The 112,980-nt window shown below is 70.9% G+C and carries 90 protein-coding genes, 3 tRNA genes, 3 pseudogenes and 1 riboswitch; of the genes and pseudogenes, 41 read left to right on the top strand and 55 right to left on the bottom strand.

The window, feature by feature from the left end; genetic code table 11:
- The 11 genes and pseudogenes from JW592_RS25710 to JW592_RS25660 all read right to left on the bottom strand — a co-directional run.
- Nucleotides 1-876, bottom strand: a pseudogene (locus JW592_RS25710) (hypothetical protein); the annotation flags it as partial.
- A gap of 71 nt (nt 877-947) precedes the next feature.
- Nucleotides 948-1,382: a hypothetical protein gene (locus tag JW592_RS25705; protein ID WP_209267604.1), complete on the bottom strand. Its 435-nt coding sequence runs from the start codon at nt 1,380-1,382 to the stop codon at nt 948-950.
- A gap of 127 nt (nt 1,383-1,509) precedes the next feature.
- Nucleotides 1,510-1,731, bottom strand: a complete 222-nt coding sequence (locus JW592_RS25700; protein WP_209267603.1) for a hypothetical protein — start codon at nt 1,729-1,731, stop codon at nt 1,510-1,512.
- Nucleotides 1,728-2,273: a helix-turn-helix transcriptional regulator gene (locus JW592_RS33450; protein WP_209267602.1), complete on the bottom strand. Its 546-nt coding sequence runs from the start codon at nt 2,271-2,273 to the stop codon at nt 1,728-1,730. Before JW592_RS33450 ends, JW592_RS25700 begins: the two co-directional genes overlap by 4 nt.
- A 10-nt stretch (nt 2,274-2,283) precedes the next feature.
- A complete protein-coding gene (locus JW592_RS33640) occupies nt 2,284-3,531 on the bottom strand; it encodes a DUF2637 domain-containing protein (RefSeq protein WP_372446574.1) in 1,248 nt (415 codons plus the stop codon).
- 68 nt (nt 3,532-3,599) lie between these two features.
- Nucleotides 3,600-3,797: a hypothetical protein gene (locus JW592_RS25685; protein WP_209267601.1), complete on the bottom strand. Its 198-nt coding sequence runs from the start codon at nt 3,795-3,797 to the stop codon at nt 3,600-3,602.
- A gap of 7 nt (nt 3,798-3,804) precedes the next feature.
- Entirely contained in the window at nt 3,805-4,506 is a 702-nt protein-coding gene (locus JW592_RS25680; protein WP_209267600.1) for a GGDEF domain-containing protein, read from the bottom strand.
- A 115-nt stretch (nt 4,507-4,621) separates the two neighbouring features.
- Nucleotides 4,622-4,930, bottom strand: coding sequence for a hypothetical protein (locus tag JW592_RS25675; protein WP_209267599.1), 309 nt, complete (start codon nt 4,928-4,930; stop codon nt 4,622-4,624).
- 112 nt (nt 4,931-5,042) lie between these two features.
- A complete protein-coding gene (locus JW592_RS25670; RefSeq protein ID WP_209267598.1) occupies nt 5,043-5,435 on the bottom strand; it encodes a hypothetical protein in 393 nt (130 codons plus the stop codon).
- On the bottom strand, nt 5,432-5,809 hold the full coding sequence (locus tag JW592_RS25665) for a WhiB family transcriptional regulator (RefSeq protein WP_209267597.1): 378 nt from the start codon (nt 5,807-5,809) through the stop codon (nt 5,432-5,434). The genes JW592_RS25670 and JW592_RS25665 overlap by 4 nt, the downstream gene beginning before the upstream one ends.
- 172 nt (nt 5,810-5,981) lie before the next feature.
- The gene (locus tag JW592_RS25660) at nt 5,982-6,371 is read right to left on the bottom strand and encodes a hypothetical protein (RefSeq protein WP_209267596.1); all 390 of its coding nucleotides are present in this window, start codon (nt 6,369-6,371) and stop codon (nt 5,982-5,984) included.
- A gap of 277 nt (nt 6,372-6,648) precedes the next feature.
- Here JW592_RS25660 and JW592_RS25655 point away from each other — a divergent pair, with 277 nt between their 5' ends.
- From JW592_RS25655 to JW592_RS25645, 3 genes are read left to right on the top strand one after another with little or no spacing between them, the layout of a single operon-like run.
- The gene (locus tag JW592_RS25655) at nt 6,649-7,143 is read left to right on the top strand and encodes a GntR family transcriptional regulator (RefSeq protein ID WP_209267595.1); all 495 of its coding nucleotides are present in this window, start codon (nt 6,649-6,651) and stop codon (nt 7,141-7,143) included.
- 19 nt (nt 7,144-7,162) lie between these two features.
- Nucleotides 7,163-8,032, top strand: coding sequence for a DUF5919 domain-containing protein (locus JW592_RS25650; RefSeq protein WP_209267594.1), 870 nt, complete (start codon nt 7,163-7,165; stop codon nt 8,030-8,032).
- Nucleotides 8,029-8,841: an inositol monophosphatase family protein gene (locus tag JW592_RS25645; protein WP_209267593.1), complete on the top strand. Its 813-nt coding sequence runs from the start codon at nt 8,029-8,031 to the stop codon at nt 8,839-8,841. Before JW592_RS25650 ends, JW592_RS25645 begins: the two co-directional genes overlap by 4 nt.
- A gap of 607 nt (nt 8,842-9,448) precedes the next feature.
- Here the strand turns inward: JW592_RS25645 and JW592_RS25640 are convergent.
- Both JW592_RS25640 and JW592_RS33445 read right to left on the bottom strand, forming a co-directional pair.
- The gene (locus tag JW592_RS25640) at nt 9,449-9,874 is read right to left on the bottom strand and encodes a helix-turn-helix domain-containing protein (RefSeq protein WP_209267592.1); all 426 of its coding nucleotides are present in this window, start codon (nt 9,872-9,874) and stop codon (nt 9,449-9,451) included.
- A gap of 211 nt (nt 9,875-10,085) precedes the next feature.
- On the bottom strand, nt 10,086-11,129 hold the full coding sequence (locus JW592_RS33445; RefSeq protein ID WP_209267591.1) for a helix-turn-helix domain-containing protein: 1,044 nt from the start codon (nt 11,127-11,129) through the stop codon (nt 10,086-10,088).
- Nucleotides 11,130-12,412: 1,283 nt separating this feature from the next.
- On the opposite strand from JW592_RS33445, the gene JW592_RS25630 reads away from it, so the two are divergent.
- Nucleotides 12,413-13,057 carry a TIGR03086 family metal-binding protein gene (locus tag JW592_RS25630; RefSeq protein ID WP_209267590.1) on the top strand — a complete coding sequence of 215 codons (645 nt, stop codon included), beginning with the start codon at nt 12,413-12,415 and terminating at the stop codon, nt 13,055-13,057.
- Nucleotides 13,058-13,159: 102 nt separating this feature from the next.
- On the opposite strand, the gene JW592_RS25625 is transcribed toward JW592_RS25630, so the two are convergent.
- Nucleotides 13,160-13,801 carry a bifunctional DNA primase/polymerase gene (locus JW592_RS25625; RefSeq protein ID WP_307805544.1) on the bottom strand — a complete coding sequence of 214 codons (642 nt, stop codon included), beginning with the start codon at nt 13,799-13,801 and terminating at the stop codon, nt 13,160-13,162.
- A gap of 274 nt (nt 13,802-14,075) precedes the next feature.
- Between JW592_RS25625 and JW592_RS25620 the strand changes: the two genes are divergently transcribed.
- The 7 genes from JW592_RS25620 to JW592_RS25590 all read left to right on the top strand — a co-directional run bounded on the left by JW592_RS25620 (nt 14,076) and on the right by JW592_RS25590 (nt 21,401).
- Nucleotides 14,076-14,357 (top strand): hypothetical protein, encoded by a 282-nt coding sequence (locus JW592_RS25620; RefSeq protein WP_209267589.1) that lies wholly within the window; start codon nt 14,076-14,078, stop codon nt 14,355-14,357.
- 269 nt (nt 14,358-14,626) lie between these two features.
- Nucleotides 14,627-15,604, top strand: a complete 978-nt coding sequence (locus JW592_RS25615) for a Zn-ribbon domain-containing OB-fold protein (protein ID WP_307805543.1) — start codon at nt 14,627-14,629, stop codon at nt 15,602-15,604.
- Nucleotides 15,604-16,077, top strand: a complete 474-nt coding sequence (locus JW592_RS25610; protein WP_209267588.1) for a MaoC family dehydratase — start codon at nt 15,604-15,606, stop codon at nt 16,075-16,077. Before JW592_RS25615 ends, JW592_RS25610 begins: the two co-directional genes overlap by 1 nt.
- Nucleotides 16,074-17,234, top strand: coding sequence for a lipid-transfer protein (locus JW592_RS25605; RefSeq protein ID WP_209267587.1), 1,161 nt, complete (start codon nt 16,074-16,076; stop codon nt 17,232-17,234). The genes JW592_RS25610 and JW592_RS25605 overlap by 4 nt, the downstream gene beginning before the upstream one ends.
- Before the next feature lie 135 nt (nt 17,235-17,369).
- Nucleotides 17,370-18,503 (top strand): DUF1906 domain-containing protein, encoded by a 1,134-nt coding sequence (locus JW592_RS25600; protein WP_229376826.1) that lies wholly within the window; start codon nt 17,370-17,372, stop codon nt 18,501-18,503.
- 147 nt (nt 18,504-18,650) lie between these two features.
- Complete coding sequence (locus JW592_RS25595) at nt 18,651-19,304, top strand: SigE family RNA polymerase sigma factor (protein WP_229376825.1); 654 nt, start codon at nt 18,651-18,653, stop codon at nt 19,302-19,304.
- Nucleotides 19,305-19,742: 438 nt separating this feature from the next.
- Nucleotides 19,743-21,401: a long-chain fatty acid--CoA ligase gene (locus JW592_RS25590; RefSeq protein ID WP_209267586.1), complete on the top strand. Its 1,659-nt coding sequence runs from the start codon at nt 19,743-19,745 to the stop codon at nt 21,399-21,401.
- A gap of 57 nt (nt 21,402-21,458) precedes the next feature.
- Here JW592_RS25590 and JW592_RS25585 read toward each other — a convergent pair whose 3' ends face one another.
- Nucleotides 21,459-26,468, bottom strand: coding sequence for a PAS domain-containing protein (locus JW592_RS25585; protein WP_209267585.1), 5,010 nt, complete (start codon nt 26,466-26,468; stop codon nt 21,459-21,461).
- A 437-nt stretch (nt 26,469-26,905) separates the two neighbouring features.
- Entirely contained in the window at nt 26,906-27,421 is a 516-nt protein-coding gene (locus tag JW592_RS25580; protein WP_209267584.1) for an SSI family serine proteinase inhibitor, read from the bottom strand.
- Nucleotides 27,422-27,735: 314 nt separating this feature from the next.
- Here JW592_RS25580 and JW592_RS25575 point away from each other — a divergent pair.
- Together JW592_RS25575 and JW592_RS25570 are read left to right on the top strand one after the other, a co-directional pair.
- Nucleotides 27,736-27,827, top strand: a tRNA-Ser gene (locus tag JW592_RS25575).
- A 232-nt stretch (nt 27,828-28,059) separates the two neighbouring features.
- Nucleotides 28,060-28,132 (top strand) — tRNA-Arg (locus JW592_RS25570).
- A gap of 78 nt (nt 28,133-28,210) precedes the next feature.
- On the opposite strand, the gene JW592_RS25565 is transcribed toward JW592_RS25570, so the two are convergent.
- Nucleotides 28,211-28,444, bottom strand: a complete 234-nt coding sequence (locus JW592_RS25565) for a tyrosine-type recombinase/integrase (protein ID WP_372446573.1) — start codon at nt 28,442-28,444, stop codon at nt 28,211-28,213.
- Nucleotides 28,445-29,299: 855 nt separating this feature from the next.
- Between JW592_RS25565 and JW592_RS25560 the strand changes: the two genes are divergently transcribed.
- From JW592_RS25560 to JW592_RS25550, 3 genes and pseudogenes are all read left to right on the top strand, one after another.
- Nucleotides 29,300-30,709 (top strand): hypothetical protein, encoded by a 1,410-nt coding sequence (locus tag JW592_RS25560; protein ID WP_209267583.1) that lies wholly within the window; start codon nt 29,300-29,302, stop codon nt 30,707-30,709.
- A 231-nt stretch (nt 30,710-30,940) separates the two neighbouring features.
- Nucleotides 30,941-31,315: pseudogene (locus JW592_RS25555) on the top strand (winged helix-turn-helix domain-containing protein); the annotation flags it as partial.
- Nucleotides 31,316-31,413: 98 nt separating this feature from the next.
- On the top strand, nt 31,414-32,235 hold the full coding sequence (locus JW592_RS25550) for a TetR/AcrR family transcriptional regulator (RefSeq protein ID WP_209267582.1): 822 nt from the start codon (nt 31,414-31,416) through the stop codon (nt 32,233-32,235).
- Nucleotides 32,236-32,260: 25 nt separating this feature from the next.
- On the opposite strand, the gene JW592_RS25545 is transcribed toward JW592_RS25550, so the two are convergent.
- The 3 genes from JW592_RS25545 to JW592_RS25535 form a co-directional block, all read right to left on the bottom strand.
- Nucleotides 32,261-33,106, bottom strand: coding sequence for a YceI family protein (locus tag JW592_RS25545; RefSeq protein WP_209267581.1), 846 nt, complete (start codon nt 33,104-33,106; stop codon nt 32,261-32,263).
- Between the two features lie 184 nt (nt 33,107-33,290).
- On the bottom strand, nt 33,291-35,756 hold the full coding sequence (locus JW592_RS25540) for an MFS transporter (protein ID WP_229376852.1): 2,466 nt from the start codon (nt 35,754-35,756) through the stop codon (nt 33,291-33,293).
- Nucleotides 35,757-36,034: 278 nt separating this feature from the next.
- Nucleotides 36,035-36,514 carry a MarR family winged helix-turn-helix transcriptional regulator gene (locus JW592_RS25535; protein ID WP_209267579.1) on the bottom strand — a complete coding sequence of 160 codons (480 nt, stop codon included), beginning with the start codon at nt 36,512-36,514 and terminating at the stop codon, nt 36,035-36,037.
- Nucleotides 36,515-36,750: 236 nt separating this feature from the next.
- On the opposite strand from JW592_RS25535, the gene JW592_RS25530 reads away from it, so the two are divergent.
- Nucleotides 36,751-36,975 (top strand): hypothetical protein, encoded by a 225-nt coding sequence (locus JW592_RS25530; protein ID WP_209267578.1) that lies wholly within the window; start codon nt 36,751-36,753, stop codon nt 36,973-36,975.
- A 191-nt stretch (nt 36,976-37,166) separates the two neighbouring features.
- On the opposite strand, the gene JW592_RS25525 is transcribed toward JW592_RS25530, so the two are convergent.
- From JW592_RS25525 to JW592_RS25480, 10 genes are all read right to left on the bottom strand, one after another.
- On the bottom strand, nt 37,167-38,060 hold the full coding sequence (locus tag JW592_RS25525) for a hypothetical protein (protein ID WP_209267577.1): 894 nt from the start codon (nt 38,058-38,060) through the stop codon (nt 37,167-37,169).
- 247 nt (nt 38,061-38,307) lie between these two features.
- A complete protein-coding gene (locus tag JW592_RS25520; protein WP_209267576.1) occupies nt 38,308-39,282 on the bottom strand; it encodes an RNA polymerase sigma factor SigF in 975 nt (324 codons plus the stop codon).
- A 199-nt stretch (nt 39,283-39,481) separates the two neighbouring features.
- Nucleotides 39,482-40,327, bottom strand: coding sequence for an RNA polymerase sigma factor SigF (locus JW592_RS25515; RefSeq protein WP_209267575.1), 846 nt, complete (start codon nt 40,325-40,327; stop codon nt 39,482-39,484).
- A 379-nt stretch (nt 40,328-40,706) separates the two neighbouring features.
- Complete coding sequence (locus JW592_RS25510) at nt 40,707-40,871, bottom strand: hypothetical protein (RefSeq protein WP_209267574.1); 165 nt, start codon at nt 40,869-40,871, stop codon at nt 40,707-40,709.
- A gap of 268 nt (nt 40,872-41,139) precedes the next feature.
- Complete coding sequence (locus tag JW592_RS25505; RefSeq protein WP_209267573.1) at nt 41,140-42,087, bottom strand: NADP-dependent oxidoreductase; 948 nt, start codon at nt 42,085-42,087, stop codon at nt 41,140-41,142.
- 946 nt (nt 42,088-43,033) lie between these two features.
- Complete coding sequence (locus tag JW592_RS25500; RefSeq protein WP_209267572.1) at nt 43,034-44,083, bottom strand: ketopantoate reductase family protein; 1,050 nt, start codon at nt 44,081-44,083, stop codon at nt 43,034-43,036.
- A 316-nt stretch (nt 44,084-44,399) separates the two neighbouring features.
- A complete protein-coding gene (locus JW592_RS25495) occupies nt 44,400-45,998 on the bottom strand; it encodes a serine/threonine-protein kinase (RefSeq protein WP_372446572.1) in 1,599 nt (532 codons plus the stop codon).
- A gap of 234 nt (nt 45,999-46,232) precedes the next feature.
- Nucleotides 46,233-46,319, bottom strand: a tRNA-Ser gene (locus tag JW592_RS25490).
- A 10-nt stretch (nt 46,320-46,329) separates the two neighbouring features.
- Nucleotides 46,330-46,809: a tRNA adenosine(34) deaminase TadA gene (gene tadA / locus JW592_RS25485; RefSeq protein WP_229376850.1), complete on the bottom strand. Its 480-nt coding sequence runs from the start codon at nt 46,807-46,809 to the stop codon at nt 46,330-46,332.
- 226 nt (nt 46,810-47,035) lie between these two features.
- Nucleotides 47,036-47,587 carry a tRNA adenosine deaminase-associated protein gene (locus JW592_RS25480; RefSeq protein ID WP_209267569.1) on the bottom strand — a complete coding sequence of 184 codons (552 nt, stop codon included), beginning with the start codon at nt 47,585-47,587 and terminating at the stop codon, nt 47,036-47,038.
- An 821-nt stretch (nt 47,588-48,408) separates the two neighbouring features.
- Here JW592_RS25480 and upp point away from each other — a divergent pair.
- Nucleotides 48,409-49,044 carry a uracil phosphoribosyltransferase gene (gene upp, locus JW592_RS25475; protein ID WP_209267568.1) on the top strand — a complete coding sequence of 212 codons (636 nt, stop codon included), beginning with the start codon at nt 48,409-48,411 and terminating at the stop codon, nt 49,042-49,044.
- A gap of 151 nt (nt 49,045-49,195) precedes the next feature.
- On the opposite strand, the gene JW592_RS25470 is transcribed toward upp, so the two are convergent.
- The 3 genes from JW592_RS25470 to JW592_RS25460 form a co-directional block, all read right to left on the bottom strand.
- Nucleotides 49,196-49,984, bottom strand: a complete 789-nt coding sequence (locus JW592_RS25470) for a LytR C-terminal domain-containing protein (RefSeq protein WP_229376823.1) — start codon at nt 49,982-49,984, stop codon at nt 49,196-49,198.
- 134 nt (nt 49,985-50,118) lie between these two features.
- Nucleotides 50,119-50,415: a type II toxin-antitoxin system VapB family antitoxin gene (locus JW592_RS25465; protein ID WP_003999914.1), complete on the bottom strand. Its 297-nt coding sequence runs from the start codon at nt 50,413-50,415 to the stop codon at nt 50,119-50,121.
- Between the two features lie 326 nt (nt 50,416-50,741).
- Nucleotides 50,742-52,427, bottom strand: coding sequence for a M28 family metallopeptidase (locus tag JW592_RS25460; protein ID WP_209267613.1), 1,686 nt, complete (start codon nt 52,425-52,427; stop codon nt 50,742-50,744).
- A 567-nt stretch (nt 52,428-52,994) separates the two neighbouring features.
- Between JW592_RS25460 and JW592_RS25455 the strand changes: the two genes are divergently transcribed.
- The gene (locus JW592_RS25455; protein WP_209267567.1) at nt 52,995-54,296 is read left to right on the top strand and encodes a DedA family protein; all 1,302 of its coding nucleotides are present in this window, start codon (nt 52,995-52,997) and stop codon (nt 54,294-54,296) included.
- 12 nt (nt 54,297-54,308) lie between these two features.
- On the opposite strand, the gene JW592_RS25450 is transcribed toward JW592_RS25455, so the two are convergent.
- On the bottom strand, nt 54,309-55,034 hold the full coding sequence (locus JW592_RS25450; RefSeq protein WP_229376821.1) for a helix-turn-helix domain-containing protein: 726 nt from the start codon (nt 55,032-55,034) through the stop codon (nt 54,309-54,311).
- Nucleotides 55,035-55,143: 109 nt separating this feature from the next.
- Between JW592_RS25450 and JW592_RS25445 the strand changes: the two genes are divergently transcribed.
- Entirely contained in the window at nt 55,144-56,004 is an 861-nt protein-coding gene (locus tag JW592_RS25445) for an alpha/beta fold hydrolase (RefSeq protein WP_209267565.1), read from the top strand.
- Between the two features lie 39 nt (nt 56,005-56,043).
- Here the strand turns inward: JW592_RS25445 and JW592_RS25440 are convergent, their stop codons facing one another.
- Entirely contained in the window at nt 56,044-56,412 is a 369-nt protein-coding gene (locus JW592_RS25440; protein WP_209267564.1) for an anti-sigma factor antagonist, read from the bottom strand.
- Nucleotides 56,413-56,881: 469 nt separating this feature from the next.
- Between JW592_RS25440 and JW592_RS25435 the strand changes: the two genes are divergently transcribed.
- Nucleotides 56,882-57,418: a cupin domain-containing protein gene (locus tag JW592_RS25435; protein ID WP_307805542.1), complete on the top strand. Its 537-nt coding sequence runs from the start codon at nt 56,882-56,884 to the stop codon at nt 57,416-57,418.
- On the top strand, nt 57,415-58,248 hold the full coding sequence (locus JW592_RS25430; protein ID WP_209267562.1) for an SDR family NAD(P)-dependent oxidoreductase: 834 nt from the start codon (nt 57,415-57,417) through the stop codon (nt 58,246-58,248). The genes JW592_RS25435 and JW592_RS25430 overlap by 4 nt, the downstream gene beginning before the upstream one ends.
- Nucleotides 58,249-58,267: 19 nt before the next feature.
- Here the strand turns inward: JW592_RS25430 and JW592_RS25425 are convergent, their stop codons facing one another.
- Together JW592_RS25425 and JW592_RS25420 are read right to left on the bottom strand one after the other, a co-directional pair.
- Nucleotides 58,268-60,568, bottom strand: a complete 2,301-nt coding sequence (locus JW592_RS25425; protein WP_209267561.1) for an ATP-binding cassette domain-containing protein — start codon at nt 60,566-60,568, stop codon at nt 58,268-58,270.
- Between the two features lie 172 nt (nt 60,569-60,740).
- On the bottom strand, nt 60,741-62,120 hold the full coding sequence (locus tag JW592_RS25420; RefSeq protein ID WP_307805545.1) for a hypothetical protein: 1,380 nt from the start codon (nt 62,118-62,120) through the stop codon (nt 60,741-60,743).
- Between the two features lie 331 nt (nt 62,121-62,451).
- On the opposite strand from JW592_RS25420, the gene JW592_RS25415 reads away from it, so the two are divergent.
- Both JW592_RS25415 and JW592_RS25410 read left to right on the top strand, forming a co-directional pair.
- A complete protein-coding gene (locus JW592_RS25415; RefSeq protein WP_209267559.1) occupies nt 62,452-63,924 on the top strand; it encodes a molybdopterin-dependent oxidoreductase in 1,473 nt (490 codons plus the stop codon).
- Nucleotides 63,921-64,571: a hypothetical protein gene (locus JW592_RS25410; protein WP_307805541.1), complete on the top strand. Its 651-nt coding sequence runs from the start codon at nt 63,921-63,923 to the stop codon at nt 64,569-64,571. The genes JW592_RS25415 and JW592_RS25410 overlap by 4 nt, the downstream gene beginning before the upstream one ends.
- Here the strand turns inward: JW592_RS25410 and JW592_RS25405 are convergent.
- Genes JW592_RS25405 through JW592_RS25395 form a run of 3 tightly spaced genes read right to left on the bottom strand, consistent with a single transcriptional unit; the run spans nt 64,523 to nt 66,761 of the window.
- Nucleotides 64,523-65,296: a class I SAM-dependent methyltransferase gene (locus tag JW592_RS25405; RefSeq protein WP_209267558.1), complete on the bottom strand. Its 774-nt coding sequence runs from the start codon at nt 65,294-65,296 to the stop codon at nt 64,523-64,525. The two genes, JW592_RS25410 and JW592_RS25405, sit on opposite strands and share 49 nt — an antisense overlap.
- The gene (locus JW592_RS25400; protein ID WP_209267557.1) at nt 65,293-66,027 is read right to left on the bottom strand and encodes a TIGR04282 family arsenosugar biosynthesis glycosyltransferase; all 735 of its coding nucleotides are present in this window, start codon (nt 66,025-66,027) and stop codon (nt 65,293-65,295) included. The genes JW592_RS25405 and JW592_RS25400 overlap by 4 nt, the downstream gene beginning before the upstream one ends.
- Nucleotides 66,024-66,761, bottom strand: a complete 738-nt coding sequence (locus JW592_RS25395) for a glycosyltransferase family 2 protein (protein WP_209267556.1) — start codon at nt 66,759-66,761, stop codon at nt 66,024-66,026. The genes JW592_RS25400 and JW592_RS25395 overlap by 4 nt, the downstream gene beginning before the upstream one ends.
- A gap of 154 nt (nt 66,762-66,915) precedes the next feature.
- Here JW592_RS25395 and JW592_RS25390 point away from each other — a divergent pair, with 154 nt between their 5' ends.
- Together JW592_RS25390 and JW592_RS25385 are read left to right on the top strand one after the other, a co-directional pair.
- Nucleotides 66,916-67,776 (top strand): response regulator transcription factor, encoded by an 861-nt coding sequence (locus tag JW592_RS25390; protein ID WP_209267555.1) that lies wholly within the window; start codon nt 66,916-66,918, stop codon nt 67,774-67,776.
- Nucleotides 67,777-67,782: 6 nt separating this feature from the next.
- Nucleotides 67,783-68,934 (top strand): sensor histidine kinase, encoded by a 1,152-nt coding sequence (locus JW592_RS25385; protein WP_209267554.1) that lies wholly within the window; start codon nt 67,783-67,785, stop codon nt 68,932-68,934.
- A gap of 35 nt (nt 68,935-68,969) precedes the next feature.
- Here the strand turns inward: JW592_RS25385 and JW592_RS25380 are convergent, their stop codons facing one another.
- On the bottom strand, nt 68,970-70,055 hold the full coding sequence (locus JW592_RS25380) for an NAD-dependent epimerase/dehydratase family protein (RefSeq protein WP_209267553.1): 1,086 nt from the start codon (nt 70,053-70,055) through the stop codon (nt 68,970-68,972).
- 52 nt (nt 70,056-70,107) lie between these two features.
- Nucleotides 70,108-71,580 carry an MFS transporter gene (locus JW592_RS25375; RefSeq protein ID WP_209267552.1) on the bottom strand — a complete coding sequence of 491 codons (1,473 nt, stop codon included), beginning with the start codon at nt 71,578-71,580 and terminating at the stop codon, nt 70,108-70,110.
- 138 nt (nt 71,581-71,718) lie between these two features.
- On the opposite strand from JW592_RS25375, the gene JW592_RS25370 reads away from it, so the two are divergent.
- Entirely contained in the window at nt 71,719-72,759 is a 1,041-nt protein-coding gene (locus JW592_RS25370; RefSeq protein ID WP_209267551.1) for a LysR family transcriptional regulator, read from the top strand.
- 36 nt (nt 72,760-72,795) lie between these two features.
- Here the strand turns inward: JW592_RS25370 and JW592_RS25365 are convergent, their stop codons facing one another.
- On the bottom strand, nt 72,796-73,449 hold the full coding sequence (locus JW592_RS25365; RefSeq protein WP_307805540.1) for a TetR/AcrR family transcriptional regulator: 654 nt from the start codon (nt 73,447-73,449) through the stop codon (nt 72,796-72,798).
- A gap of 139 nt (nt 73,450-73,588) precedes the next feature.
- On the opposite strand from JW592_RS25365, the gene JW592_RS25360 reads away from it, so the two are divergent.
- A complete protein-coding gene (locus JW592_RS25360; RefSeq protein ID WP_209267550.1) occupies nt 73,589-74,656 on the top strand; it encodes an aldo/keto reductase in 1,068 nt (355 codons plus the stop codon).
- 63 nt (nt 74,657-74,719) lie between these two features.
- Here JW592_RS25360 and JW592_RS25355 read toward each other — a convergent pair whose 3' ends face one another.
- Both JW592_RS25355 and JW592_RS25350 read right to left on the bottom strand, forming a co-directional pair.
- Nucleotides 74,720-75,514 carry an SDR family oxidoreductase gene (locus tag JW592_RS25355; RefSeq protein WP_209267549.1) on the bottom strand — a complete coding sequence of 265 codons (795 nt, stop codon included), beginning with the start codon at nt 75,512-75,514 and terminating at the stop codon, nt 74,720-74,722.
- A gap of 211 nt (nt 75,515-75,725) precedes the next feature.
- Nucleotides 75,726-76,382 carry an RNA polymerase sigma factor gene (locus JW592_RS25350; protein ID WP_209267548.1) on the bottom strand — a complete coding sequence of 219 codons (657 nt, stop codon included), beginning with the start codon at nt 76,380-76,382 and terminating at the stop codon, nt 75,726-75,728.
- A gap of 18 nt (nt 76,383-76,400) precedes the next feature.
- On the opposite strand from JW592_RS25350, the gene JW592_RS33440 reads away from it, so the two are divergent.
- The 5 genes from JW592_RS33440 to JW592_RS25325 all read left to right on the top strand — a co-directional run bounded on the left by JW592_RS33440 (nt 76,401) and on the right by JW592_RS25325 (nt 83,963).
- Nucleotides 76,401-78,332, top strand: a complete 1,932-nt coding sequence (locus tag JW592_RS33440; protein ID WP_307805539.1) for a serine/threonine-protein kinase — start codon at nt 76,401-76,403, stop codon at nt 78,330-78,332.
- Nucleotides 78,333-78,657: 325 nt separating this feature from the next.
- Complete coding sequence (locus JW592_RS25340) at nt 78,658-79,500, top strand: DUF4232 domain-containing protein (RefSeq protein WP_209267547.1); 843 nt, start codon at nt 78,658-78,660, stop codon at nt 79,498-79,500.
- A 326-nt stretch (nt 79,501-79,826) separates the two neighbouring features.
- Entirely contained in the window at nt 79,827-81,038 is a 1,212-nt protein-coding gene (locus tag JW592_RS25335; RefSeq protein ID WP_307805538.1) for a PP2C family protein-serine/threonine phosphatase, read from the top strand.
- Nucleotides 81,039-81,203: 165 nt separating this feature from the next.
- Nucleotides 81,204-81,369, top strand: a riboswitch (cyclic di-AMP (ydaO/yuaA leader).
- Between the two features lie 11 nt (nt 81,370-81,380).
- Complete coding sequence (locus JW592_RS25330) at nt 81,381-82,853, top strand: M23 family metallopeptidase (RefSeq protein ID WP_372446571.1); 1,473 nt, start codon at nt 81,381-81,383, stop codon at nt 82,851-82,853.
- Nucleotides 82,854-83,009: 156 nt separating this feature from the next.
- Nucleotides 83,010-83,963, top strand: a complete 954-nt coding sequence (locus JW592_RS25325; protein WP_372446570.1) for an aldo/keto reductase — start codon at nt 83,010-83,012, stop codon at nt 83,961-83,963.
- A 38-nt stretch (nt 83,964-84,001) separates the two neighbouring features.
- On the opposite strand, the gene JW592_RS25320 is transcribed toward JW592_RS25325, so the two are convergent.
- Both JW592_RS25320 and JW592_RS25315 read right to left on the bottom strand, forming a co-directional pair.
- Nucleotides 84,002-84,445, bottom strand: a complete 444-nt coding sequence (locus JW592_RS25320; RefSeq protein ID WP_209267546.1) for a PPOX class F420-dependent oxidoreductase — start codon at nt 84,443-84,445, stop codon at nt 84,002-84,004.
- 355 nt (nt 84,446-84,800) lie between these two features.
- Nucleotides 84,801-85,001, bottom strand: coding sequence for a hypothetical protein (locus tag JW592_RS25315; protein ID WP_209267545.1), 201 nt, complete (start codon nt 84,999-85,001; stop codon nt 84,801-84,803).
- A gap of 120 nt (nt 85,002-85,121) precedes the next feature.
- Between JW592_RS25315 and JW592_RS25310 the strand changes: the two genes are divergently transcribed.
- From JW592_RS25310 to JW592_RS25300, 3 genes are all read left to right on the top strand, one after another.
- On the top strand, nt 85,122-85,862 hold the full coding sequence (locus JW592_RS25310) for a helix-turn-helix domain-containing protein (protein WP_209267544.1): 741 nt from the start codon (nt 85,122-85,124) through the stop codon (nt 85,860-85,862).
- Between the two features lie 3 nt (nt 85,863-85,865).
- Nucleotides 85,866-86,336, top strand: a complete 471-nt coding sequence (locus JW592_RS25305; RefSeq protein WP_209267543.1) for an NUDIX hydrolase — start codon at nt 85,866-85,868, stop codon at nt 86,334-86,336.
- A 98-nt stretch (nt 86,337-86,434) separates the two neighbouring features.
- Nucleotides 86,435-86,845 carry a (deoxy)nucleoside triphosphate pyrophosphohydrolase gene (locus JW592_RS25300; RefSeq protein WP_209267542.1) on the top strand — a complete coding sequence of 137 codons (411 nt, stop codon included), beginning with the start codon at nt 86,435-86,437 and terminating at the stop codon, nt 86,843-86,845.
- A 26-nt stretch (nt 86,846-86,871) separates the two neighbouring features.
- Here JW592_RS25300 and JW592_RS25295 read toward each other — a convergent pair whose 3' ends face one another.
- The 5 genes from JW592_RS25295 to JW592_RS25275 all read right to left on the bottom strand — a co-directional run bounded on the left by JW592_RS25295 (nt 86,872) and on the right by JW592_RS25275 (nt 96,139).
- Complete coding sequence (locus JW592_RS25295) at nt 86,872-90,003, bottom strand: DEAD/DEAH box helicase (RefSeq protein ID WP_209267541.1); 3,132 nt, start codon at nt 90,001-90,003, stop codon at nt 86,872-86,874.
- Nucleotides 90,004-90,103: 100 nt separating this feature from the next.
- Nucleotides 90,104-91,333 carry a PrsW family intramembrane metalloprotease gene (locus tag JW592_RS25290; protein ID WP_209267540.1) on the bottom strand — a complete coding sequence of 410 codons (1,230 nt, stop codon included), beginning with the start codon at nt 91,331-91,333 and terminating at the stop codon, nt 90,104-90,106.
- A 797-nt stretch (nt 91,334-92,130) separates the two neighbouring features.
- On the bottom strand, nt 92,131-92,865 hold the full coding sequence (trmB, locus tag JW592_RS25285) for a tRNA (guanosine(46)-N7)-methyltransferase TrmB (RefSeq protein WP_209267608.1): 735 nt from the start codon (nt 92,863-92,865) through the stop codon (nt 92,131-92,133).
- Nucleotides 92,866-93,230: 365 nt separating this feature from the next.
- A complete protein-coding gene (lhgD, locus tag JW592_RS25280; RefSeq protein ID WP_209267539.1) occupies nt 93,231-94,478 on the bottom strand; it encodes an L-2-hydroxyglutarate dehydrogenase in 1,248 nt (415 codons plus the stop codon).
- A 128-nt stretch (nt 94,479-94,606) separates the two neighbouring features.
- The gene (locus tag JW592_RS25275; protein ID WP_209267538.1) at nt 94,607-96,139 is read right to left on the bottom strand and encodes an NsdA family TPR-like regulatory protein; all 1,533 of its coding nucleotides are present in this window, start codon (nt 96,137-96,139) and stop codon (nt 94,607-94,609) included.
- A gap of 1,513 nt (nt 96,140-97,652) precedes the next feature.
- On the opposite strand from JW592_RS25275, the gene JW592_RS25270 reads away from it, so the two are divergent.
- On the top strand, nt 97,653-100,181 hold the full coding sequence (locus JW592_RS25270; protein ID WP_229376818.1) for a macrolactam cyclase family protein: 2,529 nt from the start codon (nt 97,653-97,655) through the stop codon (nt 100,179-100,181).
- 180 nt (nt 100,182-100,361) lie between these two features.
- On the top strand, nt 100,362-104,363 hold the full coding sequence (locus JW592_RS25265; RefSeq protein WP_307805537.1) for an AfsR/SARP family transcriptional regulator: 4,002 nt from the start codon (nt 100,362-100,364) through the stop codon (nt 104,361-104,363).
- A gap of 716 nt (nt 104,364-105,079) precedes the next feature.
- On the opposite strand, the pseudogene JW592_RS32945 reads toward JW592_RS25265, so the two are convergent.
- Together JW592_RS32945 and JW592_RS25255 are read right to left on the bottom strand one after the other, a co-directional pair.
- Nucleotides 105,080-105,745: pseudogene (locus JW592_RS32945) on the bottom strand (RNA polymerase sigma factor); the annotation flags it as partial.
- A gap of 320 nt (nt 105,746-106,065) precedes the next feature.
- Nucleotides 106,066-106,899 carry a TetR/AcrR family transcriptional regulator gene (locus JW592_RS25255; RefSeq protein ID WP_209267537.1) on the bottom strand — a complete coding sequence of 278 codons (834 nt, stop codon included), beginning with the start codon at nt 106,897-106,899 and terminating at the stop codon, nt 106,066-106,068.
- Between the two features lie 409 nt (nt 106,900-107,308).
- Between JW592_RS25255 and JW592_RS25250 the strand changes: the two genes are divergently transcribed.
- Together JW592_RS25250 and JW592_RS25245 are read left to right on the top strand one after the other, a co-directional pair.
- Entirely contained in the window at nt 107,309-108,778 is a 1,470-nt protein-coding gene (locus JW592_RS25250; protein WP_229376829.1) for an NAD(P)/FAD-dependent oxidoreductase, read from the top strand.
- A gap of 131 nt (nt 108,779-108,909) precedes the next feature.
- On the top strand, nt 108,910-110,880 hold the full coding sequence (locus JW592_RS25245; protein WP_209267535.1) for an ATP-binding SpoIIE family protein phosphatase: 1,971 nt from the start codon (nt 108,910-108,912) through the stop codon (nt 110,878-110,880).
- Nucleotides 110,881-110,954: 74 nt separating this feature from the next.
- Here JW592_RS25245 and JW592_RS25240 read toward each other — a convergent pair whose 3' ends face one another.
- Nucleotides 110,955-112,241 carry an MFS transporter gene (locus JW592_RS25240; RefSeq protein ID WP_209267605.1) on the bottom strand — a complete coding sequence of 429 codons (1,287 nt, stop codon included), beginning with the start codon at nt 112,239-112,241 and terminating at the stop codon, nt 110,955-110,957.
- Nucleotides 112,242-112,388: 147 nt separating this feature from the next.
- Here JW592_RS25240 and JW592_RS25235 point away from each other — a divergent pair, with 147 nt between their 5' ends.
- The gene (locus JW592_RS25235) at nt 112,389-112,925 is read left to right on the top strand and encodes a MarR family winged helix-turn-helix transcriptional regulator (RefSeq protein ID WP_209267534.1); all 537 of its coding nucleotides are present in this window, start codon (nt 112,389-112,391) and stop codon (nt 112,923-112,925) included.
- The last annotated feature ends 55 nt before the right edge of the window (nt 112,926-112,980 follow it).

Below are 112,980 nucleotides of genomic sequence, written 5' to 3'. Positions count from 1 at the left end.
TCCGCCGTTGGGGACGGAGGCGTATGCCTCGGCGAGCCCCTGGTGCATCTGCTGGACGTGCTGGGCAGTGGCCATGGCGCCGCTGGCGCGGCTGTCGGCGGCGACGGCGCGAGCGTTGGCGGCTTCCAGCCGGGCGCTGGCTGTGTCGGCCAGAGAGCTGATCCTGCCGAGCGTCTCTTGGTCCAGCTCCAGCTCGGTCAGGGAGCCGACCATCAGGTCGATGCGTTCGGCGTCCTCGCGGGCGCGCTGGGCGTCGGCCTGGGCGTCCTCCAGCTCGGCCTGGGCCTCGACGGCGATGGAGTTCAGCTCGGCGAGGAGCTGTTCGTAGCTGTGGACCTCGCCGCCGGTGGCAGTGTTGATGGACACGGTGGAACCTCCAGAGGTGTTGGTGCGGTTGGGGGCGGGCCCGCCGCGCTGAGGGGCGGCGGGGGACTTCGGGGTGTCGGCCGCGCCGGCCTTGGGAGAGGGCTGAGGCACGTTCGGCTGCTGCTCGGGCGGAGTCGGAGCGCTGTTCTGGCCCTTGGGGTCCTGCTGTGTTGGCGAGTTGTCGGCCGCGCCGTTCTTGCGTGTGTCGGCCCAGCGGCGGGCGCGCTCCATGCCCTTGGGCCAGCCGGCCCGTACGCCGTCGACAAAGCCGCGGGTGACGAGGAACCCGCCGACGGCGACGGTTGCCGCGCCGGACGCGACCTTGATGCCGGTGCTGGCGCTGCGTGGTGCCGGGCCACCGCCGCGGGCGGCCTGCTTGCGCCGGTTCAGGGCGGCCTGGTGCCTACGGTCGCGCCCGTTCCGGTAGTTGTCCCGGACGCGACTCGTCGCGTTGCTGACGCCGTCGCCGACGGCCCAGCAGACCGCGAGAAGGACGATGACGATTCCCATGGGGCCTCACCTCCAGGTGGGTTGAGGAGCTGGGTGAGTAAGTGAGGAAAGTGCGTGCGCTTGTGCACGGGTCAGAAAAGGAAGCTGCCGAGAGCGCCAAATGCGCTGGCCACAGCGCCGACGGCACCCATGACGATCGCTCCGGCCGTGCCAGGGATGGACACCCCGGCGACGGGCACCACCGCGGCGCAGGCGAGGGTGCGGTTGTTGATCGACTTGTGGAACAGGTCGAAGCCGACGACAGCAGCCGTCACCAGGCCGATGAGGCCGACGGCGGTGGCGCCGGTGTAGCGGCCGATGATCGTGCTGAGCGACGAGTCGGCCCAGCCGACGGCGGTGCGCAGCCAGCCGCCCACCGGCGTCCCGACGATGCCGACGACGCCGGCGAGTACGAGCAGCGTGGTCAGGCGAGGCGCCTTGCGCCGTCCGACCGTTCGCAGCAGTCCCGCGGCAATGAGGCAGAGGACAGCAACAGTTACGGAGATCGATGCAGCGAAGAAGGACACTGACTCCCCCTCCTTTCAAGATCAATTTCTGTGACGTTCTGTGATGGTGGATTCGCGCGCGCCTGCGCGCGTCTCCGCGTTGGCGTGCGCGGACGTGTGAATACGGGCGTGAATTTCACGCGAGTGCTCACGCAGCGTGCTCGTGGGTGAAGTGCTGGGCCCAGGCTTCGAGGTCGTCGGCAACGCGCTGCCACGCCTGCTCGCGCTCGGACTCGGGCAGGTGCGCCAGGCGGGCGCGCACGTGGTCGAAGGCGACTGCGGCTTGCTCAGCGGCGGTTGTCGCCGCCGCTCGCTTGGCTGCGTAGTGCGCTGCCTCGCGCTGCTGCCTGGCCTTCTGGCGTCGGCTCATCGGGTCTCCCCCTCGCCGCCCTCGATGACCGGCGCCTGCGGGCTGTCGTCAGCCTGGCGGTGGCTGCCTGGCGTCTCCGACCACTCGCCGAACCGAGAGCGGTAGACGAGGCCGTCGGCAGCCAGGCGGTGCAGTGCCGAGCGGGTGGTGCTCCGCGGCAGGCCCAGGCCGCGGGCGACCTCACTGATTCGCACTGGCCCCCCGGCACTCAGGAAGCCGTGCACCTGCTCACGCACGGATGCGGGCACCGCCCAGCCCGGCAGCTCGCCCAGGCCGGGACGCAGGCGCGCGGCCGGCCAGCTGAGCAGAAGGAAGGCGACGCGTTCGATGCCCAGCGACGCCAGTCCGAGCAGCGCCAGTGCGGGTGCGTCCGCAGGGTCGTACGTAGGCGAGTCGCCGAAGGCTGCGGAGAGGGCCAGGGCGCCGAACCACGCGGCGCCTACGAAGGAGACGGTTCCAGTGATGTCGGCGATGACGTCCAGCGCGTTCGCGGCGACCACGCGGGGTGTGTGCCAGCGGCTGTAGTGGATCGGGTTGGTCACGGCAGATACCTCACTTGTGGGCGTTCTTGGGGGCGTTGGCGGTGTTCAGCAGGTCTTCGGTGGCCAGCAGCTGCTTGGCTTTCGACTGGCGGCAGCCCAGAACGTCGGCGGCCTGGCGGATCGAGGCGGGCGGCCGGCCCTCGGCGGCGAGCCGCCGCAGAAGCGCGCGGCGCTCGTCGTCGGTGGCGGGTTTTCCGGCCGTGGTCGCTGCGTCCGTGCCGGGGCGGGCGGATGCGCGCGGGGTGCGGGTGCGGGAGCCCCAGGATGCGGCTCGCTTTGGTGCGTCCGGCTGCTTGCCGGATGCAGTGGGGCGGGGTGCGTCCGTGTGCGGAGGGATGCGGTCGGGCGCAGGTGCGTCCGGGCTTCGTACGCAGGCGACCGCTTCTGCGACCGGGAGGCCGTACCGGGCGAGCCTGAGCGGCAGCACCGCGTCAGTGGGTGCGCTGCGGCGCCACGTCCTTCCGTACTGGGCGCGCAACCGCTCTCGGTAGACGGCCCAGTCCTGGGCGATGGCGACTGCCTCTTCGTACGAGCGCAGCTCCCACAGCTTCATGCGTCGCCACAGCCGGAAGGTGGATGGCGGGGCGAGCAGCCAGCGCGCCAGCCGCACGCCCTCCATGTGCTTGTCGGCCGTGATGTCGGCGACGCGTCCGACGGCGTGCCGCGCTGCCTCCACGCTGACGATGAACAGCAGCGGGATGACGCTGTGCATCCCGACTCCGAGCGGGTCCGGCCAGGCAGCGGCGGCGTTGAACGCGACCGTTGCGCCAGTCAGCAGCCAGGCCGCTTGCCGCAGCAGGGGAAAGGCGATGCGCAGCCACGTGAGCAGCAGATCGAGCGCGAGGAGTACGACGATTCCGGCGTCGATGCCGATGGGGAAGTACGGCGCGAAGCCGCCGAACCCCTGGCGCACGGCCAGGTCGCGCACTGCCTTGTACGAGCCTGCGAAGCCGATCGCGGCAATCACGAGCGCGCCGGAGACGACAACGCCGATCAGCAGCCAGCGTGCTTTGGTGCCTGGCAGCTTGGGGGCCGCTGGTTCGTCTCGGTCGTTCACGTGCTCGACGTCTGCCGACGCAGTCGTCTCGGGAGTGTGCTGTCGAGTCGGCGCCGAGGGCCTTTCCTGCGGGCTGTCCTCGGCGGGACGGTTCGGGCGGGCGGGACGGACCAACGGTGAGCCGTCGGCGGCGACCAGGCCGCCAACAACGGGCACCGTGCGTCCGTTGCCGTTGGCGTGGTTGAGGAGAAGGTGCGACACGAGCAACTCCGATACGGGAGGCGTGGGGAGGGGAACGGTCGACTTGCACCAGGCGCTCGGCCGGTGTCCTAGGCGGTCTTGTGCCGGTGGTCGGCGATCAGCAGCGCGAGCCAGTGCGCGTTGTTGGTCTGGCCGGCGTACGAGCCGTCCGGCGCCCAGGCGTGCCACCACAGAGAGGGCCAGCCCAGGAACTGCTCGACGGTCAGCGCGATCGTGTAGCCATCCAGCTCGCCGACCTCGACAGGCAGACCAATCGGCGTGCGCATGCGCACCTCACTCACCACCCGTCTCGGAGGCGGAGCCGAGGGTGTGAGCCGTTGCCCTGGTCTGCTCGCCGACGGGGAGGGTGCCGCGTCGGCCCGCACGGCGGCCGTTCACGGTGGCGTACTGGGCGCAGTCGTTATTGCTCAGCAGCCAGCCGCCGCCGTGGCGCTTGATCTTGTACATGGCCTCGTCCGCCAGTCGCAGCAGCCGCGAAAGGTCAGCAAGCGCGGGTGGCTCATGCAAGACGGCCCCCAGCGAAGCGCCCAGGCGCAGCTCGTGCCCCTCGAAGGTCAACGGCGCACGCAGCTCGCGGTTCAAGCCCTCCAGCAGCGAGGTCAGAGTGGAAGGGCCGGACATCGGCACGGCTGCTGCGAACTCGTCACCGCCCAGCCGGGCGACCAGGCCGCTACAACCGCCCCCGACCGCACGGGCAAGCACCTTTCCGGCTGTGCGAATCGCTTCGTCGCCGGCCGCGTGCCCCCAGGTGTCGTTGACGGCCTTGAAGCCGTCCAGGTCGACCATGACGACAGCGCATGGCCTCACATGGTTGGCCAGCATGCGGGCGGCCTGCTGCTCGAAGGCATCGCGTCGCAGTAGCCCTGTCAGCGGGTCCTTGTTCGCGGCGGCGAGTTGGCGCCGCATCCACAGGGTGTGCAGACCCCAGCCGGACAGAGGCAGTGCTGCACTCGCAGCGCTGATCAGCGCGCTCATGCGGCCCTCCTCTCGTGCCCCGGATGGCATGCGTGCGAGCGAACGGCGCGACGGCCGGCCTTCTGCTTGCGGTACGTCCGGTGCCAACCGCACAGCGGACAGCGAGTCCGGGCGCTCATGCGACGCGCCTCCCACTGGCCAGCGCGGCGGGACCGGATGCCTGGCCGCTGTCGGCGAGGTCGGCAGAGGCGTCGAGGAAGTCCAGGGCCGCGTCGGTCACGTACGGGGAGAACTCTGGGAGCTGCCCGAGCTGGTCGAGGGTGTCGATGAGGACGGCGAGCGGCAGGGCCTGGCCGTCGTAGTGCGCGCAGACGGCGGCACGGGCGGCGGCCAGCAGCTCGGCGTGATCGTGGCGCAGAGCGGCCAACTCGCGGCGGTGCTCAGCCAGTGTTCGGGTCAGGGAATGCTTGGTCGGGGTCGTCATGATGGGCAGAAACCTCCGAACAGAGGGCCGTCGGGCCTGCGGCCAGGACGCAGCACCAGCAGTGGGCAGCAAGGCCCGACGGCACAGAGGAAGAGGAAGCAGAGAGAGGCGCTCAGCGGCTCTTACGGCCGCCGGAGATCGGAATGTCCAGCCCGACCATCGAGCGCAGCACCAGCGCGCAGACCATGACCGACACCGCAGTCGTAGCAACGGCAAGCGCGACCATGGCCACGGACAGGAGCAGTGCGACCAGGACGGAGCCGACGATCAGCGCGCCAGCGGCGCCGATGGCGATGGCGCCGGGCGACACCGCGAGGCGGCGGCCGGCACCAGACCCGGGAACCGGGGCGTGGGAACCGCAGGCACAGGTCTGGCCCGTGTGGTGGGGCACGACCTGGCTCTGCTGCTGCGCCGGTGCCAGGGAGGCGTGTTGGCGGCCGAAAGCGTCCGTCAGCACGTACCTCGGGTTGGTGGGCGAACCATGGGGCATCGTCGGCTCATTCATGCCGCTGCCCCCTTCTGCTCCGAGTCGGCCTTACTGGTCAGCTCGCTGCGCTCGTCGGGCGTCAGCCCGCCGAAGATTCCGAACCGCTCGCCGTTGGCCAGCGCTCGGTCCAGGCAGCGGATGCGTACAGGGCAGGAGCCGCAGATCTCCTTGGCGACCGCGATTTCCTGGCGGCCGTCGGAGAAGAACAGATCCGTGGAGGTGCCCTTGCACGCCGCAGCGGCCTCTACGGTCGGGTCGGCTCCCGGGATCGAGGCACCGCCGCTGCTGCGTCGATTCGGACGTTGATCGCGGTGCTTGGCTGACCGGAGGTGGGGCCGCGAGGTTCCCCGTATGGCGAGGTAGGACGCGTGACGGACGGGACGGAAAGCCATCAGCGCACCTCCGCCCGTTCGATTCGCGGCCCAGGCGTCCAGGTGTGTCCGCAGGAACCGCACACCTCCCGAGCCGCGGTACGGCACCGCGACACGGATGTGCTCGCCTGGCACCGGGGACACCGCGCGCTCGCGCACGTCGGGCGTGCGTCGTATGCCGGCTTCGTCGCCATCACGCCGCCTCCCCAATAGCCGGGCGGCAAGCGTCGGTGGGCGAGGTGCAAGCGAAGACGCTGATCTCCACGCCCTTCCAGTTCGCGTCACCGCTGAAGTGACACCCCAGGTCGTTGTCGTCGTACTGGTGTGCCACCGGCTCACCACCGCCGAACACGGTCAAGATTTGTGCCACGGCGGGGAACTTGTCTTCCGGCGCGGCCCAGGAGGCGACCTGGAGGGTCACGCCGGGGCTGCCGAGGTGGGGCCGGTAGGCGTGCACGTCCACGGTGACCGGTGGCAGGTCAGCCATCGCGGACAGTCGTTCGGCGACCAGCAGCATCGTCTCGGGGACAGTGCGCCGGCTCGGCGCTTGTCCCGTGACGACGCCGGTACGCTCGTCGAGCATCGTTGGGCTCCTTTGGCGAGGAATTCCGGTGCAGCCCCGGTGGGCCGTGTTGGGAGTGGCCGCTCCCGCTCGGCCGGCATCGCCGGGGCTTTTTGCATGCATGGGTCGTCCCGGTCGGTCTCATCCGGGCTCAACCTCATGCACCAGGTTCTACCTAGTGCATGAGGTTGTCAAGCGACTCTGCGGCCTCGGATTTCACCTTCGCTGTGTGCTGCGGTGGCGGTGTGCTGGACTAGGTGCGGCTGCTTCAGCCAGATGTACGCAGAAGGAGGACACCTTGGCCGAGACCAGCGCGGGCCCCGCCTATCGGCTGCTCGCGGAACGTCTGCGCAGGCAGATCGCCGATGGCGACTTGCCTGTCGGCTCGGCGCTTCCGTCGGCGAGAGAGCTGATCAAGCAGTACGGCGGCTCCACCACCGTGGTCCGGGACGCTCTCAAGATCCTCCGCGAAGAAGGGCTGATCTACGGCCACCCGGGCAAGGCCGTGTACGTCCAGGCAACCCCGGAAGAGGCCGCGTCGGATCGCGCCTCCCTGGAGGAAGTCGCGCACGGACTCAGTGAGGTCCGGGAACAGCTCGCGTCCGTGGGAAGCGCTGCGACGGATATCGCCCAAGTGAAGAAGGAGCTGTCCGAGCTGCGCCGGTCGGTGGCTGTTCTCCAGTCGCAGCTCATCGAGCTGTACGGACGGGTGGGACAGCCGTACCCGCACGACAAGGCGCCAATCAAGGACCAGGCGGCAGCACCGGCGCGCAAACGAGCCGTCGGCGACTGACGCTGTGAAGGGGGAGAAGTTGCGGGAGTCTGCCAACGACTCGGCAGAAGTGGTGTCACTGCACGGCCGGACCGCCTACAAGCCGGATCTGTCCCAGCTCGCGCGCAACCAGCTCGCTGCCGCTCGGGCAGCACGGGGACTCTCGGTCGAGGAGTTCGCCGAGCTGCTGTCCGCGATGCTGGACTGGCACGTCAGCCCGGAAGCGTTGGAGTCCTGGGAGGGGGTGACGACACCCCCCGGCGACGTCCTGGTCGCCGCCGACATAATCGGCCGGCAACGCGGGCCGCAGCTCGGCGGCGCTGACGGCGACGAGAGCCAGGACGCCCTGGCCCAGTTGGTCGGCAACCAGTTCGCCGACCTCACAGGCGTCTACGTCAGCCGCTCGGAGTTCCAGGCGAAGGTCCCCGCGTCGGACATCTTCGATGACGCGAAAGACATCCGGATGTGCGGCCTGTCTCTCAACCTGCTGTGCCAGGCGTACTCCGGCTCACGACTCAAGGAAATCGTCCAGGCCGGTACGCACCTCCAGGCGCTCTTCCTCAAGCCCAACGGCCGCTACATAGCCGACCGTGAGCGAGAAGAGGGCTATCCCGAAGGGCAGTTGTCGGCCTTGACGGCGCTGAACATCGCGATCCTCAAAGAGCGCGTCGTCGGAGAGCTGTCCGAAGAAGCGGCTGACCGTGTGGAGATCGGCGTTTATGACGAGCCGATCCGGTTCAACCTCACCCTGATCGACAAGCAGATGTGCGTCGCCCAGCCGTATCTCCCGGAGACGCGGGGTGTCGATTCGCCGGTCTTCCTGGTGCGCAAGCGCCGAGCAGTCGGTGGCCTCTACTCGACCTTTGACCAGATCTTCACCAGCATGTGGGAAAGGCGGACCACCGAATGACCGACCTCGCCGCGCTTCTCGAAGTCGCCGACCGAGCCGTCGACCAGGCCGCCGAGCTGGTGACCACCATGTCGCTCGGCAAGGTCACCGCGAAGGGCGACCGTGACACCGTCTCCGAGATCGACCTTGCGGTCGAAGAGAAGCTGCGGGCCTTCCTGCTCGCCGAGACGCCGGAGATCGGCTTTCTGGGAGAGGAGCACGGCGCCAGCAACGAGGCGGGCGGCGCCCTCACTTGGTCCTTGGACCCTGTCGACGGCACCGCGAACTTGGTCAACGACATGCCGCTGTGCGGGGTCTCGCTGGGGTTGGTCGAGGGGAACCGCTCGGTGCTGGGCGTAATCGACCTTCCGTTCCTGGGCGAGCGCTACCGAGGGGCGGAAGGGCAGGGGGCCTTCCGCTGCGAGGAGCCAATCTCGCCTCGCCGCACCACCGCACTGAAAGACGCCATCGTCGCCATCGGCGACTACGCCGTCGGCCACAACGCGGAGAGCCGCAACGCCCCACGTCTCGCGCTGACCAACCTCCTGGCCACCCGCGCCATGCGCGTCCGCATGCTCGGCTCAGCGGCAACCGACCTTGTCTGGGTTGCTGCCGGCCGCCTTGATGCCTCAATCGCCTTGAGCAATCACCCATGGGACACAGCGGCGGGGACGGCAATCGCCAGGGAGGCCGGCGCCAGGGTCATGGACTGGGACGGGACGCCTCACACGGCGGCGTCGAGGGCGACGGTGGTGTGCGCCCCGGGCGTCGCTGAGGAAGTTGTCCAGGTTGTGCAAGCCGTACTCAAGAAGGACTCTGTGCAGGTCTGACTCGCCATCCGGCGATTGGCGTGAGACTGTGGGGATCCTCACACTGGATGAAATGGCTAAATGAGGCGCCAGGGCAAGACTGCGCACGAGATCATCAGATATGGCACCTGATAAGCGCCGACGTCGCCGAAATCAAAGACCTCAGTTGACCAACCACCCTCATGTGCGAGTTGGACCCTCTAGTGACGACCCGCATGAGATCGTTTACTTCAAGCGGCATGTCGATGACGACCCAGAGCAGGGCATTCCCGGGCGCGAGTTTCTTCGATCCTGTCCCACGCCGGTCAGGGCCAAGCTGCGGGCCGTACTTGTTCAGGTAGCAGCCGCTCCACCAAAGCGCTTTTCGGGGGGCGGCTATTGGGAGGCAATGAAAGAGGATATGGCCGGCTGGTTCGAGGCTCGCGCAGACGGTCCCGGCCGTCGGCATTATCGCCTCTTCTGCCTCTTAGACTATGCGGCAGAAGGCTTCGAGAAACCCCTATTGGTGATCGTTGCGGGTCTTGAGAAGCCGTTTCGCACGACCTTCTCTGACAAGGACTACCGAAAGGTAAGGAGTCTCGGAGAGGAATATTGGAGCCGCAACCCTCGAAGCCTTAGTTGATTCTTCTTAAGCCGCTGCTGAGGATCTGCTGCGCTTCTTTGTGCGAAGGTCATTAAGGTGGTCGATGAGTCCTTGAGCGTCGGCTGTGCGCCCTTCCAGGAGTGGCGAGGTAAGAGACTCGCGCTCACTCTTGGGAAGGGGCTCCAGCGTGATCCGCAAGCCGAGAGCTGTGGCCACTTCGGCAAGCGTGCCCAGCGTTGGGTTGACGTGACCCGCTGAGAACAGCCGACGCACTACTGCCGGCTCTGCACTGATGGCCCTGGCGAGAGCAGCCTTGGAGAGCTTGGCAGCCTCTCGTGCTTGATCAAGGTCGTTGACGATTTGATCGATCGTGGCAATGCGCATCGACTCAACGACGTACTCGCGGAGAAACGCCGGGTCCTCCAGGTCTTCCGCGAGGTCGTCCCAGAAGGCGTCGTGTTCGGTTGCCATGGAGCCTCCCGTTGAGTTCGTCACCACCCTGAGCGTAGCAAAGAAGTTACACGTAGGCCAGTGGTGCGCGACTGGAGTGGCGCACCACTGGCGGGTAAGACGGTGCTGGTCACGTCGGTAGTTGCCAGGCTTGCGAAGAGTTCCGGGCCTGTGTCGCCTGCCATGTTCACTGCCGCGTGGCCTGTTGGGCGTCCCAGTGGCCCCAGGCCCCTCAGAGTGCCCTGAGTCGCTTCTCAGGCGGCGTGAAGATCGTATTCCTTGACGGGTCGGCGAATCCTGCGATCAAAGCGATTTCCTCGCGCGTCAACCCCTGGTTGGCCATGGCTTCCCCGATGGACTGAGCAAGCTTGGGAACCTCCGGGGTTAGCTCGTCACTGAGCGGTTCTTTAGTGCGCCACCCCTTGCTGCTCAGTGATTTGTATAGGTTTGTCCGCTTTTCTGTGGAGATTGCCTTGAGTTCATGAGCGCGTTCAATCAGTGCTTGCATTGAAGTGCCCCACTCGCGCTTGAGATCGTGCAACCGGCCTAGAGTTAGGTTTCTTAGCTGCGGACGAATGACCTCCGCCGGCATCAGAAACTCCGCGGCGAACCGATTGGCGTCGTCCTCCATCGTCAGCGTGACTTCCGATGAGTGAAGACAGAGATGCCCTAGTTCGTGCCCAATTGTCAGTCGCAAGCGATCAATTGGCGCCACTCGATTGATAAGGATCAACGGATGATCGTCTACCCATTGGCTGAGGCCGTCGATCCGTGACGTGCCGAAGTCCTCCGCCAAAACGACACACCCTGCCGCCTCAACCCATGGTGTGACTGATGGAACGGGGCCAATCGGCATACGCCACTGCATGCGCACCATACGGGCTGCGTCTGCGGGGTCGGTATCGATAGGGTCGAACGTGGGGAACCGCTGTTGAGCCCTCAGGGACACTTCTTCCATGAGATGCCGGACGTGCATGCGATACACGTTCAGACGGGCTTCAAGTTGGCGCCACTTGGTCGCCTTAGCGGTGGCTCGCTTGCGCATATGAGCGTCGACCGCCATCGCCCCACGCGCGGAACCCGCCCCCTTGAGGAATGCCTCCGTCACGCCGAGGGCATCCGCGAGCTGCGAAAGAACTTCTCCCTCGGGCTCGCGCATGCCTCGCTCGTACCTTGACAACGCTGCTTGCGTGACGCCTGCTGCCGTTGCCAACTCTTCCTGAGTGGCACCCAGAGCCCGGCGAGCCGTGGTGATTGCTTCGCCGAGAGTGCTCACGTCTACTCCTTCGTCGGTTCACGCAGACTTGTCGCCGGAACGTCGACGGACGGCAACTGAGGCGTCGGGGTGGTCGGCTGCACGGGCTGAACGGTGCCAGGGGTGATCCCCTCGCCAGCACTTCGCAGAGGTACCAACCAGACAACGTTCTCTTGGCCATCGCGCAAGGAGAGCACTGCCTCGCCGATCTTCCTCGCGTCAGGGTTCCACTCGTATCCAGCGGTCAAGCGGACCTCTTCGAAGCCAGGGAATGCTGCTTGGTGCCCTTGCGCGAAGAACTCCAAAGCTGTCTGCGTCGCATAGCTGCTGACCTGGCCATCTTCGCGATGCCGCTTGACTCGCAGACGATAGCTGACACCCACGACGAGCTCGCGAGTGGGCTCGCCATCCGAGAGGGTGACGCCTGGGTGTCCGTCGAGCTCAGCTAGAAGGTGAGCCCACAGGCGGTCATGAATCCAATTCCCGAGACCTCGTTCACTGTGTTGCGCCACCCACGAGGGGAAGCTCTCTCGGTACGTCTGTAGGTCCTCAGATGCCTGGTCTACTGCACGCACCAGCCCGCGGATCACCTTCGGGCCTAAGCCTGTCAGTACCTCTGTTGAGTCAGGTGGAGAAAACATACCGCAAAATATACCGCCACCTAGGGCTCAAGAGTCCAGCTCGGCGGGGCAGTTCGTACATATTTTCGTGTCTGATGCGTCGTGCCTCCGAGGTTCGCGCCGTGATGGCTGTGTCAAGCCGTAGACGACCGCCCCAGCGGCGACGACGCCTCCGTGCATGCTCGCTTCGGGGAGAGTTCACTAAAAGCGCTGCCCCACCCGTCCCCCAGACGTCTTCCCAAGTGCCTGCGAACCACCGTCCATGGAGGTCAACGCACTGCGCCCGTGTGCTCCGCGACCCTCTTGAAAACCGTAGAGGTGGCAACACCTCCGTGGGTTCAAATCCCACCGCCTCCGCAGCCCGAATGAAGGTCTGCAGCCTGAATGACGGCCCGGCTCACGAAGGGGCACCACCGTGCGGGTGGTGCCCCTTTGCCGTGCGGGGACGCCCACGGGTGGCGTGATGTCGGTCACCTGGACGGCGGAGTCCCCGCTGTGCTGGCAGCCCCCTGGCGGCCGGGGAGCGACGGGGAAGACCCCCTCGGCCGGCCGGTTCCGCCGTGCCGGATGGCCCGGGTGCGCGGAGGCTGGTGCCTGTGGACGGTTGTTTCGTGGCACCGAGAGACACCGGAGCAGCCCGGGGACGGTCGGCGGTACCGGGCGGCGGCGGAGGAGGCGAGCGACATGGCGGACAGCGTGATCGGCGCGGCGGGGGCGGGAGGGGGCGCGGAGGTGCCCGTCGACCTGCGCCCCGCCGCGCGTCGCACCGCGGCGGTCGTTGCGGGGGTGGAGGATGCCCAGCTCGGCGACCCCACACCGTGCACGGAGTTCGCCGTGCGGGACCTGTTGCGGCACATCGACGCGCTCGCCGTCGGCCTGCAGTACACGGCGCGCAAGGAGCCGGGTGATGTCACGGCTGCTGCTGCGGGCGGTGCCGCGGACCGGCCACTCCCGGACGACTGGCGCGAGCGGCTTCCGCACGACCTCGCCGACCTCGCGGTCGCCTGGTCGGCGCCGGACGCCTGGACGGGCACCACCCAGGCGGGCGGTTTCACGCTGACGGGCACGGAGGGCGGTCTGGTCACCCTGGATGAACTCGTCGTGCACGGCTGGGACCTGGCGCGGGCCACCCGGCAGGACTACCAGGTTGACGAGCCCGGCCTGCGCGCGGTCCGGGACTTTCTGGCCGCAGGTGTGAGCGAGGGCGAGGACGGGGAGCAGGGAATCTTCGGTCCGGTCGTCCATGTGGACGCGGATGCCCCGCTGCTCGACCAGATCGTGGGCCTGGCCGGCCGCGACCCGGCATGGCAGCCCCCGGGCTCTGCCTGACGGCACCACGTACCCTGCTCGCCCTGCTCACCCCGTTCGCGGTGCCCGCTCCGTTCGCCCTGTTCACCCCGCTCGCTCCCGTTTCCTCCGGTCCTCCCGGCTTCACCCGCGCCGGGGGCCGTGGCGCGCTTCACCCCGCCGTTGAACCGTCCTGCGCGCTGCCGCGCTGCCGTCCTGCCGCGCTGCCGCGCTGCCGTCCTGCCGCGCCGAGGCGACGGTCGAGCGGGCCTCGTGCTCCGGCAGGCCGAGGGAGAGCGCCGCCCGGATCAGTGGCTCTGCCAGGTCGTCGCCCCTGGCCGCTCTCGTAGGTCCGGCAGGCCGTCCAGTACAGCCGGGCATTGCGCTGCCCGACCTGCGTGCCTTGGACGAGCCGCACCAGCGCGCCTCCGTCGTCCGCCGCCCCTCCCACCCGTCGTCCGGCCGTCGCGTGCCCTGAGGGGGCGGCAGCAGGAGAGCCAGCAGCGCCTCGGGGACGGGCGCGGGCGCCCGGGCTGCCGAGCCCGGTGCGAGCCGGTAGGTGCCGCGTACGGGGGTGAGCACGGTGGTCGTCGCCGGAACGGCGAAGCCGTGTGCGGCGGCCAGCCGTCGGAGAGCGCGCGGCGAGTCGATGCCGTGCTTCACATCGAGGTCGAGCCCGACCAGGTACAGCGGTGCGCGGCCGCAGGCGATGCCGTAGCCGGTGGTCCGCCGCGCGGCGGCGAAGAGGGCACGCACCCGGTCGGGGTCGGACGTGGCGTCGTACACGCCGTGGCCGAGCAGCCCGCACTCGCCGTGACAGGCACGGTCGAGGGGTGCCAGGACGCCGTCCGGGTTGAGGGTGTACGAGGGTTTATTGATACGTCGTCATACGTGCGGGGGAAAGAGGCGTACTGGGCGAATCCGCCCGCGGCGGCATGGGCAACTCTGGACCCGCGACGTCGTAAGCGAAGCCGAGGGCAGCGGGCCAACTGTCCGAGGCAGCAGCGCACTTCCGGTGCAGCGCCCTCGTGGCGCACTTACCGTTCCTGGAGGAATGAACATGGCACGCATCCGTACCGCCCGCGTCATCGCGTCCGCCGCCGCCCTTCCATTCGCTCTCGCCGTCATGTCAGGCGTGGCGCAGGCGGACAACGGCTCGCTCGCGGACGACGGATCCAACTCCCAGGCGAGCTCCAACTCCCAGGTGCAGGGCGCGGTGGGCAACGGGAACAACACCAACAACGCCAACAACGCCACCGTCAACGGCAACGGTGCTGTCGTGAACCAGGTCAACGAGACACACAACGAGACCGCCTCCATCGCCTTCGGCAACCTGTGGTGAGGGTCTAGACGGGTCCGGCTGGTCCGGGGGGCCGGACCGGTCGCTCATGGGGATGGGTTGAGGCCGCGTACCTGCGCCACTGTCGCGAGTACGCGGCCTTCTCCGTGCGGGCACGTCTCCGTGCGGGCACGTCTCCGTGCGGGCCGCCGTGCGTGCTTCCGTGCGGGCACGGCCGTCTTCGCGCTGTTGACACCACCCCGGAGCTGACGGACAGTCAGATACGAGTGGGCGCCGAGCTGTCGGTGTGCTCGGCAGACGGGAGGGCTTGGGTGAGTGCGGCGAACGGTGTGGGTCCGTCACCTGGCCAGGACGCGGACGACGCGCTGTACGAACGGCTGCGTACGTACGCGGGATGCCCGGCAGCGGACGCGGCGCACGGCCGCGACCCCGTCAACGCACCGATGATCCGGCACTGGTGCGAAGCGCTCGGCCACCCCGTACCGCCCGACGGTTCGGCGCCCGCGACGATGCTCCAGGTCTGGACGATGGCCGGACTGGCGAGGGACGGAGAGCGTGCCTCAGGGGCTCCCACGGGTCAGGGAGGGCGCGCCGGGCCGTACGTCGAGCTACTGGCCGAACTGGACGGCGCCGGCTGTACAGCCGTCGTCGCGACCGACTGCGAGCAGGAGTACGTGCGTCCGCTGCACCCGGGGGACGAGATCACCTTCGACGCGGTGATCGAGTCGGTCTCCCCGCGCAAGAGGACCAAGCTGGGCACCGGGTACTTCGTGACGACCCGGATGGATGTACGGGTGGGTGCGGCCCTCGCGGGGACGCACCGCTTCCGCATCCTCAAGTACCGCCCGAAGCCCACCGGGCCCGCCGCCGGACAGGGCGCGCACCGGGGTGGGGCCCGGCGGCCGCGCCCCGTGGTCAACCGGGACAACGCCGGGTTCTGGGAGGGCGTCGCCCGGCACCAACTGCTCTTCCAGCGCTGTGCGGCGTGCGCGACTCCGCGCTTCCCGTGGCTGCCCGGCTGCAACACCTGCGGCTCCTCCGAGTGGCGTGCCGTCGCGGCGTCCGGGCGGGGCACCGTCTACTCGTACGTCGTGATGCACCATCCGCCCTTCCCGGCCTTCGACCCGCCGTACGCGGTGGCGCTGGTCGAACTCGACGAAGGGGTGCGGATCATCAGCAACGTGACCGGTGTGCGCCACGATCAGGTGCGCGTCGGGATGCCGGTCGAGCTGGAGTTCCTGCGGGTGGACGACGACCTCGAACTGCCCGTCTTCCGGGGGCGGGCCTGATGGCACACAAGAACGGAACCGCACCAGGGCGCACGCCCCCGCCGCAGCCCCGCGAGGGTGAGGAACTGCCGCCGCTGGAGATTCCCGTGACCCGCACTCTCATCGTCTCCGGCGCGCTGGCCTCGCGGGACTTCCAGGACGTCCACCACGACGCGGAAGCGGCGCGCGCGAAGGGCTCGCCGGACCTCTTCATGAACATCTTGACGACCAACGGCCTGGTGGGCAGCTACATCACCCGCTGGGCGGGCCCGCACGCCGTGCTGCGCAAGGTCGCCATCCGGCTGGGCGCGCCCAACCATCCCGGCGACACCATGGCACTGTCCGGACGCGTCACAGCGGTCACGCCTCCCGGACCGGACGCACCACCGGGTGAAGGCGCCACTGTGGAGGTCGCCGTCCGGGGCGCCAACCGGCTCGGGCAGCACGTCACAGGAACGGTCACCGTCACCCTCCGGGAAGGCGCACCGGAATGAGCCTGCGGAGGGGCGACTCACTCGGCGGCCGGGCCGCCGTCGTCGGCATCGGCGCCACGGAGTTCTCCAAGGACTCGGGGCGCAGCGAACTCAAGCTCGCCGTCGAGGCCGTCCATGCCGCACTGAGCGACGCCGGACTGACGCCGGGCGACGTGGACGGCATGGTCACCTTCACCATGGACACCAGCCCTGAGATCACCGTCGCGCAGGCGGCCGGTGTCGGAGAGTTGTCGTTCTTCTCGCGGGTGCACTACGGCGGCGGCGCTGCCTGTGCGACGGTGCAGCAGGCGGCGCTGGCGGTGGCGTGCGGCCTGGCCGAGACGGTCGTGTGCTACCGGGCGTTCAACGAGCGCTCAGGACGGCGCTTCGGTTCGGGCGTGCAGCAGCGCGAGCCCTCGGCGGAGGGGGCCGCGCTCGGCTGGTCGCTGCCCTTCGGCCTGCTGACCCCCGCCTCCTGGGCCGCGATGGCAGCCCAGCGCTATCTGCACACCTATGGGCTGGAGCCCGAGGTCTTCGGGCAGGTCGCGGTACTCGACCGGAAGTACGCTGCGACCAATCCGGCCGCCTACTTCTACGGAAGACCCCTCACCCTGGCCGAGCACGCCGCCTCTCGCTGGATCGTGGAACCGCTGCGGCTGCTGGACTGCTGCCAGGAGACCGACGGAGGGCAGGCCCTGGTCGTCACCTCCGCCGAGCGCACCCGCGACCTGCCGCAGCGGCCCGCACTGATCGCTGCGGCGGCCCAGGGCGCGGGCCGCGGCCAGGAGCAGATGACGAGCTTCTACCGCGACGACCTGTCCGGGCTCCCCGAGATGGATGTCGTGGCGCAGCAGCTGTGGCGCACCAGTGGGCTGGGACCGGGGGACGTCGACATGGCGGTGCTGTACGACCACTTCACCCCGTTCGTGCTGATGCAGCTGGAGGAGTTCGGCTTCTGCGCGCGCGGCACGGGTGCGGACTTCGTCGCGGCGGAGACGCTGCCGCTCAACACGCACGGCGGGCAACTGGGGGAGGCATATCTGCACGGGATGAACGGCATCGCCGAGGCGGTACGGCAGCTCCGCGGTACCTCCGTCAACCAGGTTGACGACTGTGCGCGGGTGCTCGTCACGGCCGGCAGCGGCGTCCCGACATCGGGGCTGCTGATGACCCGGTGACCCTTCGGGCAGTGCCCCAATGTCCCTTCGGGCAGTGTCCCGGTGTCCGGTGTCTCTTCGGGCAGATGGCTGAATCCCGCGGCGCTGTGGGCGTGCCTGACCGTCCGGAGGGCCGACGGCTCGTTCACTCGGCCCATGGCGACCAGAAATCAGATGATGAGACGGGCGACTCTGCTGTCGGCCGCGCTCGCCACGGTGCTCACCGGGGGTGCTGTCCCCGCCTCCGGTGCCGAGCCCACCCCTCCGGGCCCCGCCACCACCCGTCCCCTCCCCGCTCCCGACAGCTCCGCGCCTGCCGCCGGTGGCACCGCGCCCGCACCGGGCACCTCCCCCGGCACCACGTCGCCCTCCCCCGGCGACCCCGCGTCCTCGGTCGACCCCGCCTCCCCCGGGGCGTCGGATGCCCCGCCCGGCGGGCTCACCGACTCCCGCGGGTTGCTCGACCCGGGAGCGCCCGACGCGTCCGCCGACCCGGCGGCGCCCGGCTCCGCAGGCGTACCGGCGGACCAGCCGTCGCTCGTACGGGGCGATCCCCGCGACTTCGGGGCGCACATCTTCCAGGGCAACGCCTTCGACACCTGCCAGGCGCCCTCGCAGGCCACCATGCGGGCGTGGCGGAAGAGCTCACCGTTCGGCGCCGTAGGCGTCTACATCGGCGGCCGCGGCAGGGCGTGCCCGAAGCAGCGGCATCTGAGCCCCGACTGGGTGCGCAACGTCGATCAGCAGGGCTGGAAGCTGCTGCCCGTCTACGTCGGCTCCCAGTCGCCCTGTGTCATCGCCAAGAACAAGCGCAAGTTCCGGATGTCAGGGAAGAACCCCTACAGGCAGGGCAAGCGCGAGGGCCTGGACGCGGTACGCCAGGCGCAGCACTACGGGATGGGCCGGAGCAGCGCCGTCTACCTCGACATGGAGGCGTACCGGTACAAGAACAAGAGCTGCGCCGACACCACTCTGCGTTTCATCCAGGGATGGAACAGCGCTGTGCGTGCCCAGGGGTACGTGGCCGGCTTCTACAGCAGTGCCAACTACGGCATCGCGCACATGGAGAAAGCCCGCGCGGCGGGGGCGCGAGGGCTGCCCACAGCCGTGTGGTTCGCACGCTGGAAGACCCGGCCCTCGGTGAACTCGGAGCGCAATCTGCACCCCCAGGCATGGCAGCCGCACCGTCGGATTCACCAGCACACGGGCAATGTGAAGCGCACCTACGGCGGCCACACGGTGCACATCGATCAGAACCTGGTGGACGCTCCGGTGGCGGTGGTCGGATGACCCCCTGAACCGTCACCCTGATCCGCCTGGTGGATGCTCTCCACCTTCAGGAGGTGTAGCTACCTCCACCAGTACACCCTGAGGCGGACGCGGCATCGGGACCTTGGGGCGATCCGGGAAAGCCGGGCAGCTCATAGCGTGGATGCCATGACCACGCCTGGGACAGTTCGGACTCCCCGGACCACCAATGCGAAGCACGCGCGGTCCCTTGCGACGCAGCCAGGCTCCGGGGGACAGCCACTGACATTCACCTCCTACGTCCAAGCGCGCGGCCCTGTGCTGCTGCGCACCGCCCGCTCACTGACCGCCAACCCCAGCGACGCCGAGGACCTGCTCCAGACGGCGCTGACCAAGACCTACCTGGCCTGGGAGCGGATAGAGGACCACCGCGCGCTGGACGGCTACGTCCGCCGGGCGCTGGTCAACACCCGCACCTCGCAGTGGCGCAGGCGCAAGGTGGACGAGTTCTCCTGCGAGGAGCTGCCGGAGCCCGATCCGCTGCCCGCGCCCGACCCGGCAGAGCAGCAGGCGGTACGGGACGCCATGTGGCGCGCCGTGCTCAAGCTGCCGGCCCGGCAGCGCGCCATGGTGGTGCTGCGCTACTACGAGGACCTGAGCGAGATCCAGACGGCCGAGGTGCTCGGCGTCTCCGTCGGCACGGTCAAGAGCGCTGTCTCGCGCGCCCTGGCCAAGCTCCGGGAGGACCCGCAGCTGGCGGCCGACGTCCGCGCGGACGCTCCGGCGGACGACGGCGCGGGGGACGGCTCGGCGGAGCGCCCTGTGGGAGCCCTGGCGGCCTGAGTGCCGTTCGCGGGCAGCACCCGCGTACGGCACCAGCCCCACGGCACCAGCCCCACGGCACCCGCACACCGCCCACGTACGGCACCCCGCGTACCGCACCCACGTGCCGCACCCACGTGCCGCAGCCCACGTGCCGCAGCCACGTACCGCACCCCACGTGCCGCACCCGCCCGCAGGCTCGCGTACGGCACAGGATCGGCTACGGACCGGCTACGGATCGGGCACGGATCCTGACGGGCCCCCGTGACATACCGAGCGGTCGGTGGCAGGCTTCCGCGAAACCAGCGCATTACCCGTGCGTAATGCCGCACCCGTGCGTAACCGCTCCGGGACCTGCACGCTCCTCCGTGCGGACCCTTCCGGGAAGGCGCGCACCTGTGCGCGACCGCACGCGGTATGCGTCTGCTCCGCGTACCCACCGCTCAAGGGGAGGCCCCGGTGCTGAGCACGATGCAGGACGACGTACCCCTGACCATCTCGCGCATCCTGCGCCACGGCATGACCGTCCATGGGGAGGCGCGGATCACCACCTGGACAGGTGAGACGGAGCCGCACCGCACGACGTTCCGGGCCACCGGAGAACGCGCCGCGCAGCTGGCCCACGCCCTGCGCGACGAACTGGGAGTGCGCCAAGAGGACCGGATCGCCACTCTCATGTGGAACAACTCGCAGCACGTCGAGGCGTACTTCGCGATCCCCTCCATGGGCGCCGTGCTCCACACGCTCAATTTGCGGCTCCCCGCCGAGCAGCTCGTCTTCGTCGTCAACCACGCCGCCGACCGCGTCATCCTCGTCAACGGCACCCTGCTGCCGCTGCTGGCGCCGCTGCTGCCCCGCCTGGAGTCGGTCGAGCACCTGGTCGTCGTCGGCCCGGGCGACACCTCGCTGTTGGAGGGCTGCGCCCCACGGGTGCACGAGTACGAGGAACTGCTGGCCGGGCGCCCCACCTCGTACGACTGGCCCGAGCTGGACGAACGCAGCGCCGCCGCCATGTGCTACACCTCCGGCACCACCGGCGACCCCAAGGGCGTCGTCTACTCGCACCGCTCCGTCTACCTGCACTCCATGCAGGTCAACATGGCCGAGTCGATGGGCCTCACCACCTCCGACACCACCCTTCCTGTGGTCCCGATGTTCCATGTGAACGCGTGGGGGCTGCCGCACGCGGTGTTCATGACGGGCGTCGGGATGCTGATGCCCGACCGGTTCCTCCAGCCCGCGCCGCTCGCCGAGATGATCGAGGCCGAGCGGCCCACCCATGCCGCCGCTGTCCCCGTCATCTGGCAGGGTCTGCTGGACGAGCTCGCCGCCACCCCGCGCGACATCTCCAGCCTCAAGACCGTCACCATCGGGGGCTCCGCCTGCCCGCCGAGCATGATGCGGGCCTTCGAGGACCTGCACGGCGTACGGGTCTGCCACGCCTGGGGGATGACCGAGACCTCGCCGCTCGGCAGCCTCGCGCATCCGCCGGGCGGTCTCACCCCTGAGGAGGAGTGGCCGTACCGGATCACCCAGGGCCGCTTCCCCGCGGGCGTCGAGGCCCGGCTGGCGGCCCCCGACGGCAGCTTCGCGTCCTGGGACGGCAAGTCGCCCGGCGAGCTGGAGGTACGCGGCCCGTGGATCGCCGCCGGCTACTTCGGCGGTGTGGGCGAGCCGCCCCTGCGCCCCGAGGACAAGTTCAGCCCGGACGGCTGGCTGCGCACCGGTGACGTGGGAGTCATCAGCCCGGACGGCTATCTGACGCTCACCGACCGCGCCAAGGACGTCATCAAGTCCGGCGGCGAGTGGATCTCCTCCGTGGAGCTGGAGAACGCGCTGATGGCGCACGAGGTGATCGCCGAGGCGGCCGTCGTCGCCGTCGCCGACGACAAGTGGGGCGAGCGCCCGCTGGCCGCCGTCGTCTTCAAGGAGGGCCACCACCCCGTCCCCTACGAGGAGCTGCGTACCTTCCTCGGCAAGACCGTCGCTCGCTGGCAGCTGCCCGAGCGCTGGGCCACCGTCGAGGCCGTGCCGAAGACCAGCGTGGGCAAGTTCGACAAGAAGGTACTGCGACGGCAGTACGCGGCGGGTGAGCTGGATGTGACCGAGCTGGGCTGAACGGGCCCTTCCTTGGCCGCCCTGGGCCGGGGGCTGCACGGGCAGCCTCCGGCCCGGTCAGTGGGCGCCGATCTTCGTCAGCAGGTCGACGATCCTGGACTGCACCTCGGGGCTGGTGGAGCGTTCCGCCAGGAACAGCACCGTCTCGCCCGAGGCCAGCCGCGGCAGCTCGCCCGGATCAAGGTCCGCCGAGGTGTAGACGACGAACGGGGTGCGGTTGAGTATGCCGTTCACCCGCAGCCAGTCGATGATGCCCGCGCGCCGTCGCCGCACCTGCATCAGATCCATCACGACGAGGTTCGGCCGGACCTGCGCTGCGACCTGCACCGCTTCGGAGTCCGTCGGCGCGTGCGCGACCTGCATACCGCGCCGTTCCAGCGTCGCCGCCAAGGCTGCGGCGATCGCCTGCTGCTCCTCCACGAGCAGCACCCGGGGCGGGTGCTGCTCGCTGTCGCGCGGCGCCAGCGCCTTCAGCAGAACGGCCGGGTCGGCTCCGTAGGCCGCCTCCCGGGTCGCCTGTCCCAGCCCCGCCGTCACCAGCACGGGTACCTCGGCCGCCACCGCGGCCGTCCGCAGCGACTGGAGCGCCGTCCTGGTGATCGGTCCGGTCAGCGGGTCGACGAACAGTGCGGCGGGGTAGGCCGCGATCTGCGCGTCCACCTCCTCGCGCGAGTGCACCAGCACGGGGCGGTAGCCGCGCTCGGAGAGCGCCTGCTGGGTGGAGACGTCCGGCTCCGGCCAGACCAGCAGGCGACGCGGGTTGTCGAGCGGCTCGGGCGGCAGCTCGTCGTCCATGGCGTGCGGCGGCACCCCGAATCCGCGTCCGTCCGTCATCTCGACGGGGCTGTCCGGACCGTCCAGCGGCTCCGGGCCCTCCGTCACCTCGGAGCCCGTCGCCCCGCCTGACGCGCCGACGGCGAACTCCTGCGGGCCTGTGGGGGCTGTGGGACTGGTGGGACTTGCTTGGTTTGCGGGGCTTGCGGGGTTTGCGGAGCTTGCGGGGACCATGGTGCCCGGGTGGCCCGCCGGGTCGGCGGGGGCGGTCGGGTTCGCGGGGTTCGTCCGGGCCGGGTGGCCTGTGCCAGATTGTGGCGTCGGCATGGGCGTCGGCATGGGCATCGGGCCCGGCATCGCACCGGGCTGCTGCCCGTACTCCTGGCTCTGGCTCTGGCTCTGTCCGTGGCCTTGGCCTGGTGGCTGTCGCAGTGCGGGGGGCTGTGCCTGCGTTCCGGGAGCCGCTCCCTGTGCCGGGCCCGACTGCCCCGGCAGTTGCCCCGGTAGCTGCCCTGATACCTGTCCGGACGTGTTCGCGGGAAGCTCGTGAAGCCCGTGCTGGACGCCCGCCTCCGACTGGCCCGGCCCGGCGGACCAGGGCTGTGCCTGGCCGGGCGCGTTCCCGCCGAGCGTGCCGGGCCGCGACTGTCCGGACGGTCCCGCCTGGCTTCCGCCGTGCGGGGCTGCTGCCGACTGCGCCGCGCCGTCCTGCGCCGGACCTGAAGCCGTGCCGCCTTGCGCCCGCTCCTCCGGAGTGGCCAGCTTCCGGCGACGGCCGGAGCCGGGAGGCGGCGTGGCGCCACCGCCGGCCGCGGGGGCCGAGGTCTGAGGTGCCGAGTGGGCGGCCTGGGCGGCATGCGCTGCCGGGGTGGAGGGGGTGGACGGTATGGCGGACGCGGCCGATGGTGCCGAGGACTGCGCCGGGGGCCACTGCTGGGTGGCGGACTGCTCCGCCACCCGTTCGGCGAACGGCAGCCCCTGCCCCAGCGTCCGTACGCGGGGTCCTGGCTCGGTGCCGTACGCGCCGGAACCGGGCGCCGCGCCCGGCTGCTGAGCCGACTGCGGCTGCTGGAACGCCCCGCCGCCCAGGATCGGACTCGCGGCGACGACCGAGTGCTCGCCTCGCTGGTGCTGCCCGCTCTCCTGCTGCGCTTCCGGTGCGACCTCGTTCGCGCCTTGGCCCTGGCTCTGGCTCACGTTGGCGGCCGGGTCCGCGTTCGGGTCCCCGGCGGCCGGGTTCGGGTGCGCGTTCGGATCGGTGCCGGGTCCCGGTACGGCCTGCTGCATCTCCGGGCCCGTGGCCGACGGGGTGCACGGCTCCACCTCGGCGGCAGCGGGCGGGAGGGCGAACGGCGCGTGGTGCGGGCCCTGCTGCGCCTCGGCCGCTGCCTGCGCCCGCGCGCGGGCCGCCGCGATACGCCGGGCCCTGCGCCCGCCTCCGGCGGCCGGCAGTTCGAGACCGTCGGCGGACCCGTCGCCCTCGGCGCCGCTGCCTGCCGCACCCGCTTCCTGCTGCCCCGGTGCTTGCGCCGCCATGGGCCCGGCCACGGTGTCCTGGCCCGTCTCCGCACCCTGCTGCGGGGCGGGCCCTGCCTCCGTACGCTCGCCCAGCGCACGCCGCGCACGGCGACCCGTGCCCTGCGCGGGGACGGGTGCGGGTGCGCCCCCTGCCGCGCCCGCTCCGGCGCTGCCCGGCATCCCCGACTCCCCCACCGGAAGCTCCAGAGCACCGGACGCGGTGCGGGCGACTGTACCGCCCCCGACGGGCGCCTGCTCATGCTGTTCCTCGGCCGGGTTCGGCCGTGCGCGCCGTCGCCGCCCGGTGGGTCGGGGCATGGCCGATCCGTCCTCGTACTCACCGTGCGAGGCGGACGACAGGTGCTCCGCGACCGGCGAACCCGATGCCGCACCGGGGTCCCCGTTGCCGGGCTGTGCGCGTCCGTCGGAGGGGCGCGCGGGCCCCAGCGCGCGCGGCCCCAACTCGGGCTGCGCCAACTCGGGCTGCGCCGCCTCGGGGTGCGTCTGCTCGGGCTGCGGCAACTGTGGCTGTGCGTGGACGCCGAGGTCGCCCTGACCGCCACCGTCACCCCTGCTCCCGCCGCCACTGGTGCCGGTGCCGGTGGAGGCGGACGGTCCCGGCCCCAGCTCGATGCTGCGGCGCGGATCGGGCACCGGGGCGAGCGCACCCGCTGCCTGCCGTGGCTCACCGGCCGGTTCCAGAGCGGCCGCCGACGCGCCCTCGGCGGTGCCGTGCCCCGGGCCCCCGTCCGGCGCCTGCCCCCGGCCGCTGTCCTGCTGCGGGTGCCCGGTCGTGCCCCGCGCCGGGGCGGATGGCACGGGCATCACCGTCGTCTCGCCGTGCTCCGTGCCGGGCACGACGCTCGGCACCCCGAAGGCGCCCTCGCCGCCCTGCGCGGTGCCACCACCAGCGTGACCGCCGGGGCCGCCGTGACTGCCAGTGCGGCCGTGACCTCCGACGCGAGCGTGGCCTCCGCCCGTGGAGCGGCCCGCACCGGTCGAGCCGTCCCGGCTCTGTCCCGTACGGCCGCCACCGCCCGTGCTGTCCGTGTTGCCCGCCGCACTGCCTGCGCCGTCGGTTCCGTTGCTCCCGTGCGTGCCGCGCGTGTGCGAGCCGTGCGTGCCGTTCGAGCCGTCGGTTCCGTTGGCGCCGCCGCTGGTTCCGTTCGTGCCGTGCGTGTCGTTCGTGCCGTGAGTGTCGTGCGTGTCGTTCGTGCCGTTCGAGTCGCCCGGGCCGGGCTTGCGGGCGCGGCTTCCCGGCTGACGCGTCGTGTTGCCGACCGCCTTGACCGGGACCTCCAGCACATACGCGCTGCCGCCGGCCGAGCCCGGCACCTCGTGGGTCTGCAGCACACCGCCGTGCCGGGTGACGATGCCGCGGACCAGCGGCTCGTGCACCGGGCTGCCACCGCTGTGCGGGCCGCGTACCTCGACGCGTACGACCTCGCCGCGCTGGGCCGCGGCGACCACGATCGTCGGGTCGACACCGGGCGGCGGCGCGGCGGTCGTTCGGCCCGTGGCGTCCACACCCGCCACATCGGCGATCAGGTGCGCCAACGCCACGGCGAGCCGCTCCGGGTCCACCTCGGCCTCGATCGGCGGCGCGTGCACGGCGAACTGGGCGCGGCCCGGACCGATCAGCTCGGTGGCCCCCTCGACGCCCGCGGAGACGACGGCATCCATCGGCACCGGCTCGGTCCGCAGCCGCTCCTGGCCGGCGTCCAGCCGCTGGTAGCCGAGGACGTTGTCGACCAGTGTCGTCATCCGGGCGTAGCCGGCCGACAGGTGGTGGAGGATCTGGTTCGCCTCCGGCCAGAGCTGGGCCGCAGGGTCGGAGGTCAGCCCGGACAGCTCCCGCCGCAGCTCCTCCAAGGGCCCGCGCAGCGACTCCTCCAGCACCGCCCGCAGTTGGGTCTGGCGCGCGGCGACGGCGTCGTACGGGCGGCGGTCGGCGAACGTCAGCACCGCACCGACCAACTGCTCGCCGTCCCGCACCGGCGCCGTCGTCATGTCGACCGGCACCGCCCTTCCGTCCTTCGCCCACAGCACCTGCCCGGCCCGTACCCGGTGCTTGCGGCCCGAGCGCAGGGTGTCGGCCAGCGGCGTCTCTTCGTACGGGAGAGGGGAGCCGTCGGGCCGCGAGTGGTGCACGAGGGGGTGCAGCTGCCGGCCGCCGAGGTCGCTGGCGCGGTAGCCGAGGATCTGGGCCGCCGCCGGGTTGACGAGCACCACCCTGCCCTCGGAGTCCACGCCGACGACGCCCTCGGAGGCGGCCCGCAGGATCATCTCTGTCTGCCGCTGCTGGCGTGCCAGTTCCGCTTCGGTGTCGAGGGTGCCGGTGAGGTCGCGTACGACCAGCATCAGCAGTTCGTCCCCCGTGTAACCGCCGCCACCGGGGTGGTCGGCGAACGCGGCCTCGAACGCGGAGGCGTAGGGCGTGCGCCCGTCCTCCAGGTTCGCGCTGGTCACCTCGACCGGGAACTCGCTGCCGTCCGTACGCCGCGCCACCATCCGGGTCGGCTTCTGGCGGCCCTGCGTCTGTTCGGCCTCGTCCGGACGCCGCATCGAGCCCGGGATGCGCTTCGAGTCGAACTCGGGCAACAGGTCGAGCAGTCCGCGCCCCACGAGTGCCGTGCCGGGTGTCTCGAAGGTCTCCAACGCGATGGCGTTGGCGTTCACCACCGTGCCGTTGCAGTTCACCAGGAGCAGCGCGTCGGGCAGTGCGTCGAGTATGGCGGCGAGGCGAGCAGCGCCTCGGGATGGCCTGCTGCTCACGGCGACAATTCCCTCCTGCTGACCTCAGGTGCTCGTGACCTTCCGCCCGTTTCTTCCCAGTTGGTCCGGTGAGGTCACGGCTGCCAGTCTGCCGCTCACCCCGGGCGTGTCACTAGGGGGGAGTCTACGGGCCGCACTCCTGGGTGCGGCGGCGGATGCGAGGGACACCACCCGTGCGGTACCGCGCGGAGGGCCCGCCCGGTCGGCCCCGTGGCCCAACGGGCGGCGCACAGCGGCGAGTAGCGGCGAGCGCGGTGGCGAGCGCGGTGGCGAGCAGCGGCGAACGGCCCTCGGCGCTCCTTCCCGACCTGCCCCGTCCCGCTCCGGACCGCCCCGGCCCGCCTCGGACCGCTCCGGACCGCCCCGCCTGGTTCCGCCTGGTTCCGCCTCGTCCCGCCCCGGACCGTCCGTCCCGGACCACCCCGTCCCGTACCGGCTCAGGAGGTCGTCGCGGGCAGCGCCGGAACGAGACGGTTCCACCGCGCCACCTCGCACCCGTTGGTCCGCTTGAAGTGCGCGTCGATCTTCCGGCCGCGCCAGGTGCCGGTCACATGTGCCGTCGCCGGACCGCCGTAGAGCATCGTGCACGTCGCACCCGCCGGTACCGGCTTGAACGGGTCCCGGCCCTTGGATGTCGCTCGGTCGAGTGCCGCACAGGCCCGGTCCGGCGACGCGTGCCTGCCCCCTGACGGGTGACAGCGGAGGGTGTACGACCCGTCGTTCGCGGCCCTCCCGCTGCGGGAGACGGTGAAGGTGAGCTCGTCGGCGCGCGGAGCAGCCGTGGTCGTGACGTCACCCGCTGTCGCCGAGGGCCCGGTGGGCGGGGTCGTCCCCGCGGCCACCGCCTCCGGTGCCCCGAGGAGGGAGAGCAGGCCGGCCGCCACCGAGGTGGCTGCGGTGAGAGTGAGAAGGGGGCGGATACGGGGAAGTACAGGGGCGCTACGACGCGGCATGGCTGGCTCCAGAGGCTCGAGAGCACGCTCCGCCTGGCTGGACGGAGTGGCCCTTCCCGACGGGGTGGGAGGAGGGTGGGGGCGCCGCGAGTACGCCCCCTACTCCCTAACGCGGCTGCGCGCCCGCCGTTGCGCGGGCGGACCCGTCCGGGCGCAGCGCACGCCCCGTACGGCCGCACGCCCCCACTGCTGCTCAAGGCTTTGCCCAGGGGTCCGCCGACCGAGTACGGTAGGGGTCGATTGGAGACAGCCCCCCGGGCTGTGCCATCATCAGCACACACTTCGTCGCCCTTCCGGGCGCACCGAGTGTGTCTGGAGGCTTCGCCTAGTCTGGTCTATGGCGCCGCACTGCTAATGCGGTTTCGGGGTAACCCCCTGATCGAGGGTTCAAATCCCTCAGCCTCCGCTCACGATCTCCGGATCCCTCACTGTTGCGGATCTCAAGATCACCGAAGCCCCGGCCCCGCCCGGGGCTTCTCTCGTTCCACCGCCCCGCCTTCCCTGCCCTGCCCTCAGCCGCCCCGAGTAGCGTTTCCGCAGGTCACGGTGGGTGACTCAAACGGATTTCACCTGGGCCCGCAGGTCATGTAATGTTGTTCCCGCAACGCCGCCCGGCAAGAAAAACCGCCGGGAAGCAAGCGCTCGTAGCTTAACGGATAGAGCATCTGACTACGGATCAGAAGGTTGCAGGTTCGAATCCTGCCGAGCGCGCAGCAGATCAAGGGCCCTGTTCGGTATCGAACAGAGCCCTTGGCGTATTCGGTTGACGGCGATGTTGACGGCAGCCGCCTAGTGGATCACGAATCTTCGGGGTCGTCCCGGGTCGGTGTCTTCGCTGAGGGCGTCGCCCAGCCGTCCGATGGCGTCGCGCCGCTCATCGAGGCGCACAAAGGTGTAGATGTCCATCGTGACCCGGACTGAGCTGTGCCCGAGCACCTGCATGATCGTCCGGGCGCTGGCGCCCTGCTCGTGCAGCAACGCGGCACCGGTGTGCCGCAGGTCGTGAAACCGGACCTTCCGCACGCCCGCGCGCGCCGACAGCGCCTGGAACGAGCGGTTGCGAGGCGAGACGAGACGAGTGGATGCCGCCGAGAGCGGTGAGCCATTCCGGTCGCTTCTGCGTCATGCCCGGAAGCGGGTGGCTGGAGTGCGTGCTGAGCAGACAGGCGATGAAGGGCTCTTCGTCCGTGGGCTGGACAGCCGCAGTAGTCATCGTCTGCCCGCCTTGCCGACTCTCCGCCATGGTTTCTGGACGCGGGCAGAGGTATGGATCCGGTGCCGGCATCAGGTGCAGCGGTGCTCGCGGGTTGTTTCGTGGCCTCCAACTGCCCTTCTGGGCAACTCCCTGGCATTCGACGGCGGTGTCGTCCCGCTTCTCGCTGACTGCGGGGCCTCGGCTGCACAGTCGGCGATCACATGACCCGTCAGCCGCTCGACTGTTGCACGGCGTCACACGGGACCGGCCGGCTGACGTCCGGGCTCAATCGGGGCCACAAACAACGGGATCGCAGGACGAGGTAGGTCGTTTCGGTCATCCGAGCGTGGCTCTGACGTTCGAGTCGAGCGGAGGGGGGTAGTGGCCCCGAAGGGTTCTCTGACTTCTGTGATGCAGAAGGAGCCGGCATGGGTTGTTCTTGCTCGGTCGAGAGGGAAATGTTCGACAGGCTGCTTGCTCTGCCTGATGAAGCGCTCACCCGGCTTCAGTACCTCGCGCCTGCTGTCGGTTGTTTCAATCGCTGTACGTTCTGTTCTCAATCGGCAGGCCGGGAGGTCTGGCAGCTCACCCTGAAGGGTATAGATGGTCTACTTCGCACTCTTCAGGCTGTTTGCTCTCGGCGCGGTATAACGCTCGCCTCGGAGCGTGCGCACCGGCCTGGCGTGCTCTTTCCCTATTTTGACAACGACGCGGGGTCGTACCCTTATCTGGATCATTACGCCAGGCTGGCCAGGGATGTTCTCGGAGTGCGAATCCGAATGTCCACTGTTGGGTACTCCTCCCTTTCTGTGCAGCTGTCGAAGATGCACAGCCGCGTTGTCGGGGAGCTCGGTGATGCGTTTGACGGGATTCGATTCTCCGTGACTTCTTACGCCGCAGGGTACCGTGCCGATAACGGGCGAATGTCACGGGAGGCGTACCTGAGGGATTTCGCGGCGGCCCTTGCAACGTACAAGCCGTTGCTCGACACACTGGGGCACGGAGCGGCAACTGCTGCTTGCGAACTGCGATTCGCGCCCTTGGTAGGTCTGGGGGAGGTGACGAACACGGTGATGGAGAAGCGTCACGTCTTGGCGTGCGGACCGCACCTGCTCATCAGTGAGGGCCGGAGCTACGGAGATCTGCCGCTATCAACCGTGAACCGCGTCACTGCCCGAAGACACCCCGTTTCTTCTTCTCCCGGCCGGCCCTATGTGCATGTTTTCGGGGATGCTCTCGAAGCGAATGCTGGAACTGTGCGGGCTGTGCTGGCCGGCGATCTACGGATTCCGCACCGTGTGCGCAGGGTAAGGCTCCATCGCTTCGACAATTCTGATGGCCCTTATTACGCCAGTGACCCGGATTTCCTTAACGATGGTACATTCCGGGCTGTCCATCTGTATCCAGTTACCGAAAAGAGGAAGGTGTCGGGTTACACCGACGCGACCAGATGGCTGCTGAACAGCCTTCTGATGTGCAAGAGGGTGCGGGGGGTCGGTCGCCGGGAAGAATTCTGCAACGCCACGGAGACAGATGTGAAAACCGTCTTTGAAATATTGGCCGCAGAATCGCATTCCCTTGGTGAGATTTATTCTGATGCCGCGCGCCATATCAGGCATCAAGTGATCCCGCTGGTTGATTTCTATGCGACTGCTCTCGAGCGAGCCGGTTACAGGCCGGCCGACTTCTTCTCCCCCTCGTTCACCATCGATACCGGCCAGATAGTCAACCAGGGGCGGGCGAGGCACCTCTTCAGAGGGCTGGCGGCGACGTGGGACGAGCCGATGACTCCTCGCGAGGCACGAGCCGACCTCGAACTCGGAACTCCCTCGAAGAGAGGTCTTGTCTGGCGTATCGCGCCACTTCCGGCTGCTCAGGGGAGACTGCCTACGGCGCTCACGGGCGCCAAGAACTCGCCGTCTCCAGTGCCCGGCCTCTGCGTTGAAGAGCTGGACCCGCAAGGGCTTACGACGACTTCCCGCTCCGGGAAGAAGGCGCTTCGCCGCCACGTCGTTCCCATTCCTGATAGCTGGCTCGAGCATGTGGATCTGGGCAGGGGAAGCCGGTCCTATGCGCTGCCCGGACTGCTGTGAGTGGCCCTGAGGAGGGCGGAAGGAAGGGGTCCCGGCCGGTCGGAGATGGGCCTCGCGGGACAGCGCAGGTGTCGCAGGAGTCCCTGAAGGCGGATCCGCCGTGTTCTCAGACGATTCACAGAAGTCCACAATCCTTCTCTCACCCGGGCGTTCGAGGGTTGGGGCATGAGGCGTAATGGAGCGAGCGAGGCGCGCGGGAGAGTGGAGCGCGCCCAGGAGAGTGCCCGGGAGAGTTGTGTGCGCCGGGCCGAGGGATTGGTCGTCGTCGGGGACCTCGTGTTGGACGAGGAGGCCCGTCAGGCGTGGCGGGGTGGGGAGTGGATACGGCTGACCGCCACCGAGTTCGAGCTGCTGCGCTTCCTGATGCGCAACCCGCGCAGAGTGCTCAGCAAGGCGCAGATCCTCGACCGCGTGTGGAACTACGACGTGGTGCGGCACACCAACCTGGTGGAGCTGTACATCTCGTATCTGCGGCGGAAGATCGATGCGGGCCGGGAGCGGATGATCCATACGCGGCGAGGGGCGGGTTATGTCTTCAAACCCGGCGAGTCCGTCATACCGGCTTTCGGGGCAACGAAGGCGGATGACGGGGCGGATACGGATTAGCATCGAGGGGTAACGGTCCGTGGGTCACCTGGGCCGTTGCCGCCCCGTTCCGTCTCTCCGACCGGCCTTCGGAGCCGGCCCCCGAAGGAGCGCGTGCCATGAGCGACGGCAGCCGCACGAGTCGGATGCGCAGGACCAGCGTGTGGCTGGAGGAGCGGTCCTTCTCGCGGCGCAGAGCCGCGGGGAGCGGGCAGGCCGAGGGGCTGGACCGGGAGAAGATCACGGCGGCCGCCGTACGGCTGCTGGACACCGAGGGGCTGGCGAAGTTCTCCATGCGCCGGCTGGCAGCGCACCTCGGCGTGACGGCCATGTCGGTGTACTGGTACGTCGATCGTAAGGACGATCTGCTGGAGCTCGCGCTGGACGCCGTCGAGGGCGAGCTGGAGGTGCCCGACGCGGACGCGGAAGGCGTCGACTGGCGCGAGCAGTTGCGGCAGGCGGCGTACGCGCTGCGCGGGCTGCTGCGCCGTCACCCGTGGGCGTCCGGCACGCTGGGCAGCTTCCTGAACGTCGGCCCGAGCGCGATGTCCTTCCAACTGGGAGTGCGCCGGGTGCTGTTGCGTTCCGGGCTGCCCGAACAGCAGGCGGACGGTGCGCTGGCCGCGCTGTTCTCGTTCGTCTACGGGCACGCTGCCGTCGAGGCGAGCTGGCAGCGCCGGTGCAGCGAGGCGGGTGTCAGCTCGCAGGACTGTGTGGACGCGCTGCGCACAACGCTGGGTGCGCGCCCCGAGTACGCGGAGTGCGGCGAGGGCGCGGACGGAGAGGTCGTACGCCCCGTGGAGCAGCGGGACTTCGGCGTCGCGCTGGACTGCGTCATCGCGGGCATCGAGGCCATGGCACGGTACGGGCGCGGTACCGTCCCGCAGGACCGTGCCGCGCCCGTGATTCCGCCTCAGGCCGCGGCCCCCGAGGACCGCTGACTCCGTCGGCCTTGGCGGTGCGCCGTCAGAACGGCAGTGACTCTCCTTGCACCGCCTGGATGTCCAGGTCGACCCGCAGCGTCGTGCCGACGGCCGCGATGCCGGCCGCGACGACCTGGTTGTAGTTCATCGCGAAGTCGGAGCGCCGCAGTTCGGTCGTGGCGTGGAAGGAGGCGCGCAGCCCGCCCCAGGGGTCGGGGCCGCTGCCCAGGTAGGTCAGATCCAGGTCGGCCTCGCACACGACGCCGTGCATCTCGAGCTGGCCGCGTACCGTCCACCGGTCGGGCCCGGCCACGTCGATGCCGGTGCTCCGGTAGGCGATGTCGGGGTAGGACTCGACGTTGAGGAAGTCGCCGGACCGCAGGTGCTTGTCTCGCATCGCGTTCCCGGTGTCGATGGACTCCGCCTTGATGACGGCCGCCACGGACGACTTCTCCGGGTCCTGCGAGACCTCGATACGGCCGCCGAAGTCGGTGAACCTGCCGTGCACGCTGGTCATCCCCAGGTGCTGCGCGGTCGCGGCGACGGTGGAGTGCATCGGATCGATGGTCCACGGGCCCGGAGGCGGCAGCTCGACGCCGCCCTGCCGGGCGAGCACCAGGGTGCCCAGATCCGCGCGTCCGGAGGCGGTGACCATCGCCGTGGAGGCGGCCGGCGCATAGCCGACGGCCGTGGCGATGACGGTGTAGGCGCCCGGGGGCAGTGGCTCAGCGCTGCGGACGAACCCCTCGTCGTCCGCCTCCACCCGCAGCACCTGAGCGCCGGTCATATCGGTGACGGTCAGCACGGCGTGCTGTACCGCCCAGCCGTCCCGGGTGCGCACTCGCGCCCGCACCCCGCCCGGGCCGGCTCCGCTTGCCCCGCCTGTCATCTCTTCCAGCTCCTTCTCGCAGTCGACGGGCCTTCGGCCTCGTCTCTGACGGGCCCCGGCACCCGGCGGCGGGCCGTCCCTTGCCCGCACCCGCTCAGCGCGTTTCCGGGCCGCCGGGGCCCTTCCCCGAACCGGACCCGACGGCGCGTGCTCCGCTCGATTCACGCACCGTCAGGACCCGGGGTCACTCGTCCGGGTGGTGCAACTCGATGTCGTACGCGTCCACTCCGGGGCCGGCCACGTGCAGGGCGTTCGCCTGGGGCGGGTAGCCGCTGGCTATGACCGAGTAGTCACCGGCGTCGAGGTCGGTGAAGGCGTAGGCGCCGTCCTCACCGGTGGTGGATGTGGCGATGACGTTGCCCGCCGCGTCGACGAGCGTGACCCGCGCGTCCGGCAGCGGCCTGCGCTGCGCACCGGCCCGTACGGTACCGGTCACCCGGGCGCCCGCCGCCAGGTCCACGTCGCGCCGGGTGATGCCCTGGCCCTGGACCTCGACCGGGAGCGCGGTCGGCCGGTAGCCGGTGGCGTTCACGGCCAGCGTGAAGGTGCCGGTGACCAGCTCGTCGAAACGGTACTCGCCGCTCTCGCCCGTGACACCGGTGGCCAGCACCTCGCCCCGGACGTCCGTGACGACGACCATTGCGCCCTGCACCGGAGCGCCGTCGACCACCCCGCGCACCTGGCCGGCCAGGCCGCTGGTGCCCGAGAGCAGCAGGTCGTGGCTGAGCGGCTCCTCGCCGAGCACGACCGTGGACGCCTGCGGCTGGTGGCCGTCGGCCGCCGCGATCAGCACGTAGGAGCCGGGCCCTGGCGCGTCCAGCCCGTAGGAGCCGTCCGCGTGCGCTACGGAGCGGCCGAGCTGGCGCCCGCTGAGCGAGATCAGTGTGACGGCCGCACGGGCGACGCCGAGACCGTCGGCGTTGCGGACGGTGCCGTACACCCCGTGGCCGCTGGTCGGCAGGGGCGCCGGGGACTGGGCTGTGGCCATGGCTGCGTACTCCCTGAGCTGCTGGGTTCCGCCCCCTGTTGCGGTCGCCTGCGGCGCGGATGCCTGTTGGGCACCGGCCAGGTCGGTGGCCGGCCGGGCGGCCGACTGGGCGGCTGACGCCGTGCCCGCCACTTCGGCGGGCTCCCCCGCCTGGTTCGCGGCGGTGGTCCGCAGCGGGACCTCCCGGATGAACAGCACGCACACCAGGGCCAGCAGCGCGACGGGCGCCGCGTACAGGTAGATGTCGCCGATGCCGTGCCCGTACGAGCTCTCCACGACCGTACGGACCGGCGCGGGGAGCTTGTCCAGGTCCGGCAGTGCGCTGCCGCCCCCTCCCGTGGCACCCGCACCGCCGGGCTTGATGCCCAGCTCGGCGAACCCGTCCTCCATGTAGTGGGTGATCCGGTTGGAGAGCACGGCGCCGAGCGCCGAGACACCGACCGCACCGCCCAGCGAACGGAAGAAGTTGACCGTGGAGCTGGCCGAGCCCAGGTCCTGGGCCGCCACCTGGTTCTGGGTGGCGAGCACCAGGTTCTGCATCATCATGCCGACGCCGAGACCGAGCAGCGCCATGAAGATCGACATGTGCCAGTACTCGGTGTCGTACCGCAGTGTGCCCAGCAGGCCCATGCCCGCGGCCATCAGCACACCACCGGTGATCAGGAACTTCTTCCACTTCCCCGTACGGGTGATGATCTGGCCCGAGACGGTGGTGGACAGGAAGAGCCCGGCGATCATCGGAATCGTCATCACACCGGCCATCGTCGGCGACTTGCCGCGCGCCAGTTGGAAATACTGGCTGAGGAACACCGTCGCGCCGAACATCGCGATACCGACGAACAGCGAGGCGACCGACGCCAGCGTGATGGTGCCGTTGCGGAACAGCCGCAGCGGGATGATCGGCTCCTTGGCCTTCGACTCGACGAGCACGAAGATCAGCCCGAGCACGATGGCTCCGCCGACCATCGTGTACGTCTGCCACGACAGCCAGTCGTACTTGTCACCCGCGAAGGTGACCCACAGCAGCAGGGTGCAGGCCGCGGCGGCGATGAAGAACGCGCCGGCCCAGTCCACCTTGACGTCCGGCCGCTTGACGACGGGCAGGTGGAGCGTCTTCTGCAGGACGATCAGCGCGATGACGGCGAACGGTACGCCCACGTAGAAGCACCAGCGCCAGCCCAGCCAGCTGGTGTCGGTGATCACGCCGCCGAGCAGCGGGCCGCCGACGGTGGCGATGGCGAAGGTGGCACCGAGGTAGCCGCTGTACCGGCCGCGCTCCCGGGGGGAGATCATCGCGGCCATGATGATCTGGGCGAGTGCCGAGAGCCCGCCCATGCCTATGCCCTGGGCGACCCGGAAGGAGATCAGCATCCCCGGGTTCTGCGACAGACCCGCGCCCGCCGAGGCCAGCACGAAGACGATCAGGGCTATCTGGACCAGCAGCTTCTTGCTGGTGAGGTCCGCCAGCTTGCCCCACAGCGGGGTGGAGGCGGTCATCGCCAGCAGCGAGGCGGTCACGACCCAGGTGTAGGAGCTCTGGGTGCCGTTGAGATCGGAGATGATCTTGGGCAGTGCCGTGGAGACGATCGTCGACGACAGGATGGCGACGAACATGCCGAGCAGCAACCCGGAGAGCGCCTCCATGATCTGCCGGTGCGTCATCGGAGCGCTACTCTCGGTCGCCGTCGCGGCGCCGCCTGCCGCCGTTGTGGCGGTGGCGGTACGGGTGCCGGTGGCGGTGCCGGTGGCGGTGCCGGTCCGGTCGGTGGCCGCCTGGTGCTGACCTGCCTGGCTCTGGGCCGCCTGGGCCCGGGTGGCGCTTGAGTGGCCTGACGACGCGGCGTGCGCCGCGTGCCGGGCCCCGCCGCCGGCTCCCTGCGCGGCGTCGCGGGACCCCCCAACCGGCGGCTGGGATCGGGTTGTTGCCATTCGGCGTCCTTCTAACTCAGTGGTGCGGTGGTTTTCGTCTCGTGGGGTGGCCCGCCGCGGGCGCGGCAGTCCCCGAAGCTCGTGCGGAGCCGGCTGAGCAGCGCGTTGAGCTGGGCGACGTCCTCGTCGCTCCAGTCGTGCAGGTGGGCGGCGAGCACCTCGGTGGTGTGTGCCGAGAGGTCCGCCAGGAACCGCTCTCCGCTCTCGCTGATCCGCAGCAGCCGGGACCGGCCGTCCTGCGGGTCGGGGCGCCGCTCGATCCAGCCACGGTCGGCGACGTGGGTGACGTGCCGGCTGGTGACCGACATGTCGATCGCCATCAGCTCGGCCAGTCGGCTGGTGCGCATCTCCCCGTGTTTTTCCAGGAGTGTCAGGACGACCGCCGAGGCGGGCGGGCACTCCGGGGGGAGGCCGCGCGCCATCTCTCGTTTGACGGCGCCGATGGCGCTGATCTGCCGGGCCAGCTCCTCGTACTGACTGCGTTCGGCCATCTGCACCTCAGGAACTTGTTGCTTAAGGCAACCATACAGATGGTTGGTTGCTGTAGGCAAATTGATTTCGGGCAACCTGGGCAAACTCTGAGCAAAGAGAGATGTCGAGGGGCAGGGGGGGGTGCGGGGGCGCGGAGGTGTGTGAGGGGCGCGCGAGGGGGCGTGTGAGAGAGCGCACAGTGCTGGGCGGGGAGCCGCTGTGCCATCCGGGTGACGGTTCGCTAGGGTCCTGGGACATGGCTCACAACCCGCAGGCGCCGCAGGGTCCGGACGGACAGGGACACCCCGACCCGGCAGGCAGCACCCAGATGTTCCGCGCCTTCGTCGACGAGGGCGCCACCCGCCCCGGCAGCAGGCAGGCTCCCGCCCCGGCCCCGGCCGGTCCCCGGGTCGGCGTGATCGTCGGCGTCGTCGTCGCGCTCGTCGTGCTGGCCGGTGTCGCCTGGCTGGCCTTCTCCTGACGGTGTGGGGGTCTCCTGAAGGGCCCCTGACGGTGTGAAGGGCTCCTGACGGTGGAAGGTCTCCTGACGGAGTGAAAGCCCCCTGGTGGTGCGAAGGGTGCCCCTGGTCACGAGGGCGGCGCGCCGACGCCTGCCGGGGCCCGGTACGGGTCAGTGCGCTGGCGCCGACCGGGAACCGGTACGGGTCCTGGTCACTTCCAGCCGGTGAGCCGAACCTCACGCGTCTCGATGTGCATGCCCAGCGGCACCCGCCATGCGTCCACGCACACCGTCCAGGTCTTCTCCTTCTTCTCCCCGGCCCTGATCGGTACGGGCAGCGCGCGCGTGCTCTCGCGGGTTGCCCAGTCGATGCCGAGCGCGCCGATGATGTGCGTACGGAAGGTGACCTTGCCGCCTGTGACCGTACGGCCGCCGGAGTTGGTGAAGCGGACGGTCACCTTCTCGCACCACCGGTCGTCCGCCTCTGCCCGCCGTGGTGCGCTCGCCTTCAGTACGGCCGGGCCGCTCGGTGGGCTCGGCGCGTCAGGGCCGGAGGAGCCGCCGCCGGACTGCTGACCGCCCCCGGGCGTGCCGGAGCCGGGAGATGCGCCGGACGCGCCTGAAGCGCCGCCTGTGCTGCTGTGGCCATGCGAGCCCCCGGAGTCCGCGGAGCCGTCCGAGCCGCCTGTGGCACCTGAGCCGCCCAACGGTGCGGAGCCGGACGCCCCAGCAGGGCCCCCGGCGGTGCCGGCGGCCGCGCTTCCGCCCGCCCCTCTCGAGGCGTCACCGTCGTCCTCGCCGTTCCCGCCGTGGGTGGGGCCGTCGGGCTTCCCACCGTCGCCACCACCGTTTCCGCTGCCGTCGCCCTTGCTGGTGCCATCGCCGTCACCAGGCAGCGGCACCATCCGCACCTTGTCGTCCGGCTTGACGGGCCCTGTGCCGTCACCGCTCCGCCCGGACGGGTCCGCCGCGCCGACCGCCACATAGCCGTCGTCCCCGCCTCCGCCGCACCCGGCGGCCAGCGGCGCCCCGAGACATACGAGAGCCGCCGAGGCGGCTATCCGGCTGCCTCGACGGCTTCGCGTCGTGCTCCCCTGGCTTCGCATGGCGACAGTGTTACTGACGCCTCGTCAGAAGTGAACCCTCCGTCAGCGAGCCCAGGTGTCCCAGATGTCCCGGGCATGCCAGGGGTTCCAGGTTTCCCGGGTGTCCCTTTCCCGGTCTTCTCCGCACTCCCAGTTCGCGTTCCTGCCTTGGGCCGCACCCCTCTCCACCGCTCAGTGGCCGACTTCGCGGATATCGCTTCCGGTGCTTCTTCCGGTATCCCCCGCAGCACTCCGCCCCCGTCCTCGGTCAGTCCTCGGCGATCAGCCCCTCGCGCAACTGTGCGAGCGTGCGGGTCAGCAGCCGGGAGACGTGCATCTGGGAGATGCCGACCTCCTCGCCGATCTGCGACTGCGTCATGTTCGCGAAGAAGCGCAGCATGATGATCTGGCGCTCCCGCGGCGGGAGCTTGGCCAGCAGGGGCTTGAGCGACTCGCGGTACTCGACGCCCTCCAGGGCGCTGTCCTCGTATCCGAGCCGGTCGGCCAGCGAGCCCTCGGCGCCGTCCTCCTCCAACGCGGGGGAGTCCAGCGAGGAGGCGGTGTAGGCGTTGCCGACGGCCAGCCCGTCGACCACGTCCTCCTCGGAGACGCCGAGGCAGCCCGCCAGTTCGCTGACGGTCGGGGAGCGGTCCAGGGTCTGGGACAACTCGTCACTGGCCTTCGTCAGCGCCAGCCGGAGTTCCTGGAGGCGGCGCGGCACCCGCACCGACCAGGAGGTGTCGCGGAAGAAGCGCTTGATCTCCCCGACCACGGTCGGCATCGCGAACGTCGGGAACTCCACGCCGCGTTCGCAGTCGAAGCGGTCGATCGCCTTGATCAGTCCGATGGTGCCGACCTGGACGATGTCCTCCATCGGCTCGTTCCTGCTGCGGAACCGGGCCGCGGCGTAGCGGACGAGAGGGAGGTTCAGCTCGATGAGCGTGTCTCGTACATACATCCGCTCGGCCATGTTGGCCGTTTCCGGGGACTCGGCCGCCGCCTTGTCGAGCGCGGCCAGTCGCAGGAAGAGGGAGCGGGAGAGAGTGCGGGTGTCGATGGAGTCGCCGGCGGGCGCCACCGTGGCTCCGGCGAGCTCGGCCGGTGCCGCGCCCGCGAGGTCGTCCGGCGCCACCTCGTCGAGCATCGGTGGCACGCTGCCGGGCTCGGTGGGCCCGGGAGGTGCCCCCGGGGTCGGGGACGTGTTCTCGGCGAGCACCTTGGAGCTGCCCAGTTCTACGGACATGCCACCCCCTTGAGGTCGCGGACGGTCGCTGCGGCGCCCTCGGCTGAGAGGGAAGCACCTCCCCCTCCATACCGGGCACGCCACTGCGGCAAACGCAGCTCTTGCAGAATGTCACAAGTAGGCAACGCGACGTAGCCTCATGTCGATAAAACTGCACAGTTGAGGGCGCTGATGCGGAAGTTGAGGTCGCTCGAACCGGTTACGCGTCGATTCGATTTGCGGCCCGCAGCCGGGCGAAGCTGCGCGAGAGCAGCCGCGAGACGTGCATCTGCGAGACTCCGAGCTCGGCGCTGATCTGCGACTGCGTCAGATTCCGGTAGTACCGGAGCAGCAGAATCCGCTGCTCGCGCTCGGGCAGTTGTACGAGCAGATGGCGGACGAGGTCGCGGTGTTCGACCCCGTCGAGCTCGGGGTCCTCGTAGCCGAGCCGGTCCAGCAGCCCCGGCATCCCGTCATCGCGCTCCTGCGCCGCCTCCAGGGAGGTGGCCCGGTAGGCGCGGCCGGCCTCGATACAGGCCAGCACCTCCTCCTCGGTGATCTTCAACCGCTCGGCGATCTCGGCCGTGGTCGGAGACCGTCCGTGCAGCGTCGTCAGATCCTCGGTGGCGCCGCTGACCTGCACCCACATCTCATGCAGCCGACGCGGGACGTGCACCGTACGGACGTTGTCGCGGAAGTAGCGGCGGATCTCGCCGACGATCGTCGGCATCGCGAAGGTGGGAAACTGCACCCCGCGCTCGGCGTCGAAGCGGTCGATGGCGTTGATGAGCCCGATGGTGCCGACCTGGACGACGTCCTCCATCGGCTCGTTCCTGCTGCGGAAGCGCGCCGCCACGTACCGCACCAGCGGCAGGTTCGCCTCGATGAGCGCTGCGCGGATGCGCTCGTGCTCGGCCGAGCCCGGCTCGTGCCGGGCGAGTTGCTCGAAGAGGGACTGCGTCAGCGCCCGGGTCCGCGCGGCTCGTTCCCGCTGCGCTTCGGCGGGGGAGGAGGCTGGTTCGGCGTCGCCGGAGGGAGTCTGGGTGGGGGTACGGGTCCCGTCCACTCAGCCACCACCCCTTACGGTGCAGATCTGTCCTGGTCGATCGCTGCGCCAGCTGTGCGTGCTGCGCCAGCTGTGCGTGCTGTATGTGCTGTGCGTGCTGCGTGCTGCGTGCTGTATGTGCTGTGCGTGCTGCGTGCGTATGTGCTGTGCCTGCTGTGTGTGCTTCACGTGCTTCGCCTGCGTCGCCCGCGTCGAGAGTGCGGGCGCGATTCATCAGCCAAAAAGCGGTCATAGCATCACAAGACATGTGCACCCTGCGCAAGCACCGTATAACTCCGTGTTGCTTGCCAGTTGCACCCGGAAGCGCCTGGTCGAAGGGGCGAGCGGTACCCGGGCGGCGGGTCTGGAACAGGTGTCTCAGCGGGGTGGCGCGGGGGTCTCAGTTGACGAGGGAGGTCATGAACCGGCCGACACCCTGTGCGGCGCTGGAGATGCCCTCGAAACCTATCTGGACCAGATCGGCAGCGCGTTCGGGGGACGTGATGATCGTGTACAGCACGAAGACGACAAGCACATAGCCCGCGATCTTCTTCGTCTGCGCCATCGCGCTGTCCCTCCCCCGGGCGTCCGACCCCCCGGGCGTTCGATCATCGACACCTTGAACACCTGTGCGGCTGTGTGAGTGTAGCGGGAACCATGAGGCACCAGCAGGCGAAGGAGCGACTCGCCGGCTCCGGTGGCCCGCCACGGCTTCGCCGGGCTCCTCCGGGAGCGGGGCACGGCTCCCCGGGGCTCTTCCGGCCCCTTCCGGCCTCTTCCGTCCCATCCGGGTCCTACCGGGCTCTTCCGGTCCTTTCCGGGCTCGGCCCGGCTCAGGGGAGGAGGACGGTTTTGCCCCGGGCGCCGCCGGCGCGGTTGCGGGCGACTGCGCCGGGGGCCTGGTCGAGCGGGACCTCGGCCTCGATGGGTACGGTCAGCGGGCCGCTGTCGATCTCCTCGCGGAGCCGCTCCAGCAGCTCTGCGGAGGCCGCGATGTGGTAGTTGATGCCCTCGATGCCGCGCCCGTAGAGCGCGTCCACCGACGCGGCGTCCAGCGTGGAGACGGCCACGCCACCGTCCCGTACCAGCGCGGCGTGCCTCGCGAACTCCTCCGGCGAGACCGAGGCGAGGTCCACCAGTGCGTCCACACCGCGCGGGTACTCCTCCCGCAGCGCATCCGCCAGTTCCCGCTCCCGTACGTCGATGGTCAGCGCCGCACCGAAGGCGGCCATCCGGGGCTGGTCGTGCCCGTGGGTGGCGGCCACCACGCGCAGCCCGCGCGCGGCGGCGAGCTGTGTGAGGAACGTACCGACGCCGCCTGCCGCACCGATGATCAGCAGGCTCTCGTACGAGCGCAGCGCGGCCGAATCCATGATCCCGAGCGCCGTCATCCCTGCCGTCGGCGCCCCCGCGGCGGCGGTCAGCGGGATGGCGGCGGGCGCACGTGCGATGCTGCCGGACTCGTTCACCACCACGTACTCCGCGTACGTCCCGCGGCCCACAGGCTCGCTCACCACGTGCCCGAACACCTGCTCGCCCGTGATGAATCGGTACGTCTCCGGACCGGCGCTCTCCACGACACCCGCGAAGTCAGCGCCCAGCACCAGCGGGAAGTCGTACGGAACCAGGTCCTCCAGCATGCCCTCGGCGATCTTCCAGTCCAGCGGATTCAGGCCCGCGGCCACGACCCGCACCAGCACCTCGCCCTCGCCCGGTTCGGGCCGCCGCGCCTGCAGGACCTCGGGCCGCCCGTTCCGCTCGCGCACACCGACAGCACGCATCAACCCGCGCCTCCCTGCTCCCCCCTGGGACCAGCGGTCGCTCTCAACGTACGACAGCACGCGGCCGTCCGCAGATCGCCGCCCGGGTCCGGTACCGTACCGGCGAATACCCCGGGGAAATCCGCGTACGGTATTCGGAGCAATCGCGGCGTGCGCGATGCATAACCGCGAAGCGATCGCCGGCCGGCCCCGACGGCAAATGGAGCGGCGAGAGGGAAAAGCCATCGGCGGTACGAGGGCCCGCCACGAAACAAACCCCTCCCGCATCGCCGCCGGAGGATTAGCCAGGGCATCGCAATGGGTATAACCGCGTCCGCGAAAAACGGCGCGACCAATGCTAGTCTTTCGAGTAACAGCGTTCCTCGCTGCCGGTCTGCAGAGCGCGGACCCCGCACCTCTGCGCAACGAAGAGCGGGGCCGCGGACGAGGACCTACGATGGGCTCGCCCCAGGCCGGGGGTGGGCCCATCAGCTCGTACGGGAGCTACCAGAGCTGCTGCTCCGTCCTGACGGCGTAGTACACCGCCTGAAAGAAGCCGGCGACTGCCCGTGCGAGATCAGCGAACCGCTGCAGTGTCGTCCTCGCCGGTTCAGACTTCCAGCCCGCACCGGCCATTTCTCCTCACCCCCTCTCAACGGGAGGTTGAGATGACGATACCGCAACACGCAAGCACATCCCGCAGAAAAACGCCCTTGATGTTACGGCGAACTTTCCCACGCTTTTCCCTCGGGCCGGGTGGCCGAACAGCAGGGCAGGGCAGCGCTCCGTACGGGAACGGAATTTCCGGAGGCAAAACCCCTGAATTGCTGCGCCACAGCTCCGGGCCGGCGGGCCCGACCGCTCCCGGCGGACCCGCTCCCGGCGGACCCGACCCGCTCCCGGCGAGCACGGACAGGTCAGGGGCCCTGATGCCCCTGGCCCGCCGCCGACGATGACGAGGACGTCGTCAACGGGTGGCGGTGTCCGCCAGCTCCCGTAGCCGCCCCGGGTCCAGCTCTCCGGGTGGCCATCCTTCCCGCGCCGCAGTGTTCGCCAGCCGGGTCAGCGTCTCGTTCACCGGTGTGGGCACCCCGTGCAACCGGCCGAGCAGGACGATCTCGCCATTGAGGTGATCGGCCTCGATCGAGCCCGTTCCCCGGGCGAGGCTCTGCCACGAGGAGCCGAGGGCTTGCTGCTCATCGCTCTGTTGCCCCTCGCCCTGTGCGGGAGCTTCGACGCCCTGTGCGGGAGCTTCGACCTTGCCGCTCCGCAGTTCGGCCATCTCCGCCGCGGTCGCCCACGCCACTCCTGCTGCCTTGAGCACGGCTGCCCCTTCGGCGCGGGCCCGCTCGGTCACCTCTGCGGCAGCGCCTTGTGCGGTACTCCCGCACAGGGCCTCGACCGTCTGGGCGAGGTTGCCGAGGAGTTTGGCGTACTTCCAGCGCATCACCTCGGGATCGAGCGGAGCGAGCAGGCGGGCACTCTCGAGGTCCACGGCTATCCGACGAGCGGTCGCGTCGATGCCGGAGGGGTACCGGCCCAGTACAAGGGCCCCGGTGTAGGGCCCACATCGCGCGACGACCGACCCGGCAGTCACATGCGCGGCGGGCAGCACGACACACATGCCGTACACCTGACGGAAGCGGCGCAAGGCGAGCCGCTCGTTCTCCACACCGTTCTGTGCGCACACCAGAGGGATCGCTTCCGCGGCCGTCTCCTCTTGCCGACCACCCAGCACCGGCCGCGCCGCCCACTCCTGAAGCGCTGCCTCGCTGTGCTGGGTCTTGACCGCCAGGACGAGAACGTCACCGTGCCGCAGCGTGACGGCATGGGGGCTGTCGACGACAGGGACCGGCAGTGTGAGCGTCCCGGTGGAGGTCGTCAGCCGCAGCCCGTCGGCGCGCAGGGCCTGGTAGTGGGCTCCACGCGCCACCAGGACCACGTCGTGACCGGCTTCGTGGAGCCGGCCCCCGATCGCCCCGCCGACCGCCCCGGCCCCGACAACGATGTACCGCATTCCCCCTCCTCGCTGAACGGCCCGACGGCCAGCTCCTCGCTGAACGGCCCGACGGCCAGCTCCTCGCTGAACGGCCCGACTGCCAGTCAGTCGCGCCACCGGCTCTGCTCCGCGCCGCGCGGCGCCGCGCACCACTGTGCGAGTTCACCGACCCACCGGCCGCTCCCCTTCGCCCGTGCTGCTACCCGGGTCGGCACAACCACTGAGGCGGGCCGTCGGCACAACCACTGAGGCGGACCACGGGACTTGGCACCACCATGGCAGATTGCGCCCACAGTACCGCCCGGACTGGACGGACCTGGCCGTACTTCGGCGGCTAGCCCGGTCCGGTTTCGAGATCTCGTGGCCATAGCTGGCCGGCCGGGTCGAGTTCGGCCAGCAGCCGCGCTGCCTCCGCGTGATCCCCCGCTTCTCCGAGGCAGTAGGCGTGGAGGAGACGGGTGTCCAGGGTTTCAGGGGAGTCGAGCCCCTGCACACGGGTCCGGTCGGCGATGAGGTCGGTCAGAAGGCGGGCCGCTTCCGCGTGCTCCCCCGTCAGTCCGAGATGCCGGGCGTGCCGGAAGCGGAGATGAAGAACGTGGGGGTGGTCAGGACCTCGCACGCGTGTTTGGTCCGTGATGAGTTCGGCCAACAGCGGCACGACCTCCGCGTGCTCCCCGGCTTCCCCGAGGTGATGGGCGTGGAGGTGGCGGAGGTTGAGGGTCGACCAGTGGTCGGGCCCGTGCAGGCGCGTCCAGCCGGGGATGAGTTCGGCCAGCAGTCGCGCGCCCTCCGCATGCTCCCCCGCGTCCCCTAGTTCGTCTGCATGTTCGGCTCGGAGGTAAAGGGTCAGCCGGTGTTCGGGCCCCCGCAGGCGCGTGCAGTCCGCGACGAGTTCGCCCAACAGTCGTGCGGCCTCCGCGTGCTCCCCCGCCTTCGCGAGCTTCAAGGCGCGTCGTCGTCGGCGGCGCAGCGCGCGGGGACGGGCGGGCTGGGGCACGCGCGCGGAGTCCCCGTTGAGGCCGGCTGTCCGGCCCGTTCCCCCGGGGGCGTCCCGTTGGGGTGCGGTGATGGTGGGCGCTGAATGGAGCAGGGGCGGCGTGACGCCGTCCTCGGTGTATCGCGCGGTGGCGGGAGTGGCGTGTGTGTCGATGAGGGTGGTCACGGCATCCGGCCAGAGCGGGGTGAAAGGGAAGTCGTCGGGCGCGTCCCAGCGTGCGGCGATCTGTTCGAGGAGTTGCGCGGGCGTGGGGCGGTCGGTCGGCTTCTTCGCCAGGCACGCGATGACAAGGGCGCGTACCGGGTCGGGCAGCCCGTCCAGCCGTGGCTCTCCGGTGACGACGCGGTGCAGGATGCCCAGCGGCGGGCCCTGGCCGAAAGGTTCGCTGCCGCTGGCGGCGAAGGCGAGCACGGCCCCGAGGGAGAAGACGTCGCCGGCCAGACCCACCGGAAGGTCCTCCACCTGCTCCGGCGGCATGAATCCTGGGGTGCCGATCGTTGTGCCTGCCCCGGTCAGCGCCGTGCTGTCCATCGCCCGGGAGATCCCGAAATCGATCACGCGCGGGCCGTCCGCAGCCAGCAGCACGTTCGACGGCTTGAGATCGCGGTGGAGCAGGCCCTCGCGGTGGATGGCCTGCAATGCCTCGACCAGCCCCGCCGCCAGCGGCCACAGCGCGTCCTGGGGCAACGGGCCGGCTGCGGCCACGGCATCGGCCAGGGACGGCCCCGGAATGTAGACCGTCGCGATCCACGGCGGATCGTCCTCCGGGTCCGCCGCCACGACCGGCGCGGTGAACGCGCCACTGACAGCCCGCGCGGCGGTGACCTCCACCCGGAAACGACGCCGGAACTCCGTCTGCACCGCCAGATGCGGATGCACGATCTTCACCGCCACCGCCCGCCCACCGGGCGACCGGCCCAGGAAAACCTTCCCCATCCCCCCAGCGCCCAGCCGGCCACGCAAGACGAAATCGCTCACACGCACCGGGTCCCCGGCCGCCAGCGGCTCCATGGCTCCCCCTCACCGGCACAAACACGCCCACCAACCAGTTCGAGACCTACCCAACCATCAGAGCCTGACCGCCTGGGCCCTGAGGATGTGCCTCAGGCAGCCATGACGAAGGGCCGGACCCCTCACGGGTTCCGGCCCTCCATCTGTCCTGCTCACAAGCGGTAGCGGTGGGATTTGAACCCACGGAGGAGTTGCCCCCTCACTCGCTTTCGAGGCGAGCTCCTTCGGCCGCTCGGACACGCTACCGAGAGGAACTCTAGCCCAATGAGGGCCCGGGATCGAAATCGGTATCGGGAGAGGGGCCGGTGGGGCGGAAGAAGTCGGTGAGGAGGGCGGCGCACTCGGGTGCCAGTACGCCGTTGATCACTTCGGGACGGTGGTTGAGGCGGCGGTCGCGCAGGGCGTCCCAGAGGGAGCCCGCGGCGCCGGCCTTGGCGTCGAGGGCGCCGTAGACGACGCGGTCGACGCGGGCGAGCACCGCTGCGCCCGCGCACATCGTGCACGGCTCCAGGGTGACGACCAGGGTGCAGCCCGTCAGTCGCCAGTCGCCGCGGCCCAGGGTGTGGGCGGCGGCGCGCAGGGCGAGTATCTCGGCGTGCGCCGTCGGATCGCCGTCTGCCTCGCGGGCGTTGTGGCCCCGGCCGAGTACCGCGCCGTCCGGCCCCACGACGACGGCGCCGACCGGCACGTCACCCGTCTCGGGCGCCAGTGCGGCTTCCGCGAGCGCGGCCCGCATGGGCTCGCGCCACGGGTCGCGTACGGGGTCGCGTACGGGGTCGCCCACGGGAGCGCTCCCGGGAGAGCCCTGGCGGTCGCCTTCGGGGGCGTCCACCTGGCTGGCCCCGGAGTCGGCGGGGCCGGCTCCCGGGGCGTTCTCCTGGCCGGGGGTGGGGGACGCGGCGGTCGGCCGGTCGTCGGCTGCGGGGGTCATGGAGACAGTGTCGCGCCTGTCGTTCGGTCGTTCAGCGGACCGCCTCCAGGACATCGGTGCAGCCGAGCGCGTCGGCGACCTCGCTCAAGGCGTCCTCGGGAGAGAGCGAGATCAGCGCCTTCTCGTCCATCCCGAGGTCGGAGAGGAGCTCCGCGTCGCCCAGCGGACCCGCTGGTGCGGCCTCCGCCTCGGCCGCCGCGGCGCGCTCGGCTGCTCCGTCGTCGTCCTCGCTGCCTTCCGGCTCCCCTTCCTCCGTGCCGTCCAGGTCCACGAGTTGATCGAGGGCCGACGGGTCCTCCGGCTGGCGGCCGAGCAGCTCGTCCGAGAGCAGTATCTCGCCGTACGAGCTGCGCATAGCCGCCGCGGCGTCCGAGACGAACACACGCGGGTCGTCCTCGCCGTCCACGCGGACGACTCCGAACCACTCACCGTCCTGCTCGATGCAGACCAGCACCGTCTCGTCGTCTGTCGTGGCCTCGCGGGCCAGGTCGGCCAGGTCGGCCAGGGTTTCCACATCGTCCAGCTCTGTGTCGCTCGCTTCCCACCCGTCTTCGGTGCGCGCGAGCAGCGCGGCGAAATACACCGTGACTCTCCCACTGATTCAAGATGTGCCCGAGTGCTGACGGAGACCGTGCCCCCGCCCCATCGGAATCGTGGCAGAAACCCGGGCCTTGCGAAGCGTCTTCGACAGTGCGTCGTCGCGCTGTTTGCCCGACTGTTGCCCGAACGTTTACCCGGGCGCTCTCCTGCGGCGACTCACCGTGACCAGAAGGCCGACGTGGGGTGGTGTCTCCTCTGCTCCCGCGCCGTTCCCCTGGCCACTGGAAAGCCGTACTCACCAACGGAACGTCCGCATCCGCAGCGCCTGCCGACGCCTGCGGGCCGCTCGCGAACGGCGTGGATGGACGCGCTCGCGCAGCTCCTTCGCCTCGCTCAGCTCGCGGAGAAAGCGGGCGCGGCGGCGCAACCTTTCCGTGTCCGCTCCGAGGTCGCCTTCCGCGCGGAGGGCGCGACCGGTGCCCGTGTCGGGCCTCGGGCGTCGGTCCCCCGCCGGGCGTCGGTCCCCGGGCGGGCGTCGGTCCCCCGCCGGACGTTGGTCCGCGTCCGTGTGTCGGTCCGCGTCCCTGCGGCGGTTCCCGTCTCCAGGGCGGTCTGCGTTCGGGTGGGAGTCCGGTTGCCGACGAGGCCGGGCGAGTTGGTCCGGCTGTCGGCGCGTCTGCTGTCCGGGCTCACGTGGCTCTGACATATGCACACCTCCGGTGTACTTGCCCACTTTCCCTGCTCCGCCCGGCGTACGCCAGAGCGCCCCGGCGCATCCGGGTGCGCGGGGGTGAGCGGGTGTCTTCGGTACCTGTTCGGGCACCGGCGGGTTCCACCGTCTGCGGCCTCGGATACTGTCGGAGCATGCGGATCCACGTCGTCGACCACCCCTTGGTCGCGCACAAGCTCACCACTCTGCGCGACGCGCGCACCGACTCACCGACCTTCCGCCGTCTTGCGGACGAGTTGGTGACCTTGCTCGCGTACGAGGCCACCCGCGATGTGCGCGTCGAGGAGGTCGGGATCGCCACGCCGGTGACCGAGACGACCGGCGTACAGCTCTCCCGGCCGCGCCCCCTCGTGGTGCCGATCATCCGCGCCGGGCTGGGCATGCTGGAAGGCATGGTGCGGCTGCTGCCGACGGCCGAGGTGGGTTTCCTCGGGATGATCCGCGACGAGCACACGCTCCAGGCGTCGACGTATGCCAACCGTATGCCCGACGATCTGTCCGGGCGCCAGGTCTACGTTCTGGACCCGATGCTGGCCACCGGTGGCACGCTGGTCGCCGCCATCAAGGAGCTGATCCGGCGCGGCGCCGACGATGTGACCGCGCTGTGCCTGCTCGCGGCGCCCGAGGGGGTAGCCGTCATGGAGCGGGATCTGGCCGGTACGCCGGTGACGGTGGTGACCGCCTCGGTGGACGAGCGCCTCAACGAGCAGGGCTTCATCGTGCCGGGCCTGGGCGACGCCGGGGACCGGATGTACGGCACGGCCGGGTAGGGCCTCGCCTGGTGACCTAGTGGCCCAGGTGCCCAGGTGCCCAGGTGCCCAGGTGCCCAGGTGCCCAGGTGCCCAGGTGACCTGGTGGCTGCCCAGTGGCCCAGTCGTCGGCCCAGTCGCACCGGGTGGCCTCGCTCCGCGCGAGACCGGCTCAGCAGGTGGCGGGGGACGCCGAGGAGGACTTTCCGGGGTGCGGGGAGCCGGCCAGTTCGGCGAGGGCCGCGGTGGCCGCCTTCTTCTTCGCCAGGTGCTCGAAGCCCTTACCGAGGATGAGGTCGACGTCCTTGCCGTCGCGCTCGTCGTACCGGGTCTCGGTGTTCTCCAGTTGGGTGCCCAGGACCTGGAGGCGGTCCGAGGTGGAGGAGCCGGGGGCGCCGATGAGGATGCCCGCTTTCTCGACCTTCTCGTCGAACTCGGCGGACGCGTTGCCGATCTTGCCGATCTTGAAGCCCCGCTTCTTCAGCTCGTCGGCGGTGTCCTTGGCCAGGCCGTTGCGCGAGGTGGCGTTGAGGACGTTGACGGTGATGTCGCCGGGCCGGGGAAGTTCGCGCCCGGCTGCGTTCTGCGCGGCGGTCCTCTTCCCGTCCTTCTCGGCCTTGCCTCCTTCGGCCTCTCCCGCTTCGGCCTTGCCCCCGTCGGTGTCCGTCTTCCGGTTGCCGAGCGCTGCGTTCTTGCCGCCGGTCGCTGCGGCGTTCCCGGAGGCGGCCGGGGAGGCGCACTTGGCGGGTCCGGTCGGGTGGCCGGCGGCCTCGACCGGGTCGGGGTCGGAGAAGATGTGGACGAGCTGGAGCGTGCCCCACCCGAGTACCGCGACGGCCAGCACGGAGGCGAACGTGGCGGCGATGAGCCGCCCCCGCCTGCGTGGCCTGCGCATCCGGGGGTAACGGTCACCCTTGATGCGGTACTTCCCGCCCAGGTCTGGGGGAGTGAGCATGCTCATGTGCGCAGGGTAGTAGCCGCAGGCAGAACTGCCTACTAGATGATCAATGGCTTCTCGATACGCCTACAAACACGTACCCGAATGGGGGAATGTGTGTGCCCGGAAGGGGCGGACCGGGGGCGGAACGAGGTGGATCAGTCCAGTTCGAGGACGCGCGCGTGCAGCACCTGGCGCTGCTGGAGCGCCGCGCGCACCGCGCGGTGCAGCCCGTCCTCCAGGTACAGGTCGCCCTGCCACTTCACGACGTGGGCGAACAGGTCGCCGTAGAACGTCGAGTCCTCTGCGAGCAGCGTCTCGAGGTCGAGCTGGCCCTTGGTGGTGACGAGCTGGTCAAGGCGCACCGGGCGCGGGGCCACATCCGCCCACTGACGGGTGCTCTCCCGGCCATGGTCGGGGTACGGCCGCCCGTTTCCGATTCGCTTGAAGATCACACGGAAAGCCTACCGGGCCACCGGTACCGGGCGCAGCCCTGTGCCGCTGGTGCAATCCGGGTGATTTCCCGGTAAAGCGCGGAGAAAGTGGGCAGATCGTGGGCGGACGGTGGAGACCGCTCGCGGCGAGCCGCGGGCGGGGTCGGGGTGGGCTCATGGGTGTGTCGCGGGTGGGGCCGACGGCGGCGCCGTGGGTGGTGGGGCCGACAGTGGGGCCGCGGCGTACCGCGGGTGTGCCGTACGGCGGCGGCACGGTCGACCCGGGCGGGCGCCTCGTTGTCCACAGGCTGTGGACAACGAGGCGCACTGGTGCGCGGGACGGTGGTTCAGCGGATCAGACGCGCGCCCTTGTACGGGCCGGTGACCGGCCGGGACGCCGCGTCGGAACCGTCGGCCGAGTCGCCCTTTGCGGCGCCGGCTCCCTGCTCGGCGGTCAGCCGCTGGGTGGTCGGCTGCTGGGCGGTCGGGCGGTCGGTACCCCGGGGCAGTCCGCTGGTGTCCCAGGCGTAGTGGCCGACCGCGTTGGCGATCGCCTTGACGTTTTCATCGAGGGCGCGGGCGTTGATGTTCTTCAGCGTGTCGCAGACCTGGTGGTAGCAGTTGTCGTAGGCCACTCCCGCCGTACCGCCCCACAGCTTCTGCTGCTCGGCGGTCTTGATGCCCTCGGCCCCGGTGAACGTGCCGCCCGCGGGGATGCCCACCTCGATGAAGGGGCCGTAGTCCGAGCGGCCCGTGAAGTCGGTGCCCCGGATGGGCACGTCACGGGTGGCGAAGAAGTCCACCAGGTCCTTCTCCAGCTTCGCCGAGCCGTCCGGGCCCGGGCCGGCGCCCGTGCCGTCGGAGTCGTCACCGTCGAAGGCGAACATCCCGTAGTTGGGGCTCGCGATCATGTCGAAGTTGAGATAGAGCGAGATCTTCGCACGTTCGGCGGCCGGCAGATTCTCGACGTAGTGCTCGGCGCCGAGCAGGCCCAGCTCCTCGGCGCTCCACAGCGCGAAGCGCACCTTGTTGGCGTGCTTGCCCTTGTGGTCGGCCTTGGCCAGCTGGAGAGCCGTCTCCAGGACGCCCGCAGAGCCGGAGCCGTTGTCGTTGAGGCCGGGGCCCTCGGGGACGGAGTCCAGGTGAGCGCCGAGCATCACGGTGTTGTCCGGGTCGCCGCCACGGGTCTCGGCGAGGACGTTGTGGGTGGTGCGCTGCTCCTGGTGCTCCCGCACCTCCAGGTTCACGGTGACCTCCCCCTTGGCCACCTGCTCGGCGAGTGCCTCGCCGTCGGCCTTGGTGATGCCGCCGGTGGGAATGCGGGCGGCGGCCGGGTCACCGAGGGTGCCGTTGAGCGCGCCGTCCTCGTTGTTGTAGATCACCGCGCCGACCGCGCCCGCGTCGGCGGCGTTGGCCTGCTTCTGCGCGAAGGTGCAGCCACCCCGCTTGATCAGGGCGATCTTGCCGTCGTACGTGCCCTGGGCGAAGTCGCCGGCCTCGCAGCCGTTGGAACCGTCGGCGTCGACCGGTGCCGCCGTCACGGGTGCCTCGATACCGCCCTCAGGGGTGCTCTTGGTGTACGACATCAGCGTGATGGGGACGTCGCGCTGGTCCGGGGTGAGCACGCTGAGCTTCTCCGCGAGGGTCTCGCGGAAGGTGAACTCGAACTTCTGGTACGTGACTTTGTAGCCGGCCGCCTTGAGGAGGGCGCCGGCGTAGTGCGCGGAACGGTCGTGGCCCTTGGTGCCCGCGGCCCGGTTGCCGTCGCTGTACTGCGCGATGCCGCTGAAGGCCCGCAGATGCCTCATGGCACCGTGGCCGCTGGTGCGCCGGACCAGCTTCCTGGCGAGCTTGTCGCCCTGTTTCGCGGACTGCCGGACGGTGGACTCGGCGGACTGCCCGGCGGAGCGCTGGGCTGTCTGCTCGGCGGTGGTGGCGGTGGTGGCGGTGGCACCCGCTGTCGTGGCGCCCGCTGTCGTGGACGAGACGAGCAGCAGCGGGGTGGCCAGGGCTGTGGCGGCCAGAGCCGCCATGGATCTCCTGCGCAGCGCGTGCGGGGAGCGGGCGGAGCGGAGCGGTACGGACACAGTCGTGGTCCTTTCGGGAACGGCTGTCGACGTGTGGTGCTCTGGTGCGCTCTTCGTGCTCTCTGGTGCTGTGGTGCTCGAACTGCTGTGGTGCTCGGAGTGCGGTCTGTTGCCCGGCGCGCCCTGTGGTGCTCGGACGCTCCGTAGTGCTCCGAGTCCGGTGGCGTCCGGCATACGGACGCGCGGACTCGGTCAGAGGGAAGCTAGCGGTCGCCGGGCCCGGAGGGAACGTCTGTGCGCGTACTCGCGGTCGTGGCGCGTACTCGGGGTGTAGGTGCCGGGGGAGGGGCGGGTGCTCGTGCTCGTCGTCGTCATGACGGTCCGGTGTTCTCGTCCCGGCGGGTACCGCCCGACAGGACGGGTACGGCCGGTCCTGCGGGCTCGGGAACGCGTGGGGAGGGGACCCGCGTTGGTAGCGTGTAGCGTCCGACACCGCCCGCGTGCCGTCTCCGCGCCTCCGCCCGGCCCCCGGGCGAGACATCCAGTCCCGCGCGCCCTGATCAGGAGCCTTCCGTGACCAACCTCGCACTAGGACCCAGCTGGCTGGATCCGGACTTCCTGATCCAGACGTTCGGCCTTGCCGGGATCCTCGCGATCGTCTTCGCGGAGTCGGGCCTGCTCATCGGCTTCTTCCTGCCCGGCGACTCGCTGCTGTTCACCACGGGGCTCCTGATCGTCACCGACCAGCTTCACGCGCCGCTGTGGCTGGTGTGCCTGCTGGTGGTGGTCGCCGCCGTGCTGGGCGACCAGGCCGGCTATCTGTTCGGCAAGAAAGTGGGGCCCACGCTCTTCAAGCGGCCGGACTCGCGGTTCTTCAAGCAGGAGAACGTCGAGAAGGCGCACGAGTTCTTCGAGAAGCACGGCCCGAAGTCCCTGGTCCTGGCCCGTTTCGTACCGATCGTGCGGACGTTCACCCCGATCATCGCCGGTGTCAGCAGGATGCAATACCGGTCCTTCGTCATCTTCAACATCATTGGTGGCACGCTGTGGGGCGCAGGTGTCACCCTGCTGGGCGCCGCGCTGGGACAGATCGACTTCGTGCACGAGCACATCGAGACGATCCTGATCGGCATCGTCCTGCTGTCGGTCGTCCCGATCGTCATCGAGTACCTGCGGAACCGCCGCAAGGGCGGCGGTGGATCGGCTCAGTCCGAGGTCCAGGAGGGCGCGGCACAGGCCGAGAGCCACCCCGCGGCACCGGGCGCGCCTGGTGCGCCGGGCGCCCCCGCCACCCCCTACGGCACCTCCGGCTACGGCGGCTCCGGCTACGGCGCGCCGACCCATCACCAGGGCACACCTGGCGCCCACGGTCCCGGTCATGGTGGCCAGCAGGGGGGACGTGCACCGGCCCCCGGCCATGCACCGGCCCCCGGCTACGGCCCGAACCCCGGGCACGCCCCCGCACCCGGGCACGGCCCGAACCCCGGCTACGGGCAGCGGCCCGAGGGCTCGATGCCTCCCGGTGCCCCATACGGCGACGGCCACTCGCTCCCGCTCCCGCCGGAGGTTCCCTACGGCGCACACGGCGGCACTCCGCAGGCTCACGCACCGGCACCCGGTCAGGCTCCGTACGGCGGCAGCGCGGGCGCGCCCCCCGGCGCGGGTCCGGTCGCGGGTGCGGGACAGGGCGCGGGAGCACCGCAGGGGCACGGCGGCCCGCACGGGCACGGCGGCCCGCACGGGGCGGCCCCGTACGACGACGCTTCGTACAGCCCGTACGACGAGGGAGCGGGTCAGCAGGGCCCGCCCGCCCCGCCGCAGGACCCGTCGGCCCCCCAGAACCGCCCCGGCCGCGGCCGTCACGCCCGCCGCTGAGCCCTCCCGGGATCAGCCGCTGTGCCTGAGGTGGTCGCGTTGGACCTGGCGGGCGAGGGCGCGGCGCACCGAGGCCGGTGCGGGGGCAGTGGCGGCTGTCCCGGGCTGCCCTGGGGTCGGAACCAGGCCGGGGGGCGAGACCGGGGCGGGGGACGAGGTCGGGCCCGGGGGCGAGACCGGGGCTGGGACGTCGAGGCCGCGGCTGATCCTGTCGTACGCCGCGCGGTAGCCGCCGGGCAGCTCCGTCCGATGCCGTAGCAGGTCGTCCTCGACCAGGCGCCGCAGCTCGTCGACGGTCTGCGGTGTGAACCGCTTCCTTCCCCGGGCGATCGCGTGGAGGAAACGCGTACAGCGGGCGCTGTCGGGGCCGGCGGCGGAGATCTCCTCGGCGAGTCCCCACAGCCGTCCTTCGAGCCAGGGTGTGTCGTTCTGGTCGAGGGAGAGGTCCACCGTGGGGGGCGGGGTGTCCGCCGAGCGGTCGGACTTGTACTTCGTCACCTGCTTGGACACCGCGGGCTGACTCATGCCGGCGAGCTGGGCGATCTTCTCCTGGCTCCAGCCGGAGCGGGCGAGCAGCCTGATCATCTCGGTGCGCAGTCTCCGCGTTTCCTCGCCCGCACGGATGATCTCGTTCATTTCGGCGAACATCCGCTCGGCCTGCTCTTCGGAGAGCGTCTCGGGGACGGTCGGGGTCGAGGGACCGGGTGGCGGAGTGCTCAGGGTGTCGTCGGCTGCCATAGCCCGGTTATACACCCAGGCCAGTGGTTTCCCGGCCGATTCCTCGATCGAGGGACAACGGACCATAACCCGGTTGTACAACCGTGTTATAGGTGCCACGGTGCAGGGCATGCCCACCTTCTGCGCACCCGACGGAACCCGGCTCGCCTACCGCACGCTCGGCCACGGCGCCCCGGTCATCTGCGTCCCGGGAGGCCCCACGGACTCCCGCTACCTCGGCGACCTGGGCGGACTGGCCGCGCACCGGCGGCTGGTCCTGCTGGACCTCCGCGGCACCGGCCGCTCCGCGATTCCCGAGGACGTCTCTTCCTACCGGTGCGATCGCCTGGCCGACGACGTCGAGGCGCTGCGCCGGCACCTCGGGTTGCCCCGGACGGATCTGCTCGGACACTCCGCCGGAACGAACATCGCGACGCAGTACGTGGCGCGGTACCCGGAACACGTGGACAGGCTCGCGCTGGTCGGGCCCAGCACGAGAGCTGTCGGCATCACGGTCTCGGGCGAGACGCGGCGCGATCTCGCGCGCCTCCGCCGGAACGAGCCGTGGTTTCCGGCGGCCTTCGCCGCGTTGGAGGCGATCACCGCGGGGGCGAACGGTGCGGGGGCGAACGGCGACGGTGAGGCCATCGCGCCCTTCTTCTACGGCCGTTGGGACGCTGCAGCTCAGCAGCACCACGCGGCCGGCCGACCGGACAACAGCGAAGCTGTCGCCCGCTTCGGTGCCGACGGCGCCTTCGACCCGGAAGCGACCCGTGCGGCGCTCACCCGCTGTCCCGTCCCCGCGCTGCTGCTCGCCGGGGAGTACGACCTGAACAGTCCCCCGCGGTCGGTGACGGAGTTCGCCGCGCTGTTCCCCGACGCCACTCTGGTGGTGCAGCCGGGCGCCGGCCACTACCCCTGGTTCGACGACCCGCACCGGTTCACCGCCACCCTGGCGGGCTTCCTGGACCGGGCGGGGCATCCGGGCTGAACCGGGGCCCGGCCGAGGCCGTCGCGGCAGGCTCGCACGTCAGTTGGCGTCCTCGGCGGGTACCAGCGCCGCGTCGAGGGCGTCGAGGGTGGGGTAGTGGGGCAGCAGGTGCTGCAGTTCCAGCCGTCGCAGCAGCCGGCCGACCGGCACGTGCTCGCACACCAGCACCAGCCAGCCCTCCTGGGACAGTGCGGTCGTACGCGCCCGCAGCAGAACGCGGATCACCGAGCAGTCCAGGAACGTCACGTCGCGCATGTCCACGACGAGGCGCGGCGGTGCGGTCTCCGCCAGCGCGCGTACGAGGGCGGACTCCAACTCGTGCAGTGTCGCGATGTCGAGTTCGCCCCTCGCGCGTACGGTCCGGAACCGGGCGGGGCCCGGGGTGTCGGAGCGCGGGACGGCGACCATGGAAGACCCCTTCCACTGACGAGCTGTACGGCGGTACGGCAGTGCGGTGGTGTGGTGATGTGCGGTGGTGTGCGGGCGTGGAGATGTGCGGCTGCGGTGGCGGGTGGCGGGCTGGGCGGTGGCGGGTGGTGCGGTGACGTGCGGGTGTTCGGCGCGGGTACGTAGGCGCGGACTGGACGGATGTGCGGTGTGCACACGTGCGGGGCCGTCGAAGGGGTGCACGCGTGCGGCGGCTGGTCCGGCCCTCCATGGGCGGAGTCGGCACGGCCGTTCGACCGGGGTCCGGGGCCGAACATGTGCACTCTAAGCACGTCGTGGGGACGCTGAGGTGTGAGTGCGGACACCGAACCCCTCAGTGCCTCGATCTCACTCGTCCGAGTGATGGCGCAGGCCGGTGGCGCCGGGAGGGGCGCATGGAGGGCGCATGGCGCGTGCGCTGTGCGGGCAGGGCTGAAGAATGCGACGTGAGGTGGGAGATGAGGCGCGCGCTACGGCTGAGGCACTGGCCGCGCACTTCGGACTGGAGCCCCTTCCCCGCGAGGGCGGCCGTTTCCGGCGGCTGTGGGCGGGCCCCGAACGTGGCGACGGCAGGCCCGAGGGCTCCGCGATCGTGATGCTGCTGACCGACGCGCCCGGCGACTACTGCGCACTGCACCGGCTGCCGGACGACGAGGTGTGGCACTACTACCTCGGCGCGCCCCTCCAACTGCTGCTGCTCCCGCCCGAAGGGCGTGCGCCCGTCAGCACCCCGGTGCTCGGGCCGGATGTGCTCGGCGCACGGCACCAGGTGCAGCTCACCGTCCCGGCGGGCACCTGGATGGGCGCCCGGGTCGGTACGGCAGGGGCTGAGACGGGCGACGGTCCGGACGGGGCAGGCTCCTGGACGCTGTTCGGCTGCACCATGGCTCCCGGCTACAGCGACGCGGGGTACGAACACGGGGACGCGGACGCGCTTGCCCGCGCGTATCCGGAGCACGCGCGGCTCATCAGGGAGCTGGCCCGATGAGGCAGGAGCAGCTGTCGGCAGGTCCGCACACAGCGCCGTCGGCAGGCCCGCACACAGCGCCGCACACAGCGCCCCCCGCGGCAGCGCGCACCGTGCTGGTGACCGGCGCCTCCGGGGGCATCGGGCGCGGTATCGCGCTCCGGTTCGCGGCAGCGGGCGTACCGGTGGCGGTGCACTACCGGGGCGACCCCGAAGGCGCCCGCCGGACGGTGGCGGCGATCGAGCAGGCGGGCGGTGTGGCCCGGGCCCTGCACGGGGAGCTGGCCACTGAGGAAGGCTGCCGTGCCGTGGTCACCGAGGCGGCCCGGTGGCGCTCCGCGGGGCTCGGCGCGCTGGTCAACAACGCGGGCGTGCAGCCCGTACAGGAGCTGTCGGGGATGACGGCCGAGGAGTGGCGCGCGGTCGTCGACACCAACCTCTCCAGCGTCTTCGCCTGTACGCAGGTGGCCGTGCCGCTGCTGGCGGAACGCGGGGGCGGCAGCGTCACGCACGTCGCCTCCATCGAGGCGGCGCGGCCGGCTCCCGGGCACGCGCACTACGCCGCGTCCAAGGCCGCGATCGTCGCGCACGCCCGAGCCGCAGCACAGGAGTACGGGCGGCTCGGGGTACGCGTCAACACCGTCTCGCCCGGCCTGGTGGAGCGGGACGGCCTCGCCGAGCAGTGGCCCGAGGGCGTACGGCGGTGGCGCGCGGCGGCGCCGGACGGCCGGCTGGGGACGCCGGAGGACGTCGGCGACGCCTGCGTGTTCCTCGCCTCCGCTCAGGCGCGCTGGATCAACGGGCACGATCTGGTGCTGGACGGCGGGGTGTCGGCGCGGCCCTCGTGGTGACGGCGACACCCCGCCGGTCTCAGTTGCTCTCCCGCACGTAGTCGCGCAGGTGCCGGGCTGTCAGGGTGTCGGCCGATTCGACGAGTTCGGCCGGGGGTCCGGTGAACAGCACCTGGCCGCCGTCGTGGCCACCGCCGGGGCCGAGGTCGATGATCCAGTCCGCGTGTGCCATCACCGCCTGGTGGTGCTCGATGACGACGACCGAGTTGCCGTCGTCGACCAGCCGGTCGAGCAGCGCCAGCAGTTGGTCCACGTCGGCCATGTGCAGCCCGGTCGTCGGCTCGTCCAGGACGTAGGTGGCGGCCTTCTCCGCCATGTGGATGGCCAGTTTCAGCCGCTGGCGCTCACCGCCCGAGAGGGTGTTCAGCGGCTGGCCCAGCCGCAGGTAGCTCAGGCCCACATCGGCGAGGCGGCCGAGGATGGTGGCCGCCTGGCCCGTGGGGAAGAACTCACGGGCCTCGGCCACCGACATGCCCAGCACCTCGCTGATGTTCCTGCCCCGCAGCGTGTAGCCCAGCACCTCGGGCGTGAAGCGCTTGCCCTCGCACTCCTCGCACACCGAGGCGACGCCGGCCATCATCGCCAGATCGGTGTAGACGAGTCCGATCCCGTTGCACTTGGGGCAGGCGCCCGCCGAGTTGGCCGAGAACAGCGCCGCCTTGACACCGTTGGCCTTGGCGAAGGCCGTACGTATGGGGCCCAGCAGCCCGGTGTAGGTCGCCGGGTTGCTGCGGCGCGAGCCGCGGATCGGTGACTGGTCGGCCACCAGGACATCGTCCCGTCCGGACAGATAGCCGTGGATCAGGGAGCTCTTGCCGGACCCGGCCACGCCGGTGACGACCGTGAGGACGCCCAGGGGGATGTCCACGTCGACGTCCTTGAGGTTGTGCAGATTCGCACCGCGGATCTCAACCGTCCCCTTGGGTTCCCGCACCGTCTCGCGCAGCCCGGCGCGGTGGCCCAGATGGCGGCCGGTGAGAGTGCCCGAGGCGCGCAGCCCCGGCACGTCTCCCTCGTAGCAGATCCGGCCGCCCTCGGTGCCTGCGCCAGGACCGAGGTCGACCACATGGTCGGCGATGGCGATCACCTCCGGCTTGTGCTCGACCACCAGCACCGTGTTGCCCTTGTCGCGCAGGAGCAGCAGCAGGTCGTTCATGCGCTGGATGTCGTGCGGGTGCAGGCCGATGGTGGGTTCGTCGAAGACGTAGGTGACATCGGTGATGCTGGAGCCGAGGTGACGGACCATCTTGACGCGCTGAGCCTCTCCGCCGGAGAGCGTCCCGGCAGGCCGGTCCAGGCTCAGATAGCCCAGCCCGATGTCGACCAGGGAGTCCAGGGTCTGGCAGAGAGTGTCGCGCAGCGGTGCGATGGAGGGGTCGGTCAGGCTGCGGACGAACGGAGCCAGGTCGCTGATCTGCATACGGGCGCAGTCGGCGATGTTCACTCCGTCGATCTTCGAGGAGAGCGCCGCCTGGCTGAGCCGGCTGCCGCCGCACGCCGGGCAGTCCGCGTAGACGACTGCCCGGTCGGCGAACTCCTTGATGTGGGCCTGCATCGCGTCGCGGTCCTTGGACAGGTAGATGCGCTGGATGCGGGTGACCACACCGTCGTAGGTGAGGTTCGTGGTGCCGACCTTCACCTTCGCCTTCGTCGTGGGCTGGTACAGCAGCGCGTCCCACTCCTGCTGGGTGAAGTCGCGGACCTTCTTGTCCGGGTCGAAGAAGCCGCAGTTGACCATCACCTGCCAGAACCAACTGTCCACGGCGAACCCCGGCGCGGTGACGGCGCCCTCGCGCACGGACAGGTTCTGGTCGACGACCTGGTCGATGTCGATCGTCGTCGTCTGGCCCAGTCCCTCGCACTCGGCGCACATGCCCTCCGCGCTGTTGAAGCTGAAAGCGGTGGAGGTGCCGATGTGCGGAGTGCCCAGCCGGCTGTAGATGATCCGCAGCATCGTGTAGGCGTCGGTCGCGGTGCCGACGGTGGAGCGCGAGTTGGCGCCCATCCGCTCCTGGTCGACGACGATCGCCGCGCTCAGGTTGCGCAGACTGTCCACATCGGGACGGCCCAGGCTCGGCATGAACGACTGCACGAACGCCGTGTAGGTCTCATTGATCAGCCGCTGGGACTCGGCCGCGACCGTACCGAAGACCAGCGAGGACTTGCCGGACCCCGAGACCCCGGTGAAGACCGTCAGCCTGCGTTTCGGCAGGTCGAGGGAGACGTTTGCGAGGTTGTTCTCGCGTGCGCCGCGCACCTCGATGACATTGTGGCTGTCGGCGGGCGGCAGCGCCGTGTGCCGGTCGTTCCGGTCCTGCATGCTGGCTCTCCTCGGTCCCCGACCAGGCGTCCGGCGCCTGGTCAGTCCTGCTGAAGCAACTGGTCGGCCAGCCTAGGCGCAGGGTCTGACAATCATGGCGTCCGCCGCCCGTCGTCGCCGGCGTTCAACTCGCTGCGGGCGACGCTGGATTGGCGCCACCGGCCGGTCGGCGTCACCAGCCGGTCAGCAGGAGGTGGTTGACCGCCAGCGCGGTCGCCGCCTGGGCCGCCAGCCAGTACCGTGCGCCCCGGCGCGGCAGCAGCACGGCGGCGGGCAGCAGCCAGGTGAGGAAAGGCAGCCAGATGCGTTCGGTCTCGGCCTTGCTCATCCCGGACAGGTCGGCGACGGCGACCGTCAGCAGGGCGGCCAGCACCAGCACAGCGAGCCGCTCGCGGCCGCCGAGGCCCTCGGCCCCTGGCGCTCGGCCGGTACGCTGCCTGCGCGGCCACCGGGAGGCGCGCAGGGCAGGCGTACCACACACCAGGGCGCGTCGTGTGCCTGCCACCACGGCGGGGCCCGCAGCGGTCACCGCGCAGGCGAGGTTGGCCCACACCCAGTAGCTGTAGGGCCTGATGCGGGCGGCGCCCTCGTAGTAGCGCTCAGTCAGCAGCTGGTATCCCTCCCACCAGTTGAACCCCGCGAGGGTGAAGGCCGCGGCCACTGCCGCGACGCCCGCGAGCACCCATGGGAGGGGCCGCAGAGTGCGCGAGAGAGCCAGCACGGTGAGGCCGAGCAGCGCGCACAGGGTGAGGCCGTACGACAGATAACAGGTGAGCCCGAACAGCAGCCCGGCTGCGAGCGCGGCAGTGCGAGGGGCGCGGGCCGGACTGTGGCCGGTCCTCCGTGCCGAAAGGGCGAGCAGCGCCAGGGCCCAGGAAGCCACCGCCGTGAAGTAGCCGTCGGCCGACACTCCCACCCACACGGCGGTGGGGGCCAGCACCAGGAACGGTGCTGCTTTGCGCGCCTGGGCCTCGTCCGTCAGGGCGCGCAGCGCTACGAGCACAGCGGCTGCCGCCGACGAGCCGACGGTGATGACCCAGACGGACGCCCAGGCGCCGCCGCTCAGCCCGACGCGGTCGAGCCCGACGAAGGTGAGCACGGCGGCGGGCGGATGGCCGGCCACATGCGGGACCCAGTTGTCGGGGGAGTGCAGCAGGATGTGGTCGGTGAAGGTGCGCAGTGCCGCGCCGACGTCCCCGAACCTGTCGACCTCCTGGAGGTACTCGTAGGCGGAGGTCAGCTGGTTCTCCACGCCCCGGTGCCAGCCGTCGATCAGGGCGAGCGACCAGATCCACGCCATGGAGGTGCCCCAGGCGGCCGCCAGCAGCCGCCGCCACGGCAGGCGGGCCGCCAGCGCGGGGCCGTAACCGAGCACGGCGCCCGCGATCAGCAGCGCGGCCGGTGTGCCCGGACCCAGGTGCGGTTCCAGCTCGGCGTAGTACGGCGGCCAGTGCACCCGCAGTGTGCCGTGCTCCCGCTCGATGGCTCCGCCGATGACGACGGCGGCGACCACCAGCGCCCCGGCCGCCGCAACGGCTGCCAGGTCGGGCACCGGAAACCGCCGTCCCGGCCCGGTGCGGCGCCCATGGCGGTCCGGCCCTTGCCCGGCGCCGGGTACGTCCCGGCCGGGAGCGGCGGGAGCGGCGGGAGCAGCGGGAGCAGCGGGAGGGGCGGGGGAGGCCGGGGCGGCGGGTGAGGAGGGCTCGGGGGAGGTGGTCGGGACGGACCGCGTGGCGCGGTCGGAGCGGGTGGGTGAGGGCTCGGCAGGCACAGGGGCACGTTAGGCCGCGCGGGGCCGCACAGGGGCCACCAGCGGACGATGTCAGCGTTTCGTCATGGGTCGTGGCCCCCTTTCGGGCTGTACCGGCGCATACGGTCACCGCATGGGCGACCACCGCATCCTCTCCCGGTCCCGGTCCACCCGGCTGCCGTCGGACCCGGGCTTCTGGCGCAGTCCGCTGCGCGGCCCCTGGCTGACGGCCGTGCTCGGCGTCGTACTGCTGGCCGGCATCACCGTGCTGTTCGTCACCGGCCTGCTGTCCTACGCGGCATACAACCCGGATGCGGCACCGCCGAACGACCGCACGCCGGACCGCGGGCTGCTCGGCTTCTACCTGTTCGCCTGGCCGACCGATCCCTACTGGCTCTACCGGCTCACCCAGGGGGTGCACGTCACCCTCGGCGTGGTGCTGGTGCCGGTGCTGCTGGCGAAGCTGTGGTCCGTCATCCCCAAGCTGTTCACCATGCCGCCCGCGCGCTCCGCCGCGCACGCGCTGGAGCGCGTCTCGCTGCTGCTGCTCGTCGGTGGTGTGCTGTTCGAGTTCGTGACGGGCCTGCTGAACATCCAGCTGGAGTACCTGTTCCCCGGCTCGTTCTATCCGCTGCACTTCTACGGGGCCTGGGTCTTCTTCGCCGCATTCCTGGTACACGTCCTGCTGCGGCTGCCCAAGGCCGTACAGGTGCTGCGGGCCGGTGCGCCGCGCGACTTCGCCTCGGGCGGCCGGAAACGCGGCAAACACCCGCCGAGCGGGACCGAGGACGGCCGCAGGGCCGAAGAGCACCGCAAGCCCCAGGACGGACGCAAGTCTCAGGAGGGCCGCAAGTCTCAGGAGGGCCGCAAGCCCCAGGACGGACGCAAGCCCCAGGACGGACGCAAGCCCCAGGATGTCGGGGCGCGGGAGCCGGATCTCGACACCGGGCTGGTCGCACCCCGCCCGGCTGACGCCACCCTGACGCGGCGCGGGGCGCTCGGCGCGGTGGGCGGCGGGTCCGTGCTGCTGCTGGGGCTGACGGTCGGCCAGAACTTCGACGGGCCGCTGCGCCGCACCGCGCTGCTGGCACCGCACGGGGGCACCGATCCGGGCAGTGGCGCGAATGCCTTCCAGATCAACAAGACGGCGGCCGCTGTGGGCGTCAGCGCCAAGGAGACCGGCGAAGGCTGGCGGCTGACCGTCGAGGGGGCGCACGGGCGGAGACTGCGGCTGACCAGGGCCGAGCTGCTGGCGATGCCACAGCACTCAGCCGACCTGCCGATCGCCTGTGTGGAGGGCTGGTCGACCTCGGACCAGCACTGGAGCGGCGTACGGCTGCGCGACCTGGCGGAGCTGGCCGGGTACGACGCGGGAGAGGGGCTGCCCGGCGTATTCGTTTCCTCGCTGCAGCGCTCAGGCGCCTTCCGGCACGCGGGGCTGCGGGACAACCAGGTGCGCGATCCACGGTCACTGCTGGCGCTACGGGTGGGTGGCGAGGACCTCTCCCTGGACCACGGCTATCCGGCGCGCGTCATCGTCCCGGCGGCACCCGGTGTGCACAACACCAAATGGGTCGACCGGCTGTCGTTCGGAGCCGACCGGTGAAGGGCCGCTCCCAGGGCCCCGCCGCGGGTGGCCGGATGGAGGCCGGGCCGGCACCGGGCGCCGGACGGCTGCGCCGCTTGGTGGGCAGCCCGCTGCAGATCGTTCTGCTCCTGGCGTCGTTCGTGCTCACCGGTTACGCGGGGGCGCGGCTGCTGGCGGACGACTGGTTCGGCGTCGCCGTGTGGTTCGTAGGGGCCGCGCTGCTGCACGATCTGGTGCTGTTGCCGCTGTACTCGCTCGCCGACCGGCTGCCCAGGCTCACCGGCCGGTACGTCAACCACCTGCGGATTCCGGCACTGCTGTCGTTGCTGCTGCTGTTGGTCTATCTCCCCCTGATCACCGGTCCGGCCGACCGGTACGCGAAACTCACCGGCCGGCCGGAGGGCAACAACGGCTATGCGCTGCACTGGTTGTGGGTGACGGTCGCCCTGTTCGCTCTCTCGGGGTTGTGGGCAGTCGTACGGACAGCACCCGAGAGGCGCGCCAGGCGGCGCCGCCGCGCGCAGACTCGTCGGCGCCCGGCGGCTCGTCGGCGCCTGCCGCGGCGCCTGCCGCGGCGCCTGCTGGGGCGTCTGCTGGGGCGTCGGCGCAAGGTGGCTCAGGAGCGCCGCAGTGCGACGAAGCACCGGCCGCCGGACTCCCACTGACCCGCCGTCGACCACCCGGCGGGCAGCGCGTAGCGCAGCAGCGCGCGGGTGCCCAGCCGGGCCCAGGGGAACTGTCGGCCGCTGTCGGTCCCGTGCTGTGCGCCCCGTCCGTCGTCGATGTGCACCTGGGCCCGCTCGTCCACGTCCAGAGGCGAGGTCTCGGTCAACAGCAGGCCGCGCGGGGCCAGGAGCCGTGCGCAGCGCTCCAGCAACTCCTGAGGGGCGCCACCGATGCCGAGGTTGCCGTCGAGCAGCAGCACGCTCCCCCAACGGCCCTCCCCCGGCAGCGGGTCGAAGACCGAGCGGCACAGGGCTGCACCGCCGAGTGAGACCGTGCGTGAGACGGCGGCCGGGCTCACATCGATGCCCAGCACACGGTGGCCGAGCGACGAGAGGGCGGCGACCAGTCTGCCGGGGCCGCAGCCCACATCCAGCACCGCTCCCTCGCACCGGCGCAGTACCGACATGTCGGCGGCGTCCGCACCGGCGCACCAGCGCTCCACCTCCAAGGGCAGCAGCCAGCCGTCGCTGCGGCGCAGGAACAGCGGCCCGCGACCGCTGCGCAGCGCGTCGGCGTACGGGTCGGCGCTCCACTGCGCTATCGCGTCGGTGGCAGTGGCAGTGGCAGTGGCAGTGGCAGTGGCAGTGGCAGTGGCGGTGTCGGCTCTGTCGGTGGCGGTGTCGTCGATGGCGGCGGTCGGGGGCGCGGCGTCGGTGGCCGTCATGAGGCGGCCGTTCCTGGCACAGCTGCGCCCTCCGGGTGGCTCCGGCTCGCGGGGACGGCGGGCAAGCGCTCGGGCCGCAGCGCGGCGACGGTGGCGGCCGTCGCGGCGAACCGGCCGCCGGGTGCCTGAGCGGCGACGCGAACGGCGTCCTCGGCGGTGTCCACGTCGCGCAGCGGCGGCAGGTGGCGTACCCGCAGCCCCTCCTGCGCCAGCCGGGCGAGCTGTGCCTGTCCCGTCGTCGCGGTGGACATGGGAACTCCGCGCAGCAGCGCGGGGTCCGGGCGGGCGAGGCCCAGCGCCCAGAAGCCGCCGTCCAGCGCCGGGCCGAACCAGGCGTCGCACTCCCGCCAGCCGTTCGGTCCCAGCGCGGGAGCCAGCAGCGCGGGAGTCAGCTGGGGGGTGTCCATCCCGACGAGCAGCGCCGGCCCTGTGCCCGCTTCGGCGAACGCGGCGGCGAGCCGCTCGTCCAGTCCGCCGGAGCACTGCGGGACGACGTCGAAACCCGGCGGCAGCCACTCGCCGGGCCGTCCCGACAGCACCAGCACACGGCGCCTGGCGGGCATCGCCCGTACGGCGTCCAAGGTGTCGTGCAGGGCAGCGGTCGCAAGGGAGGCTGCCTGGTGCGGCGTACAGGGCGGACACAGCCGCGTCTTGACCTTGCCGGGCACGGGCTCCTTGGCGATGACGAGCAGTGTGGTGTGTCCCTCGCCGGGGCGCGAAGCCGCCGTCATCGGGCGACCCCCTCGATCCCCTCGGTCCGCTCGGTCCCTTCGATCCCCTCGGTCCCCTCGCGGGCCGCTCCGGCGGCCGGCCGCTCCTGGAGCACAGCGCGCATATCGCGTACGGCGTGCCAGGTGCCCCGCCAGGTGCCGGTGACCTTGGACTTGCCGGTGCGGGGACGGTAGGGCACGTCGCGCTCCTCGATCCGCCAGCCGGCGTCGGCCGCCCGTACGACCATCTGGAGCGGGTATCCGCTGCGCCGGTCGGTCAGGCCGAGCTCCAGCAGCTTCTCGCGGCGCGCCGCGCGCAGCGGGCCGAGGTCGTACAGCCGGACGCCGGTGCGCGCGTACAGCATCCGGGAGAGCGCGAGGTTTCCCGCGCGGGCGTGCGCGGGCCAGGCACCGCGCGTCTGCGGACGCCTGCGCCCCAGTACGAGGTCGCTGCGGCCCTCGCGCACCGCCTCGACGAACGGCACCAGCAGGGCCGGGTCGAGGGAGGCGTCGCAGTCGCAGAAGCAGACGATGTCGGCCTCGGCGGCCGTCAGTCCGGCGTGACAGGCGGCACCGAAGCCGCGGCGGGGTTCGGGGACGACGGTCGCGCCGAGCTCGCGCGCCGTCGCGGCCGAACCGTCCGTCGAGCCGTTGTCCACGACGATCGCCCGCCACCCGGGCGGGATGCGCTCCAGGACCCAGGGCAGTGCCTGCTCCTCGTCGAGGCAGGGGAGTACGACATCGACACCTGGCACGGTGTGGCCTCCTTCGGGCGGGTGCGACTTCGCCGCACACCCTACGGAGCCAAACCAGACATTACGGGCTTCACGTCCTTACGAAACACGGACATCGCCCGTGCCGGGGTCGTCCCGCCTCCCGCGTACCCCCGCGTGGTGCCACCCTGAAGCCATGCAGCCACCAGCCACCGGGCGGATTCTGGTCGTCGACGACGACCCGACGGTCGCCGAAGTCGTCACCGGGTACCTGCACCGCGCCGGGTACACCGTCGACCGCGCGGAGACGGGACCCGCAGCCCTGGAGCGAGCCGCGGCGCACTGGCCGGACCTCGTGGTGCTCGACCTGATGCTGCCAGGGATCGACGGCCTGGAGGTCTGCCGCCGGCTGCGCGGGAAGGGGCCCGTGCCGGTCATCATGCTCACCGCGCTCGGCGACGAGGGCGACCGGGTACTCGGACTCGAGGTCGGTGCCGACGACTACGTCACCAAGCCGTTCAGCCCCCGGGAACTGGTGCTGCGCGTGGAATCCGTACTGCGCCGCAGCCGCCGTACGGAGGACGTACCGCGCCCGGCACCGCCGCTGCGCGCCGCGGGGCTGACCGTCGACCCGCGCGCGCGGACCGCTACCAGGGGCGGCGTCGAGCTGTCGCTCACCGTGCGGGAGTTCGATCTGCTGGCCCACCTGCTGCGGCACCCGGCACGGGCGTTCTCCCGTGAGGAGCTGATGCGCCAGGTGTGGGGCTGGGACTTCGGCGACCTGTCGACGGTCACCGTGCACGTACGCCGGCTGCGGGCCAAGATCGAGGAGGACCCCGCGCACCCGCGGCTGATCCAGACCGTGTGGGGCGTGGGCTACCGGCTGGACCCCGGCGCCTCCCGGCTCGACGACCCGGACGCCTCCCCGTTCTGCACCGACACCGGTACCCACACGGGTACCGACACCAGTACCGATACCGGTGCCGACTCCGGTGCAGGTACCGGTACCGACGCCGGCACCGAAACGGGTACCGGCACCGTCGCGCGGGGGGACTGAGCGTCCGTGCGCGACATGCTGCTCATCGCCCTTTTCGCCTTCCTCGGCGCGGCCGCGGCCGGACTGCTGGGCGCGCTGGCACTGCGCGCGCTGCGGCACCGTTCGCTGGTCGTGTCGCTGACGGTCGTCTCGACTGTCGCCGTGACGGCCATGTTCTCCGGGACGCTCGCCGTCGCCTGGGCGATGTTCCTCTCCAGACACGACCTGTTCGTCGTCACCACGGTCGTCGCCATGGCGGCCGTCGTCTCGCTGGCCACCGCGTTGCTGCTGGGCCGCTGGGTCGTGGCGCGCAGCGACGCGCTCACCCGGGCGGCGCGGACCTTCGGGGACGGTGGCAGCTTCCCGGCCCCCGGTGAGGCCGAGGCGGGTGACCCGGCCGAGTTCGCCGCGCTCACCCGCGAACTCGCCGCCACCAGCGAGAAGCTGGCCGCATCCCGGGACCGCGAACGGGCGCTGGAGAGCTCGCGGCGGGAACTGGTCGCCTGGATCTCCCACGATCTGCGCACCCCACTGGCCGGACTGCGCGCCATGTCGGAGGCGCTGGAGGACGGCATGGTGGAGGACACCGGGCGCTGTCTGCGGCAGATCCGCACCGAGGTCGAACGGCTCAACGCCATGGTCGGCGACCTGTTCGAGCTCTCCCGTATCCACGCGGGGAATCTCGCCCTGACCACGCACCGGGTGACCCTGTCCGAACTGGTCGAAGAGGCACTGGCGGGTGCCGACCCGCTGGCCCGGCAGAACGGTGTCCGTCTGGTGGGTGACGCGGTGGCCACCGTCCCCGTCGAGGTCGACCCGCACGAGATGACCAGAGTCCTCGGCAACCTGCTCGTCAACGCCATCAGGCGCACTCCGGCGGACGGCACCGTGGCCGTGCACGCGCGCACGGTCGAGGAGGACGAAAAAGTCGTACTGTCCGTGACGGACGGCTGCGGCGGTATCCCTGAGGAGGACCTGCCGCGCGTCTTCGACACCGGCTGGCGCGGCACACACGCCCGTACGCCACCGGGCGCGGGCCTGGGGCTGGCCATCGTGCGCGGCATCGTCGAGGCGCACCAGGGCACGGCCGCTGTCCGCAACGTGACCGGGGGCTGCTGCTTCGAACTGACCCTGCCCAGAGCGCTGCCGAACCAGCGGGCGGGCACGGAGGCGCTCTGAACGGGAGCTGCCGGGAGCCGGTGCCGCGACGGCGGCTACGCCCGCTGCAGCGGCGCCCTCATGTCCGAGGCGGCGAACTCCTTCATACCCTCGGCGAAGCCGATGTGCGCCCGCCAGCCCAGCTCCCGCCCGGCACGCTCGGACGAGGCGGTGATGTGCCGTACGTCGCCCAGCCGGAACTCGCCCGTCACCACCGGATCGGGCCCCCCGTAGCACTCGGCCAGCGTGGTGGCCATCTCGCCGATGGTGTGCGGGTCGCCGCTGCCGGTGTTGTAGGCCGCGAAGGAGCCGGGCCCGTGCGGGGGCACGCCCGTGCCCACGGCCTCCAGCGCTGCGAGGTTGGCTGCCGCGATGTCCCGTACGTGGACGAAATCCCGCCGTTGCGCTCCGTCCTCGTAGACGGTGGGAGCCGCACCCCTGGCCAGCGCCGAGCGGAAGAACGAGGCGACCCCGGCGTACGGGGTGTCGCAGGGCATGCCGGGCCCGTAGACGTTGTGGTAGCGCAGCGAGACCGCACTGCCGTCAACAGCACGCGCCCACGCCGCGGCCAGGTGCTCCTGTGCGAGCTTGGTCGTCGCGTAGGTGTTGCGCGGGTCCAACGGTGCGTCCTCGCCCACCAGTCCGGGCCGCAGCGCGGCACCGCAGTCGGGGCACGGCGGCTCGAACCGTCCGGCGCGCAGGTCCGGCACGGCGCGCGGCCCCGGTCGCACGACCCCGTGCCGTGGGCACTCGTAGCGACCCTCGCCGTAGACGACCATCGAACCGGCCAGCACCAGCGCGCGCACACCGGCACGCTCCATCGCGGTGAGCAGCACAGCGGTGCCGAGGTCGTTGCAGCTGACGTACTCGGGCGCGTCGGAGAAGTCCTTGCCCAGTCCGACCATCGCCGCCTGGTGGCACACCGCGTCGACGCCGCGCAGCGCGTCGGTGACGGCGTCCTGGTCCCGTACGTCTCCCCGCAGGTGCCGGACCCCGGGCGCGGCGGCCGGGAGCCCGGCGTCCGACCCGTGGGCCGACGGCAGCAGGGCGTCCAGGACGACCGCCTCGTGGCCCGCTGCCGTCAGGGCCTCCACGACATGGGAACCGATGAAACCGGCACCGCCGGTGACAAGAACGCGCATACCGCCACGCTAGGCGCCCGGGGGCGCGCTGTACCGGCACGCGGCGCTCGTGTCACCGCTCCGTAAGAATCGCGGGGTCGGCAGGCTCGGTCGGACCGGGCCCGCTTTCCGCCACCCGCTGCTGCGCCACTGCGCGCTCTGCGCGCCGTCCGCGCCGTCCGCGCACTCCGAACGCCGCAACGGTCGCGGCAATCAGCGCGGCGGCCAGGGGGACCAGGAACCCGGCCTGATAGCCGTCCAGCAGCGCTGCCGGTGTGTCCGCCTCGGTGGCCGCTGTGTTGACGGCCGCCGCACCGGCGAGGCCGAGGGCCGCGCCGAACTGGACGGAGGCGAAGAGCAGCGCGCCCGCCACCCCCTGCTCCTCCTCCGCGACGCCGTCGGTCGCCATGATGGTCAGCGGCCCGTAGGCCAGCGCGAAGGCGACCCCGACCAGGGTCAGGCTCGGCAGCATCGCCAGATACGACCAGTCCGCCCCGACAGGCACGAACAGGGCGTAGGCCAGGACGGCGGCCAGCACTCCGGAGAAGACCACTCTCGCGCTTCCGAAGCGGTTGACCAGCCGGGGCACGACGGTGGGAGAGAGCACCGCGTCCGCCCCGGCCACCAGCATCGCCAAGCTCGTCTCCAGCGTCGACCAGTCGCGCAACTCCTGCAGGTACAGGACGACGAGGAACTGGAAGCCGAAGAAGGCACCGGCGAACAGCAGCGCCACCGCATTGGCGCGTACGAGGGGGCCCGAACGCAGCATGCGCGGCCGTATCAACGGTGCGGCTGTGCGACGTTCGATCTGTATGAAGACACACAGGAGGATCGCACCGGCAGCCAGTACAGCCAGTGTCTGTGGCCAACTGCTGTGCGTGGCCCGTTCGATACCGAACACCAGCAGGACGAGTGCCGCTGTGATCGTCACCCCGCCGGCCAGGTCGAAGCTGCGGCACTGCCCCGCTTCCCTGTCCTGCCCACTTCGTGGGCCGCGCGGTATGAGCACCAGCGTGGCGGTCAGGATCAGCGCGGAGAGCGCGACAGGGGCGAAGAACACCCAGCGCCAGCCGAGCACCGTCAGCAGGCCGCCGAAGACCAGCCCGGTGGAGAATCCCGCTGCACCAGTGCCGGAATAGATGAGCAGCGCCTTGTTCCGCTGTCTGCCCTCCGTGAAGCTCGTGGTGATCAGCGACAACCCGGCCGGGGTCATGAACGCTGCAGCGACGCCGGTGACGAAGCGGGCCACGATCAGCGCCCACCCCGCACTCGCCAGCCCGGCGAGCCCGGAGAACGCGAGGAAGACAGCGAGCGACAGTACGAACATCCGACGCCGCCCGTACAGGTCGGCCGCCCGGCCGCCCAGCAGCATGAAGCCGCCGTAGCCGAGTACGTAGGAGCTCATGACCCACTGCAACTCGCCAACCGGCATGCCGAGATCGGCACGGATGACGGGCAGGGCCACATTGAGCATGCCGATGTCGATGCCTTCGAGAAAGACGGCGCCGCACAGTACAAGCAGAATGCCTCGTCCATGGGCAGACATCCGAGTATCGGCATATTTTTGGGTTTTCAAGTGAGTTGCCACGTCCTCACCTTCCGTGGGAGAGGGCGCGGGGAACAACGGCGAACAGAGCAACGTTGCGTTCAGCCAGACTGAACGATGCGGGGGTGTGGTCACGACATGGAACGCGACGAGGTGACGTGCCTGCTGATCCTGGCCGAGGAGCTGCACTTCGGCCGTACCGCGGAGCGCATGCACCTCTCCCGCGCCCGTGTCAGCCAGCTCGTACAGCGGCTCGAGCGGCGGGTCGGTGCCCCGCTGTTCCACCGTACGAGCCGCACCGTGGCCCTCACCGAATTGGGGCGGCAGCTCCGTGACGACCTCGCGCCGCACCAGCGCGCCATGGACGAGGCGCTGGCCCGCGCCGCGGCGGCCGCCGCGGCCGCCGCACGGCAGTCGGCGGGAGAGCTGCGAGGCGTACTGCATGTGGGCTTCTCCGGGCCGCTGGCGGGGGAGATGGTGATGTGTGCGGCGCAGGCACTGGCCGAGCGGTGGCCACGGCTCGGCGTCGAGCCGTGCGAGGTCCCGCTGGCCGACCCGTTCGGCAAGCTCCGCGCCGGCGTCTACGACGTGCAGCTCGCTGAGCTCCCGGCCGGGGAGGCCGACCTGGTGGAGGGGCCCGAACTGTTCAGCGAGCCGCGTGTGCTGGCTGTGCAGGCCGCTCATCCGCTGGCGCTGCGCGGAGTGGCTTCCCCCGAGGATCTCGCCGGACTGGGGGACACGCCCCTGCTGACGCTCCGGGAGGGGCTGCCGGGGCTGTGCCGCGAGCAGTTGGCACCCGCGCGGACGCCCGCGGGGCGCCCGGTCCCGCCCGGGCTGCCGGTCACCAGCATGCAGGAGGCGCTCGTTCTGGTGGCTGCGGGCAAGGGCGCCCTCCTGACGGGTGCGCACGCGGGGACGTATTTCCCGCGCTCCGGCGTCAGCTACGTCCCCCTCCCGGAGGCCACATCCCTGGCGTACGGACTGGTGCGCCGCCGAGGCTCCCTGACGCCGCAGCTGCAGGCGTTCACGGAGGCGATGACACGGACGACAGCGGCGACGCAGATGACAGCGGCGACATGGACGACAGCGGCGACGCAGGTGACGGCGGCGACGCAGGTGACGGCGGCGTCCCGGACAACGACCGGGACGGAGACGGCTCGGTCCGGCGAGCGGCTGTAAGAGCCCTCTTGCGGGCCCTCAGACGCCGCGGGGGCCTCACCGCACGGTGCTGAAGGCGCCGGCGCGGGCGGCGTCGTACGCGGCCCGCGCGGCGCGCTCGGCGGTCGCCTGGTCGAGCGGGCTGCCGGTGGTCAGCAGCTGGTAGTACAGGGGCGCCGAGACGGCGCGGACGACCTGTTCGGGGTCGGTGTCGTCCGGCACCTCGCCGCGTTCCACGGCCTGCCGCACGCACGGTGCCCATTCCGCCACCCGGGCCGCGTAGAACCGGTGCAGCGCCTCGGCGGCGAGGGCGTCGCACGTCGCGGCGGCGATGACGGCCTTGAACAGCGCGCCCTGCCGGGGGTCCGTCAGGGTGCGCCGTACCAGAGAGGCGTTGGCCCGCAGGTCGTCGAGCAGCGCGCCCGTCTCCGTACGGGGCTCGGACTGTTCGGCCATGTCGTCGAGCAGATCCGCCAGCAGCGCTGTGACCGTTCCCCACCGCCGGTAGACGGTCGTCTTGCCGACCTCGGCGCGGCGGGCGACCTCGGCGAGGTCGAGGTGGGCGAATCCGCGCTCGGCGAGCGCGTCTCCGGCGGCGCGCAGCACCGCCTCGCGCACCCGGGCCGTGCGCCCCCCGGGGCGCACCGTCCCGGGCACGGCGCCGGCCTGCGGGGCGGTCGTCTTCCGCCGGCTTCCCGGCTCAGCTGTCACAGCGGGTCTCCAGTTCCCTTAACGGCGTATCCCTGCTACGGTACTGGCAGGCTTAACGGAACTAGAGAACCTTTAAGAGTCGGCCGGGCGCGCAGAAGCACACCCGGTGGCTCCGCGCAACCAGGAGAGGGAGAAAGCCATGGAGTACCGGCAGTTGGGCGCATCCGGCCTGCGAGTGCCCGTACTGAGCCTGGGAACCGGCACCTTCGGCGGCCGGGGCCCGCTCTTCGGGGACTGGGGCGACACCGACGCACAAGCGGCCCGCCGCATGGTGGACATCGCCCTCGACGCGGGGATCACGATGTTCGACAGCGCCGACGTCTACTCGTCCGGTGCTTCCGAGGAAGTGCTGGGCCAGGCCGTCAAGGGCCGTCGCGACCAGGTGCTGATCTCCACCAAGGCGGGCCTGCCCATGGGCGAAGGGCCGGGCGACTACGGCACCTCACGGACCCGCCTCATCAAGGCGACCGAGGCGGCCCTGCGCCGCCTGGGCACCGACTACATCGACCTCTTCCAGCTCCACGCCCACGACGCCGCCACCCCGCAGGAAGAAGTCCTCGCCACCCTCGACCAACTCGTCCGCGAGGGGAAGATCCGCTACACCGGCGTGTCCAACCACTCCGGCTGGCAGCTGATGAAATCCCTCGCCACAGCCGACGGACACGGCTACCCACGGCATGTGGCGCACCAGGTCTACTACTCCCTCATCGGCCGCGACTACGAGTGGGAGCTGATGCCGCTCGGGCTCGACCAGGGGGTCGGCGCGGTGGTGTGGAGCCCCCTGGGCTGGGGACGGCTGACCGGCAGGATCCGCCGCGGGCAGCCGCTGCCCGAACAGAGCCGCCTGCACCGCACCGCCTCCTTCGGCCCGCCGGTCGACGACGAACTCCTCTACCGCGTGGTCGACGCGCTCGACGCCGTCGCCGAGGAGACCGGGCGTACGGTCCCCCAGGTCGCGCTCAACTGGCTGCTGCGCCGCCCGACCGTCTCCTCCGTCATCGTCGGAGCGCGGGACGAGGAACAACTGCGGCAGAACATCGGCGCGGTGGGCTGGAGCCTCACGCCCGAACAGGTCGCCAGACTGGACGAGGCGAGTGCCAAGGACGCCGCGTACCCCTACTTCCCGTATCAGCGGCAGGAGGGCTTCGCCCGGCTCAGCCCGCCGCCCGTCACCCTCGACCAACCGGCCCCGCCCGAAGCGGCCTGATTCGGTCCCGTGCCTGCGTCGGGCGGCGCTCGGACCGGCTCCGGGTCCGTCGGGGGGCAGGGCTCAGTCCGACTTCCGGTTGGCCAGGAACTCGGCGAACGTGGCCTTCCCCGTGGCGTGGTCGGGGGCCAGGTTGCCGCCGCGGCGGAAGGCGCGGGCCGTACGTCCGGGGAGGGGGACGTCCACCACGCGGCGCCGCCGTCCGGCCGCCCGGAGGGTCGCCCCGGCGAGCTCCCTGGCGGTGTGCACCCGCGGCCCTCCCATGTCCGGCACCCGGCCCGCCGGCGCCCCGCGCACCAGCTCCGCGAGGCGGTGCGCGACCTCGGTGACCTCCACCGGCTGGAAGCGGAAACCGGCCGGCGAGAGCACGAAGGGCAGCCGCCGCTGGCCGTTCGTCACCGCGGCCACCAGATCGTGGAACTGGGTGGCCCGCAGGATCGTCCACGGCACCCCGGAGCGCTCCAACAGGCGCTCGGCCGCGAACTTGGCCTTGTAGTACGGGAAGGGGACGCGGTCGACGCCGACGATGGAGATGTAGACCAGGTGCGCGACGCCCGCCTCGCGTGCGGCCTCGACCACCCGGGAGAGTACTTTCACCTCACGCCACGGGTCGGTGGCACAGTGCACGATCGCCCGCACCCCGGAGACCGCCGCGGCCAGCCCGACCCCGTTGGTGAGGTCGCAGACCGCCCACTCGCAGGGCCGGTCGTCGTCAGCGGGGCGCGGGCGCCGGCTCATCACACGTACGGCGACGCCGTCCGCCAGCAGTGTGTCGACGAGCGGACGGCCGAGGGTGCCGGTGCCACCGGTCACCAGGACGGGACCGCTTCGAGTGGTCGAGTCGTCGGAGCGGGTCATGGATGTCTACCTCCAGGGGCCGGTGGTCGTGCTGGTGCTCCTGACAGGAGGACCGGATACCGGCCCCCGGATGTGACATCGCGGAATCCGGTCACCCGCCACAGGTATCGCGCCACCCTCTCGGGCGGTTGTCGACACCCCGGGGCGCGACACCCCGGGGCGCGACACCCCGGGGCGCGGCACCCCGGGGCGCGGCACCCTGGAAAAGCGGTTACAGCTCCTGCGAGGTGAGCCACGGCCGGATCTGGCGGCGGGCGTGGTGCAGCCGGGACTTGACGGTGCCCAGCGGGATGCCGAGGCGCTCGACGATCTCGGCGTAGTCCATCTGGCACAGGTCCCGGTAGACCAGTGGCGCCACCAGGTGCGGACTCTCCTGCTCCAGCCGCTCCAGTGCCTCCAGGAGATCCACCCGGGAGCCCGCGATCACACTCGTCGTCCGCGGGTCGGGGCGGCTCTCCGGCGCGCCCGTCTGGTTCGGGAGCGCCGGCTGCTCGGCGGACCGGCGCTTGAGCTCGCGGTACTTCTGGCGTGAACAGTTCGCAACGATCGTGTGCAGCCAGGTGCTGAAACGGCTGCGGCCCTGGAAGCGCTCGATGTGCCGGGCGACCTGGAGCAGGGCGTCCTGCGCGGCCTCCTCGGCGTCCTCACGGAAGAGGAGGAAGCGGCCGCAGTGCCGCACCACGTCGGGCCGGATCGCTCGCAGCAGCGCGTCCAGCGCCGCGCTGTCGCCGGTCGCCGCGCGGGCGGCGAGGGCCTCGGTGTCGGTGGCCGACGGCGAGTCTTCGGGCGTCGCGGGATCGGCCGGGCCCGCCGACTCAGGCCGTCCGGATGGCTGGTTCAGGGCGTGGGGGGAGGACGGTGGGCACATCCAGGCATCATAAGGGGCATGCCTTCACCTGATCAGATCGGCCGCTACCGGGTCGAACGACGTCTCGGCTCCGGCGCTTTCGCGGTCGTGTGGCTCGCACACGACGACCGGCTGGAGGCACCCGTCGCGGTCAAGGTGATGGCCGACAACTGGGCCCACCGTATGGACATCCGGGAGCGTTTCCTCGCCGAGGCGCGGCTGCTGCGCAAGGCGTCGTCCGGCGGCGTCGTCCAGGTCTTCGACGTCGGCGAGATGGACGACGAACGCCCGTACTTCGTCATGGAGTACGCCGACCGTGGCACCGTGGCCGACCGGATGGTGGCGGGACCGCTCCCGGTGGACGAGGCGGTGCGGCTCGCCGCCGAAGCGGCGCGCGGTGTGGAGGCCCTGCACGAGGCGGGCGTGGTCCACCGCGATGTGAAACCGTCCAACGTGCTGCTGACCAGTGGGGGAGCACAGGGCCGCGAGCGGGTGCTGGTCGCGGATCTGGGCCTGGCCAAGAACCTCGCACACGCCTCGGGCCTGACCGTGGTCGCCGGCTCGGTCGGATACATGGCGCCCGAGCAGGCCGAACCCTTCGAGGGCATCGACGCCCGCGCGGACATCTACAGCCTGGGTGCCGTGCTCTACCACCTGGTGACCGGCGCGCAGCCGGGCAATCCGGACCGGGTGATGCCGCTGGACGAACTGCGCCCCGGCCTGCCGCCCGCGGTCGCGGAGGCCGTCGGGCGCGCCATGGAGCCCGACCGCGAGCGCCGCTGGCCCACCGCCGCCGCGTTCGCGAACGAACTGGACCGGATCGCGAATGAGCTCGACCGGGACGGATGGGAGGAACAGGAAAAACAGGAGGAACAGGAGGAGGACGACAGCCTCGCCCCGTCGGCCGCTCAACTGTCCTCCCTCACCGTGGGACCCGCCTCCCGGCGCGCGGCCAGTCAGCCGCCGACGGTCGCGACGGAACCGCCGTCGGTCGGGTCCCGGGCTTCGGGTGCATCCGGTGTATCGGTTGTTTCGGGTGGACCAGGGTCCGAGACGTCGGGTGCGTCGGTCGCGTCCGAGAAGTCCGACAGGGACGAGGAGTCCGACAAGTTCGAGGAGTCCGGTCGGACCGAGGAGTCGGTCGGGCCGGAGACGGCTGCCGCGTCCGGAGGGGGCGTCGCGTCCGAGGGGGCCGTTCCCGAGGAGTCCGTTGCGGACACATCCGGCCCCCGCGCTTCGGAGCACGAGAGGTCCGCTCCGGGCGAACCCGTCCTGGAGGCGTACGCACCGGGCGCGTCCGGTGCCCGTGCGCCCTCCTGGGACGCCGACAGCCCCCCGTCCGTTGCCGGGCGCCCACCGCGCCCTCGCCGCCGTTGGCGCGCCGTCGCTCTCGGTGCCGCCATTGTCGTACTGGCCGGGGCGGGAGCCGCCGGCAAGCTGCTGTTGCCCAAGAGCGACAAGGGCCCCTCCCACGTGAGGGTGCAGGACGCGAGCGGCAGGATCAGTTTGCGGCTACCGGCCCAGTGGGCGCAGGAGAAGGCCGATTCGGGATGGAGCCCCTCCTCGCTGGGGCTGTCGGCGGAGCATGCCCCAGGGCTGGTCGTCTCGCAGGACATGAAGCGCTGGCAGGACCTCACTTCGGGCACGAGCGGGGTGTTCGTCGGGCTCGGCTACTCCTCGAAGGACGACGACGGAGCGACGGCGGCCGCCGAGGCGCTGCCCGCCAAGGTGGCCGAACTCAAGCACAAGCGCTGCCAGTACGCGGGCAGCCGCACCTACAAGGGCGACAGCTGGCAGGGGCGCATCCGTACCTGGTCGGCCTGCGACTCCCCGGGGCACTCGCTGGAGGAGATCGCCCTGGCCCCACGGCAGAAGGGCAAGCCCCCGGTATATGTACAGATCCGCTGTGCCGAGGACTGCTCGGCCAGAACGGATCAGGTTCTCAGCAGCCTGCGGGTCAGCGCCTCATAACGCCTACCGCGCTGCTCCACCGCGCAAGTCCCAACAGCCCCACCGGCCCCGTCCTTCGCCCACGGCCCACCCGCACCGGAGCGGTGTCCCCCACATCGGGGAACCGGCAAAAAAGTCGGGGCGGCCGTGAACTTTCCCGTGCCGTCGGCCATCGAATGCTGTGTACGGCTAGGAAGCCCGGGGGCACCCTGGAGACGGGGAGTCGGGCGCGTGACGCCACCCGCCACCCGGCAGCCGGACGACCGCCGCACAGGGCCCCTGTGGTCCACGAGCACCAGCGAGGCAGGACGACTGCGAGACAGACGACCAGGGAGTGACGGCAGCCATGACGAAGCGCCAGGACCCGACGACGAACACGCAACCCGCACCGAACTCCCCGGCCGCCCCCTTCCGGCGACGTCACCGCGTGGCCCGTATCGCCGCCGCGGCGACCGCTGTGCTGGCGGCGGGGGCGCTGGTGGTCGGCTGCGACAAGGACTCGGACTCGGCCCCGCAGAAGGTCAGCGGCGGAGCCGCGCCCGCAGGCGGCGACTCCGGCTCCTCCCAGGGCGACGACGGCAAGGACGGCAGCAGCGAAGGCAGTGGCGGGAACGGCGGGAGCTCGAGCGGCGACTCGGCAGGGCAGGGCACCTCCGGTTCGGAAGAGGGCGGTTCCGCTTCCTCGTCGTCCTCGTCGTCCTCGTCCTCCTCGTCCTCCTCCGGCAAGAACGGGTCGGGCGGCAGCGGCGGCGACTCGGGGTCTGCTTCCGGTTCCCGGTGCCGCACGGCCGACCTCAAGGCGTCGTTCGGCCCCAACCATCCCGGCGCCGGGCAGGAGAACTTCGCCCTCGTGCTGACCAACCGGTCCGACAAGACCTGCACGGTACGCGGCTACCCCGGGCTCGCCTTCGTCAACGGCAGCGGTGAGCAGGTCTCCTTCGATCCCAAGCGCACGGGCGGCGAGGTGCGGACGGTCACGCTGTCGCCCGGCAAGAGCGCGTGGGCCTCGCTCTCGTTCACCAACCCCGAGGTGACCAACGTCACCACGGTGACGCCGAACGCCGCGAAGGTCACCCCGCCCGACGAGCGCGCCTCCTTGCGGGTGCGCTGGTCCGGTGGACCGGTCACCAACACCGGCAAGGCGTCGGTGCCCAAGATCAGCCCGCTTGCTCCTGGCACGGGCGGCTGACCCTCACCCTTCCACCGGTGGCCGGTTTCCGGCAGCCGGGGGGCTTCGGCTGTCGTACGCCTCAGCTGCTGGATGCCTCAGCTGCCGTATGTCCGAGCTCCTGGGCGCCTGAGCTCCCGTGCGCCCGCCCGGCGTGCGCCCCCGATCAGGCGTACGCCCCGGTGCCGTACGCCCCGCTGCGGTACGCCCGGCGCCGTACGCCGACGGGCGGTGTGGCCCCGTGCGTGGTACCGGGCCGCCTTCCGCCCGTTCCCCGTACCCGTTCCCGTACCCCCAACCAGCGGTCCCGAGTGGCCCGAACCGCTCCACCCGGTCACATTGGGACCGTGCGGCAGAGGGAGGCCGGGAGGCAGCCGGCGAGCGGGTACGAGAACGGTGCGGGACGGCTGTGGCGCCTGGCGCGGTGGCTCCCGGCCGCGCTGTTCGTCCTGGGCGTCGCCCTCGAGCTGTCCACGCCGCGCGAGGTCACCATTTCGGCGCCCTTCGCCGCCGCCCCACTGGCGGCGGCGGCGTTCCTTTCCCTGTGGAGCACCGTTCTCACCGGAGTGCTCTCCTCCAGTGCCACCCTTCTGTTCGCCATTTTCCACGACAACGGCAGCCTCATCGAGTCCGAAGCCAGGTCCCTCACCAGCGTGACCGTCTCCGTCGTGGCCGTCGGCGTCAACTACGTACTGCTCCGCAGCGGGAGCCGGCTGGCCTCGGCGCGTGGTGTGGCCGAGGCGGTACAGCTCGCCGTGCTGCCCACCCCGCCCTCCCACGTCGACGACCTGACGCTGGCCACCCGCTACCGCGCGGCGCAGGCCGAGGCCCGCGTCGGAGGGGACTTCTACGCGGCGGAGGAGACCTCCCACGGCGTGCGGCTGCTGCTCGGCGACGTGCGCGGCAAGGGGACCGGCGCGGTGGCCGCCGTGGTCCTCCTGGTCGGAGTCTTCCGCGAGGCCGCCGAGCAGGAGGAGACCCTCTCCGCGGTGGCCGCCCGCCTCGACCGGGCCCTCCAGCGGGAGGGGCGGCGGCAGACCGGCTCGGCACAGCTGGAGGGCTTCAGCACGGCGGTACTGGTCGAGATCCCGAACTCGTCCGGCCCCGGTTCCGGTTCCGGACAGGACACCGGACGGGACGGCGGGCAGGACGGTGGACAGGACGGCGGTGAGCAGGACGACGGCAAGGTGCTGCGTATCGTCAACCGGGGCCACCCGCCGCCGATCCTCCTGTACCAAGGCCGGACCGCCCTGCTCGAGCCGACGATGCCGGCGCTTCCGCTGGGGATGTCCGAACTGGGGAAGTGGCCGGAGCACGTGGACGAGGTCGCCTTCCCCCGGGGCGCCCAGCTCCTTCTCTACACCGACGGCCTGTCCGAGGCACGCGACGCGGACGGCGTCTTCTACGAACCGGCCGAGCGGCTGGACCACAGCTATTTCACCCATCCGGAGGAGCTGCTGGAGACGGTCCTCATCGATGTCGCGGCCCATACGGGCGGCCAGGCGGTGGACGACATGGCGCTCCTCGCCGTCGCCCACCACACCGGGCCCCAGCCATGAGCCGAGCCGGGCGGCCACTGCCAATTACGGGGAACAGCTTGGAATCACGGCCACTGTTCTATTAACGTCCGATAACGCAGCACGGTCGTCACTGTCGTCACGGAAGGCGGCACCGTGCGCCGTCGCCGAATCCCGCATACGGAGCACCAGCAGCGCCCGACCACTGGACCTGCACCGCTGGACCGCACCGTGGGAACCGGGGAACCACCCCTTCTCGTCAGCCAGGCGAGGAGAACGGGGTGAATCGGACGCCCTTGCGAGAGGACGTCCGTAGGAGACCTTCCTGCTCCGAACCCGTCAGCTAACCCGGTAGGCGAGAAGGAAGGAAAGGAGAGCGCCCCCGTGGCGTCCAGATCCCAGGGCTTCGCCGGCCACGCCCCCGAGGCCGTCGCATACGACTCGCACCTCGACCGCGTCGGCTCCTCCACCACCGCCTACGGCTCGCCTGCCGGCTATGGCTCGCCTGCCGTCCACGGCGCGTCCGGCCCGCATGGCGCGTCCGGCCCGCATGGCGCGTCCGGTTCGCACGGCTCGCCTGCCGCCTACGGCGGGCCCACCGCCCTCGGCTCCGCACCGGGACGGACCGCCGCGCCGCTCCCGCCCGCCGTACCCGTCGTACCCCCGTCCGGCCCGGCAGCGCTCAGGGACGCACCAGGGGACACCTTCAGGGACGTGCCAGGGGACGCTTACGCGGTCGCACCAGAGGACGCCTACGGGGACGCTCCCGGGGAGGCGCCCATGGACGCCTCAGAGGACGGCCACGCGGACGCCCCTGGGGACGAGTGGAACCCCACAGAGGAGTCCGTCCGCTCGATGCGTGGTCGGCACCGGGTCGCCAAGCAGCGGGCCGGCGGGGTGGCGCGGGGCGGTGCCGTGCTCGGCGTCGGCATGATCGCGGCGGTGGGCGCAGGCGGCATGGCGACCGCTCAGGACAAGGACCCCGGCGCGATATCCGTGCCGGATCTGGGCAGCGCGGCCGACGCCGTCCGCAGCGTCCCCGACCAGCTGCCCGATGTCGAGGACCTGCCCGGCATCGGCTCCCTTGCCGGCGACGACGCGGACGGTGCAGAGGGCACCGACGGCGACGCGACCGCCGCCGTGGCGCCCTTCACACAGGCCGGGCTCTCCGCCGAGGACCTGGCGGCGGGCAGGACCAACGCCGGTGAGGCGCTGCGGGCCCGTATTCTCGCGCAGGCCGAGCAGCAGCGTTCCGCCGCGGACGAGGAAGCCCGCGAGGAGGCCGCACGGCAGGCGGCGAGCGCGGCGGCGGAGGAGGCCGCGAAGCGGGCGGCGGCCGAGAAGCAGGCCGAGGCCGAACGTGCGCGGGAGGCGGCGGCCGAGAAGAAGCGCAAGGCCGCCGAGAAGGCCGCGGCAGAGAAGCGGAAGGCCGAGGCCGAACGCCGGGCACGGCTGGCCGGCCAGTATCTCGCGCCGCTGGCCTCGTACCAGCTCACCGCAGGGTTCGGCCAGGCAGGCGGCATGTGGCAGAACGACCACACCGGCCAGGACTTCGCCGCGCCCAACGGCACGCCCGTCAAGGCCGTTCACACCGGCACCGTCAAAGAGGCGGGCTGGGCCGGCTCGTACGGCTACCGCATCGTTCTGAAGCTGGAGGACGGCACCGAACTCTGGTTCTGTCACCTGTCCTCCATGACCAAGTCGGCGGGAGACAAGGTCGGTACGGGCGACGTGATCGGCCGGGTCGGCTCGACGGGCAACTCCTCGGGACCGCACCTGCACGTCGAGGTCCGTCCCGACGGAGGTGACCCGGTGGACCCGCTGCCGTGGCTCCGCGCGAAGGGCGTCGACGTCTGACGGACCGACGGCAGTGGTGGGGGCCCACCCCGCAAGGCCCCACCGGGGGCCCACTGGGGGCCCACCGGGAGGGAGGACGGGGCTGATGGGGCGGCCGGTGACACCGGCCCACGCGCCACCATCCGCCCGGCTTCCGGTCCGCGTTACGGTCGCTGCATGCAGATGAATGCCGACTACAAGATCGGTCAACTGTCCGTCTCGCCGCTCGTGCTGGGCGGCAACGTCTTCGGCTGGACGGCCGACACGCCCACCTCCTTCGCCGTGCTCGACGCCTACACCGACGGCGGCGGCAACACCATCGACACGGCCGACGCGTACTCGGCCTGGGTGGAGGGCAACAAGGGCGGCGAGTCCGAGACCGTCATCGGTGAGTGGCTCGCCGCACGCGGCTCGACCGTACGGGACAACGTCGTCATCGCCACCAAGGTCGCCCGCCACCCCGACCACATGGGCCTGGCCCCGGCCACCATCAAGGCCGCCTGCGAGGACTCGCTGCGCCGCCTGCGGACCGACCGCATCGACCTGTACTACACGCACTTCGACGACGAGTCGGTCGAGGTCTCCGACATCATCGGCGCCCTCGACGAACTCGTGAAGGAGGGCAAGGTCCGCGAGATCGCCGCGTCCAACATCGCGCCGACCCGCCTCGCCGAGTCGCTCGCGTTCAGCGACCGCGAGGGCCTCGCCCGCTATGTGGCGCTACAGCCGCACTACAACCTCGTCTCCCGCGACACCTACGAGGGAGAACTGGCAGCGCTGGCCCAGCGCGAATCCCTCGCCGTACTGCCGTACTACGCGCTGGCCTCCGGCTTCCTCACCGGCAAGTACCGCCCGGGCGAGGCCGCGCCCGAGGGCGCGCGTACCGGCAAGGCGGCCCAGTACCTCGCCACCGAGCGCGGTCAGCGCGTCCTCGCGGCGCTGACCACCGTGGCCAACGCCCACCAGTGCGCCGAGGCCACCGTCGCCCTGGCCTGGCTCGCCGCCCAGCCGACCGTCGCAGCCCCCATCGCCAGCGCCCGCACGGTCGACCAGCTCCCCGCACTGATGGCGGTCGCCGACCTGCGGCTCACCACCGAGGAACTCCGCCTCCTGACGGAAGCCTCGGCATAACCCGGTGGCCGGCCGGTGTACGGGCCAGCCGGGTGGGCTCACCCCCGGCCCGGCTGCCCGTACACCCGCTCGACCCGGAGCCGCACCACCTGCCGCCGCTCCGCCACCATGGCGGCCCGGTACTCGTCCCAGTCCGGGTGCTCGCCCCTGATCGCCCGATAGACGTCGACCAGCTCCTCGACTGTCGCATCACGCGGCTCCCGCGCCACAGCCGTCAGCTCCGCCGTCCCGTCCACCACCGTCCACGCCCACCCGTCCCCGCTGGTCACGTGATAACTCGCCCGCGGGTCCCGCGCCAGATTCCGCGCCTTGGCCCGATCCGCGGTGGTCGACACCCGCACCAACCGTTCCTCCGGATCGAAGACGTGATTGACGTTCGACAACTGCGGCCGACCATCGCGCCGCAACGTCACCAACACCCCCCGCTCAACCTCGGACAACAACCGAAGCAGCGCGTCCTCACCACCAACGCCACCGGCCATGGGTCCTCCTCCTACAGCTCTCCGCAATCAAAAACAGTGACAGCTTCCAATGATTCCGGGTCGCGCTCGAGGATGCACTCACAACCGGCGGCGCCGGGGTCTGACGAGAGCTTGAACGTGGGGAGGCGAAGGCCCCGGCGCGTGACTGACCCTGCCTGTCTCCAGCTGCGTATGGCATGGACGGTTCGATCACTGGATACGAGGAGTGCTCTCCATCCGCTTCCGCATCTTGGCGATGAGCTCGGCCCGTTTCTTCGCCTGCTGTGCTGTTGCTCGATCTTCTTTCGCAGCAATGCTGCCGCCGGGCACGTCTCCCCTTGGCGGCCGCTTCCGAGACGGCTTGCTCATCGGTTCCTCACCGGTGCCCCTCAGGATGCCGACGCATCAATACATTGGCGTCCGTGATCGTGGTGCGGTCCCCGGTCGCTCGCGCCCACTCGCGGACTTGGGCCAGCGCGGCACATCCGGCGCAGCCCTCGACTGGGTCTGGTTCCACCTCGTCGAAGAGGTGCGGGAGTTCGATGGGGATAGTGCCGTGTCGAGTTGGTTCGCTCATGGATGGAGGGTTGCTCGCACCATTGGGACGAGGGAACTTTGTACGTTTCCCACCCTGGGACGTCCTACGGACGGTAAAACGTCCCTAGAAGTGTCCAAGGAAGACGAGGAGACTTCCTGCATGCTCAATGATCGCCTACGGACTGTCATGGCCGCCGGTGGATGGACGCACGCCGACCTGGCCAACACTGTCGGAGTGGATCCCAAGACTGTTGAACGCTGGATCAATTGTGGACGGACTCCGCACCGGACGACCGCCCTCGAGGCAGCCGAGGCATTAGGGGAAGACGTTCACGCACTATGGCCCGCGCTCAGACAAGCTCGAACAGCGAGAGCCGTCAGCCCCGAACTCGTCACGCTCTACGATCAGCGAGCAGATGCCCCTGTATCGACCTTTACCGACCTGCTCGCAGCAGCACGTCAGCAGATTGACATCCTCGTCTACGCCGCCGTCTTTCTGCACGAAGCTTATCCCCGACTCAACGACCTGCTGCGGGAACGAGCTGATGACGGTTGCACAGTCCGCATCGCACTCGGAGACCCAGACAGTGAGACCGTCCAGCAACGAGGCGGGGAGGAGAAATTCGGGCACGGAATTGAATCGCGCTGCCGACTGGCGCTCATGCATTACCACCCCCTCATCAACACTCCAGGGACTGAGGTGCGCACCCATGGAACGACGCTCTACAACAGCATCTATCGTGCCGACGACCAGATGTTGGTCAACGCGCACGCATACGGCGTGAATGCGTACCGTGCACCGCTCTGGCACCTTCGCCGAACCAGCGACGACGGAATGTTCGACACCTACACCGCCAGCTTCACGGCGGTGTGGGAGACTGCTCGACCAGTTGAAGGCTGAGACGTGGCACGCACCGAGTACTACGACGACCCCGAGGCACCGCGACCCAACAGCATGATTGTTGCGGCTTCCGCCGTCGTGACCGACGAGAACGGCAGGATCCTTCTACAACGGCGCCGTGACAACGACCTCTGGGCTTTGCCGGGCGGAGGGATGGAACTCAGCGAGTCACTGCCGAACTGCGCTGTGCGGGAAGTCCAGGAGGAGACCGGGCTGGAGGTAGAGATCACCGGCCTGGTCGGCACCTACACAGATCCGCGGCACATCATCGCGTACAGCGACGGGGAGGTACGTCGACAGTTCAACGTGTGTTTCACGGCCCGCATCACTGGCGGAGAACTGGCCGTTTCTGACGAGTCGACGGACCTCCGGTTTGCGACGCCCAGCGAGATCGACGCGTTGGCCATACATCACACACAGCGGCTACGGATCCAACATTTTTTGGAAAACCGCCCAACTCCCTACCTGGGCTGAGTCTTCCTGCTTACCGACTGGAGCTGGGTGCGCACCTTCCTGCCTCGATGTCCGACCATACGAGAGGGAGGCGGCACGGAGCCCGTAGGGTGGCAGGCATGGGCGAGAGTACGGCAAAGCGTGTGGTCGTTGCGGGGGCAGTCATCGACGAGGGGCGGTTCCTTGCCGCACGTCGGACCGCGCCGCCGGAGTTTGCGGGACGCTGGGAGCTTCCTGGCGGAAAGGTCGAGCCCGGGGAGTCAGCGCAGGAGGCTCTTGCACGGGAGTTGAGGGAGGAGCTCGGGGTCGAGGTCGAGGCCCTGGATCGTCTCCCCGGTGAGTGGCAGCTCAAGGCAGACCTCGTCTTGCACGCGTGGTGGGCGCCCCTGCTCAAGGGCGAGCCTCAGCCCTTGCAGGATCACGATGAGCTGCGTTGGCTCACCCCTGAGCAGGCGTTCGACGTCGACTGGCTGGAGCAGGATTTGCCGTTTGTCGAAGAGGTGGTGCGCCGTCTGGACGGGACGGTATGACCTGCCCCCACTGAAGTGTCGTTTCCTTACGTGCGTGCCGGCGAGAACGACAAGATATCTCCCGGCGCTTCGTGTTGCAGTCTCCAGATGATCTGCATGGGCTTCTTTCCCGAGTGGCTCACATAGTCAACGGGTCCGAGGAAAGTATACGGTCCTGCACCAACATCGTTCTCACGATATTTCCGCACGAACAGGAACACATGCGACCCAGCTGCTTTATGGGTCTGGTACCGCCTTCCACTCTTCGTGTCCGGGGCGGTGTCCTTCTGTGACTCCCAGTGGAAATGGCGAGCGTCGATTGTGTAGTCGTTGTAGCGGATGTCCTCTTTAAAGTACCTTTCATCCTTGTCCAAGGTAACGAAAAGGACGTCAACGTTCGCTCCCGGACACCATTCCGCACCAGTCTGGGACTGTGAGGGGTATGGGCCAGTAATCGATGTCTGGCCAATGGCAGTGAGAACTTCTGCCCTTGTGTAGGTGGAATGCACACGCAAGGGTAGTTGGTCGTGGGGAGCAGCCATCCAGATCGGCGGGTGATCAATTCTTTCCCTACCATACTCAAGAACTTCGCGTGCTTCTGCGCGGAAATCGGACTGCTGTGCGAGTTGATCCAGGGCGTCTTGATACGACAAGAAGCCCGTACCTCGCGAACCAGCAGGCCACAGGTTGAGGATGAGCATGCGGGCGTAGAGCTGTTGGGACGGCGGTAGATCCTCGTAGCGAGGTGAATCGAGGCTCAGAAGATATCGGTAGGCATCCACGCGTTCCGGGTCATCCACATGCAGAAGCGCGGATATACGTTTCAGCAGCTTTTCCTCGGAAGGCGACGGAGCTGGCTTTGTCGCAAGCTCGGCAGCACGCAGTACCTTCGTCCATGAGTTATTGTTTCGGTAGATGTCGCTGATCTCTCGCATGCTGAGCTCGAGATATTGGGCGATAGATTTCGGCTTATATTGCTTCACCTCCTTGACAATCCTTGGGAAAGTGACATTGAGCCGCTCCTTAATGTTTCGGATGATCAGATCCTTGGACTTGCGATCCAGAATGATCTCGTAACCCTCGGGGAGGCCGTAGGAGTCGTTCTCGATGCCCTTGATGAGGTGCTTCTTAGCGAGCCCCGTCACGGCGTGAAGGCGCTCCTCGAAACTGTAGTTGTCGCTTCGGTGATGCCCTACAAAATCAAGAACAGTGAGGAACTCCTTGTTGGGGGAGCGTCGAAGACCTCTTCCGAACTGCTGGAGGTAGACGGTTACGCTCTCAGTCGGGCGGAGAAAGAGGAGCGTATCAACGTCCGGGATATCCAGCCCCTCATTGAAGAGATTTACAGAGAAGAGCGCTTGGATTGTTCCCTCTCGAAGCCCGTCGAAGGCCGCTTCGCGTTCGCCCGAGGGCGTAGTCCCATCGAGTGCTTTTGCGTTTACCCCTCGCTCATTGAAGTAGGTGGCCATGAATTGGGCGTGATCGACTGATACGCAGAACCCAAGAGCGCGCATCGACGTAGGATCAACGACTTTGTCATAGAGCTCTGTGAAGACGAGATTCGGGTGCTCGCCGTCGGCGAGGAGAATCTCTGTCAGTTTCTGCTTGTCGTAGCCCTTTCCTTTCCAACTGAGATTCTCAAAGCGGGCGGAATCATCAGCGATTCCGTAGTAATGGAAGGGGCTGAGAAGGTTACTGTCCAGCGCTTCCCAGAGACGCATTTCTGCGGCGATGCGCCCGTCGAAGTGCAAGTCGTGCACGTGCTCACCATCGTGCCGCTCCGGCGTTGCCGTCATACCGAGCAAGAACCGGTCTTCCGCGTGGAAGTACTCAATTACCCTCTCGTACGTACTTGCTGCTGAGTGATGGAACTCGTCAACTACCAGGACGTCGAAGTGGTCACGCTTAAATGATTCCAGGAACTCGCGCCGGAAGGACTGGATGGTCGCAAAGACGTGGGTGCGCACGGTGGCTACGTGGCCGCCCACGTTGAGCTCTCCGAAACTGCCGTCCCCAAGGACGTTTTGGTAAGTCTCCCTGGCCTGTTTGAGAATTTCCTTCGTGTGGGCTACGAATAGCAGTCGAGGCCGTCTTCCCTTCTTCTTGCATAGCGATCGGTAATCGAGGGCAGCCATGACTGTCTTGCCCGTTCCAGTTGGGGCAACCAACAAGGCGCCCGACTTTCCGTGGACCTCTCGCTCCGCTTCAAGAGCCTCCAGCATAACTACCTGGTGTGGCTGTGGTGTTATGGCCCGCGCGGGCTCTCGCTTTTTCCCAGCAGGGAACCATTTCCGCTTTTGAATTGCGGCAGAGAGGCGCTCGTGGTCGGTGTCTGGATCGTAAGGCTCGAAGTTCCCTGAGTTCCAATACTCTTCGAACGTCTTTCTGAACGTGGCTAGGACGCTCGGCGCGGAAGTCGGTGATACTCGTACGTTCCATTCTAGGCCCGTGCTGAGAGCCGACTTCGAAAGATTCGAGCTCCCAATATAGGCAGTGTGGAAACCGGTATTGCGGTGAAAGAGCCACGCTTTTGCGTGCACCTTGGATTGGTTCGGGGCGTAGTCGACACGTACCTCTGCTCCGAAATCGCGGACGAGTCGATCGATGGCCTTCGGATCGGTTGCTCCCATGTACGTCGTGGTAAGAATACGTAGGCGCACACCACGTTTTTGTGCGTCATGCAGCGCCGGCCTAATCTGATTGACCCCAGGCCACATGATGAAGGAGCATAGAAGATCGATAGCGTCTGCCGAGGCGATCTCGTTCCGCAGTTCGTCGCCCATCTGGATGGCCTCTTGCCGGTTGGTGATGAGCGTCGCTTCCGACAGGGGCGTACTGGGACGGGGGAGGGGCGCGCCGTCAGGCCCTTCACTCAGCGCTAGCAACTGCCGAGGACCATCGGTAAGTAGCCCCTGGGCAGATGCATCGGTGTTCAGACGCTTCAGTAGAAGATTGCTGTAGAGGACTCGCTCAAGTGGAGAGAGCTCAACGAGCTTCTTCTCTACGGTGTCGGCGATATGCCGCGCCAGTATGCGTGGAGCGGCCATCGGAGGAACTGATTCTTCCTCAGCTGCCCACCCCTCCTTGCGCAACTCATCCAGCTGAGACTCAAGCTGTTCGGTGATCAGTAGCTCATAGAGACCAGCAATCGGCTGCTGTTGGCTCGGCCCGTCAGACATGTTCCCCCTCCGGCTGTACGTCTGCTGAACGTTCTACCAGCGGTCTCCGACAGCGGGGTCTGATCACGTCAACTCGGAGTTAGCGACCGGGGGGAGAGACTCACCGCATCGGTGGATACCCCGCCCACCGCGGGGGTGCTGGGCGGCTCAGGGCCAGGGCGGCGCTGGTGGTTGGGGGGCCGGCGAGGGGGCGGTTGGTCCAGAGGCGCTGGAGGAGTGCGCGCTCGCGGGTGGCGAAGTCGGGGGCGGTGGCGCCGTTGTCGGCGCGGGCGCGGAGGAGGGCCAGTGCGGTGGCGTCGTGCTGGTAGGCAGCGACGGTGCGGGCGGCCTCCGGGCCGTGGCTGCGGCGGGCCATGGCGCGGGCCATGGAGCGGGCCCGCATCGAGGACAGGGACCAGGGTTCCGGTTCGCTGAACCAGCCCGCTGCGGCGTATGCCGGCAGGGTGTCCCGTACCAGGCGCAGCTCGTGCAGGCGGGACCAGATCGCGAGCCAGGTCAGGGCCCCGAAGACGGGGATCATGAAGAGGCCGTACACGGCGAGGAACGTGTAGTTGGCGAAGGACGCCGAGCCGTTCCATATCGCGTGCAGCAGTACGGCGGTGAACCACCCCACCAGCGGCAGCACCCAGCGCAGGATGCGCCGTCGTCTGGGCAGAGCGGCGATCATGCCGAAGGCTATGCCCGTCATCGACGTGAACAGCGGATGCGCGAAGGGCGCGAAGATGATGCGGATGAGGAAGGTGGCGGCCGTGGCCGAACGGGCGAGGCTGTCGGGGTCCAGCACCGTGTCCTTTCCGTACGCGGTGCCGAGGTAGAGGATGTTCTCGGTGAAGGCGAAGCCGGCCGCGGTGATGCCGGCTGCGGCTATACCGGCGATCACGCTGTCGAGATGGCGGCGGCGGAAGAGGAAGAGCAGCAGGATCGCCCCCGCCTTGGTCGTCTCCTCGACGACAGGGGCTATGACGATGGCTCCGAGCGTGTCCGCCTGGTCCGGTGAGTCGACGACGACGGACGAGGCCAGCCAGTCGGTGGCGAAGCTGTTGGCCAGGAGCGCCACCAGCGTCGCGGCGCAGGCCCCCCACGCGAAGGCGAAGAGGTGGTTGCGCCAGGGCGAGGGCAGCGGCGCGTTCAGCCAGCGGAACGCCGTCAGCAGCAGCGGCACCGGAAAGAGCGCCAGTCCGAATCCGACCAGCAGTCCCTGCGTACCGGTCTGTTCGCGTACCAGTGCGAGGATCATCAGCCCGCACAGGCCCAGCAGCACGATCACTGCTGTGGCACGCAGAGCGCGCTGGTTCCGCTGCCACCAGGACGGCACCGGGTGCGTCTGCATGGCGTGGGCGTGCGGGTGGACGTGTGGGTGCGTGTGGGCGTGCGCGGGTGCCTGGGGGTGAGTGTGCGTCTGCGCTTGCGCTTGGGGCGGGGGCCCGGCCTGGGCCTGGGCCGAGTCCTGCGTCTGTGTCTGTGTGGGCGTCTGCCCGTGAGTGTGGCCGGGGGAGCCGGTCGGGTACGGGGTTGCGGTCGGTGGTGCGGCTACCTCCGGGTAGTGCGGGCCGGCCGGAGGAACGGCGCCCGGACCGGTGGGAGGCGGTGTGTACGAGGGGGCCGGGCCCGGCGGCTGCGGGGCGGTCGCGGGCCCGCTCGGGGGCGGCCCACCGTACGGGTACGGAGAGGGGGCGGCCCCGGGTGGCGTGGCGGCCTGCGGATTCGCGGGTGCGTACGGGTCCGTGGGTGCGTACGGGTCCGTGGGTGCGTACGGGGCGGCCGGTGCCGGGTCGTGCGGGGGCACGGGCATCGGCGGCGGTGTCCGCGCGTCCTCCGGCTGAGCGTAGGGAGCTGCCGACTGCGTGCCGCCCTCGGGCCATGGCCCACCCTGCTCCGTCTCCGGTACCCGGTCCTGGCGGCGCTCCGGCCTGCCGGGACGTGCGGGTGGGACGGGCGCGGGGCCGTGGCCCGGCCCGGGCGTCCTCGCGTGGGGCGGCGCGCTGGGGGCGCCGGTTGCCTCGTCATGCACCCAACGACAGTAACCAGTGTGGGTGACGTACGCTGCGGCACCGCCATAACCACCACCTGGCAGTCGTCAGCCCTCGGCCACCGTCGCCGGGCGGAGTTCCCGAGTGCGGGCCGGTCTCAGCGGCGGCGGAAGAGCAGGTCCCGCACCTTGTGTCCCTTGTCCAGTCCCTGGCCCTCGAAGCGGGTCAGCGGGCGGTTCTCGGGGTGGGGTGCGAAGCCGCCGTCCGGCTGGGTGTTCTCGTACTCGGGGTGTGCGCTGAGCACTTCGAGCATCTGCTCCGCGTAGTTCTCCCAGTCCGTCGCACAGTGCACGAGTGCGCCCGACCGCAGCGGCCCGGCCGCCAGATCCAGGAACTCTGGCTGGATCAGCCGCCGTTTGTGGTGGCGGGCCTTGGGCCACGGGTCGGGGAAGTAGACCCGCAGCCCGGAGAGCGAGTCGGGGGGCAGCATTTCGCGCAGCAGGATGATCGCGTCCCCGTTGGCCACCCGTACGTTGGTGAGGCCCTTCTCGTCGGCGAGGCGCAGCAGGTTGCCCTGGCCGGGGGTGTGGACGTCAACGGCCAGTACGCCGGTGGCGGGGTCCCCGGCGGCCATTTGCGCCGTGGCCTCGCCCATACCGAAGCCGATCTCCAGGACGACGGGCAGTTCCGGATCGCCGAAGAGCTCACCGAGGTCGAGGGTGCGCAGTCCGTCGACGTCGAAGCCCCACCGGGGCCACAGCCGCTCCAGCGCCGCGCGCTGGCCCTTGGTCACCCGGCTGCGGCGCGGCTGGAAGCTGCGGATACGGCGCTCGTGGTGCGAGCCGGCCGGGTCGGGCGAGGGGCCGGCTCCCGGGGGGAACATCCGCGCCATCACCCTTCGTGCCGGTCGTTGTGCGGCGTGCTGTTCGCCGTGGCGTCGGTGGGGTTCGGCCTGGCGCCCGTCGGGTTCGGCCTGGCGTCCGTCACCCGGCTCGGCTTCGGGCCCCGCCGGGGCGTCGTCGCGGTGTTGCGGACCGACATCAGCGTCCTTCCGGTTGTCGCCGGAGCCTGCTGGGCCGGCCGCTTCGTGGGTGGGGTCGTCGCTCTCGTGCACGTCGGGGAGGTGGGGTCGCTCGGGGGAGTCTTTGCGTTCGGACACGATGTCTCAATTTTACGGGGGACGTGGCGGACGGCGGCGCCCCTCCCCGGCCCCCGGCCCCTGCCCCCAGGCCCCTGCCCCCAGGCCCTCGTCAGCCGTCAGCCGTCTCCGAGCGCTCCGGCCACCCGTCGGGCGATCTCTCTTCCGATGGGCAGAGATGCGGTGGCCGCTGGGGACGGTGCGTTGAGGACGTGGACGGTGTGGGGGCCCTCCGCGAAGAGGAAGTCGTCGACGAGCGTCCCGTCCCGCAGGACGGCCTGGGCCCGCACGCCGGCGGGCGCGGGGTGCAGGTCGGCTGCCGCCACCTCGGGCAGCAGCCGTCGTACGGCGGCGGTGAACGCCGGGCGGGAGAGTGAGCGCCGCACCTCACCCGCCCCGTACCGCCAGTGGCGGCGGGCTATCCGCCAGGTGCCGGGGTGGGTCAGCAGCCCGGCCAGCTCGGCGGGGCGTACAGTCGGCCAGGCGTACCCCTCGCGGGCGAGCGCCGGGACGGCGTTCGGTCCCACGTGGACGCCGCCGTGCACGCCGCGGGTCAGGTGGACGCCCAGGAAGGGGAACGCCGGATCGGGCACCGGGTAGACGAGTCCGCGTACCAGGTGCTCCCGTTCGGGTACCAGCTCCGCGTATTCACCGCGGAACGGGAAAATGCGCGCTTGCGGTACATCTCCGGCGAGCCGGGCGAGGCTGTCGCAGTGCAGTCCGGCGCAGTTCACCAGGGCGCGCCCGCGCACCACCGTCCCGTCGGCCGTGCGGACGGCGACCCCGCGCCCAGGGCGGCGGTCGATCGCGGTGACCGCTCCGGCGGTGCCGTACCGCACCTCGGTGCCCGCGTCCCGGGCCAGCTGGGCGAGCCGGTCGGCGACGGCGACGAAGTCGCACACGCCCGTCGTCCCCACGTGGATGGCCGCGAGGCCCCGTACGTGCGGTTCGTGCTCGGTGATCTGGGCCGGGCCCAGTTCCCGTACCGGGATGCCGTGCTGTCTGCCGCGTTGGATGAGGGCGTGCAGCCGGGGCAGTTCCCGGTGCTCGGTGGCGACGATCAGCTTGCCGGTGACCTGGTGCGGAATGCCGTGTTCCGCACAGAATTTCACCATTTCCGCCGCGCCTTCGAGTGCGAACCGGGCCTTGAGGGAGCCGGGCGGGTAGTAGATCCCGCTGTGGATCACCCCGCTGTTCCGCCCGGTCTGGTGCCGCGCGGGGCCGGGTTCCTTCTCCAGGACGGTGACCCGGGTGCCAGGCGCCCGGCGGGTCAGCGCATAGGCGGTGGACAAGCCGACGATGCCCGCGCCGATCACGAGCACATCGCAGTCGAGACTTCCGGACGTCGAGGACACGCCCCCCATCATGAACTGCCTCCGCCTCCTCGCCCCAGAAGCCCCTACGCAGAAGCCTCCCATTCAGAAGCTTCCTGTTCAGAAGCCTCCCCACTCAGACGCTTCCCTCACATCAGCCTCATCCCCTCACGTCAGCCGCTTCACGCCGGGGCCATCAGCAGCGGCCTGGCCCGCTCGCGCAGCTCGGCGACGCGGGGCTCGTCCCCGTAGGGCTCCAGGCGGTGCAGCAGATCGCGGACGTACTCCGTGGTGCGTGCGGAGGAGATACGCCCAGCGACCTCCACGGCGCGCACCCCGGCGGCGCAGGCCGCGTCCAGGTTGCCCGACTCCAGTTCGGCGACGGCGGAGACGACGAGCCGCAGCCCGTGCGAGCGGACGAACTCCTCCTTCGGCTGGGAGAGCGCCTTCTCGGTGAACCGCCGCACCTGACGCGGCGCCTTCAGATCGCGGTAGCACTCGGCCGCGTCGGCGGCGAGCCGGTCGTAGGAGTAGAAGTCGAGCCAGGAGGGGTCGGCGTCGCCCTCCCGCGAGCGCTCCAGCCAGCTCTCGGCGGCCGACAGCGCGGTGGCGCACGCCTGTGCGTCGTTCGCCTTGGCGTGGGCGCGGGCCTCGACCAGCTGGAAGAAGCTCATGGTCCGGGCGGTGGCCAGGCCCCGGTTGCGCTCCAGTGCCGCCTGCGCGAGATCGACGCCCTCGTCGGCGAAGCCCCGGTAGGTGGCCTGCAGGGACATGGAGGCGAGCACATAGCCGCCCAGCGGGACGTCGGCCGCCGCGCGGGCGAGCCGGAGCGCCTGGATGTAGTACCGCTGTGCGGCCTCCTGCTGGCCGGTGTCGAACGCCATCCACCCGGCGAGCCTGGTCAGTTCGGCGGTGGCGCCGAAGAGGGAGCGGCCGACCTCGTCGGTGTAGGCGCCCAGCAGCAACGGTGCGGCGTCCACCCGCAGACACTCGGGAACCATGGACGAACGCCAGTCCCCGCCGCCGTACTTGGAGTCCCAGCGGCGCGCTTCGTCGGCGGCCTCGCGCAGTTTCGCCACGTCGGTGTGGCCGACGCGCAGTGGGGTGCCGGCCCCGTCGGCATCGCCGTCCCGGCCGTCACGCGCCTCGCGCAGCCGCCCCTCGGCGAGAGCCGTGAGGCTGTCGGTGGCGTCCGCTCTGGCCCCGTCGGCCGACGGGTTCGCCCCCTCCAGATACTCGACGTGGCGCGCGACCGAGCTGTCGGCCGGGGTTATGAGCCAGCGCGAGGCGGGAGTTGCGTACGCGCTGACGGCGAACGAGCCGGCCAGGGACTGCCAGATGCTGCCGCCGCCGCGCCGCCCGGCCAGATCGAGACGGTAGAGGTCGGTGGCCGATTTGACGGCGGCTCCCACGTCACGCGGGAAGGCCAGCCCGACCTCGGGGGTCGGATCGGCGTCCGCGAGGCCGATCTCGTGCAGCGGCACCGGACGGCCGAGCTTGCTGCCGATCGCCGCCGCGATGAGGTGGGGCGCCGCACCTTGCGGCACCATCCCCTTCGACACCCAGCGGGCCACCGACGTCTTGTCGTACCGAAGAGTGAGGCCGCGTTGGGCCCCCAGATCGTTGACCCGTCGGGCGAGTCCGGCGTTGCTGATTCCTGCGAGGGCGAGGACGGTGCCGAGCTTCTCATTCGGCCCGCGTGACTCCCTGGACATGCGCACCCCTGACCACACCGACGACCGCCCCGCGGCTCTGGCGCGGGGCCCCCTCCCGTCACTGCGCACTGCGCGGCGCGGAAAGCACTGCGAACACAGCGTAGTTCGCCGAATCCCGACCGTTAAGAGGCGTCATGCCGGATGGCGAGATCTATGTCCGTACGCGTGTACGTGCGGGGGTCACGTGCCACCCCCATACTGCCCCGCGCGAGGCGGCCGGAATCATGCGCGCCGTCCGCGGGACGTACGAGATCGTCGGCGCCCGGAGATGTGCACCTGGTGTGTGGCCGTGCGCCCATGCATGCGCCTGCCCGACACGAAGGGGGGAGCGCTTCGATGGGTGTTGCGTGGGTCAGGCCCGCTGCACATGGGTCAGTGGGCTGGGGGACACCGCCGTCTCATTCCCCGCGGACGGCGGTCCGGGCCGGGAGGTGCGCAAGGCCCTCCCGGCCCGGCAACGGGGCGGGGAGGGAACAGCGTTCGACGGGCGGGGCCGTAAGCGGTGCCGAGGGGGGCACGCCCCGCCCGGAGTTCGTATGGCGGGTGCGCGGCCGGGCGCCGCCGCAGCCGCGCCGACCGCGGGTCGGTGCGCGTGCCCCGGTAGGCACCAGGCGGGCGTTCGCACGGCGACCGCGAGGCGCCTGAGCGGACGCGGACACCGGATTGACGTGGGGTTTCCCTCAGTAATACGGCCGAGCGTCGAGCGGCCGGCCGAGTGCTTCCGACGTCGGGCGCGGGGCGGCTGGCGGTGCGATCCGCGCGGGGAGATGCCTCGCCGGGGCGCGCTTCCGGAGCTCTCACGTGAAGAACGGAGCGTCGGCGAGGGCCGAGCGCGGCGCTCGCTTCCGGTGTCGTCCGGTGGTGTCCGGGACGGGGTGTGCCGCCCTGCCGCTGCCCCCGTACGGGCCCCGGGCGGCGCCCCGGCTGCGCCCGGCCGGTGGCCACCGGAGACGGTCCGAGACGGTCGGACCGGGCCGGTCCCTCCGCGTACGGCCGTGGTCCGCCGCGTCCGGAACACCGCTTGCCGCGTGCCCCCGCCCATGCTTCCGTGCCCCGCGTGTGCGACGGGGCCGCGCGCCCCGCGTGCACGTCCCGCGCGGATCATCCCCGGGTGTCGCGCTCGCCCCGGTTGCCTTCGGTACGCCGCCTGTTCGATGTTGCGTGGCGGGGCGTCAAGAAGACCGTCACCGCGGTGCGGAGGGCGCGCATATTTGGCCGAATGACATCGGTCGCCTGTGCTGTGCCGGGTGCCGTCGCCGGGGGTATATGCCGCTGCCCGTCCGGGCGGCCGCCGGGCAACTCAGGGGTAACTCCGCGGCCCCGCCGGGGCGCTGGGCGGTGCGCGAGGGGCGGCGTACCGCGTCGAGGTATGCGCCCCTTGCACGCCTCTTGTGCGCCACTCTCGTGGCACCATAGCCGCAACGGCGGCGGTTTCCGGGGTGGCAGACACCCGCAGCCCGGGCGCCCGCGCGGTGCGGCAGACAGCGGCGGAGTGACGCGAAGGCAGGCGGCGATGCGTTGGTTGGTGGGGTGGAGCAGCGCCGCGGCAACGCCGGCAGCACGCCGTGGAGCCACCCGCACCACTTCCGCCACCGGTAACCCGGGCCGCACGGCTGCCGGTTCACCCCCGCCGTACGGCGCCCATGGCACCCATGGCACCCATGGCACCCATGGCACCTATGGCACCTATGGCACCCATGGCGCGTACGACCCGCACGGCCCTTACGACCCCCGCGACTCGTACAGCACCCACGACCTCGACGGCTCTCACGCCCCCCACGGCTCCCGCACCCCCCACGGCTCCCATGACCCCTACGACTCGTACGGCCCCTTCGGGCATGCCCCGCACACCGCGCACATCCCCGACGGGGGTGACGGCCTCCTCCAACCCGTCGGGGCACAGGTGCTCTGGGGCGGCTCCGACCCGCTGTGGGCCGTCGGGGACTGGCGGCCCGACGAGATCCGCGTCGTCGAGGCCCAGCCGGGCAACCGGCTCGCGGTCCTCGGCTGCTGCGGCGCCACCGACGAGGAGCTCCGCCTCGGACTGGTCGCCGCGCGTGGAGGAGCGTTTCGCCACCTGACCGCATGGCCCGGCAGCTACACCGCCGTGGCCTGCGTGGGCCGCCGTATCACCGTCGCCGCCGACCTCGCCGGGGCCCGCCCGGTCTTCCACGTCCCGTGGGCCGGCGGCACCGCCTATGCGACGGCCGCGCTGCCGCTGGCCGATCTCATCGAGGCCGAACTGGACTTCGGGCACCTGGCCGCGCTGCTGGCCTGCCCGGACGCGCCCGAAGCGCTGGGCGACGGCACCCCCTACCGCGGAGTGCGGCGGGTGCCGCCGGGTCACGCGCTGATCGTGCGGGACGGCGGCAGCCGGGAGGTCACCAGCTACGAGTCGTCCGGCTCGCTCGTCGTCGGCGCCCCACCCGCGGACCCGGAGGCGGCCGTCGCAGGCGTACGGGACGCGCTCGTGGACGCCGTACGGGCCCGGCTCACCGCGCCCCGTCACGCGGCCGAACGGGACGTCGACGCAGGCGCGGTACGCGATCCGGGCCCGGTGCCCGGCATGGGTCCGGCCGACCGGCAACGTGCTCGCGGCGGCCCGGCGCCCGGCGTCGGCGCCGACCTGTCCGGCGGGCCCGCCTCCGGCACCCTCGCCCTCCTCGCCGCAGGGCTCCCCGGCACGCCCGGCACCGTCTTCGGCTCGGGCGCCGCCGCCGCGGGCGAGCGACTGCTGGCGGTCACCTTCAACGACCTCACCCTGGGCGGTACGGAGGGGCAGCGCGGGGCGGGTCACCAGGGCGCAGGGGCAGGCGCGCACCAGCACGCGGGCACCGATGGCCACCTCGCCGAACTGGAGCGCGCGCACGCCATCGCGGGGAACCCGCGGCTGCGCCACGTCGTGGTGACCGGCGGCGAGGAGACACTGCCCTACGCCGACCTGGCGAACGGGCCCCTCACCGACGAGCCAGGCCCCTGTCTGGTGACCGCCGAGCGACACCGGTACCGGCTCTCGGCAGGCAGCGCCGATCACTTCCTGGGCGCGGGCGCCCGCCAGGTCGTCGACGCGCACCCCGCCCGCCTCGCCGATCTGCTGCTGGACCGGCGCCGCCGCCACCTGGTGCGGCCCGTCGCCGCGCTCGCCCGCGCCGAGGGGCAGACGGCGGGTCAGGCCACCGGCCGCTCGCTGCTGGTGCCCGTCACCATCTACCGGGCGGCGCGCAGGCTGGCCCGTACGCCCTACCGCGACGGGGTGGTGGAGACGGCCGCGCAGCTCCGCGACAGCGGATTCACGGCCGCCGCCTTCGCCCCGTACCCGGAGGGCGGCGAGAGCGCGGTGGACGCCTCGGTCGCCGCGCTCACCTGGTGCCGGCCAGGACCGGCGGCGCGCTGGCTGACGGGCGAGGCGCTGGCGGAGGTCTCGCTGCGGCTGGAGGCCGCCGCGCAGGCCCGGCCGTCCATCGAGCGCCCCGGCGAACGACGCGCCAGGGCGGCCCTCGCCAGGGCCGCCGCCGACCACCGGGTGCTCGAACAGGCGGCCGAGATCCGTAATCAGCGCCTGCACGCCCCCTATTTCGACAACCAGGTTGTCCGAGCGGCCCGTGAACTGCCCGAGGCCCTGCGCGTACGCCCTGGAGCGCGCGCCTCCATACTGCGCGCCGCACTCGCGGGCGCCGGCGTCCACGAACTCCCGCCCGGCTGGGGCGCCCCGACCCACGCCACGCACTACGCCGCCCTCCGCGCGGGCGTCCGGCTGGCCGCCGACCAGCTGCTGGAGCTCTTCCGGGCGCCGCTGCTGGCCGAGGCCGGACTGGTGGAGGCCCGCGTGGTGCGCCAGGCCGTCCAGCGGGTGGCCCGAGGCGAACAGCTGCCCGTGGAGGGCATCGCCGACCTGGTCTCCATGGAGCTGTGGCTGAGTCGCCTGCTGGCCCGGCGCGGCACCTGCTGGACCGGCTCCTCCGCACCACGCCACCGCGCCGCCTCGGCAGGCGTACACCCCGACGCCCGCTACGAACGGATGCTTCCGCCGACCCGTGGATGACCGGTCACTGGGTGATGACCGATGGATGACCGGGTGCGTAGGGGGGTGTGAGCGGGGAGGGTTCGCGGTCCGGTCGGCGGGTCCGGCCGACGGTCCGGTCGGCGGTCCGGCCGGTCGGACCGCGGTGCGGGCGCCGGAAAAGCATCCGGCACTGTCGGCGCCGAAAGGGACAATGGGCCTGTGCGGTATCTGATCCTGGGGGCGAGCGAGGCCCGCGACGAGGCAGGGCAGCCGCTCCCGCTGGGCGGGCAGCGGCTGCGCGCGCTGTTCGCCGCGCTCGCGCTGCACGTGCGCAACCGCGCGCCCATGCCCTCGGACGCGCTGATCGAGGACGTGTGGGCGGACGCGGAGCACGGCGCCATGCCGGAGAACGCGCCGGCCGCGCTCCAGGCGCTCGTGGCGAGGCTGCGCAGGGTCCTGGGCAAGGACGCCGTCGAGTCGCTGCACGGTGGCTACCGGCTGCGGATCGACCCGGAGCGCGACGAGGTCGATCTGATCCGATTCGAACACCTGGCCGCCGAGGGTGAGCGCGCACTGGAGGAGGGTGACCCCGAACGGGCTGCCACCGTGCTCCGCGAGGGCCTCGCGCTCTGGCGCGGCCCCGCCCTCGCCGACCTGCCGGGCCGCACGCCCGCCGCCGCCCGCGCCGAAGCGCTGCGGCACACCGTGCTCCAGCGCCGCCTCACCGCCGACCTGGCGCTGGGCCGGGCTGCGCGGGTACTGCCGGAACTGCGCGAACTGGCTCCCGAACACCCGCTCGACGAACCGCTCCAGACGCTGTATCTGCGCGCCCTGCACGACAGCGGCCGCACCGCTGAGGCGCTGGCCGCCTACGAGTCCGTACGCCGGGGCATAGCCGCCCGCCTCGGTGCCGATCCGGGGCCCGAACTGCGCACGCTCCACACCGAGCTGCTGGCCGCCGGAGTGCCGAACGACGACCGGACCGGCGGGGCGGGCGGAGCAGGCAGGGCTGAGCTCGGCGCCGTCTCACGGGATGCCGTCGAAGGTTCCGCGGCCTCCCCGCGTGCCGCCGCGCCGACGTCGTCGCCCGACGGTTCGGCGATGTCCCCCGGTACGTGGACGACGCCCTCCGGAAGGCAGGAGGCTTCGGCGGCCCGCCGGGCGGACGCTCCCACCCGGGATGCCGCCGCTGCGGGTGCCGGCACTGCGGGTGCCGGCACTGCGGGGGCCGCCGCTGCGGGTGCCGGCACAGCGGACGCCGCCGTGTCCGATGTCGAAGCCCCGGGGGCCGGAGCTGACCCGGGAGTCGGGGCCGCCCCGGGAGCCGGAGCCGCGTCGCCCGAGTCCGGTGCCGCGCCCACGGGTTCACGTCCGACGGCCCGCGGCCGCGAGGGCGAGGGCGGACCCGGTTCCGTCGACCGCGCCGGGGGACCCAAGGCCGGCAGCGCACCGGCGGGTCGGCGCGGCAACCTCAGGGCCCGGCTGACCAGCTTCGTCGGGCGTGAGACCGACATCGCCGCCATCGACTCCGACCTGGGGGCCTCCAGGCTGGTCACGTTGATCGGCCCCGGTGGCTCGGGCAAGACCCGGCTGGCAGAACAGGTCGCGGCAACGGCGGCGGCCACCGAGCCGACGCCGTATCCGGACGGCACCTGGCTGGTGGAGCTGGCGCCGCTCGACCACCCCGCCGCCGTCCCGGACGCCGTGCTCAGTGCACTCGGCCGCCGGGTGACCTCCCTGTCCACGGCCGCCACCGAGGGCGCCCGCTCGCTGGGCGGCGACGGAGACGCCACGGCGCTGCTGATCGAACACCTGGAGCAGCGCGACCTGTTGCTGGTGCTCGACAACTGCGAGCACGTCGTCCACGCCGCGGCGACCCTCGCCGAGACGCTGCTGGCGCACTGTCCGGGCCTCACCGTGCTGGCCACCAGCCGGGAGCGTCTCGGCGTGCCGGGTGAGACGGTGCGCCCGGTTGAGCCGCTGCCACCCGTGCCCGCGCACCGGCTGTTCGCCGATCGCGCCGCCGCCGCACGCCCCGGGTTCCGTACGAGCGAGGATCCCGAGGCGGTCGCGGAGATCTGCCGTCGCCTCGACGGACTGCCGCTCGCGATCGAGTTGGCGGCTGCGCGGCTGCGCTCGCTCACCCCGCGGCAGATCGCCGACCGCCTGGACGACCGCTTCCGGCTGCTGACCAGCGGCAGCCGCACCGTACTGCCGCGCCAGCAGACGCTGCGCGCGGTCGTGGACTGGTCGTGGGACCTGCTGGACGAGCGCGAGCGCACCGTCGTACGCCGGCTGTCCGTCTTCGCGGGCGGCTGCACTCTCTCCGCGGCCGAACACGTATGTGCGGACGGTCCACCGGACGGCGCCGAACGGCCCCGAACGGGGGACGCGCCGAAGACAACAGGCGAGACGCCGACGGACGTACGGGAGGCAACATGCGCACCGGGGGCAACATGCGCACCGGGGGCAACACGCGCACTGGAGTCAACAGGCGCACCTGAGCGAACACGCACACCGGAGTCAACAGGCGTACCCGAGGCCCCGCAGGCACCGGGCATCCGACCGGAATCGATCCACCCCGACGACGTACTCGACCTCCTCTCCGCGCTCGTGGACAAATCCATCCTCGTCGCCGACCAGCCGCCCGCGCTCTCCGGCACCGGCGTGCGCTACCGCATGCTGGAGACCATCCACGACTACGCCCGCGAACGCGCAGCCGAACACCCGGCCGACCGCGAGGCGGCGGAGGCGCGGCACAGCGCACAGATCCTCCGCTTCGCCAACGCGGCCGAACCCCGTCTGCGCTCAGCCGAACAGCTCTCCTGGCTGCCGCGAGTCGAGGCCGACCTCGACAACATCCGTGCGGCCCTGCACCGTTCGCTCCGCGACGGAGACCTGGAGACGGTCGTCTCGCTCGTCCGCTCGGCCGGCTGGTTCTGGTGGCTGCGCAACTACCGCGACGAAGGCGCGCACTGGGTGAAGGCCGTGCTGTCGATGCTTCCCCCCACCCGGCAGGAACGCGACTGGGACCAGGAGACGCTCTTCCGGGAGTTCCAGTTGCTCGACTACTTCCTGCTGGCCGAGCACCACAGCCAGGAGCTCCTCACCGAACCGCACCACCGGGCAGTCGCCCAGGAGCTCCTGAGCACCTTCCGCGAACCGGGCCCGTCCGCCGCACGCTTCCCCGGTCTGCTCTGGCCCTTCACCAGCTACCTGCTGGAGGGCAACAAGGGAGTGGCCTCCCTGATGGAGGTCTCCGTCGCCAACTGCCGACGGTACGGCGGCCCGTGGGAGCTGGCCGTCTCCCTGCTCTTCCGGGCCCACGTGCTGCTGGACCTGCCCGGCGGGGTGCGGGCGGCCAAGGACGATCTGCCCGAGATCAGAGCCCTGGCCGAGAGCACCGGCGACCGGTGGCTGCTGAGCCAACTGTGCGGGCTGCGCGCGGAGGTCGCCCTTCAGGAGGGCCGCTACGACGATGCCCGCGCCGAGTGCGAGACCGCCTTGCGCTACGCCCAGGAGCTCGGGGCCTTCACCGAGATGCCGCTGCTGCTGGCCCGGATCGCCGAGATCTGGTTCCGCCGAGGGGACACGGAGCAGGCCGACAAGCTCGCCGACCGGGCCATGGAGCAGGCCGAACAGCTGGGCGTCAGAGATGCGCTGACGATCGCCGTCTTCGTCCGCTCGGTGGCCGCCACCGAGGCCGACGACATCGAACGGGCCCGCGATTTCCACTCGCAGGCCCAGAAGAGCGCGGCGGTCGGCACCCCGCCTGCGATGTTCGAGGTCATGATGCGCGTACTGGACGCCCGCATCACGGCCTCCGAAGGGCCGGAACTGCTCCCCGAGGCCATCCGCAAGATCCGTAGCGCCATCCGCACCGGGCTGGAGGTCGGCGTCCCGGAGAGCCTCGTCGGCCAGTCCCTGCTGACCGCGGGCCACATCCTGCACCTGGCCGGACGTCACCCACTGGCCGTGCAGTTCGCCGACGCGGCCCAGCGGCTCCGGGGCGAGCTGCCGGCGAGCGTCCCCGAACGCCGCCTCGACGGCACCATCCGCGCCTACTCCGACCCTTCCGCTGCGGGGCCCGCAGGCCCCGCCGACCCCGCCGGGCGCCCGCTGCTGACCGGGGCCGAGGCCGTCGAGCGACTGGACGAACTGTGTGCCCAGTTCGCCATCGAGACCTCCACCGAGGAGACGGCGCCCGTCCGGGAGGCGTGACGTTCCACGACCAGCCGCACCTGGTGGTCCCCGCCCCCGGCAGCCAGCGTCACGCTGTGGCGCGAGACCTCGATGAGATCGTGCTTCTCGGGCGGCACCGGCCTCGGCGGCTCCGGGCTGGGGCTCGGCGGCGGCGGTGGCGGCGCCGGCCGCTGGGGCTCGGGCGGGTCGGGACGCCGTGACGGAGCCTCGGCCGCGGGGGCGGGCTCCGGCTCCGGCTTCGGCGCGGGGCGCGGCGCGGCCTGCGGAGGGGGCAGCTCGGACGCGGGCGGCTCGGGCTCCGGTGGGCCGGGCTTCGGCTGCTCGGGGCCCGGCGCGGGACCGGGCGCCGGATCGGCCTTCTTCGGCGGGTGCCCGGGTGCGGCGGGCGGGGCGGGACGGCGTGCTTCCGGCTTCTCGGAGGGCTCTCCGTCGCCTCCGGTCAGCGCGTAGGCGAGCACCGCACCGGCCGCCGCGACCACGCCCAGCCCGATGCCGGCCTTCGCGGGAGTGCCCAGCCCTTCCGCTGCCGCACCACCACTCACACCACCACCCACACCACCTGCCGCACCGCCGACCGCCGCGCCGCCCGCCGTCGCCGTGCCGCCACCCAGCAGGGCGGCGAACGCCTTCGCACCGCTCGTCGTTCCGAACCAGCCCACCAGGGCCACCGGAACCAGCAGCCTGATGTGCTGATTGAGGTCCTCGACCTCCGACGCCGCCTGACGGCACGCCGGGCACTCCTCCAGGTGCCGGGTCAGTCCGCGCTCGGCCCGCATCCGCAGCCCGCCGCGCGCATAGGCGCCGAGTCGGTCGGCGTACCGGGCGCACTCCCCGCCCTCCGTCAGGGCCCGGTTGACGTGGGCTTGGAGATACGCCTGCTTGAGGTGTTCCCGGGCGCGGTGCGCCGCCGTCGCCGTGGCCCCGCGCGACTTGCCCAGCAGCGGCGCCACCTCCTGCGGCGGTACGCCCTCCACGGCGGTGTGCCACAGCAGCATCCGGTCGTACTCGGACAGGCTCCGGAACGCGCGGACGACCAGCTTCTCCTCGGCCTCCCGCATCGCCCGCACCTCGGCGCCGAGCTCGAGGGTGGCCTCGTCCCGAGCCGTGGAAGCGGCAGCCGCCGACTGCGCGAACGCCGCGAAGTCGTCCACCAGCCGCTCCCGCCGCCGGGTTCTGGCCCAGTCCGCCGCCACCCGTCGTACGGAGGCCAACAGGTAGGCCCGCACCGACGCCTCGGGGCCCTTGCCGCCGCGTACGGCCTGCAAGGTGCGGGCGAAGACCTCACCCGTCAGATCCTCCGCCGTGTCGGTGTCCCGGCAGCACGTACGCGCGTAGCGCCGCACCGGCTCGGCGTGCCGCCGGTACAGCTCCTCGTACGCCTCGTCGTCGCCCTGCCGCATCCGGGAGAGCAGCTCCATGTCGGAGACGCCGTGCCGCCTGCGCTGCTCCGGGACCTGGCTCGGACCGGGCCGCCCGGACGTCCCCCGGACAGAGCCGGCGCGAGGCTCTCCGGACCCCTGCTCCTTGTCACCACCCATCGCCGCGACTTCCCGATCCGCCCTGCGTGCTGACCATCGCGTCAGCGTGGCACAGCACCGGCGGACGGGAACCCGACAAGCAGACCAACCACCCGTTCGGGTCGTCCCGCACGGGTTTGCGCATGCCCGGGCCCGTCAAGGGGAAGCGGCGGCCCGCACCGGTTCAGGCACCCCGCACCGGTTCAGCGGGCGCCGCGGGAGCGCAGCCCCTCCAGGAGGATGTCCAGCAGCCGAGTCGAGGCGGCCGCCTGCTGTGCCGCGTCCGGCAGGGAGGGAGCGGCGGTCGCTATCACCAGCAGCACATCGCCCACGGTCACATCGGGACGCAGCTCGCCCGCTTCCCGCGCCCGCTCGACCAGCTGTCCGACGACCTCCAGCAGCTCCGCCGCACCGGGGTCCTCGTCCATTCCGTCGTACGCGGCGCCGGAATCGCGCCCCGTGCCGGGACGTTCCACCAGCCGCAGGTCCGGCTGGCCCCCCTCGGTGAATGCCGGTGCTTCGGCGTATCCGTTCTGTACAGAACCGCGCTGCTGGGGCACCCGCAGTGTGGTGTCGGGCCGCGTCTCCGCCCGGAGAATCCGGGGCGGCAGCAGCCGTCCGGCCCCCGAAGCCACGGAGGTGCGCAGAAAGCGTGAGAGCGCCGACCAGGGCTCCTCCTCCTGGCCCAGCGCGGCCCGCGCCTGCTCCGTCAGCCGCGCAGTCTCCTCCTCGGCTATCCGCCTGACCAGCACGTCCTTGCTCGGGAAGCGGCGGTATACCGTCCCGACCCCCACCCGCGCCCGGCGGGCGACATCCTCCATCGGCGCGCCGTAGCCCAGCTCGCCGAAGACCTCGCGCGCGGCGCGCAGGACGTGTTCGAGATTCCGCTGCGCGTCCACCCTCAGCGGCGTCGTGCGCCGGGCGGCCGCCGTCGCGGCGCCGGTCGCGGTGGAGTGCGCGGTGGTCTGGCCCTCCGCGACGGAGACAGCGGTCGGCGCCGTCCCGGCATGAGAGCCGTGAATACCCTGAATGTGCATCGTTGTTCCCCCGGTAAATCCAGTCTCCCCCCGGAGACCCCCGCGTCCGCGGGGTCGGAATGCGCGCAGTGGTCCCTGGATCGCACCCCGCTGGGATACGAACATAGTTGAGCCCACCCTGAGAGAGAAGAGGGCGTCCCTGCACGGCCGCGCGTGCCCCGTGCCCCGGTACCGGACGTATCCGGCCCTTACGCCCCCCGCACGCCCCGCACCCCGGCGGTGACCTGCGCGTACCGCTCCCGCTACGGCGTCGGTGGTACGACAGGCGCTCGGCGGACACCGGTCACATGATTGACGTGTCCTGTGGACAAACGAGGGGCCGAGGGTGCGTCATGGTCAGGTGACGAAGGCCACGAAGGAACCTGCGAAACCCGCGCGCATCCTGGTTGTCGGCGGCGGTTACGTCGGCATGTACACCGCGCTGCGCCTCCAGCGCCGACTCAAGCACCGCCTCCGACAGGCAGCCGGCTCAGGTGGCGCCCCGGCGCCCGATGCGCCGGACGCCCTCGGCGCGCCCGGATCACCCGTCGCCTCGTCACTGGAGTCGGCCGACGGGATCACCATCACGATCCTGGACCCGGACCCTTATATGACGTATCAGCCGTTCCTTCCGGAGGCGGCCGCCGGGTCGATCTCCCCCCGGCACGTCGTCGTCCCCCTGCGCCGGGTGCTGTCGCACTGCCAGGTCATCGTGGGCGAGGCCCGCACCATCGACCCCGACCGCCGTGTCGCGCACATCTCCACCCTGGCCACGGCCGAGGCCGACGCAGCCCGCGCGGCACAGGCGGCACCCGGTCGCCCGCCCGAGCCGCAGACCCTGGAACTGCCCTACACCGAACTCGTGCTGGCACCCGGTTCCGTCTCGCGCACCCTCCCGGTCCCCGGCCTGGCCGAGCACGGCATCGGCTTCAAGACCGTCGAGGAGGCCATCGGGCTGCGCAACCACGTACTCGAACAGCTCGACATCGCCTCCTCGACCCGCGACCCGGCCATCCGCGACGCGGCGCTCACCTTCGTCTTCGTGGGCGGCGGCTACGCGGGCGTCGAAGCGCTGGCCGAACTGGAGGACATGGCGCGCTACGCCTGCCGCTACTACCACAACATCTCCGCGGACGACCTGCGCTTCATGCTGGTGGAGGCGAGCGACCGGATTCTGCCCGAGGTCGGCGCGGAGATGGGCGGCTACGCGCTGCGCGAGCTGCGCGCCCGCAACATCGACGTACGCCTGGAGACCCGTCTCGACTCGTGCGAGAGGCGCGTCGCCGTCCTCAGCGACGGCTCCCGCCACCCCACCCGCACCCTGGTGTGGACGGCAGGCGTCAAACCGCACCCCCTGCTGGCCCGCACCGGTCTGCCGCTCACCGCGCGCGGCAAACTCAAGTGCGAGGCGACCCTGCGCGTCGAGGGCACCGAACACGCGTGGTCGGCGGGTGACGCGGCGGCCGTCCCCGACCTCACGGCGACCCCGGCGTCGGCCGAGGCGGCGACCGCCGGCGCGGAACCCCCGCTGTGCGCCCCCAACGCGCAGCACGCCGTACGCCAGGCACGCCGTCTCGCCGACAACCTCGCAGCGGTGTGCGAGGGCCAGGACCCCACCCCCTACCGCCACTCCTACGCGGGCTCCGTCGCCTCCCTCGGACTGCACAAGGGGGTCGCGCACGTGTACGGACGGAAACTCAAGGGCTACCCTGCCTGGTTCATGCATCGCGCCTACCACCTCAGCCGGGTGCCGACCTTCAACCGCAAGGCACGCGTGCTGGCGGAATGGGTGCTCTCCGGCCTGTTCAAGAGGGAGATCGTCTCCCTCGGCTCGCTGGAGCACCCCCGTGCCGAGTTCGAACTCGCCGCGGGCACCGTACGGCGCCCCGACGAGAGGTGAGGGTTCCAACGGCACGGTGGGCCACACTGGACATGTGACCATGGGTGGGCCCGTGTCTGCGAAGCGTGACCCCGAAGCGGCCCCCCAGCGACCCGAGCGAACACAGCGAACCACACAAGGAATCGGACGACGTGAACTTCACGCGCTGGAGCGCCCGACTGCCCGGCACACAGCGGCGAACCGCTGCCGCCCAGGCCGCGATAAAGGCGCGAGCGCAGTCGACCGAGACCTCCGGCGAGGGCAAGGACGACGGCGGCAAGAACTCGGGCACCGGCCGCACCGGTGACGACGGCACCGAACGCGAAGGGGCCGACGGAACCGAGGGCAACGGCCCCGACCCGGGCCGCGAACCGACGGCTGGACCAGGTGCCACCCCGCCGACAGCCGAAGCGACCGTGCCCGAACAGGCCGCACCCGGCCGGACGGCCGACCCGTACGAGGACTCCGCGGACGCCCCCACCGTCCCCGCAGCGCGCCTCAGCCCGCACGCCGAGGCCGACTCCGCGTCCCCCGAAGAACCCGGTTCGGCGGCCGGCCCCGGCTCAGCCGCCGAACCCGAACGGGCGGCGCGGCAGCGCCGACGCGCCATCGACGCGCTCCCCGTACGCGCCCTGCTCGGCGAGGTTCCCGCGCTGGCAGCCGTCGTACACGGCCCCGAGCACCGCATCGCGTTCGTCAACGACGCCTACGTCCGCGTCTTCGGCCCTCGCCCCACCGGCGCCGCCGCCCGCGAAGCCCTGCCCGAACTGGTCGAGCTGGGGCTGCTCCCACTGATGGACCAGGTCCGGCGCAGCGGCCGCCCCCGTACGGTCAAGTCCCGCCGGGTGCCCCCGCGCCAGCAGGCGTCCGGCCCCAGGCGCCGTGCGGGCTACTACACCTTCACCTGCACCCCCATCACCACATCAGGTGACAGCGGAGTGCTGATCTTCGCCGCCGACGTCACCGACCAGGTGGAAGCGGTCGAGCGGCTGCGCGCCAGCGAACGCCGCCAGCGCGAGGCGGCCGTCACCCTCCAGCGCAGCCTGCTGCCCCAGGAACTGGAGCAGCCCGACGACCTGCGCGTCGCCGCCACCTACCAGCCGGGCGGCACCGACGCGGCTGTCGGAGGCGACTGGTACGACGTCATCACCCTCGGCGCGGGCCGCACCGCGCTCGTCATCGGGGACGTCATGGGCCGCGGTGTGCGCGCCGCCGCCGTGATGGGACAGCTGCGCACGGCCGTCCGCGCCTACGCGCGCCTCGACCTGCCGCCGCACGAAGTCCTGCAACTCCTCGACGGACTCGCCGCCGAGATCGACCCCTCCCAGATCGCCACCTGCGTCTACGCCGTCCACGACCCCAACGAAGGCCGCCTCAGCTACGCCTCCGCAGGACACGTACCGATCCTCGTACGCGACCCCGACGGCACCGTCCACCGCGCCGACGAGCACACCGGCCCGCCGCTGGGCACGGGCGGCTGGCTGCACACCTCGGGCAGCCTCCCGCTGCCCGAGGGAGCCACCGCCGTGCTCTACACCGACGGCCTGATCGAGCGCCGGGACGCTGACATCGACGAGGGAATCGCGGCGCTGGAAGGCGCCTTCGCAGGTGCCACCGGCTCGCCCGACATCATCTGCGACCGGCTGCTGCGCGCCCTGGGCATCAGCGAGGACCACGACGACGACGTGGCGCTCCTCGTCTTCCAGCACCCCGTACGCAGCGGCCCCGACGCCGAGCTGTTCCACAACGCGGCACTCGACCTGCTCGGCGGCACCGAGGCAGCGCCGCGCGCCCGAGCGTTCGCCTCCGGCGTCCTGGCCTCCTGGCGCTTCCCCACCGAGCTCCGCGACCTCGGCGTACTGGCCGCCAGCGAACTGGTCGCCAACTCACTCCAGCACGGCACCCCGCCGATGCGGCTGCTGCTGCGCCGCACCGACCGCCGCCTGATCATCGAGGTCACCGACGGCGACGAGCACCTGCCACGCCGCTGCCGCGCCGAACCGGCCGACGAAGCGGGGCGGGGCATCTCCATCGTCGCCACGATCGCCTCGGCGTGGGGCAGCCGCCGCACACAGGGCGGCGGCAAGTCCGTCTGGTGCGAGTTCGCCCTGCCGGGCAGGTAGCGCACATGGGACCGCGCCCCCTCGCGTGTGCCGCGAGGGGGCGCCCCGTCCCGCCCGTCCGGCAAGAAGGCCGGTCACCGCACGACGTCAGCGCGCTGCTCCTCGAGAACCGGACGCGCAGTGTCCCCGCGGGCCACGATGACCGACCCGGGGCGGTCATCGCGCTCGGTGAGCCGCCGCCCCAGCACCAGGGCGAGCCCCGTCACGCCCAGGCAGCTCACCACCAGCAGCACGATGTACGCGGACCACGCACCGGCCGCGGCGAGGGCACCGCCGACAGCGGGACCCACGGCCAGGGCCAACTGCTTCACCAGCGCGAAAGCCGAGTTGTACTGACCGACGAGGCGCGCCGGAGCCAGGTCGGCGACCAGCGGCGCCACCGTCGGCGACAGCATCGTCTCGCCGACCCCGAACAGCGCGTACGTACCGATGAGCAGCGCGGTGGCCACCGCCTGCGCCCCGTGCACCAGCCCGGAAGCCCCCGCGGCCAACCACGCAACCGTCCAGATCAGACCCACCAGCGCGACGACCCGGCTCCGCCGCCGCCGCTCCACCAGCCGCAGCACCACGAACTGCGCCAGCACGATCATGGCCGTGTTGGCGGCGAGCGCGATCCCCAGCGTGGAGGTCGAGATCCGCGTGACCTCCACCGCGTACGCCGACAGCCCCGACTCGAACTGCCCGTAGCAGGCGAAGAAGATCACGAACCCCAGCACGCACAGCAGCACCATCGACCGGTCCCGCAGCAGCACACCCCAGCCGGAACCGTAAGCGGCGCTCTCCGCACCGGCGGCCGTCGCGGCGGGGCGCCCCACGCGCACAGTCACCAGCACGGCGAGCAGGACGAGGAACATCGTGGCCTCGATGACGAACAGCAGGGTGAAGCTGGCCGGATGGCGCTCGTCGACGAGCATTCCGCCCAGCAGCCCACCGACGCCCAGCCCCAGGTTGTTGAGGAAGAACTGGGTGGCGAAGGCGCGCGAACGCGACCCCGGCGTCGAGCTCCACACGATCATCGTCGCGAGGGCGGGCTGGAGTACGGCGATGCCGGCGCCCATCACGGCGGACGCGACCAGCACGGCGGACGCGCTGGTCGACAGCCCGAACCCGAGCGCACCCAGCGCGGCGGACACCGCACCGACGACAACCATCACCAGCGGTCCGCTCCGGTCGATCACGCGCCCCGTGAAGGGCAGCACGAGCAGCGCGGCGGCGGCGAACACCGCGAGCACCGCGCCCGCCGTGCCGTCGCCGAGCTCACGCACCCGCGCCACGTAGACGAAGAGGAACGGCACCGTGAAGCCGTTGCCGAAAGCTGCCAGCGCGTTACCGAGCTGGATCCGCCGCAGCGCGGCGGCCATCGCCGTGGTCACACTCACCTGCCTGAGTCGAGAGTCGAGAGAACTACAAGGGATACAGCTACGAAGACTTCGAAGCTAAAGTTCGAGACTAAAGACTACACAGCGCAAGCGTTTAGAGCGAACGAGTTGACGTGCGATACTGCCCACATGCCGGACCGACAACCGACGCTCGACGAGCAGATCGCCATCTACCAGCGCGAGTACCGCGATCTGGACCCGCAGGTCGAGAAGGTGGTCAACGCCGTGAGCCGGCTCGACCGCAGGATGAACGTGGCCTACGGCCGCCAGCTCGCCGCCCTCGGTCTCAGCAGCCCGGAGTGGGAGGTCCTCAAGGAACTCGTCATGGCGGGCAGCCCCTACCAGCTGTGGCCCGGCACCATCGCCAGACGGCTCGGCCTCACTCCGGCGGCGATGACCCACCGCATCGACCGGATGCTCACCCAGAACCTCGTCACCCGTGAGCGTGACCCCGACAACCGGGTCCGCGTGATCATCGGCATCACCGACACCGGTCGCGAGAAGTGGCTGGAGGTCATGCGGATGGCATCGGTCTTCGAGGAGGACCTCCTCCAGGACCTCTCCACCGGCGAGCGGGTGCAGCTCGGCGACCTCCTCACCCGCCTCCTCCGCCGCGTCGAACACGCCCAGCCGGATGCCGGCGGCCGCCTCACCGACCTCGACTGACGCCGGACCAGGGGGCGTTGGGCCGGGTCCGCCTCCGGTTGACAGCGCGACCCGT

The organism is Streptomyces spirodelae (genome assembly GCF_017676385.1).
GTDB classification, from domain to species: Bacteria; Actinomycetota; Actinomycetes; order Streptomycetales; family Streptomycetaceae; genus Streptomyces; species Streptomyces spirodelae.
Note: the sequence above shows the minus strand (reverse complement) of the source record. Positions and strands in the feature narration are given on the sequence as shown.

Coding starts and splice junctions, on each gene's coding strand:
- JW592_RS25700 (WP_209267603.1), bottom strand. CDS start 1,731: ATGAGCCGACGCCAGAAGGCCAGGCAGCAGCGCGAGGCAGCGCACTAC.
- JW592_RS25685 (WP_209267601.1), bottom strand. CDS start 3,797: ATGCGCACGCCGATTGGTCTGCCTGTCGAGGTCGGCGAGCTGGATGGC.
- JW592_RS25680 (WP_209267600.1), bottom strand. CDS start 4,506: ATGAGCGCGCTGATCAGCGCTGCGAGTGCAGCACTGCCTCTGTCCGGC.
- JW592_RS25675 (WP_209267599.1), bottom strand. CDS start 4,930: ATGACGACCCCGACCAAGCATTCCCTGACCCGAACACTGGCTGAGCAC.
- JW592_RS25670 (WP_209267598.1), bottom strand. CDS start 5,435: ATGAATGAGCCGACGATGCCCCATGGTTCGCCCACCAACCCGAGGTAC.
- JW592_RS25665 (WP_209267597.1), bottom strand. CDS start 5,809: ATGGCTTTCCGTCCCGTCCGTCACGCGTCCTACCTCGCCATACGGGGA.
- JW592_RS25660 (WP_209267596.1), bottom strand. CDS start 6,371: ATGCTCGACGAGCGTACCGGCGTCGTCACGGGACAAGCGCCGAGCCGG.
- JW592_RS25645 (WP_209267593.1), top strand. CDS start 8,029: ATGACCGACCTCGCCGCGCTTCTCGAAGTCGCCGACCGAGCCGTCGAC.
- JW592_RS25640 (WP_209267592.1), bottom strand. CDS start 9,874: ATGGCAACCGAACACGACGCCTTCTGGGACGACCTCGCGGAAGACCTG.
- JW592_RS25630 (WP_209267590.1), top strand. CDS start 12,413: ATGGCGGACAGCGTGATCGGCGCGGCGGGGGCGGGAGGGGGCGCGGAG.
- JW592_RS25620 (WP_209267589.1), top strand. CDS start 14,076: ATGGCACGCATCCGTACCGCCCGCGTCATCGCGTCCGCCGCCGCCCTT.
- JW592_RS25610 (WP_209267588.1), top strand. CDS start 15,604: ATGGCACACAAGAACGGAACCGCACCAGGGCGCACGCCCCCGCCGCAG.
- JW592_RS25605 (WP_209267587.1), top strand. CDS start 16,074: ATGAGCCTGCGGAGGGGCGACTCACTCGGCGGCCGGGCCGCCGTCGTC.
- JW592_RS25600 (WP_229376826.1), top strand. CDS start 17,370: ATGGCGACCAGAAATCAGATGATGAGACGGGCGACTCTGCTGTCGGCC.
- JW592_RS25595 (WP_229376825.1), top strand. CDS start 18,651: ATGACCACGCCTGGGACAGTTCGGACTCCCCGGACCACCAATGCGAAG.
- JW592_RS25580 (WP_209267584.1), bottom strand. CDS start 27,421: ATGCCGCGTCGTAGCGCCCCTGTACTTCCCCGTATCCGCCCCCTTCTC.
- JW592_RS25550 (WP_209267582.1), top strand. CDS start 31,414: ATGAGCGACGGCAGCCGCACGAGTCGGATGCGCAGGACCAGCGTGTGG.
- JW592_RS25545 (WP_209267581.1), bottom strand. CDS start 33,106: ATGACAGGCGGGGCAAGCGGAGCCGGCCCGGGCGGGGTGCGGGCGCGA.
- JW592_RS25540 (WP_229376852.1), bottom strand. CDS start 35,756: ATGACGCACCGGCAGATCATGGAGGCGCTCTCCGGGTTGCTGCTCGGC.
- JW592_RS25535 (WP_209267579.1), bottom strand. CDS start 36,514: ATGGCCGAACGCAGTCAGTACGAGGAGCTGGCCCGGCAGATCAGCGCC.
- JW592_RS25530 (WP_209267578.1), top strand. CDS start 36,751: ATGGCTCACAACCCGCAGGCGCCGCAGGGTCCGGACGGACAGGGACAC.
- JW592_RS25525 (WP_209267577.1), bottom strand. CDS start 38,060: ATGCGAAGCCAGGGGAGCACGACGCGAAGCCGTCGAGGCAGCCGGATA.
- JW592_RS25520 (WP_209267576.1), bottom strand. CDS start 39,282: ATGTCCGTAGAACTGGGCAGCTCCAAGGTGCTCGCCGAGAACACGTCC.
- JW592_RS25510 (WP_209267574.1), bottom strand. CDS start 40,871: ATGGCGCAGACGAAGAAGATCGCGGGCTATGTGCTTGTCGTCTTCGTG.
- JW592_RS25505 (WP_209267573.1), bottom strand. CDS start 42,087: ATGCGTGCTGTCGGTGTGCGCGAGCGGAACGGGCGGCCCGAGGTCCTG.
- JW592_RS25500 (WP_209267572.1), bottom strand. CDS start 44,083: ATGCGGTACATCGTTGTCGGGGCCGGGGCGGTCGGCGGGGCGATCGGG.
- JW592_RS25495 (WP_372446572.1), bottom strand. CDS start 45,998: ATGGGGAAGGTTTTCCTGGGCCGGTCGCCCGGTGGGCGGGCGGTGGCG.
- tadA (WP_229376850.1), bottom strand. CDS start 46,809: ATGCGGGCCGCGCTCGCGGAAGCCGCACTGGCGCCCGAGACGGGTGAC.
- upp (WP_209267568.1), top strand. CDS start 48,409: ATGCGGATCCACGTCGTCGACCACCCCTTGGTCGCGCACAAGCTCACC.
- JW592_RS25470 (WP_229376823.1), bottom strand. CDS start 49,984: ATGAGCATGCTCACTCCCCCAGACCTGGGCGGGAAGTACCGCATCAAG.
- JW592_RS25460 (WP_209267613.1), bottom strand. CDS start 52,427: ATGGCGGCTCTGGCCGCCACAGCCCTGGCCACCCCGCTGCTGCTCGTC.
- JW592_RS25450 (WP_229376821.1), bottom strand. CDS start 55,034: ATGGCAGCCGACGACACCCTGAGCACTCCGCCACCCGGTCCCTCGACC.
- JW592_RS25445 (WP_209267565.1), top strand. CDS start 55,144: ATGCCCACCTTCTGCGCACCCGACGGAACCCGGCTCGCCTACCGCACG.
- JW592_RS25440 (WP_209267564.1), bottom strand. CDS start 56,412: ATGGTCGCCGTCCCGCGCTCCGACACCCCGGGCCCCGCCCGGTTCCGG.
- JW592_RS25430 (WP_209267562.1), top strand. CDS start 57,415: ATGAGGCAGGAGCAGCTGTCGGCAGGTCCGCACACAGCGCCGTCGGCA.
- JW592_RS25425 (WP_209267561.1), bottom strand. CDS start 60,568: ATGCAGGACCGGAACGACCGGCACACGGCGCTGCCGCCCGCCGACAGC.
- JW592_RS25415 (WP_209267559.1), top strand. CDS start 62,452: ATGGGCGACCACCGCATCCTCTCCCGGTCCCGGTCCACCCGGCTGCCG.
- JW592_RS25405 (WP_209267558.1), bottom strand. CDS start 65,296: ATGACGGCCACCGACGCCGCGCCCCCGACCGCCGCCATCGACGACACC.
- JW592_RS25400 (WP_209267557.1), bottom strand. CDS start 66,027: ATGACGGCGGCTTCGCGCCCCGGCGAGGGACACACCACACTGCTCGTC.
- JW592_RS25390 (WP_209267555.1), top strand. CDS start 66,916: ATGCAGCCACCAGCCACCGGGCGGATTCTGGTCGTCGACGACGACCCG.
- JW592_RS25380 (WP_209267553.1), bottom strand. CDS start 70,055: ATGCGCGTTCTTGTCACCGGCGGTGCCGGTTTCATCGGTTCCCATGTC.
- JW592_RS25375 (WP_209267552.1), bottom strand. CDS start 71,580: ATGTCTGCCCATGGACGAGGCATTCTGCTTGTACTGTGCGGCGCCGTC.
- JW592_RS25370 (WP_209267551.1), top strand. CDS start 71,719: ATGGAACGCGACGAGGTGACGTGCCTGCTGATCCTGGCCGAGGAGCTG.
- JW592_RS25360 (WP_209267550.1), top strand. CDS start 73,589: ATGGAGTACCGGCAGTTGGGCGCATCCGGCCTGCGAGTGCCCGTACTG.
- JW592_RS25355 (WP_209267549.1), bottom strand. CDS start 75,514: ATGACCCGCTCCGACGACTCGACCACTCGAAGCGGTCCCGTCCTGGTG.
- JW592_RS25350 (WP_209267548.1), bottom strand. CDS start 76,382: ATGTGCCCACCGTCCTCCCCCCACGCCCTGAACCAGCCATCCGGACGG.
- JW592_RS33440 (WP_307805539.1), top strand. CDS start 76,401: ATGCCTTCACCTGATCAGATCGGCCGCTACCGGGTCGAACGACGTCTC.
- JW592_RS25340 (WP_209267547.1), top strand. CDS start 78,658: ATGACGAAGCGCCAGGACCCGACGACGAACACGCAACCCGCACCGAAC.
- JW592_RS25325 (WP_372446570.1), top strand. CDS start 83,010: ATGCAGATGAATGCCGACTACAAGATCGGTCAACTGTCCGTCTCGCCG.
- JW592_RS25320 (WP_209267546.1), bottom strand. CDS start 84,445: ATGGCCGGTGGCGTTGGTGGTGAGGACGCGCTGCTTCGGTTGTTGTCC.
- JW592_RS25315 (WP_209267545.1), bottom strand. CDS start 85,001: ATGAGCGAACCAACTCGACACGGCACTATCCCCATCGAACTCCCGCAC.
- JW592_RS25310 (WP_209267544.1), top strand. CDS start 85,122: ATGCTCAATGATCGCCTACGGACTGTCATGGCCGCCGGTGGATGGACG.
- JW592_RS25300 (WP_209267542.1), top strand. CDS start 86,435: ATGGGCGAGAGTACGGCAAAGCGTGTGGTCGTTGCGGGGGCAGTCATC.
- JW592_RS25295 (WP_209267541.1), bottom strand. CDS start 90,003: ATGTCTGACGGGCCGAGCCAACAGCAGCCGATTGCTGGTCTCTATGAG.
- JW592_RS25290 (WP_209267540.1), bottom strand. CDS start 91,333: ATGCAGACGCACCCGGTGCCGTCCTGGTGGCAGCGGAACCAGCGCGCT.
- trmB (WP_209267608.1), bottom strand. CDS start 92,865: ATGGCGCGGATGTTCCCCCCGGGAGCCGGCCCCTCGCCCGACCCGGCC.
- lhgD (WP_209267539.1), bottom strand. CDS start 94,478: ATGATGGGGGGCGTGTCCTCGACGTCCGGAAGTCTCGACTGCGATGTG.
- JW592_RS25275 (WP_209267538.1), bottom strand. CDS start 96,139: ATGTCCAGGGAGTCACGCGGGCCGAATGAGAAGCTCGGCACCGTCCTC.
- JW592_RS25270 (WP_229376818.1), top strand. CDS start 97,653: ATGCGTTGGTTGGTGGGGTGGAGCAGCGCCGCGGCAACGCCGGCAGCA.
- JW592_RS25255 (WP_209267537.1), bottom strand. CDS start 106,899: ATGCACATTCAGGGTATTCACGGCTCTCATGCCGGGACGGCGCCGACC.
- JW592_RS25250 (WP_229376829.1), top strand. CDS start 107,309: ATGTACACCGCGCTGCGCCTCCAGCGCCGACTCAAGCACCGCCTCCGA.
- JW592_RS25240 (WP_209267605.1), bottom strand. CDS start 112,241: ATGGCCGCCGCGCTGCGGCGGATCCAGCTCGGTAACGCGCTGGCAGCT.
- JW592_RS25235 (WP_209267534.1), top strand. CDS start 112,389: ATGCCGGACCGACAACCGACGCTCGACGAGCAGATCGCCATCTACCAG.